The 111949-nt window shown below is 70.8% G+C and carries 106 protein-coding genes and 6 pseudogenes (2 of these 112 only partly in view); 42 read left to right on the top strand and 70 right to left on the bottom strand.

Annotated elements, in window-relative coordinates; all coding sequences use genetic code 11:
- The 4 genes from ACLQ23_RS04965 to ACLQ23_RS04950 form a co-directional block, all read left to right on the top strand.
- Positions 1-1472 carry the 3' portion of an FtsK/SpoIIIE domain-containing protein gene (locus ACLQ23_RS04965; protein WP_355594792.1) on the top strand. The gene continues 1204 nt to the left of window position 1, outside the view, so 1472 of the gene's 2676 nt are visible here — the last part of the coding sequence; its start codon lies off the left edge, out of view; the stop codon is at positions 1470-1472.
- Positions 1469-2131, top strand: a complete 663-nt coding sequence (locus ACLQ23_RS04960; RefSeq protein ID WP_355594794.1) for a hypothetical protein — start codon at positions 1469-1471, stop codon at positions 2129-2131. The genes ACLQ23_RS04965 and ACLQ23_RS04960 overlap by 4 nt, the downstream gene beginning before the upstream one ends.
- A 94-nt stretch (positions 2132-2225) precedes the next feature.
- The gene (locus ACLQ23_RS04955) at positions 2226-4748 is read left to right on the top strand and encodes a CHAT domain-containing protein (RefSeq protein ID WP_425735574.1); all 2523 of its coding nucleotides are present in this window, start codon (positions 2226-2228) and stop codon (positions 4746-4748) included.
- A gap of 43 nt (positions 4749-4791) precedes the next feature.
- A complete protein-coding gene (locus ACLQ23_RS04950) occupies positions 4792-5301 on the top strand; it encodes a trypco2 family protein (RefSeq protein ID WP_355594820.1) in 510 nt (169 codons plus the stop codon).
- A gap of 47 nt (positions 5302-5348) precedes the next feature.
- Here the strand turns inward: ACLQ23_RS04950 and ACLQ23_RS04945 are convergent, their stop codons facing one another.
- A complete protein-coding gene (locus ACLQ23_RS04945) occupies positions 5349-6623 on the bottom strand; it encodes a cupin domain-containing protein (protein WP_425880395.1) in 1275 nt (424 codons plus the stop codon).
- Between the two features lie 9 nt (positions 6624-6632).
- Positions 6633-6938, bottom strand: coding sequence for a hypothetical protein (locus ACLQ23_RS04940; protein WP_425880394.1), 306 nt, complete (start codon positions 6936-6938; stop codon positions 6633-6635).
- A 157-nt stretch (positions 6939-7095) separates the two neighbouring features.
- On the opposite strand from ACLQ23_RS04940, the gene ACLQ23_RS04935 reads away from it, so the two are divergent.
- A complete protein-coding gene (locus ACLQ23_RS04935) occupies positions 7096-7863 on the top strand; it encodes a DUF72 domain-containing protein (protein ID WP_197281527.1) in 768 nt (255 codons plus the stop codon).
- Positions 7864-7905: 42 nt separating this feature from the next.
- Here ACLQ23_RS04935 and ACLQ23_RS04930 read toward each other — a convergent pair whose 3' ends face one another.
- The 10 genes from ACLQ23_RS04930 to ACLQ23_RS04885 form a co-directional block, all read right to left on the bottom strand.
- Complete coding sequence (locus ACLQ23_RS04930) at positions 7906-8334, bottom strand: DUF2267 domain-containing protein (protein WP_053655778.1); 429 nt, start codon at positions 8332-8334, stop codon at positions 7906-7908.
- Positions 8327-8512: a hypothetical protein gene (locus tag ACLQ23_RS04925; protein WP_425880393.1), complete on the bottom strand. Its 186-nt coding sequence runs from the start codon at positions 8510-8512 to the stop codon at positions 8327-8329. The genes ACLQ23_RS04930 and ACLQ23_RS04925 overlap by 8 nt, the downstream gene beginning before the upstream one ends.
- Positions 8513-8629: 117 nt before the next feature.
- Positions 8630-9502: a DUF72 domain-containing protein gene (locus tag ACLQ23_RS04920; RefSeq protein ID WP_425880392.1), complete on the bottom strand. Its 873-nt coding sequence runs from the start codon at positions 9500-9502 to the stop codon at positions 8630-8632.
- 48 nt (positions 9503-9550) lie between these two features.
- On the bottom strand, positions 9551-9949 hold the full coding sequence (locus tag ACLQ23_RS04915; RefSeq protein WP_053655776.1) for a TraR/DksA family transcriptional regulator: 399 nt from the start codon (positions 9947-9949) through the stop codon (positions 9551-9553).
- 166 nt (positions 9950-10115) lie between these two features.
- Positions 10116-10763, bottom strand: a complete 648-nt coding sequence (locus ACLQ23_RS04910) for a uridine kinase (RefSeq protein ID WP_053655774.1) — start codon at positions 10761-10763, stop codon at positions 10116-10118.
- 41 nt (positions 10764-10804) lie between these two features.
- Complete coding sequence (locus ACLQ23_RS04905; protein ID WP_355629606.1) at positions 10805-11410, bottom strand: winged helix-turn-helix domain-containing protein; 606 nt, start codon at positions 11408-11410, stop codon at positions 10805-10807.
- A gap of 260 nt (positions 11411-11670) precedes the next feature.
- Positions 11671-12174, bottom strand: coding sequence for a winged helix-turn-helix domain-containing protein (locus tag ACLQ23_RS04900; protein WP_425735596.1), 504 nt, complete (start codon positions 12172-12174; stop codon positions 11671-11673).
- 123 nt (positions 12175-12297) lie between these two features.
- Positions 12298-12786 (bottom strand): rhodanese-like domain-containing protein, encoded by a 489-nt coding sequence (locus ACLQ23_RS04895; RefSeq protein ID WP_355629600.1) that lies wholly within the window; start codon positions 12784-12786, stop codon positions 12298-12300.
- Positions 12787-12833: 47 nt separating this feature from the next.
- A complete protein-coding gene (locus tag ACLQ23_RS04890) occupies positions 12834-13289 on the bottom strand; it encodes a cysteine dioxygenase (protein ID WP_355629598.1) in 456 nt (151 codons plus the stop codon).
- Positions 13290-13400: 111 nt separating this feature from the next.
- The gene (locus tag ACLQ23_RS04885; RefSeq protein ID WP_355629595.1) at positions 13401-13778 is read right to left on the bottom strand and encodes a signal peptidase I; all 378 of its coding nucleotides are present in this window, start codon (positions 13776-13778) and stop codon (positions 13401-13403) included.
- A 63-nt stretch (positions 13779-13841) separates the two neighbouring features.
- On the opposite strand from ACLQ23_RS04885, the gene ACLQ23_RS04880 reads away from it, so the two are divergent.
- Positions 13842-14234, top strand: coding sequence for an ankyrin repeat domain-containing protein (locus ACLQ23_RS04880; protein ID WP_053655767.1), 393 nt, complete (start codon positions 13842-13844; stop codon positions 14232-14234).
- 32 nt (positions 14235-14266) lie between these two features.
- A complete protein-coding gene (locus ACLQ23_RS04875) occupies positions 14267-15217 on the top strand; it encodes a DUF3500 domain-containing protein (protein WP_355629592.1) in 951 nt (316 codons plus the stop codon).
- A gap of 162 nt (positions 15218-15379) precedes the next feature.
- On the opposite strand, the gene ACLQ23_RS04870 is transcribed toward ACLQ23_RS04875, so the two are convergent.
- The 7 genes from ACLQ23_RS04870 to ACLQ23_RS04840 all read right to left on the bottom strand — a co-directional run bounded on the left by ACLQ23_RS04870 (position 15380) and on the right by ACLQ23_RS04840 (position 24490).
- Positions 15380-16138 (bottom strand): methyltransferase domain-containing protein, encoded by a 759-nt coding sequence (locus ACLQ23_RS04870; protein WP_425880391.1) that lies wholly within the window; start codon positions 16136-16138, stop codon positions 15380-15382.
- A gap of 245 nt (positions 16139-16383) precedes the next feature.
- Positions 16384-16875 (bottom strand): DUF2231 domain-containing protein, encoded by a 492-nt coding sequence (locus tag ACLQ23_RS04865; protein ID WP_355629590.1) that lies wholly within the window; start codon positions 16873-16875, stop codon positions 16384-16386.
- Positions 16876-17100: 225 nt separating this feature from the next.
- Positions 17101-17841 carry a GAF and ANTAR domain-containing protein gene (locus ACLQ23_RS04860; RefSeq protein ID WP_355629587.1) on the bottom strand — a complete coding sequence of 247 codons (741 nt, stop codon included), beginning with the start codon at positions 17839-17841 and terminating at the stop codon, positions 17101-17103.
- A 356-nt stretch (positions 17842-18197) separates the two neighbouring features.
- Positions 18198-20489: an accessory Sec system translocase SecA2 gene (gene secA2 / locus ACLQ23_RS04855; RefSeq protein WP_425880390.1), complete on the bottom strand. Its 2292-nt coding sequence runs from the start codon at positions 20487-20489 to the stop codon at positions 18198-18200.
- Positions 20490-20576: 87 nt separating this feature from the next.
- On the bottom strand, positions 20577-22346 hold the full coding sequence (locus ACLQ23_RS04850) for an ABC transporter ATP-binding protein (protein WP_425735572.1): 1770 nt from the start codon (positions 22344-22346) through the stop codon (positions 20577-20579).
- Positions 22347-22398: 52 nt separating this feature from the next.
- Positions 22399-23487: a zinc-binding dehydrogenase gene (locus ACLQ23_RS04845; RefSeq protein WP_425735571.1), complete on the bottom strand. Its 1089-nt coding sequence runs from the start codon at positions 23485-23487 to the stop codon at positions 22399-22401.
- A complete protein-coding gene (locus ACLQ23_RS04840; RefSeq protein WP_425880389.1) occupies positions 23480-24490 on the bottom strand; it encodes a Gfo/Idh/MocA family protein in 1011 nt (336 codons plus the stop codon). The genes ACLQ23_RS04845 and ACLQ23_RS04840 overlap by 8 nt, the downstream gene beginning before the upstream one ends.
- A 223-nt stretch (positions 24491-24713) precedes the next feature.
- Between ACLQ23_RS04840 and ACLQ23_RS04835 the strand changes: the two genes are divergently transcribed.
- The 4 genes from ACLQ23_RS04835 to ctaD all read left to right on the top strand — a co-directional run bounded on the left by ACLQ23_RS04835 (position 24714) and on the right by ctaD (position 29939).
- On the top strand, positions 24714-25697 hold the full coding sequence (locus ACLQ23_RS04835) for a glucosyl-3-phosphoglycerate synthase (RefSeq protein WP_425735595.1): 984 nt from the start codon (positions 24714-24716) through the stop codon (positions 25695-25697).
- A 106-nt stretch (positions 25698-25803) separates the two neighbouring features.
- A complete protein-coding gene (locus tag ACLQ23_RS04830) occupies positions 25804-26961 on the top strand; it encodes a glycosyltransferase (RefSeq protein ID WP_377674000.1) in 1158 nt (385 codons plus the stop codon).
- A gap of 132 nt (positions 26962-27093) precedes the next feature.
- Positions 27094-27822 carry an ATP-binding protein gene (locus tag ACLQ23_RS04825; RefSeq protein ID WP_425735569.1) on the top strand — a complete coding sequence of 243 codons (729 nt, stop codon included), beginning with the start codon at positions 27094-27096 and terminating at the stop codon, positions 27820-27822.
- A gap of 125 nt (positions 27823-27947) precedes the next feature.
- Positions 27948-29939, top strand: a complete 1992-nt coding sequence (gene ctaD / locus ACLQ23_RS04820) for a cytochrome c oxidase subunit I (protein ID WP_425735568.1) — start codon at positions 27948-27950, stop codon at positions 29937-29939.
- 78 nt (positions 29940-30017) lie between these two features.
- Here the strand turns inward: ctaD and ACLQ23_RS04815 are convergent, their stop codons facing one another.
- On the bottom strand, positions 30018-31172 hold the full coding sequence (locus ACLQ23_RS04815; RefSeq protein WP_355594867.1) for a SigB/SigF/SigG family RNA polymerase sigma factor: 1155 nt from the start codon (positions 31170-31172) through the stop codon (positions 30018-30020).
- Between the two features lie 222 nt (positions 31173-31394).
- Positions 31395-32798, bottom strand: a complete 1404-nt coding sequence (locus tag ACLQ23_RS04810; protein WP_355595069.1) for a hypothetical protein — start codon at positions 32796-32798, stop codon at positions 31395-31397.
- A 241-nt stretch (positions 32799-33039) separates the two neighbouring features.
- Between ACLQ23_RS04810 and ACLQ23_RS04805 the strand changes: the two genes are divergently transcribed.
- Positions 33040-33270, top strand: a complete 231-nt coding sequence (locus ACLQ23_RS04805; RefSeq protein ID WP_355594869.1) for a CDGSH iron-sulfur domain-containing protein — start codon at positions 33040-33042, stop codon at positions 33268-33270.
- A gap of 353 nt (positions 33271-33623) precedes the next feature.
- On the opposite strand, the gene ACLQ23_RS04800 is transcribed toward ACLQ23_RS04805, so the two are convergent.
- Genes ACLQ23_RS04800 through ACLQ23_RS04790 form a run of 3 tightly spaced genes read right to left on the bottom strand, consistent with a single transcriptional unit; the run spans position 33624 to position 37661 of the window.
- Entirely contained in the window at positions 33624-34739 is a 1116-nt protein-coding gene (locus tag ACLQ23_RS04800; protein WP_425880388.1) for an iron-containing redox enzyme family protein, read from the bottom strand.
- Between the two features lie 50 nt (positions 34740-34789).
- Complete coding sequence (locus tag ACLQ23_RS04795) at positions 34790-36544, bottom strand: thiamine pyrophosphate-binding protein (protein ID WP_425880387.1); 1755 nt, start codon at positions 36542-36544, stop codon at positions 34790-34792.
- Entirely contained in the window at positions 36537-37661 is a 1125-nt protein-coding gene (locus ACLQ23_RS04790) for a Vms1/Ankzf1 family peptidyl-tRNA hydrolase (protein WP_355594874.1), read from the bottom strand. Before ACLQ23_RS04790 ends, ACLQ23_RS04795 begins: the two co-directional genes overlap by 8 nt.
- Before the next feature lie 142 nt (positions 37662-37803).
- On the opposite strand from ACLQ23_RS04790, the gene ACLQ23_RS04785 reads away from it, so the two are divergent.
- Positions 37804-38352 (top strand): hypothetical protein, encoded by a 549-nt coding sequence (locus tag ACLQ23_RS04785; protein WP_355595070.1) that lies wholly within the window; start codon positions 37804-37806, stop codon positions 38350-38352.
- 28 nt (positions 38353-38380) lie between these two features.
- Here the strand turns inward: ACLQ23_RS04785 and ACLQ23_RS04780 are convergent, their stop codons facing one another.
- A complete protein-coding gene (locus tag ACLQ23_RS04780; RefSeq protein ID WP_355629647.1) occupies positions 38381-38719 on the bottom strand; it encodes a DUF3817 domain-containing protein in 339 nt (112 codons plus the stop codon).
- A 181-nt stretch (positions 38720-38900) separates the two neighbouring features.
- Here ACLQ23_RS04780 and ACLQ23_RS04775 point away from each other — a divergent pair, with 181 nt between their 5' ends.
- Complete coding sequence (locus ACLQ23_RS04775; RefSeq protein ID WP_355594876.1) at positions 38901-40379, top strand: glutamate--cysteine ligase; 1479 nt, start codon at positions 38901-38903, stop codon at positions 40377-40379.
- Between the two features lie 492 nt (positions 40380-40871).
- On the opposite strand, the gene ACLQ23_RS04770 is transcribed toward ACLQ23_RS04775, so the two are convergent.
- Together ACLQ23_RS04770 and ACLQ23_RS04765 are read right to left on the bottom strand one after the other, a co-directional pair.
- On the bottom strand, positions 40872-42044 hold the full coding sequence (locus ACLQ23_RS04770) for a zinc-dependent alcohol dehydrogenase (protein ID WP_425880386.1): 1173 nt from the start codon (positions 42042-42044) through the stop codon (positions 40872-40874).
- A 26-nt stretch (positions 42045-42070) separates the two neighbouring features.
- Positions 42071-43087: an SRPBCC family protein gene (locus tag ACLQ23_RS04765; protein ID WP_355594880.1), complete on the bottom strand. Its 1017-nt coding sequence runs from the start codon at positions 43085-43087 to the stop codon at positions 42071-42073.
- Positions 43088-43245: 158 nt separating this feature from the next.
- Here ACLQ23_RS04765 and ACLQ23_RS04760 point away from each other — a divergent pair, with 158 nt between their 5' ends.
- The 5 genes from ACLQ23_RS04760 (at position 43246) to ACLQ23_RS04740 (ending at position 48708) form a co-directional block, all read left to right on the top strand.
- Positions 43246-44298 carry a carboxypeptidase regulatory-like domain-containing protein gene (locus ACLQ23_RS04760; protein WP_425880385.1) on the top strand — a complete coding sequence of 351 codons (1053 nt, stop codon included), beginning with the start codon at positions 43246-43248 and terminating at the stop codon, positions 44296-44298.
- 87 nt (positions 44299-44385) lie between these two features.
- Complete coding sequence (locus ACLQ23_RS04755; protein WP_425880384.1) at positions 44386-44961, top strand: sigma-70 family RNA polymerase sigma factor; 576 nt, start codon at positions 44386-44388, stop codon at positions 44959-44961.
- A complete protein-coding gene (locus ACLQ23_RS04750; protein WP_425735565.1) occupies positions 44948-46156 on the top strand; it encodes a WD40/YVTN/BNR-like repeat-containing protein in 1209 nt (402 codons plus the stop codon). The genes ACLQ23_RS04755 and ACLQ23_RS04750 overlap by 14 nt, the downstream gene beginning before the upstream one ends.
- Before the next feature lie 129 nt (positions 46157-46285).
- Positions 46286-46657 carry an SCP2 sterol-binding domain-containing protein gene (locus tag ACLQ23_RS04745; protein ID WP_355629555.1) on the top strand — a complete coding sequence of 124 codons (372 nt, stop codon included), beginning with the start codon at positions 46286-46288 and terminating at the stop codon, positions 46655-46657.
- Between the two features lie 5 nt (positions 46658-46662).
- The gene (locus ACLQ23_RS04740) at positions 46663-48708 is read left to right on the top strand and encodes a glycogen debranching N-terminal domain-containing protein (RefSeq protein ID WP_425880438.1); all 2046 of its coding nucleotides are present in this window, start codon (positions 46663-46665) and stop codon (positions 48706-48708) included.
- A 73-nt stretch (positions 48709-48781) separates the two neighbouring features.
- Here the strand turns inward: ACLQ23_RS04740 and ACLQ23_RS04735 are convergent, their stop codons facing one another.
- Positions 48782-49267 (bottom strand): hypothetical protein, encoded by a 486-nt coding sequence (locus tag ACLQ23_RS04735; protein ID WP_355594886.1) that lies wholly within the window; start codon positions 49265-49267, stop codon positions 48782-48784.
- 171 nt (positions 49268-49438) lie between these two features.
- Between ACLQ23_RS04735 and ACLQ23_RS04730 the strand changes: the two genes are divergently transcribed.
- Positions 49439-50074 carry a dihydrofolate reductase family protein gene (locus ACLQ23_RS04730; RefSeq protein ID WP_425880383.1) on the top strand — a complete coding sequence of 212 codons (636 nt, stop codon included), beginning with the start codon at positions 49439-49441 and terminating at the stop codon, positions 50072-50074.
- A 75-nt stretch (positions 50075-50149) separates the two neighbouring features.
- Here ACLQ23_RS04730 and ACLQ23_RS04725 read toward each other — a convergent pair whose 3' ends face one another.
- The 9 genes from ACLQ23_RS04725 to ACLQ23_RS04685 form a co-directional block, all read right to left on the bottom strand.
- Positions 50150-50938, bottom strand: coding sequence for a hypothetical protein (locus ACLQ23_RS04725; protein ID WP_053655728.1), 789 nt, complete (start codon positions 50936-50938; stop codon positions 50150-50152).
- Between the two features lie 17 nt (positions 50939-50955).
- The gene (locus ACLQ23_RS04720; protein ID WP_167943777.1) at positions 50956-51273 is read right to left on the bottom strand and encodes a type VII secretion target; all 318 of its coding nucleotides are present in this window, start codon (positions 51271-51273) and stop codon (positions 50956-50958) included.
- The gene (locus ACLQ23_RS04715) at positions 51270-52019 is read right to left on the bottom strand and encodes a hypothetical protein (protein ID WP_425880382.1); all 750 of its coding nucleotides are present in this window, start codon (positions 52017-52019) and stop codon (positions 51270-51272) included. Before ACLQ23_RS04715 ends, ACLQ23_RS04720 begins: the two co-directional genes overlap by 4 nt.
- The gene (locus tag ACLQ23_RS04710; RefSeq protein ID WP_425880381.1) at positions 52016-52489 is read right to left on the bottom strand and encodes a hypothetical protein; all 474 of its coding nucleotides are present in this window, start codon (positions 52487-52489) and stop codon (positions 52016-52018) included. Before ACLQ23_RS04710 ends, ACLQ23_RS04715 begins: the two co-directional genes overlap by 4 nt.
- Before the next feature lie 146 nt (positions 52490-52635).
- Complete coding sequence (locus tag ACLQ23_RS04705) at positions 52636-53259, bottom strand: DUF6518 family protein (protein ID WP_425880380.1); 624 nt, start codon at positions 53257-53259, stop codon at positions 52636-52638.
- 65 nt (positions 53260-53324) lie between these two features.
- On the bottom strand, positions 53325-53780 hold the full coding sequence (locus tag ACLQ23_RS04700; protein WP_167943773.1) for a DUF6069 family protein: 456 nt from the start codon (positions 53778-53780) through the stop codon (positions 53325-53327).
- A 37-nt stretch (positions 53781-53817) separates the two neighbouring features.
- A complete protein-coding gene (locus ACLQ23_RS04695) occupies positions 53818-54816 on the bottom strand; it encodes an RNA polymerase subunit sigma-70 (RefSeq protein WP_167943772.1) in 999 nt (332 codons plus the stop codon).
- Between the two features lie 155 nt (positions 54817-54971).
- Entirely contained in the window at positions 54972-55364 is a 393-nt protein-coding gene (locus ACLQ23_RS04690) for an ester cyclase (protein ID WP_053655716.1), read from the bottom strand.
- A 24-nt stretch (positions 55365-55388) separates the two neighbouring features.
- Complete coding sequence (locus ACLQ23_RS04685; RefSeq protein ID WP_053655715.1) at positions 55389-56075, bottom strand: SDR family NAD(P)-dependent oxidoreductase; 687 nt, start codon at positions 56073-56075, stop codon at positions 55389-55391.
- 124 nt (positions 56076-56199) lie between these two features.
- Here ACLQ23_RS04685 and ACLQ23_RS04680 point away from each other — a divergent pair, with 124 nt between their 5' ends.
- Both ACLQ23_RS04680 and ACLQ23_RS04675 read left to right on the top strand, forming a co-directional pair.
- Complete coding sequence (locus ACLQ23_RS04680; protein WP_355629541.1) at positions 56200-56808, top strand: TetR/AcrR family transcriptional regulator; 609 nt, start codon at positions 56200-56202, stop codon at positions 56806-56808.
- 257 nt (positions 56809-57065) lie between these two features.
- Positions 57066-57359: pseudogene (locus ACLQ23_RS04675) on the top strand (hypothetical protein); the annotation flags it as partial.
- Positions 57360-57587: 228 nt separating this feature from the next.
- Here the strand turns inward: ACLQ23_RS04675 and ACLQ23_RS04670 are convergent.
- Positions 57588-59747, bottom strand: coding sequence for a GDSL-type esterase/lipase family protein (locus tag ACLQ23_RS04670; protein WP_400276608.1), 2160 nt, complete (start codon positions 59745-59747; stop codon positions 57588-57590).
- Positions 59748-60122: 375 nt separating this feature from the next.
- Between ACLQ23_RS04670 and ACLQ23_RS04665 the strand changes: the two are divergent.
- Positions 60123-60512: pseudogene (locus tag ACLQ23_RS04665) on the top strand (hypothetical protein); the annotation flags it as partial.
- A 20-nt stretch (positions 60513-60532) separates the two neighbouring features.
- Here the strand turns inward: ACLQ23_RS04665 and ACLQ23_RS04660 are convergent.
- From ACLQ23_RS04660 to ACLQ23_RS04640, 5 genes and pseudogenes are all read right to left on the bottom strand, one after another.
- Positions 60533-61333: a maleylpyruvate isomerase N-terminal domain-containing protein gene (locus tag ACLQ23_RS04660; protein ID WP_355631430.1), complete on the bottom strand. Its 801-nt coding sequence runs from the start codon at positions 61331-61333 to the stop codon at positions 60533-60535.
- A 119-nt stretch (positions 61334-61452) separates the two neighbouring features.
- On the bottom strand, positions 61453-62487 hold the full coding sequence (locus tag ACLQ23_RS04655; RefSeq protein ID WP_355631433.1) for a hypothetical protein: 1035 nt from the start codon (positions 62485-62487) through the stop codon (positions 61453-61455).
- 259 nt (positions 62488-62746) lie between these two features.
- On the bottom strand, positions 62747-63118 hold the full coding sequence (locus tag ACLQ23_RS04650; RefSeq protein ID WP_355631436.1) for a hypothetical protein: 372 nt from the start codon (positions 63116-63118) through the stop codon (positions 62747-62749).
- The gene (locus ACLQ23_RS04645) at positions 63115-63570 is read right to left on the bottom strand and encodes a MarR family winged helix-turn-helix transcriptional regulator (protein ID WP_355631439.1); all 456 of its coding nucleotides are present in this window, start codon (positions 63568-63570) and stop codon (positions 63115-63117) included. The genes ACLQ23_RS04650 and ACLQ23_RS04645 overlap by 4 nt, the downstream gene beginning before the upstream one ends.
- Positions 63571-63607: 37 nt before the next feature.
- Positions 63608-63730: pseudogene (locus ACLQ23_RS04640) on the bottom strand (IS5/IS1182 family transposase); the annotation flags it as partial.
- 437 nt (positions 63731-64167) lie between these two features.
- Between ACLQ23_RS04640 and ACLQ23_RS04635 the strand changes: the two are divergent.
- Positions 64168-65067, top strand: a complete 900-nt coding sequence (locus ACLQ23_RS04635) for an aldo/keto reductase (RefSeq protein ID WP_355631442.1) — start codon at positions 64168-64170, stop codon at positions 65065-65067.
- Positions 65068-65229: 162 nt separating this feature from the next.
- Here the strand turns inward: ACLQ23_RS04635 and ACLQ23_RS04630 are convergent, their stop codons facing one another.
- Both ACLQ23_RS04630 and ACLQ23_RS04625 read right to left on the bottom strand, forming a co-directional pair.
- Positions 65230-65388, bottom strand: a complete 159-nt coding sequence (locus tag ACLQ23_RS04630) for a hypothetical protein (RefSeq protein ID WP_355631445.1) — start codon at positions 65386-65388, stop codon at positions 65230-65232.
- A gap of 125 nt (positions 65389-65513) precedes the next feature.
- Complete coding sequence (locus ACLQ23_RS04625; protein WP_167943765.1) at positions 65514-66269, bottom strand: NADPH-dependent F420 reductase; 756 nt, start codon at positions 66267-66269, stop codon at positions 65514-65516.
- Positions 66270-66341: 72 nt separating this feature from the next.
- Between ACLQ23_RS04625 and ACLQ23_RS04620 the strand changes: the two genes are divergently transcribed.
- On the top strand, positions 66342-66956 hold the full coding sequence (locus ACLQ23_RS04620) for a TetR/AcrR family transcriptional regulator (RefSeq protein ID WP_167943764.1): 615 nt from the start codon (positions 66342-66344) through the stop codon (positions 66954-66956).
- A 53-nt stretch (positions 66957-67009) separates the two neighbouring features.
- Here the strand turns inward: ACLQ23_RS04620 and ACLQ23_RS04615 are convergent, their stop codons facing one another.
- Positions 67010-67207: a hypothetical protein gene (locus tag ACLQ23_RS04615; protein ID WP_209274932.1), complete on the bottom strand. Its 198-nt coding sequence runs from the start codon at positions 67205-67207 to the stop codon at positions 67010-67012.
- Here ACLQ23_RS04615 and ACLQ23_RS04610 point away from each other — a divergent pair.
- A pseudogene (locus ACLQ23_RS04610) lies at positions 67193-67333 on the top strand (IS5/IS1182 family transposase); the annotation flags it as partial. The gene ACLQ23_RS04615 and the pseudogene ACLQ23_RS04610 overlap by 15 nt on opposite strands.
- A 163-nt stretch (positions 67334-67496) precedes the next feature.
- Positions 67497-68009 carry a tetratricopeptide repeat protein gene (locus ACLQ23_RS04605; protein ID WP_209273232.1) on the top strand — a complete coding sequence of 171 codons (513 nt, stop codon included), beginning with the start codon at positions 67497-67499 and terminating at the stop codon, positions 68007-68009.
- 218 nt (positions 68010-68227) lie between these two features.
- Here ACLQ23_RS04605 and ACLQ23_RS04600 read toward each other — a convergent pair whose 3' ends face one another.
- Both ACLQ23_RS04600 and ACLQ23_RS04595 read right to left on the bottom strand, forming a co-directional pair.
- A complete protein-coding gene (locus tag ACLQ23_RS04600; protein WP_167943762.1) occupies positions 68228-68944 on the bottom strand; it encodes a VOC family protein in 717 nt (238 codons plus the stop codon).
- Positions 68945-69102: 158 nt separating this feature from the next.
- Positions 69103-69840, bottom strand: a complete 738-nt coding sequence (locus ACLQ23_RS04595) for an SMI1/KNR4 family protein (protein ID WP_167943761.1) — start codon at positions 69838-69840, stop codon at positions 69103-69105.
- Positions 69841-70061: 221 nt separating this feature from the next.
- Between ACLQ23_RS04595 and ACLQ23_RS04590 the strand changes: the two genes are divergently transcribed.
- Positions 70062-70637 carry a dienelactone hydrolase family protein gene (locus tag ACLQ23_RS04590; RefSeq protein WP_355631449.1) on the top strand — a complete coding sequence of 192 codons (576 nt, stop codon included), beginning with the start codon at positions 70062-70064 and terminating at the stop codon, positions 70635-70637.
- On the opposite strand, the gene ACLQ23_RS04585 is transcribed toward ACLQ23_RS04590, so the two are convergent.
- Together ACLQ23_RS04585 and ACLQ23_RS04580 are read right to left on the bottom strand one after the other, a co-directional pair.
- Positions 70600-71637 carry a helix-turn-helix domain-containing protein gene (locus tag ACLQ23_RS04585; protein WP_355631451.1) on the bottom strand — a complete coding sequence of 346 codons (1038 nt, stop codon included), beginning with the start codon at positions 71635-71637 and terminating at the stop codon, positions 70600-70602. The genes ACLQ23_RS04590 and ACLQ23_RS04585 overlap by 38 nt on opposite strands.
- A 187-nt stretch (positions 71638-71824) precedes the next feature.
- Positions 71825-73022 (bottom strand): annotated as a pseudogene (locus ACLQ23_RS04580) (helix-turn-helix domain-containing protein).
- A gap of 663 nt (positions 73023-73685) precedes the next feature.
- Here ACLQ23_RS04580 and ACLQ23_RS04575 point away from each other — a divergent pair.
- Positions 73686-75965 carry an AAA family ATPase gene (locus ACLQ23_RS04575; protein WP_355631454.1) on the top strand — a complete coding sequence of 760 codons (2280 nt, stop codon included), beginning with the start codon at positions 73686-73688 and terminating at the stop codon, positions 75963-75965.
- A 443-nt stretch (positions 75966-76408) separates the two neighbouring features.
- On the opposite strand, the gene ACLQ23_RS04570 is transcribed toward ACLQ23_RS04575, so the two are convergent.
- Together ACLQ23_RS04570 and ACLQ23_RS04565 are read right to left on the bottom strand one after the other, a co-directional pair.
- Positions 76409-76999, bottom strand: coding sequence for a transposase (locus tag ACLQ23_RS04570; protein WP_425880379.1), 591 nt, complete (start codon positions 76997-76999; stop codon positions 76409-76411).
- Positions 77000-77010: 11 nt separating this feature from the next.
- On the bottom strand, positions 77011-77148 hold the full coding sequence (locus tag ACLQ23_RS04565; RefSeq protein ID WP_425880437.1) for a transposase: 138 nt from the start codon (positions 77146-77148) through the stop codon (positions 77011-77013).
- Between the two features lie 388 nt (positions 77149-77536).
- Between ACLQ23_RS04565 and ACLQ23_RS04560 the strand changes: the two are divergent.
- Positions 77537-78281, top strand: a pseudogene (locus ACLQ23_RS04560) (IS5 family transposase); the annotation flags it as partial.
- 57 nt (positions 78282-78338) lie between these two features.
- Here the strand turns inward: ACLQ23_RS04560 and treZ are convergent.
- The 3 genes from treZ to glgX are packed head-to-tail and all read right to left on the bottom strand — an operon-like array spanning position 78339 to position 84506.
- Positions 78339-80063 (bottom strand): malto-oligosyltrehalose trehalohydrolase, encoded by a 1725-nt coding sequence (gene treZ, locus ACLQ23_RS04555; RefSeq protein ID WP_425880378.1) that lies wholly within the window; start codon positions 80061-80063, stop codon positions 78339-78341.
- Positions 80060-82387 (bottom strand): malto-oligosyltrehalose synthase, encoded by a 2328-nt coding sequence (treY, locus tag ACLQ23_RS04550; RefSeq protein ID WP_425880377.1) that lies wholly within the window; start codon positions 82385-82387, stop codon positions 80060-80062. The genes treZ and treY overlap by 4 nt, the downstream gene beginning before the upstream one ends.
- A gap of 1 nt (position 82388) precedes the next feature.
- A complete protein-coding gene (glgX, locus tag ACLQ23_RS04545; protein ID WP_425735547.1) occupies positions 82389-84506 on the bottom strand; it encodes a glycogen debranching protein GlgX in 2118 nt (705 codons plus the stop codon).
- Positions 84507-84837: 331 nt separating this feature from the next.
- Between glgX and ACLQ23_RS04540 the strand changes: the two genes are divergently transcribed.
- From ACLQ23_RS04540 to ACLQ23_RS04525, 4 genes are all read left to right on the top strand, one after another.
- The gene (locus ACLQ23_RS04540; protein ID WP_425735546.1) at positions 84838-86319 is read left to right on the top strand and encodes a glycosyltransferase family 4 protein; all 1482 of its coding nucleotides are present in this window, start codon (positions 84838-84840) and stop codon (positions 86317-86319) included.
- Positions 86320-86586: 267 nt separating this feature from the next.
- Positions 86587-86931 carry an ArsR/SmtB family transcription factor gene (locus ACLQ23_RS04535; RefSeq protein WP_355594942.1) on the top strand — a complete coding sequence of 115 codons (345 nt, stop codon included), beginning with the start codon at positions 86587-86589 and terminating at the stop codon, positions 86929-86931.
- Positions 86928-87398 (top strand): SRPBCC family protein, encoded by a 471-nt coding sequence (locus ACLQ23_RS04530; RefSeq protein ID WP_355631474.1) that lies wholly within the window; start codon positions 86928-86930, stop codon positions 87396-87398. Before ACLQ23_RS04535 ends, ACLQ23_RS04530 begins: the two co-directional genes overlap by 4 nt.
- Entirely contained in the window at positions 87395-87751 is a 357-nt protein-coding gene (locus ACLQ23_RS04525; protein ID WP_425880376.1) for a nuclear transport factor 2 family protein, read from the top strand. Before ACLQ23_RS04530 ends, ACLQ23_RS04525 begins: the two co-directional genes overlap by 4 nt.
- 567 nt (positions 87752-88318) lie before the next feature.
- Here the strand turns inward: ACLQ23_RS04525 and ACLQ23_RS04520 are convergent.
- The 9 genes from ACLQ23_RS04520 to ACLQ23_RS04480 form a co-directional block, all read right to left on the bottom strand.
- Positions 88319-89602, bottom strand: coding sequence for a citrate synthase (locus ACLQ23_RS04520; RefSeq protein WP_053659603.1), 1284 nt, complete (start codon positions 89600-89602; stop codon positions 88319-88321).
- A 242-nt stretch (positions 89603-89844) separates the two neighbouring features.
- Positions 89845-91881: a sulfatase-like hydrolase/transferase gene (locus ACLQ23_RS04515; RefSeq protein ID WP_425880435.1), complete on the bottom strand. Its 2037-nt coding sequence runs from the start codon at positions 91879-91881 to the stop codon at positions 89845-89847.
- A 118-nt stretch (positions 91882-91999) separates the two neighbouring features.
- Positions 92000-93427 carry a methyltransferase gene (locus tag ACLQ23_RS04510; protein ID WP_355594950.1) on the bottom strand — a complete coding sequence of 476 codons (1428 nt, stop codon included), beginning with the start codon at positions 93425-93427 and terminating at the stop codon, positions 92000-92002.
- A 16-nt stretch (positions 93428-93443) separates the two neighbouring features.
- A complete protein-coding gene (locus ACLQ23_RS04505) occupies positions 93444-93593 on the bottom strand; it encodes a hypothetical protein (protein WP_192902051.1) in 150 nt (49 codons plus the stop codon).
- Positions 93594-93757: 164 nt separating this feature from the next.
- Positions 93758-94984: a glycosyltransferase gene (locus ACLQ23_RS04500; RefSeq protein ID WP_355594952.1), complete on the bottom strand. Its 1227-nt coding sequence runs from the start codon at positions 94982-94984 to the stop codon at positions 93758-93760.
- Positions 94981-97299 (bottom strand): glycosyltransferase family 39 protein, encoded by a 2319-nt coding sequence (locus ACLQ23_RS04495; protein ID WP_355594954.1) that lies wholly within the window; start codon positions 97297-97299, stop codon positions 94981-94983. Before ACLQ23_RS04495 ends, ACLQ23_RS04500 begins: the two co-directional genes overlap by 4 nt.
- 45 nt (positions 97300-97344) lie before the next feature.
- A complete protein-coding gene (locus ACLQ23_RS04490; RefSeq protein ID WP_425880375.1) occupies positions 97345-98850 on the bottom strand; it encodes a sensor histidine kinase in 1506 nt (501 codons plus the stop codon).
- Positions 98828-99574: a response regulator transcription factor gene (locus tag ACLQ23_RS04485; RefSeq protein WP_355594958.1), complete on the bottom strand. Its 747-nt coding sequence runs from the start codon at positions 99572-99574 to the stop codon at positions 98828-98830. The genes ACLQ23_RS04490 and ACLQ23_RS04485 overlap by 23 nt, the downstream gene beginning before the upstream one ends.
- Positions 99575-99677: 103 nt before the next feature.
- The gene (locus ACLQ23_RS04480) at positions 99678-99929 is read right to left on the bottom strand and encodes a hypothetical protein (protein WP_355594960.1); all 252 of its coding nucleotides are present in this window, start codon (positions 99927-99929) and stop codon (positions 99678-99680) included.
- Between the two features lie 157 nt (positions 99930-100086).
- On the opposite strand from ACLQ23_RS04480, the gene ACLQ23_RS04475 reads away from it, so the two are divergent.
- The 3 genes from ACLQ23_RS04475 to ACLQ23_RS04465 all read left to right on the top strand — a co-directional run bounded on the left by ACLQ23_RS04475 (position 100087) and on the right by ACLQ23_RS04465 (position 102655).
- Complete coding sequence (locus tag ACLQ23_RS04475) at positions 100087-101028, top strand: serine/threonine-protein kinase (protein WP_355594962.1); 942 nt, start codon at positions 100087-100089, stop codon at positions 101026-101028.
- A gap of 69 nt (positions 101029-101097) precedes the next feature.
- Positions 101098-101523 (top strand): OsmC family protein, encoded by a 426-nt coding sequence (locus ACLQ23_RS04470; RefSeq protein ID WP_355594964.1) that lies wholly within the window; start codon positions 101098-101100, stop codon positions 101521-101523.
- 283 nt (positions 101524-101806) lie between these two features.
- Positions 101807-102655, top strand: a complete 849-nt coding sequence (locus tag ACLQ23_RS04465) for a hypothetical protein (RefSeq protein WP_425880374.1) — start codon at positions 101807-101809, stop codon at positions 102653-102655.
- Positions 102656-102676: 21 nt separating this feature from the next.
- On the opposite strand, the gene ACLQ23_RS04460 is transcribed toward ACLQ23_RS04465, so the two are convergent.
- The 5 genes from ACLQ23_RS04460 to ACLQ23_RS04440 form a co-directional block, all read right to left on the bottom strand.
- Entirely contained in the window at positions 102677-103204 is a 528-nt protein-coding gene (locus ACLQ23_RS04460; protein WP_355594967.1) for an ATPase, read from the bottom strand.
- Between the two features lie 156 nt (positions 103205-103360).
- Positions 103361-103804: a response regulator gene (locus ACLQ23_RS04455; RefSeq protein WP_053657802.1), complete on the bottom strand. Its 444-nt coding sequence runs from the start codon at positions 103802-103804 to the stop codon at positions 103361-103363.
- Between the two features lie 69 nt (positions 103805-103873).
- A complete protein-coding gene (locus tag ACLQ23_RS04450) occupies positions 103874-104221 on the bottom strand; it encodes an STAS domain-containing protein (protein ID WP_053657804.1) in 348 nt (115 codons plus the stop codon).
- Between the two features lie 116 nt (positions 104222-104337).
- Complete coding sequence (locus tag ACLQ23_RS04445; RefSeq protein WP_355594970.1) at positions 104338-105387, bottom strand: cobalamin B12-binding domain-containing protein; 1050 nt, start codon at positions 105385-105387, stop codon at positions 104338-104340.
- Positions 105384-107210 carry a SpoIIE family protein phosphatase gene (locus tag ACLQ23_RS04440; protein ID WP_355594972.1) on the bottom strand — a complete coding sequence of 609 codons (1827 nt, stop codon included), beginning with the start codon at positions 107208-107210 and terminating at the stop codon, positions 105384-105386. The genes ACLQ23_RS04445 and ACLQ23_RS04440 overlap by 4 nt, the downstream gene beginning before the upstream one ends.
- A gap of 254 nt (positions 107211-107464) precedes the next feature.
- Here ACLQ23_RS04440 and ACLQ23_RS04435 point away from each other — a divergent pair, with 254 nt between their 5' ends.
- Together ACLQ23_RS04435 and ACLQ23_RS04430 are read left to right on the top strand one after the other, a co-directional pair.
- Positions 107465-107821, top strand: coding sequence for an STAS domain-containing protein (locus tag ACLQ23_RS04435; protein ID WP_355594974.1), 357 nt, complete (start codon positions 107465-107467; stop codon positions 107819-107821).
- A 67-nt stretch (positions 107822-107888) separates the two neighbouring features.
- The gene (locus ACLQ23_RS04430) at positions 107889-108236 is read left to right on the top strand and encodes an STAS domain-containing protein (RefSeq protein ID WP_355594976.1); all 348 of its coding nucleotides are present in this window, start codon (positions 107889-107891) and stop codon (positions 108234-108236) included.
- Positions 108237-108336: 100 nt separating this feature from the next.
- On the opposite strand, the gene ACLQ23_RS04425 is transcribed toward ACLQ23_RS04430, so the two are convergent.
- Positions 108337-108651, bottom strand: coding sequence for a hypothetical protein (locus ACLQ23_RS04425; protein WP_355594978.1), 315 nt, complete (start codon positions 108649-108651; stop codon positions 108337-108339).
- Positions 108652-108852: 201 nt separating this feature from the next.
- Between ACLQ23_RS04425 and ACLQ23_RS04420 the strand changes: the two genes are divergently transcribed.
- The 3 genes from ACLQ23_RS04420 to ACLQ23_RS04410 all read left to right on the top strand — a co-directional run.
- Positions 108853-109830 carry a DUF2267 domain-containing protein gene (locus ACLQ23_RS04420; RefSeq protein ID WP_425880373.1) on the top strand — a complete coding sequence of 326 codons (978 nt, stop codon included), beginning with the start codon at positions 108853-108855 and terminating at the stop codon, positions 109828-109830.
- A 100-nt stretch (positions 109831-109930) separates the two neighbouring features.
- Positions 109931-110710, top strand: a complete 780-nt coding sequence (locus ACLQ23_RS04415) for a spermidine synthase (RefSeq protein WP_425880372.1) — start codon at positions 109931-109933, stop codon at positions 110708-110710.
- A 124-nt stretch (positions 110711-110834) separates the two neighbouring features.
- Positions 110835-111949, top strand: the 5' portion of a protein-coding gene (locus tag ACLQ23_RS04410) for an AI-2E family transporter (protein ID WP_425880371.1). It continues 43 nt past the right edge of the window; the window shows 1115 of its 1158 coding nt (coding positions 1-1115); the start codon lies at positions 110835-110837; its stop codon lies off the right edge, out of view.

The raw sequence follows: 111949 nt of genomic DNA, 5'->3' as shown, positions 1-111949 counted from the left end.
GCGCCCTCGCAGCCCGCTACTCCCCCGCCGAGCTGGAGTTCTATCTGCTGGACTTCAAGGAGGGGGTGTCCTTCGCCCGGTTCGCGCAGGGCCGGCGTGACCCGAGCTGGCTGCCGCACATGCGGCTGGTCGGCATCAACGTCAACACCGACCGGGAGTTCGGGCTGGCGCTGCTGCGGTTCCTCACCGATGAGCTGCGCCGACGGGCCGACGCCGCCAAGAAGCACGAGGTCACCAAGCTGGCCGAGCTGCGCGCTGTCGACCCGACGGGGCACTGGCCACGGATCGTCGCAGTGGTCGACGAGTTCCAGATGCTGCTGGCCGGCCGGGACGTCGTCGCCCGGGAGGCCGCCGACCTGCTGGAGGATCTGGCCCGGCGGGGTCGCTCGCAGGGCATCCACCTGGTGCTCGCCTCCCAGGACGTACGGGGCATCGAGGCACTGTGGGGCCGCCCGGCGCTTGTGGCCCAGTTCGCGTTGCGCATCGCGTTGCCCAAGGCGCTGCGGATCCTCGCCGAACGCAACGACGCGGCGCAGTCGCTGCCACGCTGGCACGCTGTGGTCAACGCCGAGTCGGGGATGGTGGAGGGCAACGAGATCGCCCAGATCCCGGCGGCAAGCGACTGGCAGACGTGGAGCACCCTTCAGCACCGCCTGTGGCGGATGCGCCCCGCCGACGCGGCGCCGGCCCGGCTCTTCGACGGCGACGCGGTCCCCCGGCTGGCCGAGGCGCCGGACTTCCGGGCGCTCGCCGTGCCGCCGGACGGGCGTACGCCCCGCAACCCGGTGGCCCTGCTCGGCGAGATCATCGACGTACAGGCCCGGTCGGCGGCGCTGCGGCTGCCCCGCGCCCCGGGCCGCAACCTCGCGGTGCTGGGCACCCGTGTCGACGAGGCGTGCGCGGTGCTGGACGCGGCGGCCCGGTCACTGGCCCGCCAGCACCCGCCGGGCACCGCCCGTTTCTCCATCGCCTGCCTGGACCCGGACGCCGACCCGATCGCCCGCGCGCTCTACGACGACCTTGCCGACGACGCCGCCTGGTACGACGAGGAGACCGTCGGCGAGCTGATGGCCGAGACCGCCGACGGGCTCACCGGCCCCGGCAGCCCGCACTATCTGCTGCTGTTCGCCGTCGACGCGGCGGCCGGGGCGCTTGCGGCGCGGGCCGGACGACGTACCGGCCTGGAGCAGTTGCGTCGGATCCTGCACGACGGGCCGGAGCGGCGGACCCACGTGCTGGCCTGGTGGCGGGGCGTGGCCCGGATGCGCGCCGACCTGGGTGGCCCGGCAGCCCGCACCGACCAGATCGGCGCCTGGGTGGCGCTCGACGCGCACGGCGGCGAGTTGGGCGCGTCGCTCTATCCGGGCACCGGCGGCCCGGACTGGTATCCCCGCCCGTGGCGGGGGCTCTTCTTCGACCGGGCGGTGCACCGCACCGGACAGGTGATCATCCCCTATGGACCGTCACGATGAACCAACCGGTGACAAGTGAGACGTACGCGGCGCAACTGCGGCGGCTGGCCGAACTGACCGCGCGGGTACGCGAACAGCGCGCCGAGGCGCACACCTGGCACGAGCGGCAGTGCGCGGCCGCCGAGCAGGCCGTCGCCGACGCCACCGAACAGGTGCGGCTCGCCGAGGAGGAGCTGATCGCCGCCCGCGAGGAGCAGGAACGCGTCGACGCCGAGGTGGCACACCTGTGGCAGCAGGTACGGACGCGGCTTGGCGTCCGGCGTCTCTCCGGCCCACCGGTACCGGCCAACGGTAGCGGCGCCACCGACCCGGTGTTGCTGCTCACCCGGGCACGGGACCTGATCAACCGGGCGGGGCAGCCCGGCGAGCTGCCCGGCTCGGTCAACCCTCTGCTGGCGCTCTCCGGAGTGGCCGGCGCGGTGCTTGCGTACGCGTTGGGGGTGGGCGCGCGGGCGCTCGGCGTCGGGTACGGCGGGGACCTGGAGGTCGGGATGCCGGTGTTGGCGCTTGTGGTGACGCTGTGCGGGCCGCTGATCGGGCTGGTGCCGGCTCGGGTGCTGGCCGACCGCCGGCACGCGGTGCTCGGGCCGCGCCCGATCATCGTGGTGCTCGGCGCCGGCCTGCTCACCACCGCGCTGCTGCTGGTGCTCGGCCGCTGAGACCGCCCTGACGCACTGCCGTCCACAGCGGGCTGTCGCATAGCCGACCAGCGAGAACGCGAGTCGGGGCCGGATCTCCGATACGGTACGCGCGATGGTCAGCTTCTTCCTCAGCTGTCACCGCGACGACGACAGCTTCGTGGCGCGGTTGATCGACGACGCGCTGACCGCCCGATTCGGCAGCGCGAGCGTCTTTCGCCCCCCGTCGGCCATAGCCGACGCCGGCCGCTTGCGCCGCCTGGCGAAGTCCACGGCGATGATCGCCGTGATCGGATCGCGGTGGCGTGCCAGCGTGGACGGGCCGGCGTGTGGTCCCTCGGACGCCGTCGGCCAGGAGGTGGAGACCGCCTTCGCGCTGGACGTCCCGGTCATTGGCGTGCTGGTGGACGACGCGGAGCAGCCGACCGAGGCAGATCTGCCCCCCGCCCTACGGCCACTCGGCGACGCGCGGTTCTGGCGGGTCCGCGTGCCGAGCGCCTATTCGGACAACCGTCGGCTCGTCGACGACCTCGCCACCATCGTCGTGACGGACACCGCCGCCACCGGACGGTCGGTGCCGGTGCTGCTCGACGAGGCGCCGGTGCGGCTGGCCATGCCGCCGCCCGCACCCGGGGCGGCAGTCGTCTACTCGACCCGTACCGGCGATCTGGAGGTCGCCGAGGCTGCCACGCCGAGGCTGTGGTCACCCGGCGACGTCGCCAGGTATTCGACGCGGTACGAGGTGGACACCGACGAACACCGCGTCGTTCTCCACGTCCCGCTGCCGTCGAAGGACTTCGGGCGCCACTTCCGGGCGTCGATCGCCGCCGTGTTCCGGGTGACCGACCCGGCGCAGGTCGTCCGGCGTGCGGTGTCGGACGCGGTGCCCCCGGTCCGCGCCTTCCTGCTGGACACCTGCCGACCGATCACCTGGCAGTTCGGCGTCAGCGAGATCGGCGACGCCGCAGCCGCCGTCCGGGAACTGCTCGACTCCGACCTGCTCGCACCTGGCGGAATCACCCTCCGATCGGCGCGCACGCGGCTGGAGCCCGGCACCGGGGACACGGACAGGTGGTCCCGGTGGGAGCGAGCGAGTGTGGGCGCGTTCAGCTGGAGGGTGCGCCACCATCGCAGGCCGGGAGCCGGTCGGACGCCCCCGGTAATGGGCGCCCGCACTCGACCCGGGTCGAGTGCGGGCGCCCGGCCGCAGCCCACGCGGCTGCTGGTGGCACGCGCGCCCGCCCAGGTGCCGGTGAGTCAGGACCTGAGCGTCGACGTCCGGCTCGTCACCGAGGGCCGGACGGTGCACCCGGACGCTGCTATCGCCCGGATGAAGAGCCTCGTCGTCCTCGACGCCGGCACACCGGTCACCGTCACCGTGCACGCACCCGCCGGCCTGCGCGCCGAAGGGCCGCTGCAACAGACAATGCTGGTCCGGCCGGGCGAGGACCCGCCGCCGATCCGGTTCGGCTACAGCGCGCGTACCCCCGGATTGCATCGCCTCGACGTGACGGCCTGGGCCGGCGGCACCTTCCTCGCCGAGGTGTCCGTCGAGGTGTCGGTGGCAGCCGGCGGCCCGTTCCGGGACGGGCAGCCGAGGCGGGCGTCGTTGCCGACCCCGCGCGCGCGGCCGGGCGAGGTCACAATGGAGGTCCGGTTCGACGGCACCCGGTACACGTTCCAGTTGCGCTCCGACCATGGCGTGCTGTTCGCACCGGTCGTCGAGTCGGTCACCAACGCGCCCACGGCGGCGGTGGAGAACGCCATCCGGGAGCTGCAGCAGGTGGCCCGGGGCGGCTCCCGTGACAGCGCGACAATGACCCGCCAGGTCATCCGGTCCGCCGGCATCCAACTGTGGTCGGAACTGGTGCCGCGCGAGATCCAGGACCAGTTCTGGCAGGTCCGAGGCAGCATGAGCGCCTTCACGATCGCCACGGACTACGACGTGGTGCCGTGGGAGTTGCTCTATCCGCTCAGTGCCCAGCAGGACGCCGGTTTCCTCGTCGAGCAGGTCCCGGTGGTACGGCGCACATACGGGCAGCACGCGACAGCGGCGATCGGCCTGGACAACCCGCGTTTCGTGCTGCCGGCGAAGGCACCCACCGGAGCGCACGAGGAGGTCGCGGCGATCCGGGCGATCCTCGGGGCGGGCGACGGCGAGCCGATCACCCGGGCGGACGAGCTGCTCGACCTGATCAACTCCGGGTCGCTCGGGGCCATCCATTTCGCCTGCCACAACACGTTCTCGGCGGACGGCTCGTTCATCGACCTGGACGGCGGACGGATCCGGCCGTCCCTGCTGGCAGAGGCGAGCATCCGCCAACCGCTGCGGGCCGCCGTTCCGCTGGTCTTCATCAATGCGTGCCGCAGCGCGGGCGTGACCCCGACGTACACCAGGATGCTCGGGTGGGCGCAGCAGTTCATGGCGTCCGGTGCCGGCGCATTCGTGGGCACGCTGTGGGCGGTGCGCTCGGAGAGCTCGGCCCGCTTCGCGACGACGTTCTACCAGGCGCTGGCCGAGGGCGAGACGCTCGGCGCGGCGGCCCTCGCGGCGCGCACCGGGCAGCAGGACGACCCCCTCGACCCGACCTGGCTGGCCTACACCGTCTACGGCGACCCGTTCGCCACCGCCGCCTGACCGGGCCGGCGGTCCCCCACCCACGCAGAAGGACATGTGCGGCATGGACGTGATCGACGACAGCGTTCCCGTTGACGAGTTGGTGTCGGCCGTGAAGAGCGCGGTGAAGCGGGCCGGCATCTCCAGCACCGACACGCACCGGGACCTGCGTGTCGCGTCGGTGCAGCTGACCCTCAGCGCCGTCGCCACCACGAAGCTGGGCGGTGGCCTGGACTTCCGGGTGCCGGTGATCGGTTGGAAGGTCAAGGTGGGCGGCAGCCACTCCCGGCAACGCACGCACACCATCGACATCACCCTCGTGCCCGAAGACCTCCCGGACCAGCACGAACTGCGTGACGCCGCGGTCGAGGAGACCCTCGTCGACGCGATCACCACGATCCGCGCGGCGGTCGCCGCCGGCACCAGTGGCGACGACCCGCTGGTGCTCAGGGCTGGCACTGTGGAACTCGTCTTCGGCGTCACCGACCAGGGCACGATCTCGGTGGGCGCGGAGGGCGAGCTGACCGACGAGGTCACGAACACGCTCCGGATCGAGCTGGTCGCGGCGGCCTGAGCCGCAGACGCCACGCCACGTTCAGGCCGGAACCACGACTGCCACGTTCAGGCCGGGACCAGGACCGCCTCCCTCAGCAGGCGGCGGGCCAGGGTGACCCGGTCGGCGTCGTCGGGCAGGCCGGGCAGGTCGCCGACCCGGGTGACGGCTCCGGTGAGCAGCGCCCGAACCGCCGGCTCGCAGGCGACCGGCAGGGTGATGGTGCGGTCGAACAGACGCAGCGCCACGGTGTCCGGCCCGTGCGGCACGAGCTGCCAGCGCAGACCGGGGCGCGGGGCGAGCCGGGACTCCGCGTCCAGGGCGTCCAGCGCGGCGGCCTGGGCCAGCGGACGGATCGGCGCCGGACGGGCGGCCGACCAGGCGCGCTGGCGCAACCGGCCCGCGACAGCGCCCGGGTCGGCGCGCAGCAGCCAGTCGCGCAGCGCCTCCACCGTCTCGGTCAGCTCCGGCTCGATGGCCTCCGGGTCGGCGACGTCGGTGCCGAACGGCAGGCTCGCGCGCAGCCGCTGGTCCTCGGCGGCCAGAGCCAGCAGCTCCTCGACCAGGGCGTAGCGGGTCAACGCGCGCACGCCCACTGTCAGGTGCAGCGAGCTGGCCTCCTGCGCCTGGGCGCTGTGCAGCCAACCACGCGGCAGGTAGAGGGCGTCGCCGGGAGCGAGCACCACGTCCAGCGCGGCGGGGCCCTGCGCGGTGGCGCCCACCTCGTCGGCACGGCCGCCCCAGGGCTGCTTCTCCAGCGGGTCGGGCAGCACCGGAGGGTGGATCCGCCAGTGCTTGCGCCCGTCGACCTGGAGCACGAACACGTCGTGGGTGTCGTAGTGGGTGGCGAAGCCCTGGCTGCCCGCCGGCGTGAGGTAGGCGTTGACCTGTAACGGCTGGTTCAACGCGAGCCCGAGGTCACGGGCGAAGTCGACGACCGGCGGCCAGATCCGGTGCAGGCCCTGCAACACAAGTGTGGCGCCGGCGGCGTACTGCTCCAGTACCCGCTCGTCGAGCACCTGGTCGCCGATCTCGGCGCCGGCGCCGCCACCGCCTGTGAAGCGGGCCGCCGGCACGATCTGGCCGTCCTTGGCGACGCGCAGGAACGGGGTACGCAGACCGCGTCGGCTCAGCAGCTCGTCGGCGTCGGCGGGGCTGAGCAGGTCGGTGAAGCCCGCCGGGTCGGGCAGGTCGGCGGCGCGGGACAGCAGCGGCGTGTGGCCCCAGTACGCGGCGGCGAACTTGGCCGGCTCCACCGAGACGCAGCGGGCCAGCGCCGTCGTGGCGTCGGCGGACGGAACCGCCGGGCGGCTGGGGCCGCCCGGCGGGTCGAGATCTGTCACGACGGTGCCCTACCGGGCGCTGCCGTCAGCGCCACCGTCCTGCTGGCCGGGGGTCGCGCCACCATCGGCCGGACCCTCCGCGCCGCCATCGGCACCACCGTCGTGCTGGCCGGGGGTCGCGCCACCATCGGCCGGACCCTCCGCGCTGCCGTCCGCGCCACCGTCGTGCTGGCCGGGGGTCGCGCCACCATCGGCCGGACCCTCCGCGCTGCCATCGGCACCACCGTCGTGCTGACCGGGCGTCGCGCCACCATCGGCCGGACCTTCCAGGCCACCGCCACCGGTGGTCTGCATGTCGTCATCGTTGAGTGCCATGGGAACTCCCTCGGATGTGCCGCCCCGCCATACGCCGGGGTTCGTCGTGCAGCGGGTGGTACCCCACACGCGATCTTCTCTAACCCACACCGTAGACGCCGAAACGGGGCGACACGGGCAGTTCACCGACGGCGGGTCCGGGTGCCAGGATGGGGTGGTGATCCTGGTGGGCACCTCCGGTTGGCAGTACCGGGACTGGCGCGGCCGCTTCTATCCGCAGCAACTGCCCCAGCGGCTCTGGCTGGAGCACTTCGCGGCCGGCTTCGCCACCGTCGAGGTCAACAACGCCTTCTACCGGCTGCCGGAGCGGGACACGTTCGCCGCGTGGCGGGCGCGAACCCCGGCGGACTTCTGCGTCGCAGTGAAGATGAGCCGCTACCTCACCCACATCAAACGGCTGCGCGAGCCGGCGGAGCCGGTGGCCCGCTTCCTCGGCAGGGCCACCGCGCTCGGTGACCGGCTCGGCCCGGTGCTGCTGCAACTGCCACCGAACCTCCGGGCCGACGTCGATGCGCTCGACGCGACACTGCGGCTGTTTCCCGCCGAGGTACGGGTGGCCGTCGAACCGCGGCACCCGTCGTGGTGGACCGACGCCACCCGTGCGGTGCTGGAGCGCCGGCGCGCGGCGCTGGTCTGGGCCGACCGGCTGGGCCGCCCGGTCGCCCCGCAGTGGCGCACCACGGACTTCGGCTATCTGCGGCTGCACGAGGGACGGGCGCGGCCGTGGCCCCGCTACGGCCGCGCGGCGCTCGGCTCATGGGTGCGTCGGCTCACCGACGCGTTCGGCGCGGACGAACCGGCGTACGTCTATTTCAACAACGACCCCGGTGGCGCGGCCATCGTGGACGCTGTCGCCTTCGCCGCGCTCGCCCGCAAGGCCGGTCACCCGGTGTCCCGGGTGCCGTCGCCCGCCTCCGACGACTGAGCCCGCCCGACGGTCGTCGGGCGGGCCTCCGGCCGCAGCGTGTCACGGCAGCATCGTGGCGAGATCCTTGGGCATTGTGTCCTTCACGTCCTGCCACTCGCCCTGGGTCACGTGCCGGCGCAGGGTGTCAAGCACCACCTGCGCCACCCGCTCGGGGCCGCCCTGCACGTCGTACGGGAACCCCTGGCGGACCTCGTAGAGGAAGTCGTCCCGGTTGAGCTTGATCGGGACGTCCGACGGGTTCCATCCGTCGAAGTAGATCCCCCGCACCAGGACCGGCAACTGCTGGGCGAACTCGACGCTCTCGTTCACCGGCAGCCGGTCACGCAGCAGGTGCAGGACGGTGCGCAGCGCCGCGTACGACTGGTTGCGCCGCTCCTTGGGCCACCCGTAGGCGGACTCGATGTCCTTGAGGATCAGGTTCGTCTTGTCCAACGAGGACTCGAACGCCGAGATCATCGTGTCAGCCATCGGTCGTCCCCCGTTCCGTGATGTCCCACCGTCTGTCGTCGGCGCGTCGCGGCGGTCCCGCCGGCCCACGACGGGCCCGTATCGGGCTGCCCTGCTGGGTGCGGCGGGCGTTGTCGGCAGTGCCGACCACGCGCAGGACGGCGCCACGCCGCCGATCGCTCACCACTCGAACCGTCATCGGTGTCACCTCCGTGTCGTCTCCGGCGCACGGTCGCCACCGGCGACCCCACGCACCCCTCCACCGTGCCGGTCGGACGGGTGAGCCGGCCCCACCCGGATCGGGTGAGCCGGCCGGTCAGGCGGTGTCGAGGAGCCCGGCGAGGGTCTTCGCGTTGGTCTGGGCGTAGTCCCGATAGCAGTTGTTCATGAGTACGTGGGTCTGCCCGGCCTCGTCGGCCAGTTCGCGCAGCTTCGGCGCCCAGTCCGCCAGCTCCTGTTTCGAGTAGTGGTAGCCGAACTTCTCGTGGATGTCCTTGCTTGTCCACTTGTCGCTGTGGCCGTGAAAGCGCATCACCGCGAGGTCTCCGGTGGCGGCCAGCACCGGGGGCACCGACGAGCGGTGACCCTGCGGCATGTCCACGCAGACGTACGACAGCCGGTGCTCGCGCAGGAAGGCGAGCGTCTCCTCGGCGTTGTCGCCGTCGAACCAGGAGGCGTGCCGGAACTCGTAGACCGGGCGCAGTGGCGAGCAGCGCTTGGCCACCTCCAGCAGGTACTCCTTGTTGGCCCGCTTGATGGTGAACCAGGGCGGGAACTGGAACAGCAGCGCGCCCAGCTTGCCCGCCTCGACAAGCGGGTCCAGTGCGGACAGGAAGCGCGTCCACACCTCCTCGTACGACTGCGCGGGCAGGTCGTCGGGGTAGACGTTCTTCTTGTCGGTGTCCGGCCGCAGGTCCTTGTACAGCGCGTTGACCCGGGTCGGATGCCCGGTGAGCATGCTGAACGCCTTGATGTTGAACGTGAAGCCCGCCGGGGTGCGCTCTGCCCACAGCCGCGCCGTCGCCTCGGCGGGCGGCGAGTAGTAGGTGGCGTCCACCTCGACCAGCGGGAACTGCCGGGCGTAGTAGGCCAGGCGTTTCTCCGGGTTGTCCGCCGTCTGCGGATACCAGCCGGAGTCCAGCAGGGTGCGGTCGGTCCACGACGCGGTGCCCACGAGAATGTCACCCATGCGTTGAGTCCATCGTGTCGCGGACCGACCGGCAACCGCTGGCGTCGCTCAGGCCGCCCGCCGCTCGCGGGTCTGCTTGCAGGTCACGCACGTGGTGGCGGCCGGGAAGATCTCCAACCGTTCCACGGGGATCGCCGCCGAGCAGCCCTCACACCAGCCGTACGTGCCTTCGGCGAGCCGACCGAGCGCGTGCTCGTACTGGGCGCGCCGGTCCAGGATGGTCCGCAGCAACGACTGGGCGGTGTCCCGCTCGGCCGTCTTGGTGCCGCTGTCGGCCTGGTCGTCGCCGGCGGTATCACCGACCTCCACCAGGCGCAGCACCTGGCTCTGGAGAACCGTCTGCTCGTACTCCGCGGTCAGCTCGTCGTAGCGCGCCTGAAGGGAAAGCCGGATCTGGTCGATCTCCGTCTGGGAACGGCCCGTACCGACCGTGTCGTGGACGAGCATCGCTGCCTGCCTTTCCTGGGCCTGGTGGCTCAATGTGAACCGGGTGCCGGCGGCGGAAAGCCCCGGTCACGGTCGCATCCGGTACGCGGGCGGTCACCCGCGCTCTGTGAGCCGGGCGAGTACCCGCCGGAGGTGCCGGCCAAACCGGCGAATTTGTCGTCTCGTTTCAGCCATCGACGCCCGGTTCGACGAGCGCGGGATGTCGAGGGTCGTCGGCCCGTACCACCACGTCGGCGAAGCTTGCGGGGACGACCTCGTCGGCGTACCTGTCGAAGGCCGGAAGCGTCCACTCCTGGGAGGGCCCGGTGCGTCGGCGCAACGCCGCAGACGACAGCTGAAGGTGGACTGTCACGTCGAAGGGCAGACCCCCGCCGAGCAGCAGCGCGCCGCTGACAAGGACCACACCACCGGGCGGCAGGTCGACGTACCGGGCGCGGCTGGCCCGGTCGGCGGTGGCGTCCCACAGCGACGGGAGCAGTCGGCCGTCGCCGCCGGGGCCGGCCGGGTCGAGCACCTCACGGCGTAGCCCCGGCTCGTCGACCCAGCCCTCGTAGTAGGAGTCCGGGTTGGTCCGGCCGAGTTCGAAGCGCAGCGAGGCGGGCCGCAGGAAGTCGGCGGCGCGGACGTGCAGCACCGGGCGTCCCCGGGCGCGCAGCGGGTCCACCAGAGCCTCGGCCAGCTCGTCCGGGCCGGCGGCGGGGGCGCCGTCGACGGCCACCCGCAACCGGGCGGGCTCGGCGTCGGTGGCGGCGTCGACGAGCCGGCCGGTCAGCTCCGCGACGAGCAGGTCGGGCGAGATGGGACGGATACGCACCGGACCATCCTGCCCCGCGTGGGACAGGCGGAGGGCGGCGGTCAGCCGGTGCGGTCGATGGTGACGCGGGCGTCGTCGGCCAGCCGGTAGCCCACGCCGTAGACGGTGGTGACAAGGGGGACGTCCACGCCGACCTTGCCGCGCAGCCGGCGGACGTGCACGTCGACGGTACGCACGCCCGCGTGCTCGTAGCCCCACACGGCGTTCAGCAGTTGCAGCCTGGTGAACACCCGCCGGGGATGGGCGACCAGGTGCAGCAGGAGGTCGAACTCGAGGCGGGTCAGCGGCAGCGGCTCGCCGTCGCGCAGCACCGACCGGGACGCGGCCAGGATGTGCAGGGCGGGGATGGTCGGGGTGAGCGCTCGGGCCGGCGACCTCGTGGCCGGCGGCGTGTCAGGGCGACGCTCGGCCGGGACCGCGTTGACGACAACGCCCTCACCCTGCTCGAGCATCTCGCGGGCCGCCTCGAGCAGCCGTCGTGCCGGTGCGGTCAGTGACTCCTCGCAGGCCAGTGGAATGGACAGCGTCACAGTGAGCATCGGTGCCACGGTGCTCGCCGGACGGCGCTGGCCGCCAGGGGGTCGACCGGGAACCGCGGGTTGCGACGTGTGCCATCCGGCGCGCGACGAGGCAGGGCTGACCGACATGGTCCTCCTTGGGCTGGTCCGGGTATCTCCCCACGGCCCGGGACGCCGCTCCATCGATGCTTCCCGGCGCCTGAGCGAGGGTCAAGAGGCGGCTGCGTTGCATGAATGTGACAATTGACGAACACATCGCAGCCAGACGCTCGCTCTGCGTGCGACGTCAGATGATTACAGCAGAGCCGCCAGGATGCCCCGATACGGGGGTCCCCGTCCTGTTCACCGGGTCGCCGCGACCCGCCTCCGATCGGCCGCCCGCCCGCTGGTCAGCGAGTGTGGTCCACGCTGATCCGCGCCTCGTCGGCCAGCCGGTAGCCCACCCCGTGGACTGTGGTGACCACCTCCACGCCGTCCAGCTTGGCGCGCAGGCGACGTACGTGCACGTCCACGGTGCGGACGACCGCATGCTCGTAACCCCAGACGTTCGACAGCAACTGGAGCCGGGTGAAGACACGGCGCGGGTGCTCGGCCAGAAACAGCAGCAGGTCGTACTCGATGCGGGTCAGCGCCACCACCCGGTCACCGCAACGGACCGCCCGCGAGCCGGCCAGGATGAGCACGTGGTCGGAGTCGGCGGCGGCGGTCGCGGGCGGCGGCGCCGGTGCGACGACGGCGGCGGTCGCGGGCGGCGGCGCCGGTGCGACGACGGCGGCGGTGCCGGTGGTGCTCAGCTGCCCCTCGCCGGCCTCGGCCAGTTCGCCGAGCAACTGCACCAGCCGGGCCAGCCGGGGGCTCAGCGGCCCGGGGGTGAGATCCAGCGTGATGGTCAGGGTCGGGCCGGTGCGCTGGCGGCTGGGGCGGGCCACCGGGTGGGGACGCGTGGGGATGGCGACGACGGACATGGTGCCTCCTGAGATGGCGGTACGCCCGCCACGCCCGGTGCGGCGTGACGGTCAGCGGCGCGCCCAGCCGGCGGTGACCGGGGACGCGAGGGGGGACGCGTGGTGCAGCGGGGTCGGGCCGAGGGCCGGCAGGCCGGCGATCCGCCAGGCCGCGAAGCCACCGTCGACGTCGGTGGCCCGGTGCAGGCCGATGTCCTGCAACGCGGCGGCGGCCAGCGACGAGGTGTAGCCCTCCTGGCAGAGGATCACCACCGGCACGTCGTAGTCGACGGCCTGGGGCAGGCGGGACGGACAGCGCGGGTCGAAGCGCCACTCCAGCACGTTGCGTTCGACAACGAGGGAGCCCGGCACGACGCCGTGCGCGGCCCGCTGTGCGGCCGGCCGGATGTCGACAAGCAGGGCGCCGGCCCGGTACGCCAGGTGTGCCCGCTCCGGGTCGAGCCTGTCGAGTCGGGCGCGGGCGGCGGCCAGGATCTCGTCGATGCCGCGGGAGCCCGGTGGCGGCACGGGAGCCGGACAGTGGTCGGCGATGACCTGCATTATCGGGTTCCTTCCGGTGACGGGGGTGATTCGGTGCCGACGGTCGCTCACCAGGACCGGCCGGCCTCGGCGACCTCGGCGGCGCGCAGACGGCCGTCGACGAGGTCGTAGCGGGTCATCCGGCGCAGCGCCGGCCGGTAGACGTGGACGCTCACCGCTGGCGTCACACCCCGGTTGGTGACGACGTGCACGTGCCGGGAGCCGAAGCGGCGACCGGAACCGGCGGGCAGCAGCCGGGGGCTCAGTCGTCCTCCGCTTACCGTCTCCTCGGTGAGCGCTCCGGCGACCACCCGGAACGCGCCTGCGGACCCGCCGTGGTCGTGCAGGTCGGTGCCCTGGCCGGGCAGCCAGCTCAGCGCCCACACCTCGTGGTCGACGCCGGTGGCGAGCCGGGCGTACCAGCGCTGCACGGGGTCGAATCGCAGTGCGACCGGCCACCTGGTCGGGTCGGCCCATTCGGCGGCGACGGCCAGCAGGTCGGTGTCCGTGCGGTAGTGGATCATCGGTGTTTCCTCGCGGGTCGTTCGACGGGGTGCCTCCGTACTCTAGCCGTCAAACCCTATAGGTTTAGTAGGTAATTTCACATGCCGGGACACCAGCCCTCGGGCCACGGTTCAGCGCAACACCGGTGGGTCCACCCGGTAGCCCGGCACCGACGGCCACCGCACTGTCAGCACCGTCGACGCCACCTCGGCGTACCAGGAGTGATCCACCCCCCGGCCCCACACCACGTAGTCACCCGGCGCGGCCAACCGCACCGTCCGGTCCGGTAACTCGACCCGGAAACAGCCCTGCACGAGGACGAGAAGCGTGGTCCGACGCTCCCCGGTGGCCCACCGCGACCGCGCCTCCCCCGGCCGGTGCACACCCCACTTCACCTCGACGTCGGTGCTGTGCCGGATCTCCCCCGGCGGCGCGAAGTGCCCGAGCAGCCAGCCCGCGTTGCCGGCGCCGTCCACACCCGCGTTGCCCACGTAGACCGTCTCGCCCATCGGACCCTCCCCCAGCCTGCCGGCCGAGCAACCTATCAGGACGCCGACGGCTAGCCTGGACCGGTGACCGACGACCTTGACGCCGAGACCCTCGCGTTCGCGCACCGGATGTTCGACCTGGCCCGCGCCGGCTCCACCGAGGAGCTGGCCGCCCAGATCGACGCCGGCCTGCCGGTCAACCTCACCAACGACAAGGGCGACACGCTGCTGATCCTGGCCGCCTACCACGCCCACCCGGACACGGTGGCCGCCCTGCTCGACCGCGGCGCCGACCACACCCGCACCAACGACCGGGGGCAGACCGCGCTTGCCGCCGCCGTGTTCCGCAGCAGCGCCGACGCCGTCCGCGCGCTGCTGGCCGCCGGGGCCGACCCGGCGTACGGCAACCCGTCGGCGGCCGACACCGCGCAGTTCTTCAACCTGCCGGACATGGCTGAGCTGCTCCGGGCGGGCTGACGCCGACCCCGACCGACCGGTATACAGGGGCGATGGAAGGTCCCCTGTCCGAGCAGATGCGCGCCGCCGGCACCTCGCTGCTGGCCGCTCTCGACCCCCCGGCTCGCGCCGCCGCCGGCTACGCGTTCGACGACGATAACGCCCGCCGCTGGCTGGAGTACCGACCACGCCCCCGCCCCGGCGTCAGCCTCGCCGACCTGGACATCGCCGGGCGCAAGGCCGCGCACCGGCTCCTGGCCACCGCGCTCAGCCCTTCGGCGTACGCGCAGGCGATGGCAATCATCGCGCTGGAAGAGGTCCTCGATCGGGCCGAGGGATGGCGGCGCGGGCGACACAGCGGCGACTACTGGGTGGCAGTCTTCGGTGATCCGGCACGCGACGACCGGTGGGCGTGGCGGCTGGAGGGCCACCACCTGTCGGTGACAATGACCGTGGTGGACGACCAGGTCTCCCCCGCCCCGATCTTCTTCGGCGCCAACCCGGCCGCCGTCCGCTATGCCGGACGCCCCGTCTCCCGGCCGCTCGGCGTCGAGGAAGACCTCGCCCGCGACCTCCTCGACGCGCTCGGGCCCACCGAACGGGCCGCCGCGATCATCGCCGACGAGGCACCGGCGGACATCATCAGCGCTACCCGCCCCCACGTCGACGGCCCACTGGAGCCACTCGGCGTACCTGCCGACCGGCTCCGCCCAACCGGACGCGCGCTGCTGCACCAGATCGTCGCGCTCTACCTGGACCGGCTGCCGCCCGAACTGGCCACCGCGGAGGCTGCCCGCCTCGACGCCGGCCAGCTGCACTTCGCCTGGGCCGGCCCGACCCGACCGGGCCAGCGGCACTACTACCGGGTGCAGGGCCACGACCTACTTATCGAGTACGACAACACGAGCGAGGACGGCAACCACGCGCACACAGTGCTCCGCCGCCCCGCGAGCGACTTCGGCACCGACGTCCTAGCAACCCACCACAAGTCCCACCCCCACTAACGCCCGCCGCGCCGCGCCGCGCTTGCCGATGACCATGCCGCCGACCCCGGCCGGCATCAGCCCAGACGCCGTGCCGCGTCGATCATGGAGTTGTGGTGGGCGGCGCGCCCCGATACGTCGCTTTTGTGAGGCACCACAACTCCATGATCGACGGTGCGGGGATCAGGGGCGGGTGGCTTCGATGAGGAAACGTTCGGCGTGGGCCACGAAAGAGCCTTCGGTGGTGATACGGCGATGCAGGGCCAGCAGCGCGGGACGGTGGGCCTGCACGGTGAACCCGGGCACCGTCCAGATCACCTTGCGGAGGAACCAGACCACCGCGCCGATGTCGAGGAAGACCGCACGCAGCCTGGCCCGCCGCAGGTCGACCACCCGCAGTCCGGCTGCCTCGGCGTCGGCAACCGCCTGCTCGGGGTGCCGCGTTGCCGGCGCTGGCAACGGACCGAGGATCGCCTCGCTCAGCTCCCGCATGGTGCCCGGCCCGATCTGCTGCGACAGGTACGTCCCACCCGGGCCCAGCACCCGCGCCGTCTCCACCCAGTCGGTACGCACCGGATGCCGGCTCACCACCAGGTCGAAGGAATCGTCACGAAACGGCAGCGCCGACTCCGGGGCGACAGCCACCACCGTCGCGCCGACCCGCCGCAGCGTCCGGCGGGCCACCTCGACGTTCGGCGGCCACGCCTCGGAGGCCACCAGCACCTTCGGGGGATGTGGCACCTCGGCGAGCACCTCACCTCCGCCGGTGTCCACGTCCAGCGCGGCGTCAGCGCGGACCATCCGGTCGGCGACCAGCCGCGCGTACCCCCAGGGCGGCCGCTCCTCGGTTGCCCGGCCGGCCAGCCAGTCGAAACCCCAGCCGTCGACGGGCGCGGTGGCGGCCTCGGCGATCAATTCCTCGACGTCGCGGGTGTCGTTCATGGCGGTCAGCCTCGCCGGCCGGCGCCCCGGCCGGCAAGCCATTTGCCTTTGGCTGACCGGACCCGCATCCCGTCCGTCACCGATTTCGCACCACCTGGCCGCACCGCACCGCACCGCACCGCACCGCACCGCACCGAGCTGACAGAGCAGGGCCTAGCCATGCCGGCCGGGGCGGGGAAGGCCAGGGCAGGCGGGGCGGCTGGGCCGGGCGGGCCGGAGGGCGGGGCCGGGTTGTGGCGGGGCGGTCAGGGGCGAGGACGGACGATTTCTACTGTGGAACCGGCGAGCGCGTCGAAGCTGCCGGCCTCGGCCCGGCCCGCGTCGAACTGGCGCATGAGCCGCGCGCCCAGGTGCACCCCGACCCCGCCGATGGCCAGGGCGACCAGTTCGGTGACCAGGATCGCGACCGACGCGCCGCGCTGCGGAGACTGCGCCCGAACGAGGCAGGCGATCAGGAACATGCCGGCCATCGCCGCGTTGGCCAGGTTGAAGGCGATCGCGGTCCGACGGGTGCGGTCGCCCGGCACGTCCCACAGGTCGATCATGCCGGCCACCACTGTGAGCGCGGCGGCGACAAGCGCGGCGACGCCCGTCCAGTAGCCGACCTCACCGAGGAACGCCGGCCCTCCGATGACGTCGGTGAAATCGAAGACGGTGGCGCTGACAAAGAGCCCCATCGGGAACGTCACAAGCATCGGTTGGATTGGATGCCCCTGCACCCGCAGCCGGCTCTGCATCGGTCCTCCCCAGGTTTGTGCAGCTCAGGAATTCAGAGTGCTACCCGGGTCATCCGATTGTGAAACGATTCCGCCCGGCTCACCACCGACCGGAACAACGGGCACGCCCACCCGACACATTGATCGACTCGACTTCCTGGAAATCGGGGTGTCCGGATCGCGAGGACACCCCGATTACATGAAACTCGAGTCGATCATGGGCGGGCGCAGCGCGGCGCTCGGCGATCAGCTCTCGCGGGGACGGGAGACCGTGCGGACGAGGCGTTCCGCCACCTGGCGCAGCGGGATGTCCAGCGACGAGGCGGCGGCGCGCAACACGCCGAGGGCCTCGGCCGGCGGGCAGCCGCGCTGCGTCATGATCACGCCCACGGCCTGCCCGACCACCCCGTCGAGCAGAAGCGTGGCGTCCCGCTCGTCGGCGAGGACCTGCTGCCGACCCCGGTCGCGTACGGCGGCAAGCAGCAGGCCAGCGTGTTCGGCGAGCAGCATCGCTGTCAACTGGTGCTGCGGGGTGAGCATGTCCGGGGCGCCGGCGTACAGGTTGATAGCCCCGATCACCTGGTCGTCGATGTCGACCGGTGCGGAGATCACGCCGCGTACGCCGAGGTCACGGGCACGTGCGGTCCAGACCGGCCAGCGCGCCTCGGCGGCCAGGTCGGCGGCGAGGATCATCTCGCGGCGCTGGATGGCGCTCATGGCCGGCGAGTCGGGGCCGTGTCGCAGGTCGTCGAGGCCGGCCATCCGCTCGTCGGAGGCGGCCACACCTGCCGGCTCGCCGGCCCGCAGCGCGGTGAACCCACACCAGCGGACGCCAGCCACCGCGTCCCGGGTGATCCGGACCAGCGCCAGCAGGGCCTCATCGAAATCGGTCAGCGCGATGAGGCCGGCGGTCAGTTCCCGCAGCAGTGCGGCGGTCTCCAACACGCCGAGTCGTTCGACGACCGGTTCCCGCGTGTCCAGGTTCACCGGCGCACTGCCCTCGTGCGCCCTCGTATGTGTCCCGCCGACGTCGTCACGTGTGCCATCGTCTGCTCTCTTCTGAACTTGACCGACCCGCCCTACTACCCTCGCAAACCGGGATCGAAACGGCGAACCCGGGGCCTCCCCGACAGGCGGGACGTGCCGCGGAGCCCTGAACGCCCGACCGGAGACCCGATGACCAGCACCGCCACAGCCCCGACGCCGCGCGGACGCCCGACCGAGGAACGCACGCCCGCTCCTCGAACGGTCACGCGCCGACCCCCAGCGCCGCAGAACCCCGACCGGCACACGAACGCGCGATCGGGGCCCTGCGGACGGCGGGGCAGGTGTGGCAGGTCGGATCAGCGCGAGGCGCCGCTGAGCCGCCGTCCCACCGAGGCGATCAGCCGGTCCAGCTCGGAGCCGAACGGGTTGTCGTGAACCAGGTACGTCCAGGTGGCGGTCGGCCGGACCAGGGTGCTCTCCTCGGGCTCCCAATCCTCGTCGAATTCGGTCTCCTCGAAGGTGGCGAGGGTACGGGCTTCGATCTCCGGCACGAGGTTGTTGAACGCCGGAACGGCCGCCCGGTGGAACTCGTCGAGCGGGTCGAGCCGGCCCAGCGCGCGCAGGTGCACACCTTCGCGGACCTCGGACAGCTCGGCCAGGTGCTCGGCCCACAGCCGGTCCAGGTGGTAGAGCGCGATCGACCGGGCGGCGCGGGCGAGCAGGTCCTCGTCCATCTCGCCGGCCTTGTCGGGCATCTTGTCCAGCAGCATCAACGCGGCCACGTCGCTGGTGAGCAGACGCTCCCGGCGCTCGGCGAGGGCCTTGCGCTGCTGCTCGATCACGACGCTGTAGCGCCAGGTGTTGCGGTGGATCTCGTGGTTGACGCCCTCGGCGACCCGCTGGGCGTGCTCGACGGCGTAGTCCACCTGCTCGTCGGTGACGAGCCCGTCCGCGTTCATCCGGGGCGAGGCCGGCACCGAGTCGGAGGCGTGCCGCACGACCAGGTCGTCCTCCAGGCTGACGAAGAAGACCGAGCCACCGGGGTCGCCCTGACGGCCGGCGCGGCCGCGCAGCTGGTCGTCGACCCGGCGGCTGTCGTGCCGACCGCTGCCGATCACGTAGAGCCCGCCCAGCTCGGCGACCCGCTCCTGGTCGGCCTGGTCGCTGCCGCCGAGCCGGATGTCGACGCCCCGACCGGCCATCTGGGTGGAGACGGTCACCGCGCCGTACGCGCCGGCCTCGGCGATGATCGCCGCTTCCTCGTCGTCGTTCTTGGCGTTGAGCACCACGCAGGGCACACCGGCGGCGTTGAGCCCGGCGGCGAGCCCTTCGGACTCCTTGACGTCCAGTGTGCCGATCAGCACGGGCCGACCCTTGGCGTGCCAGCGCTGGATCTCGTCGATGAGCGCCTCGTCCTTCTCGGCGCGGGTGGCGTAGATGCGGTCCGGCTCGTCCTCGCGGACACACGGGGTGTTCGGCGGGATCACCGCGACCTCCAGGCCGAAGAACTCCCGCAGCTGGTCACCGACAAGCACCGCCGTGGCGGTCATGCCGCACACCTTGGGGTAGAGCGCGATGTACGCCTGCACGGCGATGGTGCCGAGCACCTCGCCTTCGGCTGTGGCGTCCAGCCCTTCCTTGGCCTCGACGGCCGCCTGGAGCCCGTCGGGCCAGCGGCGGCGCTGGGCCACCCGGCCGCGCATCTCGTCGATCAGCTCGACCGAGCCGTCCCGGACGATGTAGTCCACGTCGCGGTGCAGCAGTGCGTGCGCGTGCAGCGCCACGTTGACAGCGGAGAGCTGCGCGACGTGCTCCTCGTCGTACAGGTCGATGCCGAGCTTGGCCTCGACGGCGGCCAGGCCGGTGGCGGTGAAGGCGACGCTGCGCCCGTCCTCGGCGACCGTGTAGTGCCGGTCCTTGCGCAGGCCGCGGACGAGCGCGGCGGCGGCGTGCACCGGATCCTGCTCGCCCGGTACGGCGCCGGCGAGGACCATCGGCACCCGCGCCTCGTCGATCATGATCGAGTCGGCCTCGTCGACGATCGCTGTGGTCAGCGTCGGCTGCACCCGGTCGGCCACGTCGGTGACCAGCTGGTCGCGCAGGTAGTCGAAGCCAGCCTCGCTGACCGAGACGTAGGTGACGTCGCAGGAGTAGGCGTCGCGCCGCTCCTGCGGGGTGGACGCCTCGTTGACCCACCCGACCGTCAGGCCGAGCAGCTTGTAGACGGGCTCCATCCACTGGGCGTCGCGGCGGGCCAGGTAGTCGTTGACGGTGAGCACGTGCACCGGCCCGTTGCCGAGCCGGACGTGCCCGTACGCGGCGATCGTGGCGGTAAGGGTCTTGCCCTCACCGGTGGCCATTTCGGCGACCTTGCCGGACAGCAGCGACATCGCGCCGAGCAGCTGCACGTCGTACGGCCGCTGGTCGAGGCCCCGGCGAGCGGCCTCGCGGCCGACGGCGCAGATCTCCTCGTACCCGGCGGCGACGCCTGCGGCCTCGGTCAGCTCGGCGTCGTCGAGCGCGACGAGGTCATCCTCGCGCGCCGCGATCGCCGGCAGCAGCTTCTCCAGCGGAGCAAGATCCACGGTGTGACCGGGGCGCTGCAGGAACCGCCGGAACTTGCTCTTGAACCGTTGCGACACACCCATGAGCGGCAACGGTACGCGATTCGAGCCGCCTTCTGCGGCCCGGCCGGTCGGTCATCTGCCGGCATGTCGGTACGGAACGCCTGTGGATCAGCCGACCAGCAGTTGGTGGGTGGCCAACTCCCTGTAGAGCGGGTCGGTGGCGGTCAGTTCGGCGTGGGTGCCCACGGCGCTCACTCGGCCGCCGTCGAGGACGACGATCTGGTCGGCGTCGACCACCGTGGCGAGCCGGTGCGCCACGATCAGCAGGGTCCGGCGGACGGCCACCGCGTCGATGGCGCGGCGCAGGGCTGCCTCGTTGCGCGCGTCGAGGTTGCTTGTCGGCTCGTCCAGCAGCAGCACCGGAGGGCTGGCCAGCAGCGCCCGGCCGATGGCCAGCCGCTGCCGTTCGCCTCCGGAGAGCAGTACCCCGCCCTCCCCCACCTGCACGTCCAGGCCCTGCGGGGTGCGGTTCGCCAGATGGCTCAGGTTGACCTCGTCGAGGACCTGGTGCAGCCGCTCGTCGGTGGCGTCCGGGGTGGTGATCAGCAGGTTCTCCCGGAGCGTGCCGGCGAGCACCGGAGCCTCCTGCTCGACGTAGCCGAGCCGGGCCCGCAGCACGTCGCGGGGCAGTTCCCGCACGTCGGTGCCGTCGATGCGGACCGCGCCGGCGCTCACCTCGTAGAAGCGTTCGACGAGGGCGAGCAGCGTCGACTTGCCGGCGCCGGAGGGCCCGACAAGCGCGGTACGGGTGCCGGCCGGCACCGCGAAGCTGACCTCGTGCAGGACCTCCTGGCCGCCGGGGTAGCCGAACCCCACCCGGTCGAACTCGATCATCGGGGTGGGCTGGCGCGGGGTTGCCGTTGCACCTCCGGGCATCGGCCGGTCCGCCGCGCCCTCGGCGGGCACGGCGAGGATCTCCTCGATCCGTTGCAGCGCGCCCAGGCCGCTCTGCAACTGGGTGTACGCGTTCAGCACCTGGGCCAGCGGCAGAGCCAGGAAGAACAGGTACATGACGAAGGCGACCAGGTCGCCCACGGTGATCGCGCCGGCGGCCACCCGCGCCCCGCCGATGCCGAGCACAAGCAGGAAGGCGCCCTGCACGGTGACCGTGCCGATCGGGCCGACCACCGCCTGCACCCGGGCCACACGCAGGCCCGCCGAGTACGCCTCCCGGGCGCTGCCGGCGACGGTCTCCGTCTCCCGGGCCTCGGCGCGGCTGGCCCGGATGGTGCGGGCCGCCGAGATGGCCCGCTCGACCGCCGAGGTCATCTCGCCGACCCGCTCCTGCGCGGCGCGGGCCAGTGCCCGCACCCGGCGGGCGAAGGTGGCCGCGAAGCCCAGCCCCAGCCCGACCCCGAGCAGCGTGACGCCGAACAGCAGCGGGTCGAGAAGCACCATCGCGGTGCCGGCGCCGACCACCATCACCGCACCGGTGACCGTCTCGAAGAGCCCGGAGGTGACCACCGCCCGCAGCAGTGTGGTGTCCGAGCCCACCCGGGAGAGCAGGTCACCGGTGCGGCGGCTGTCGTACTCGGTGATGGGCAGTCGCAGCAGATGCGCGGCCAGCCGCCGGCGGGTGGTCAGCACCAACCCTTCGGCGGTGCGTTGCAGCAGGTAGTTGCGCAGTCCGCCGATGGCCGCGCCGAGCAGCACCAGCACCACGAGCACCGCTACCAGCCGGGACACGCCCTGGCCGTCGGTCACCCGGTCGAGCACCGACCGGGTGAGCAGGGGCTGGGTCAGCGACGCCGCGGCGCCGGCCAGCGACAACAGGCCCACCACGACGAGGGTGCCGCGGTGTTCCCGAAGGTACGGCAGCAGGGCGGTCAGACCGACGGGACGGTCCTTCGGGGTGCTGCCGTCCTTCGGGGTGCTCATGCCGGGAACGGTAGCCCGCCGACGCACCCGAACAGCGCGCCGCGGCGACGGGTCACACTGCCAGCACCACCTGCAACTCCTGGCGGCGGCGCTCGGCGAGGTCGGTGAGCAGGGTGGCCGCGTCGTCGAACGGCACCACCGCCGAGACCAGGTGCTTACCGATGGCGTCCCCGTACGCCCGCAGCAGGTCGATGGTCTCGGCCGACAGCCGTTCGCGGTCCCAGGTGGGCGCGAGCCCGCGCGGGACCCTGCCGATCTGGGCGCAGCGCAGCGCCAGCCCGTTGTGGTGGAACTCCTCGCCGAGGCGGACCGCGTCCGCGCCGCCCTGGTAGAAGGCCAGGTCGATCACGGTGCCCTGGGGGCGCAGCAGCCGCAGCGCGAGCTGCAACGCCCACGCCTGACCCCGGCACTGGAACACCACGTCGGCGCCCCGGTCACCGGCGGTGTGCGCCCACCGGGTCTTGAGGACCACCGCCGGGTCGTCCGCCTCCGGGTCGAGGGTTTGCAGGCCGAGCGCCTCGGCGACCTGTCGGCGCTGCGCGGTGGGGTCGAGGACGACCACTGAGGCGGCGCCGTGCCGCCGGGCCAGCAGGGCGGTCAGCAGCCCCACCACGCCAGCGCCGATCACGGCGACCCGCCGGCCGCGTACGCCGTCGCCGAGTGACCGGACGTCCGGGCCGTGCAGGTCGGCGGCGGCGTGCAGCAGGCCGTTGGCGCAGATCGGGCCCATGTGGGCGACGTACACGCCGAGCAGCGGGTCGAGGTCGTCGGGCAGCGCCACGAACCGTTCGGCGACCGGGTCGGCGAGCCAGCCGGTGCGGTGCCCGTACGTCATGGCGCCTACAGTGCCCACGGCGACCGCCGGGGTGGCGCTCTCCACCACCCGGCCGACCTGCATGTAGCCGAGCCGGGTGACCGGGTACCTGGTGCTCGCCTCGCCCGGCTGGAACAGGCCGAGGTCGGCGTTCCAGGTGACGTGCAGGTACGGGTTGGTGCCCTTGACGTAGCTCAGCTCGGTGCCTGCGGAGACGCCGCTGAACAGGGTCTCGACGCGGAACGTGCCAGGGCGCAGCTCCGCCGCCTCCTGCTCGACGATCTCCACCCGGCCTGGCGCGCTGACCGTGACGACCCGCTCACGCATCGACCGTCACCCCCGTGCGGAGCAGCGCCGGAGCACCGGGAGCGGTGAGCCGTACCGTCGCTCCGGTCCGCGCCGAGTCGGCCACCGCGAGGGCCAGCCGCTGGGTGCCGAGGGCCTCGACGTACGGGACGCGCACGTCATCGCCGATGCCGCGTACCGCGTCGACGAAGGCGCGGTCCACCGCCACCCGGGCGGCCTCCGGATCGGCGGGCAGGTGCCGTTCGCCGTCGGCGTCACGGATCGACAGGCCGTCCTCGGTGAGCGACAGGGCCAGCCCGTCGGCGAGGATCTCCAGCCCGGCCCGGTGCTTCCAGCCCAGCACGCAGGCCGCGCTGAGGGTGCCGACCGCGCCGTCGGCGAAGCGCAGCGCGGCGGTGGTCACCGAGTCGATGTCGGCGCCGTCGACCGGCGGTGGCGTGCCGTTGCCGTACGCGGTGACCTCGGTGACCTCGCCGGCCAGCACCCGGATGAGGTCCAGTACGTGCGCGGCCTGCTCGACGACCGGGCCGCCGGAGCGGTCCCGCACCGACCACCAGGCGACCGGCGGAACCTTGTCCAGCCAGGCGCCGCTGACCATCCGAACGGGACGGTCGGCGAGCAGCTCGCGGGCCTTGTCGACAACGCTCAGGTAGCGCCAGTGGTGCCCGACGGCGGTACGCAGCCCGCGTCGGGCGACGAGGTCGGCGATGCGCTCGGCGGTGACCAGGTCGACGGCGACGGGCTTCTCCACGAACATCGGCACACCGGCGTCGATCACCGCCTCCTCGGCGGGGCCGTGCGCGAACGGTGGCACGCAGACGTACACCGCGTCCGGCGCGGCGGCCAGCAGCTCGGCGACGTCGCCGTGGACCTGCCCGCCGTGCTGCGCGGCCAGCGCCGACGCCGCCTCCGGCAGCACGTCGGTCACCCCGACGAGTTCGATGTCGTCGAACCCGGACAGCACCCGGGCGTGGCGCTGTGCCACTCCGCCCGCGCCGATCAGACCCACCCGGCATTTCCGCATTCAACAACCTCTTTCGAGAACGTTTCTCCTTCGATGGGAGCAGTCCCCTGGGGTGTGCGCAATCAAACGTTCATGCCCCGGGAACGCGACAATGTCACCACCGTGATCAAGCTGTTGCTCCGGAAACGGTTAGCGCGTGGTGGCGAGTGGGAAGAAGCACTGTCGCTATTTCCACGCACGAACAAAGGGGGTGCCCGTGCGGGATACGACCGTGTCACCGGTGGTGGAGGCGTGGGCCACGTACCGGACGACCTCGGCAGCGGACTGGCCGGCGCGCCGGCTGCTGCGTGCCAAGGGGGAGAGCCGGGTCAGCGTGGTGCTGCCGGCGCGCAACGAGGAGGCCACGGTCGGAGCGATCGTGTCGACCATCCGCGAGCACCTGATGGACCGGGTCGCCCTGGTCGACGAACTGATCGTGGTGGATTCGCGGTCGACCGACCGCACCGCGCAGGTGGCGCGGGCCGCCGGCGCGGAGGTGGTCAGCCAGGACGTGATGACCCGCGGGCTACCCCGGCTCACAGGCAAGGGCGACGCCCTCTGGGCCGGGCTCGCCGCCGCCGAAGGGGACGTGGTGGCGTTCATCGACGCCGACCTACGGGAGTTCCGACCGCACTTCGTGAGCGGGCTGCTCGGCCCGTTGCTCACCGACCCGTCGGTCGATTTCGTGAAGGGCTTCTATCACCGGCCCCTGGTGGGCACGGCAAGCGTGGAACCCGACGGCGGCGGTCGGGTGACCGAGTTGATGGCCCGCCCGCTGCTCAACCTCTTCTGGCCCGAGCTGGCCGGCTTCGTGCAGCCGCTCGCCGGTGAGTACGCCGGCCGCCGCGACGTGCTGGCCCGGGTGCCGTTCGTCTCCGGGTACGGGGTGGAGACGGCAATGCTGATCGACCTGCTGGACCTTGTCGGCCTGGACGCGTTGGCGCAGGTCGACCTGGGCGAACGCAAGCACCGTCACCAGGACACGGCGGCCCTCGGCAGGATGTCCGCCCAGATCATGCTGACCGCCTGGTCCCGGTTGCAGCGGCGCGGCTGGGCGGCGCCCGGCACGGTGCCGGAGGCCCTGTTGACGCAGTTCCGTCGGGGCGGGTCGGACACCCTGCCGAACCTGGACCGCGAGATCGTGGTCAGCGACGTGTCCATCGAGGAGCGTCCGCCGCTGGCGGAGCTGCGTCACCGGGTGCCGCGTCGACGGGTGGCCGCCGCGTGAGCGCGAGGAGTGAGCCGATCTCGCGAGCCCCGCAGGCGCGAACCAACGGCACCGTGAGCACGACAGTGCGGCGCGGGAGCGCCGCCATACCGAAGGGCGGAATCCGATGAGCCTCACCGTGCTGATGAACGCCGGCCCGTGGCTGTCGGTGCCCCCACCGGGCTACGGCGGCATCGAGAACGTCATCGCCACCCTGGTGCCCGAGCTGCGCCGACTGGGCGTACGCGTGGTCCTCGCCTCGGTGCAGAGCAGCGCCCTGCCGGTGGACGAGAAGGTGTCGGTCTTCGCCGACGGGCAGTTCGCGTCGCTGCAACGGCCGTACAACCAGGTCTGCGGAATCGCCCAGGCGCACCTCGCCGGGGTGGTCCGCGAGCTGCACGCACGCGACGACATCGACCTGGTGCACGACCACGTGGAGGCGGTGGGGCTGGCCACCCTCGCGGCGATGGGGCCGTCCGGGCCGCCGACCCTGCACACCCTGCACTGGGATCTCGCCAAGCACCCCGACCTGTACGGGAGCCTGGACGGCGGCGACCGGGTCCGGGTCAACGGCGTCTCCGCCTCTCAGCTGGCCCGTGCCCCACTGGCGCTGCGCGAGCACTCGGTGGGTCACGTGCACCTGTCCACCCCGCTGGCCGTGGACGCCGACCGCCGGCCGCGACCCGACAAGGGCGAGCACCTGCTCATCCTGGGCCGGATCAATCCGGGCAAGGGGCAGGACGTGGGCGCCCGGCTCGCGCAGCGGGTCGGTTTCCCGCTGGTGCTGGCGGGCCCGGTCGGCCCGTACCATCGCCCGGCCGACCTGGCGGCGGCCGGCGACGAGGCCCGGCAGAACCCGGACGTGCGGTTCTTCCTCGACGAGGTCGCCCCGCACGTCGACGGTGATCTGGTCCGCTGGGTCGGCACGGTGGCCGGTCAGGAACGCGACGACCTGCTCGCCAGCGCCCGCGCATCGCTGTTTCCGCTGCGCTGGGAGGAGCCGGGCGGCACTGCGGTGGTCGAGTCGCTCGCCCTGGGCACGCCAGTCGTGGCGACCGCGCGGGGCTGCCTGCCGGAGCTGATCGAACACGGCCGCACCGGGCTGCTCACCGCCGACGAGGAGGAGTTGGCCGATCTCGTCCTGGCCGCCGACCTTCTCGACGCCGACGAGTGTCGCCGGGTGGCCGCGCAGCGGTTCACGCCGGCGGTGATGGCCCAGCGCTACGTCGAGCTGTACGAACGGGTCCGGGAGCTGGCCAGCGCGCCGCGCCTTCAGCCCGTCTGACCTGCCCGTACCACTTGCTGCCGCCGAGGGCCTGACCGCCGTCGGCGGCAGCGGCGCGTGTGCGGGCCGGTTTGGTCCGGCTCGACGTCGGGTAGTTCGCAGATCCCGACACACCAGCCGAAGCGAGGTTCCATGTCCGACCGGATCGTCTGCGAGGTGCGTGACGCGGCGCCGGTGGCGGTCGTTCGGCTCAGCGGTCCGCTGGATCTGGGCACGATGCGCACCGTTCACCAGGCGCTGGGCGCCGCGCTGGCCACCCAGCCGGAGGCGCTGGTGGTCGATCTCACCGACGTCGCGGTACGGGATCGGTTGGCGCTGTCGGTCTTCGCGGCGACGGCCCGGAGGGCCGAGGAGTGGCCTGCCGTGCCGGTGGTGCTGTGCGCTCCGCCACCGGTCGCCGCCCGCTGGCTGGCGGAGTCGACGACGTGCCGTGTGGTGCCGGTGTCAACGGACTGCGCGGAGGCCACCCGGCTCGCGGGCGCGGCCACGTCGTTCCGGGTCCGGGCCCGGTTCGAGCCGGTGGCCGAGGCCTGCCGGCGGGCCCGGGAGCTGGTGGGCGACGCGTGCGCGCGGTGGAACCTGCCGGACGCCGCCGGTCCGGCCGCCCTGGTGCTCAGCGAGCTTGTCGGCAACGTCGTACGGCACGCGGGCACGCCCATGCAGGTGACGGTGACCCTGCGCCGGCCGTACCTGCATCTGGCAGTGGTGGACGGCAGCGGCGCGCCGGCCCAGCCCGCCGAGGCCAGTCTGCGAGCCGAGGGTGGTCGTGGGCTGATGCTGGTCCGGGAGCTGGCGCAGCGGTGGGGCAGCGTGCCGGCGGGCCAGGGCAAGGCCGTCTGGGCGATGCTGCCCGCGACCTGACAGTTCGGGGTGCTTCCACCGGTACCGGCGATCTGACCGAAATTACCGCTCTCGCCTGGTTTTATGGTGGGAGGGTCGGGTAGGTACGCCCGTCCTTTCTGCCGTCACGACGGGGTGAGAATGCCATGCCCAAGCGGGTAACCACGGAACCCGGTCGAGATCGGGGCCCGGCGATCCTGGCGCCGGCCCGCTTCGGGGGCTTCCCCGGAGCGGTACGGGCACCGGTCCCCGGCAACTCCCTGATCAGGTTTCTCGGCACCACCGACCACAAGCAGATCGGCATCCTGTACCTGCTGACGTCGTTTGCGTTCTTCCTGGTGGCCGGGCTGGAGGCCATGCTGATCCGGGCCGAGCTGGCCCGCCCGGGGATGCAGATCCTCTCCGCCGAGCAGTACAACCAGCTCTTCACCTCGCACGGCGCGGTGATGCTGCTGCTGTTCGCCACCCCGGCGGCCTTCGGGTTCGCCAACTACATCGTGCCGATCCAGATCGGCGCGCCAGACGTGTCGTTCCCCCGGCTCAACGCGCTGGCCTACTGGCTGTACCTGTTCGGCGGCCTCATGGTCATCGGCGGATTCCTCACGCCGCAGGGCTCGGCGGACTTCGGCTGGACGGCGTACACCCCGCTCAGCGACGCCTCGAACAGCCCCGGCGTGGGCGCGAACATGTGGGTGCTCGGCCTTGTCGTCTCCGGCCTTGGCACCATCCTCGGCGCGGTCAACCTGATCACCACGATCCTGACCCTGCGCGCGCCCGGGATGACGATGTTCCGGATGCCGATCTTCACCTGGAACATGCTGTTCACCAGCCTGCTGGTGATCCTTGTCTTCCCCCTGCTGGCCGCCGCGCTGCTGGGGCTCTCGGCCGACCGGCTGCTCAACGCGCACGTCTACGACGCGGCCACCGGCGGCCCGATGCTCTGGCAACACCTGTTCTGGTTCTTCGGCCATCCCGAGGTGTACATCATCGCGTTGCCGTTCTTCGGCATCATCACCGAGATCATCCCGGTGTTCTCGCGCAAGCCGATCTTCGGCTACACCGGGCTGGTGCTGGCGACCGCCGCGATCACCGTGCTGTCCATGACGGTGTGGGCGCACCACATGTTCGCCACCGGCCAGGTGCTGCTGCCGTTCTTCAGCATCCTCAGTTATCTGATCGCGGTGCCCACCGGCGTGAAGTTCTTCAACTGGATCGGCACCATGTGGAAGGGCCAGCTCACCTTCGAGACACCGATGCTGTTCGCCGTCGGCTTCCTTGTCACGTTCCTGCTCGGCGGGCTCACCGGGGTGCTGCTGGCCAGCCCGCCTGCCGACTGGCACACCCACGACAGCTACTTCGTCGTGGCGCACTTCCACTACGTGCTCTTCGGCACCGTGGTGTTCGCCCTGTTCGGTGGCTACTACTTCTGGTGGCCGAAGATGACCGGCCGGCTGCTCGACGAGCGACTCGGCAAGGCGCACTTCTGGACGATGTTCATCGGCTTCCACGGCACCTTCCTCGTGCAGCACTGGCTGGGCAACGAGGGGATGCCCCGCCGGTACGCCGACTACCTGCCCAGCGACGGTTTCACCACGCTCAACATGATCTCCAGCATCTCCGCCTTCGTCCTCGGCCTGTCCACACTGTTCTTCATCTACAACGCGTGGAAGTCCTGGCGCTACGGGGCGATGGTGACGGTGGACGACCCCTGGGGGTTCGGCAACTCCCTTGAGTGGGCCACCACCTGCCCGCCCCCGCTGCGCAACTTCGACCGGATGCCCCGGATCCGCTCCGAGCGGCCGGCGTTCGACCTGAAGTACGGCCCGTTCGTCGCCGACCTGGGCCGCGACCTGCCCCAGCGCACCACCAAACCGCCGCAGCACCTGGCCGACGAGATGCACCTCGAACACCACGCGCCGGAGTCGCCCGCCCGCGAGGGCGCGCACGGCGCGGCCGAAGCAGCCGCGTACCAGCCGGCGCCGGAGTCGGGTGCCCGGCCGGTGGACGTGCCGGAGCCCGAGGACGTCCGCCGACCGAGCTTCGAGAACAGCGACGCGCCGCAGGACCCCGACGAGGCGCCGGGGCCGCACGAGCGGTGGCGGCACCCGCACAGCGACGGCGAGACCGGGGAACGCTGACACAGGTACGCGAACGAGGGCCGACACCGCGCTGGTGTCGGCCCTCGTTGCTTGCGTACGGTCGCGACCGCCGCCCGGTCAGTCCCGGGCGGGCGCCATGCCGGCGGCGGTGAGCGAGCGGCGTACCGCCGGCTGCACCCGGGTCAGCCGCAGCGGCACGCCGGTGCGCTCCGCGGCGTCCCGCCCGGCCATCAGCGCGGCGATCCCGCCGGCGTCGAAGCCACCCGCGCCCACCAGGTCGACGACGACCTCGCTCGGCTGGCCGGTGACCGCCTCCAGCATCGCGCGGCGCAACTGGTCGGCGCCGTCCCGGTCGATCTCGCCGCCGACCTCCACGACCACCCGGTCGCCGTTCTGTTTCACCGAGATGCGGGTCTTGCCCGGGTCCGGCTCGGCCGCGCCGTTCTGCCACGGCGGCGGCGCGTCGGCGAGCATCGCCTGCCGCAGCCAGGTCAACGCCCGCGACAGCAGCCGGGAGACGTGCATCTGCGAGATGCCGAACCGGGCGGCGATCTCCGCCTGGGTCTGGTTGCCGTAGAAACGCATGGCCAGGATGCGGCGCTCCCGCCAGGGCAGCCGGTGCAGCAGCCCGCTGACGGTCACCCTGTCGTCGACGGATTCCAGCGCGTTGTCCGACTCGCCGACCAGGTCACCGAACTCCGCGGAGCTCTCCCCGCCCACCGGCGCGTTCAGCGACGCCGGGCTGTAGCCGGCAGCCGACTCCAGCGCGGCGAGGATCTCCGCCTCCGGCGTCTCCAGCCGGGCCGACAGCTCGGCCACCGACGGCGCCCGGGACAGTTCGCTTGTCAGCGCGGCGGTCGCCTGCCCCACCTCAAGGATCAGGTCACGCAACCGCCGGGGTACGTGCACACCCCACGTGCGGTCCCGGAAGTGCCGCTTGATCTCCCCGACGATGGTGATCGCCGCGTACGCGGTGAACGAGCCTCGTTCCGGGTCATACCGGTCGACGGCGTTCACAAGCCCCAGTCGGGCCACCTGCTCCAGGTCCTCCAGCGGCTCTCCGCGCCCCCGGTACCGGCGGGCCAGCCGACCGGCGAACGGCAGCGCGAAGCGGACCAGGTCGTCCCGTGCCTCCTGCCGCCGCTCCGGCGGCAGCCCTTCGATCCGGGCCGCGTACGCCAGTGCCGCCGCGTCGAGGTCCTCCAGACCACGCTCGGTGGGTGGTGGAGTGGTAGTGGTGCTGGTCGTGCCCGTGCTCGTCTGTCCGAACATCCGCGCCTCCCTCAGGAAGGTCCCCCGCCCGGATCGGGAAACCGGTCGTGCGCGTGGTCGAGCCACGCACCGGGCCGGAAAGTGGGTCAGTGACTGGGATGCCAGCGGGCGACACCGCCTTTGCGCAGCGCAATCAGGCCGTCGCAGTCAGCGATGTTCCCGCTCCGTAGGTACTCAATCACGGGACCCCGGGTTCGCGAGGAAGTTTCGGCGTGCTCCGCCTCAGGAGACCAGCAACCCCTGGTGGCTGCCGCTGTCGCGGAGCACGGAGAGTGCCTCAGCGGCCCCCAGCGGGGGCGGAACGGGCAGGTCGTACGGCTGGGCGCGCAGCACCTCCGTCGCCCGGCGGGTGGGCACCGACGTCACCGGATACCCCCGGGCGGTGGTCCGGTCCAGGGCACGACGCCGACGGCCGAAGCCCGCCACCGCCAGCCACTGCGGCAGCCCGGCCAGGGCGGGCGAGCGGACCCCGGGCGGCTCGGGCAGGACGTCCACCGAGCTGAACGCCTCGCTGCCGGCCAACCACCACTCCGCCTCGTCCACGCTGCGCCGGGTGGCGTTCTCGCACCAGTACGGCACCAACCCCGCCCGCACCACCTGCCACGGGTCGAGCAAACGGCCGCACTCCACCACGAGCCGGTCACCGGTCTTGCCGGCGTCGCGCAGCCACCGCCGGTACAGGTCGGCCACCGCCGCGCTCAGCGCCGCCGGTCGTGGCACCAGCACCCGGTGCAGCGGATGCTGGTGGCGGGCTGCCCAGTCCCGGCTGGCCAGCTCGAACCCCGAGTCGGTGCCGTGCTCGGCGTCACCGGACGGCACGGACACCTCCGGCGGCTCCCAGCGGGCGGCATCCCCGCCCACGGAACGCAGCACCTGCCGCAGTGCGTGGCTGTCCCTGTGGAAGTCCACCGGGTCCAGTCCGCTGGACGGGCATCCGACCTGGAAGCTGTGGCCGGGACCGCGCTCCAGCACCGGCCAGCTCCGCGCGTCGCGTACCAGCACGACGGGGGCGCCCGCGCTCAACCGGTCGGTAAGGAACTGCGTGTACGCGGCCGGCAGCGTCCGCCAACGCGCCGCCAGCGACACCGTCACCCCGCTCAGCGACCCCCGGCTGGCCGGGCAGTGCACCTGGCGCAGGTGCAGGTCCGGGTTGCCGGCGTGCAGCCGGGCAGCGAGCGCCCCACCGTGCTCCAGGGCCTCGGCCGGGCGGTCCACGGCGCCGCCGGGCCACTGCGCTGTCATCTCGAAGCCTGTCGGCAGCCACGGCACGCCGAGGGCCACCGCGAGGTGCGCCGCGGCGCCGTGCGGGCCGCCGAGAAGCACACCCGGGTACTGCCCCCTCGGGTACTGGTCGACGAACCAGCGCGCCACACGCGCCCCGTCCACCTCGTCGACCTGGCCGTCGGTGAGCACGACCCGGCCGGCGGCCCGGGTGGCCACCGCGCGGCGTACCGGCTCGGGGGCGCCGGGGAAGCGGGACATCGGCCCGGCCTGACCGAGATCGGCGCAGTCCGCGCCGCGCAGCGCCCGTGCGGTGGCGGCGACCAGCACCCGGGCGGCGCTGCCCACGGCCACCACCCGGTCGCCGGCCAGACCGGCACCATTGGCCGTGAGCCCCTTGCGCACCGTGTGCACCGGCTCCACCTTGCCTCGTTCGCTCACCACGCGGCCCGGCTTCCCGTCCCGATGGGGTTCAAACGGCACATCACCCACCCGGCGGCACGAATCCACAGGTCGGCGGGCTGCGCCGGTCATCCGTGGCGTTGGCCGACGATCGCCCCCGCACGGCGGCAGCGGGCTTGCCAGCCGTCGGGTCCCGGGCGACCGCACCGGTTTCGACGCGGCCGGGGCGGGCACTTCCGGGGCCATGAGCACCGACGACGCCAGCGAGTTGCCCGCCGCCACGATCACCCCGTACCAGGACGGACCGCTGCTGGTCCGTGGCGACTTCGCGCTTGTCACCCCGGACGGCGAGCGGATCGACGCCCGCCGGGGCACTGTGGCGCTGTGCCGGTGCGGCAAGTCGGCGCTCAAGCCGTTCTGCGACGGCACCCACAAAATGGTCAACTTCCGTGCCGGCACCGCCCGCGAGCACTGACCGTCGAAGGCCGCTGAGCTGGCCGGCGACCGGGGACCGCTCCAGACCGGGGTACTGGCACGCGGGACCCGCAGGGGCCGCCTCGCGATCACGCCCGCCCGAGCCCGACCGGGCGCGCTCCCGCCGCCGCAGCGCCGGGAGGAAGGTAATGTCCGCGTCCTTTGCACTGCTTCAACCCACGCAACACTTACGCCCCCGCTCTGTTGCGTGGGGGTAAGCAAAGCAAAGGAGACGCGCAGGGGGTGCCGGGGGCGGCCCACGACAAAGGACGCGCAGGGGATGCCGGGGGCGGCCCACGACAAAGGACGCGCAGGGGATGCCGGGGGGCGGCCCGCGACACCGGCTGAGCGCTGTCAGGCGACGACGGGCTCGGCCGGCAGTGCCCGCGCGCCGGAGACCGCCCCGGCGAGCGAGATGGACGCCGGCGCGGCCAGGGCGGCGGGCGGCGGGGCGGGTGAGCGCAGCGAGCTACGGCCGGCCGCCCAGCTGTCGAGCAGGTGCGCGGCGAACAGCCGGTCCACGGCGAGCGCGGCCGCGGCGCCGAAGAGCACATCGCCGGCCAGCGCCGGCTCCGCCCGGACCAGACCGCCGCACAGGTCGTGCGCGGCGATCTGCTCGTGCACCGCGTCTGCCTCCACGTGCTCGTCGTAGAAGCGGGTGGCCACCTCGTCCAGGCCGAGGCGGCGCAACCCGTTGCCGTACCGGCGGTTGGGCAGCGACGACGTCATCTCGAAGGCCGCGAGGTGCCCCAGCAGCGCCCCGCGCAGCCGCCGGTGCAGACCGAACAGCGACATCAGGTTGTTTGTCGCAAGGGTCACGGCGGGCACCGCGTCCAGGTGGGCGCCGTAGTCGGTGTCCATGCCGAGCCTGCCCAGGGTGCGCCGGAACAACTCGGCGTGCATCCGCTCCAGCCGGCCGTTGCCGTACTCGTCGGCCTGGATCTCGACGAGGGCGGCCTTGGCCGGCCCGCCGAGGCGGGGCAGCGCCCAACTGTGCGGGTCCGCCTCGCGCAGGTGGTACACGGAACGGTGGGCGACGAACTCACGGAACTGGGCGAGGTCGGCGTGCCGTTGCAGCGTACGGGCCAACGGCGGGCCGTCGTCGGCCTCGACAAGCGCGGCGAGCCCTGCTGCCACTCCGCCGGGCGGCACCGGCTGCGGTCCCACCAGCCGGCGCAGCGCCGCCTCGAAGGGACGCTCGGCGCGGGCCCGCAGGGCCAGCAGCGTCGGCTGCCACTCCCAGCCCTCGTCCACACCCCGCCAGCCGCGGTAGTGCAGCTCGTAGCAGAGGAACAGTGTCAGTTGCAGGTCCTCGTCGGTGAGCGCGTCGGCCGGGTCCAGGTCGGCGCCGAGGGCGGACGGCAGGTCGTGCGGCGTACCCCGCAGAGCACCGGTCACGGCGGCGGACAGCGGGCCGCGCGGCTGCGGCAGAGGCGCAGGACCGTAACGGCGGTCGACGGGCTCCGACATGGGACCTCCAGCATCATCAGGGCCGCTACTGATGCCCTGGTCGGATGCGCCTAAACGACATCCTGCACGGCCACGGCCTGCTCCACCTGCTCGCGTATCCGCCGGGCCGGCTCCCCCTCGGCGTACAGGCCGCGCAGGTCGGCGAAGGCCGGCTCCGGCGGGGCCAGCGCCACGGCGGGGTCGACCACCGCTTCGAGTACGCACGGACGGTCCGCGGCCAGCGCCTCGTCCCAGGCCGCGCCGACCATCTCCGGTCGGTCCACCCGCACGCCGTGCAACCCCAACAGCCGGGCCCATCCGGCGTACGGCACGTCGGGGCGGCGGGTCGTCGTGTCGGGTGACACCGGTCGGCCGCCGCCCATGCCGGACTGGTCACGGTTGTTGAGCACCAGCACCACGAGCCGCGGATCGGCCCACTTCTGCCAGTGGTGCGACACCGTGATCAGTTCGGCGAGGCCGTTGAGCTGCATGGCGCCGTCACCCACAAGCGCGATGACGGGCTTGTCGGGCGTGGCGAGTTTGGCGGCCACCGCGTACGGCAGGGCGCAGCCCATCGAGCCGAGCGTGCCGCACAACTGCGCGTTCACCCCCGGTGGCAGGACGAGGTGCCGGGCGTACCAGAACAGGACCGACCCGACGTCGACAGCGACCGACCCGACGTGCGGGATCCGGTTGGACAGCTCCTGGAGCACCAGTTGCGGATTGACCGGCTCGGCGGGCTGGGCGGCCCGGTCGGCGGCATCTGCCCGCCACCTGTCGACAGCGCCCTGCACTGTGGTCCGCCACTGCTGGTTGGGCTGGCCCTGCACCCGGGCCAGCAGCGCCCGCAACGTCTCGGCGGCGTCGCCGACCAGCGGCACATCCGCCGGATAGCGGCTGCCGATCCGGGTGCCGTCGATGTCGATCTGCACGGCACGGACCTGGTCGGGCATCGGGAAGTAGTCGGTCCACGGATCGTTCGTGCCGACGAGCAGCAGCGTGTCGCAGCCGCCCATCAGCTCCGCCGCGGCCGGGGTGCCGACCTCACCGAGCACCCCGGCGTGAAAGGGCAGACGCTCGTCGAGGACCGGCTTGCCCAGCAGCGACGTGGCCACCCCGGCGCCCAGCCGATCGGCCAGCTCGATGATCTCCGCGGCCGCTCCCCGGCCACCCTGACCCACAAGGATCGCTGTGCGCTGACCGCTGCCCAGCACCTGCGCGGCGGCCTCTAGGTCCACCTCGTGCGGCAGCACCCGGGCCAGCGGCTCCCCCGGCGTCGCGGTGATCACACCGGCGCCCAGCGACTGCAGCTTGGGCACCACCGCCTCCTGCAGATGCCGGGGCAGCACCACACAGGTGGGGCTGCGGGTCGCCGCCGCCGTACGGAACGCCTGGTCCAGCAGGGACGCCACAGCTTCCGGGCTGCGGGCGTACTGCACGAACTGGTTGCACACGTCACCGAACAGTCGACTCAGCCCGATCTGCTGGTGCGCGCCGCCGAGCGGACCTGTGATGTCCTCGCCGACGATCGCCACCACCGGCTTGCTGTCCAGCTTGGCGTCGTAGAGGCCGTTGAGCAGCTGCACAGCGCTCGGCCCCTGGGTGGCCAGGCAGACCCCGATTCCGCCGGTGAACTTGGCGTGCCCGGTGGCCATGAACGAGGCCGTCTCCTCGTGCCGGGCCGGGATGAACGCCGGGTCGCCGCCGGAGTTGTCGAGCGCGTCGACGAGCGGGGCGATCGCCGCGCCGGGATAGCCGAACACGCGTGGCACCCGCCAGGCGCGCAGTCGCTCCACAAGGAGGTCGGCGACGACGCGCTCAGCCATTGCCCCGCCCCGGCGTGCTCGCGTCGACGTACCGCAGGACCGCACCGACGCCGTCGGTCAGGTCGGGCGCCTCGTCCGGGCCGAGCACTGTCAGCGCCGCGTCGGTGCCGACCAGCGCCCGCACCAGCGCCGCGTCGGCGCGTACCCGCTGCGGGTCGTCCACGCTCATGGCGGCGAGCTGACCCCTGTCGACGGCGATCTCGGTCGGCTCCGCGCCGATCCACAGCTCACCGTTTGCCGACGGATCGTCCACGATGAGCATCGTGTCGACCTGGTTGCGTTGCAGGGCCGAGACGACAGCGTCGAGGCCGGCGCCGACGTCCTCCTGCACGCCGAACCGGTCCAGCGCGGCGGTGATCCGCTGGTCGGCGACCTCGGCGATGGTCTGCACCGTGAGGTCGTCCAGCAGCGTCTGGTCCGCCCCGCCGGCCCGTGAGCCGGCGTCGGTACGCACCATCGCGTCCTGCCAGCGCTCGGGCATCTGCGCGGCGATCATTCCGGTGGCGCGGACGTCACCGGCGACGACCACCACCTCCGCGCCGACCTTCTCGGCGAGTTCGACTGTCGCCGCCGTGACGTCGCCGGCGTTGTGGTGCCACGCCTCCATGGCGGCCCTCTGGTGGTGCGATTGGGACCAGCCGCCAGGCTGCACGCGACGCAGCGGGAAGCTGTCCCGCCCGGAGACGTGCGCCCGTCGGGGCACCCCTCCGGCGCTGATCGCTATCGCGTCGGCGCCGGTGCGGTCGGCCAGGACCCGTACCCATGCCACCTGCTCGCCGCGCTGGGCGAGCAGCGGCATCACGTGTGGCAACGGCCCGAAGCTCGCCAGGTCGCGCAGCGGTGGCGCGGAGAGGTACTCGGAGAGCACCACCCGGCCGTGGCTGGCGAAGACCGCGAGGCCGTAGTCCCCGGCCATCGGGTCGTGGCCCCGGATCACCCGGTCCAGCGCGGCGATGCTCGGCTCGTCCGCGCCCTGTTCGGCAAGGCTGCGTTCGAGGGCACGCCAGCGCAGATCAAGCGCGGCATGGGCGTCCTCCGTGTCAGCGGAGGCGTCCAGGTACACCGAGCACCACGGCCCGGGTCGGTCGTAGAGCGGGCGCAGGAAGGACAGCTGCATGCTCGACCCCTTTCCAGCTCGACCCCCCGCTTACCCGGGTCGCCAGGGATGTCACCTCGCGGCCGTGACCCCGTGACCAGGTTTCATTCACGTCGTTCAACCGGCGAAATCGATACGATGAGTGAACACACGCGGACTCTCGGTGGTGGAAATGGACAGCGGCCTCGATACACGTCGGATCGTTCACCCGACGGAACGGATCGTCACCGGGCGGTTGGTCCGCCTCCTGGATGGCTACACCCGCGAGGTACGCATCGGTCAACCGGTGCTCGTCGCGGTGCTCACCGCCGCGGCGTTCGCCCGGCTGCCCGCTCTGCTGTTGCGCTCCCTCTTCTCCTTCGGCGGCGGCGGCACCAGGCGCCGCTGGAAGGAGCTGAAGAAGGGCCCGGAATACCTCGTCACGCCGGTACGGCTGCGCAACACGGCAGGCCAGCTCTGCGAGGTGGAGCTGCACGGTCATCTGCCGCAGAGCGCCCTGCACCCCGCCGACCATGTCCAGCTCACTTTGCGCGCGCAACGCGACCCGGATCTGCCGCCCCGGATCGAGCGGATCGTCAACCTCACCACCGGGCAGCTGCTCACCCCGCGTACCGCCACGCTCTGGTCCCACCTCGGCCCGCCGCTGCTGTTGCAGGCCCTGGTGGGCGTACTCCTGCTCGCCGGTGTGACGGCCTGCTCCGCGCTGACCTGACCGGGACGGGCACGCCTGGACTGGCTGGTCAGCCGACCGGCGTGGGCACGCGGGTGGGCCGCTCGACGCTGCCGAGCATGCCCCGGCGCTGGGCCCAGCGCTCGAAGACGATCGTGGCGAACGGCGGCACGGCGCAGGCAAGGGCCACGACGGTGGCCGGGATGCTCCACCGGTGCAGGCGGGCCATGGCGAGGACCAGCAGGCCGTACGCGACGAAGAGGCCGCCGTGGATCGGGCCGAAGATCTTCACGCCCAGCTCGTTGTCCGGCGGGCCGTACTTGACGGCCATCCCGACGAGCAGGGCCAGCCAGGAGCAGGCCTCGGCGATCGCCGCCGCGACGAACAGCCGGGTCACCTTTTCGCGCATCCGCACGCCACCACCTCTCGCGCGGCAATGATAGCGGCGCCGCTGGGTCACCTCCGCACGGACCACGCGAGCGCGACAGGGATCACCAGGCCCGTCAGTGGGTAGGAAAGGCGCGTCGGGTCTTCCCCCGCCCGCACAGCCGTGCAAGGTTAGGGGAACCAGCGGTGACAGGGTGGTGACCATGGGCGAAGATGTCGGCGTACGCACCTTCAGTCGTGAGGACCGGGCCCGCTACCGCGAAAAGGTCCGCAACTGCCTCGACGTCTTCGCCGAGATGCTGCGCGAGTCGCGGTTCGACATCGACCGGCCCATGTCCGGGCTGGAGATCGAGCTGAACCTCGTCGACGAGGCCTCGGACCCGGCGATGCGCAACGCCGACGTCCTGGCGGCGATCGCCGACCCGCACTTCCAGACGGAGCTGGGCCAGTTCAACATCGAGATCAACGTGCCGCCGCGCCGGCTGACCGGCACCGGCACCGCCGATTTCGAGGAGGACGTGCGGGCCAGCCTCAACGCCGCGGAGGAGAAGGCGCGGGCCATCGGCGCCCACATGGTGATGATCGGAATCCTGCCGACGTTGCGGCCCGAGCACCTGACCGCCGACACCCTCTCGGCGAATCCCCGCTACAAGCTGCTCAACGAGCAGATCTTCGCCGCCCGTGGCGAGGACCTGCCCATCTCCATCAGCGGGGTGGAGCGGTTGTCGGTCACCGCCGACACGATCACCCCGGAGGCGGCCTGCACCAGCACCCAGTTCCACCTCCAGGTCAGCCCGGCGCAGTTCGCCGACTACTGGAACGCCGCACAGGCCATCGCCGGCATCCAGGTGGCGTTGGGCGCGAACGCGCCGCTGCTGTTCGGCCGGGAGCTGTGGCGCGAGACCCGCATCCCGCTGTTCCAGCAGGCCACCGACACCAGGCCGGAAGAGATCAAAGCCCAGGGGGTACGACCGCGAGTCTGGTTCGGCGAACGGTGGATCACCAGCGTGTTCGACCTGTTCGAGGAGAACGTGCGCTACTTCCCGGCGCTGCTGCCGGTCTGCGACGCTCAGGATCCGGCGCAGACCCTCGCGGCCGGCGGGGTGCCCAACCTGTCCGAGCTGCGGCTGCACAACGGCACGATCTACCGCTGGAACCGCCCCGTGTACGACGTGTCGCGTGGCCGCCCGCACCTGCGTGTGGAAAATCGGGTGCTGCCCGCCGGCCCCACAGTGCTGGACACGATCGCCAACGGCGCCTTTTACTTCGGACTCGTCCGCGCCCTCGCCGAGTCGGACCGGCCGCTGTGGTCGCAGATGTCGTTCAGCGCCGCCGAGGAGAATTTCAACAGCTGCGCCCGGTACGGCATCGACGCCCAGGTCTTCTGGCCGAGTCTCGGCTACCTTCCGGTCACCGAGCTGGTGCTGCGCCGACTGCTGCCGTTGGCACACCACGGCCTGGACCGCTGGGGCCTCGACACGGCAGAGCGCGACCGACTGCTGAGCATCATCGAGCAGCGCTGCCTGACCGGCCGCAACGGCGCCACCTGGCAGGTGGCGACGCTGCACCGCCTGGAGTCCGCCGACCACCTCGACCGGCCGGAGGCGCTACGCGAGGTGGTCCGGCACTACGTGACGCTGATGCACAGCAACCGCCCCGTTCACGAGTGGCCGATCCCCTAACCTCCACCCGCCCCCGTCCCCACCCGCCACTCCCCCAGGGAGCACAGCGCGGGGCACGGACACGCGCGCGGGGCACGGGCCCGGGGCGCGCAAGATCGTCTCGGTTTCATTGAAATCGGGGTGTCCCAGTGGGGTAGACAGCCCGATTTCAATGAAACCGAGTGGATCATCGTAGATATCTCGGCAGGTGGGAGAGATTTACCGGACTCTGGTACGACCAGCCGACCACGGGCGGCAGCGGACGACGTGTAGACGCGGTCCGATGACGGAGCATGCACGGGCCCACGACGGCAGGCGCGCCCACCAGGGGCAGTCACGGGCGATAGACGGCGAGCGGCGGGCGAGCAGGCACCGCGCGAGCGGGCGACGCGGGCCCGCGGCGAGCGGGCGACGGGCCCGCGACGAGCGGGCGACGGGCCCGCGACGAGCGGGCGACGGGCCCGCGACTGGCGGGCGAGCTTCTCTCGACCGGAGGGCCTGCGGGTGCGCTGGTCAGACTTTGAGCAGCACCTTCGTACACTCGTCCTGCTTCTTTTGGAAGATCTTGTAGCCCTTCGGGGCGTCGCGCAGCGGCATGCGGTGGCTGACGACGAAGCTCGGGTCGATCTCGCCGCGCCGGATGCGTTCCAGCAGCGGCCGGGTGTAGCGCTGAACGTGACACTGGCCGGTACGCATTGTCAGTGACCGGTTCATGAACGCGCCCATCGGGAACTTGTCGACGACGCCACCATAGGCGCCGATGACTGACACCACTCCGCCGGAGCGGCAGGCGAGGATCGCCTCGCGCAGCGCGAACGGACGCTCCGTCTCGGTGCGGGTGGCCTGCTTGGCCCTGTCGTACGCGTAGATGGCGGCGTTGCCGTGGTGGCCCTCCAGTCCGACGGCGTCGATGCACGCGTCGGGTCCCCGGCCGGCGGTCAGTTCGTTGAGGGTGTCGAGCACGTCGGTGTGCTCGTAGTTGATCGTCTCGGCGCCGGCGTGCTGTTCGGCGAGGCGCAGCCGGTACGGGAGCCGGTCGATGACGATGACCCGTTCGGCGCCGAGGAGGCGGGCGCTGGCCGCGGCGAGGAGCCCCACCGGCCCGGCACCCCAGACGGCGATGACCTGCCCGGGTTTGATGTCGCACATCTCGGCGCCCATCCAGCCGGTCGGGAACACATCAGCGAGCGCCACTGCCTGGTCGTCGGGGATCTCGTCGGGCACCTTGAGCGGTCCGATGTCGGCGAACGGCACCCGGGCGTACTCGGCCTGGCCGCCTGCGTACCCGCCGAGCAGGTGGGAGTAGCCGAAGATGCCGGCCGGCGAGTGGCCCATGACCTTCTCGGCGATGCCGGCGTTGGGGTTGGAGTTTTCGCAGACCGAGTAGAGGCCACGTTGGCAGGAGGAGCAGTGCCCGCAGGCGATCGGGAAGGGCACCACGACGCGGTCGCCCGCTTTGAGGTTGCGAACCTGCGGGCCGACCTCGACGACCTCGCCCATGAACTCGTGTCCGAGGATGTCGCCCTTGCGCATCGCCGGGATGTAGCCGTGGTAGAGGTGCAGGTCGGAGCCGCAGATCGCGGTGGTGCTGATCTTCACGATCGCGTCGCGGGCGTTCATCAGCTTCGGGTCGGGCACGTCGATCACCTTGACGTGGTCGGTGCCCATCCAGGCGGTGGCTTTCATGCGGGATCCCCTGAGGTGTGTCGCGGTCAGCGGCGGGTGTCGGGCAATGGTTGGGCCGGGCGCTGCATGACCTGCTGGCGCACGGAGATGCCGTTGGGGCTGCCGTCGGAGCGGACCACCTCGCCCGCCTCCAGCATCTGCTTGAACCGGCGTAGGTCGTCGCGGACCTGCTGCTCGGGTTCCTCACCGAACAGCTTCGCCACGGCGCGGCCGAGCGACCCGGCGGGCGGCGCGTAGGCGAGCTGCACGCGTACCTCGGTGCCCCGGTCGCCCGGCGCCGGCAGGAAGCGGACGCGACCGGCGTTGGGCACCTGGGCGCCGGGCATCGACCGCCAGGCCACGGACCGGTTCGGCTGATCGTCGATGATCTCGGCGTCCCACTCGATGTGCCGGCCGGCGGGGCCGCGGGCGATCCAGTGCGAGCGGCGCAGGTCGTCGGCACGCACCGACTCCAGGTGGGCCATGAAGCGGGGCAGGTTCTCCAGGTCGCGCCAGAAGCGGTACGCCTCGGCGGGCGAGCGGTTGACGGTGACGCCGAGACTGATCCGGATCATGCGGTCGCGGGCGCGGCGGGCACGCGTCGCGGCGACGGCGACGGCGAGGTCGACGGCGGTGATGCCGGCGATCACTGCGGTGGTCAGCGCGAGCCGTCGGCGTCGCTCGCCACGACGGTGCGCCAGCGCCCGACCGAGCAGCGACAAATCCAGCGCGTCGCCGGCCACCCGGGTCCATACCCAGCCCCCCGGATGGCGGCCGGCGACCAGGGCTGCGCCGTGCGAGAGCTCCCGCAGACCGACAGCTCGGATGATCGCCACCGCCGCCGGGGAGTCGTCGACCCCGGTGAGGCGGGCAAGGGGGGTGGGTTCGGCCAGCGCGCCGACGCCGAGCGCGAGGCTCAACCAGCCCAAGGTACGTGGCAGGGCTTTCCTGGGTGGCGACCCGTCCAGCTCCGGTAGGCGTACCCCGTCGACATGGTCCACGTCCGGTCCTCTCCGCTCGGCGTGCCCGCCGGCGGCGCGGCGGCGCGGCGGTGGTGCCGCCACCGTGACGCTATGCCGTAGCCCCACCTCCGGTGTCCGTTTCTGCCCAGAACGCCTCCCCGACATGAGCGTCTTGACGTCACCTTGGCGACACGACACGCACGCATCGGGGCTGGGTCGCTACGGTCGGGCTGCCGCCACGCTCCGGAAGGGACTCCGTCATGAGCCGTGCCTCGGTCCGTCTGATCGCCATCGCCTCCACCGTCGCACTCCTCGCCGTCGAGGCCATCGCACCGCCCGGCGCCCACGCCGCTCCCCCGCTGCCGGCGGCGTCCGCCGCAGCGGCCACGACGTCGAAAACCGCCACGCCCGGCGGTGTACGGAGCGTGGTCCGGGACGCCCGCACCGGAGCACCGGTCCCCCGGGCCTGTGCCGCACTCGTTCCCGTCGACCTGGTGGCGCTGACCTCGGTCATGCTCGGCGAGGAACAGTCCGGCCGCCACGCCGGCTGCACCGACGAGCAGGGAAATCTGAGCGTCGACGGGGTAACGCCCGGCCGCTACCGCCTCCTGGTCCGGCCGTCCGACACCGCCCGGCACGGCTCGCAGTGGGTGGGGCGACACGGCGGCACCGGCGAGCGGGAGCGCGCCCAGGTGATCCAGGTGCGCGGGGGCGCGGTGACCAGGGCCCCAGAGGTACGCCTCGACCCGCCGGGCACGATCGTCGGGGTGGTGACCGACGCGGCCACCGGCCAGCCGATCTACGGCGCCAGCGTGCTTGTGGTGCCATTCCTTCCGCATCCCAAGTACGGCGACAACGGCGTCCTCACCGACGAGCAGGGCCGCTACACGGTGACCGGTCTCGGGCCGTACCACTGGCCGTTGCAGTTCACAGCGATCGGGCGGGCCACCCAGTGGTCCGGCGGCGTGGCCAACCGCCTGCTGGCCCGGCCGGTGCGGGTACGCAGCGACCGGACGGTGACGGCGAATCAGGCGCTCACCGCCGGGACGGTGGTCAGCGGATCGGTCCTGGTCGACGAGTTGGCCACCTACGCCCAGGTGGTGGCCTTCAACACGGTCACCGGTGACCTGGTCGGCGTGGCGGACGCCGGTAGCTCGTACACGCTGCGTCTGCTTCCGGGGCAGCGGGTGAAGCTGCGGTGCGACTGTTCGTACCGGCTGCCGGAGTGGCACCGCGACGCCGCCGGCTTCGACACCGCGACCCCCGTGCCTGTCGGACGGGCGCCTGTCGTGGTCGACTTCGACCTGGGCTGATCCGTTAGGTCCGGCGTCATATCCTGACCGCCCACTGGAACCTTCTTCCCAGCCCGTTGGTGGGAGTGGTGGAGAAGGGAGGTGACGGTGTCGGACGGCGATCTGATCTCCGAGCTTTACGCCGGCTGTTTCCGACGGCTGGTGGTCCAGTTGTACGCGGTGACCGGTGACCTGAACGAGGCGCAGGAGGCAGTCCAGGAGGCGTTCACCCGGGCACTGGTGTCGCCACGGCGGTTCGCCGGACTGGAGAACCCGGAGGCGTGGCTGCGCAGGGTCGCGGTGAACTGGGCCCGCAGCCGGTACCGCCGCCGCCGCGTGCTCGACGGCCTGCTGCGCCGCATTGGCCCGCCGCCAGCCGTCGCCGACCACTCCCCGGACCACCTCGCCCTGCTCGCCGCCCTGCGCGTACTGCCCGAGGGGCAGCGGCACGCCCTGGCGCTGCACTACCTGGTCGACCTGCCGGTGGACGAGGTCGCCGCCACGTTGGGTGTCTCGGCCGGAACGGTGAAGTCCCGGCTGTCCCGGGGACGGAACGCCCTGGCGGCGCTGCTCGCCGAACCCGAGAGAGCCGTACCCGAGAGAGCCGTACCTGAGAGAGCCGAAGCCGAGAAAACTGCCCACACCGACACCACGGAAACCGGGAGGATCGATGTCCGGTCGTGAGTTCTCCGAATTCGACGTGGACGTTGTCGCCGAGGCCGTCCGGCAGCCGCCCGTCGAAGAGCTGCGATCCGCGGCCCGGTCCCGCCGACACCGGTCGATCGCGATGGTAGCGGTCGCCCTTGTCGCGCTGTCCGGTCTCGCTGTTGTACCGCTGGTCGGCGAGCCAGACCGGGCCGCCCCAGTCGACCCGGCGAAGCGGTCGCCCGCGCAGTTCAGGGAACTCACACTGACCGGGCCCGATTCCGGGGTCGACGTGCGGCAGGACGGTTGCGTCCTGCACTTCACGTACACCGGCGACGGCGGCCGGAGTTGGTCGGACTGGGACGCGGCGCGCTTCGAGGGCACGAGATGTACGGCCGGTATCGCCACCGCGACGCCGGGCAGCAGCGTTGACTTCTCCGTACTCGGTGAGCGGTCCTACCTGGTCACGGACTCAGGGCTGCCCCGCCTCTCCACCGACTACGGCCGTACCTGGCGGGACGGAAACTCCGCGATCGTCGCCGTACCCACGTTCCCGGCGACGGCCCGACCCGTCCTCTGCGGGTTCGGCTGTGGACCGTTGGCGGAGCCGCTGGCGGTGGACCCGTCGAGTGGAACGGTGTATCGGCTCACCGCCAAGGCGCCCTCCTGGCGTCCGCTGTTCAGCCTCTACCCGGCAGCGGACGGCAGCATCTGGGCGATCTACCGGATGGGAGGCACCTCGGGATCGACGGTGGCCCGCAGCGTCGACCGGGGCGCTACCTGGACCACCTGGGAGGTGGGAGACGATGCGAGCGCTGTGTCGGTGGTCGGGCTCAACGACCGGGAGGGGTACCTGCTGGTCGCCCCGCGGGAGACGACCGGTGGGGTGAAGCTCCTGAGGACCACGGACGGTGCGAAGACGTGGACGGACACCGGCGCCGACCTGCCGGTGGAAACATACTACGACCTCACTGTCGGGTCGGACGGATCCCTACTGGTGATCACCCCGGGCGGGGGTACCGAGCCTGAACGGCGCGCGAAGCTCCTGGCCAGCCGGGACAGCGGGCGGCATTTCACTGTCGCGCGGGAGTACGGCCGGCTCGTCGGCTCGGTCAGCGTCGCGCCCGGCTACGCCTGGCTCTTCGGGCGCGACGACGGGTCGACTGGAGAGCCTGACCACGCCCTGGTCACCACCGACGGGATCACCTGGTCGCGCGTCACGCTCGCGCCGTGAGCCGTGGGCGATGCGGCCACCCCTCGACCTGGGTCACGGATCCCGCCGGTGGAGCCTTCGCCGTGAAGGTTAGCGGCCACGCACAGCGGGTAGCCGACGGGTGCTCCTACCAGCGCCCGCGGAGGTCGGATGTCGGCGACCAGTGCCTTCTTCGAACGCTTGGCGGCTACCGACCATGATCCACGGTTCGACAAGGTCCGGGGCAGCATCCGGTTCGACATCCGCGACGGTGACCATGTGCAGCGGTGGCTGCTGGCCATCGACCACGGCCGTCTGCGGGTGACGCAGGACGACGGCCCCGCCGGGACTGTGATCCGGGTGTCCGCGCAGGTCGCGGAGTCGATGGCGCTGGGCCAGATGAACGGCTTGGCGGCGATCACCCGCGGCGAGATCCTGGTCGACGGTGATCTGGCTCTGGCGTTACGGGTCGGCCGGCTGTTTCCGTCGGAGGTCGAGGTACGGCGCGGTGCCGCCGCCGAGCCGACGAACGGGACCAGATGAGGGACATCCCGGGCACCGTGTCGTGCCTCGACGGCAGCACCTTCATCGTCTCGGACGCCAGCGGTGACGTGGAGTCGTCGTCGAGCGCGCCCGTGGGGCTGTTCGCCGCCGACACGCGCTTCCTGTCCCGCTGGGTGCTGACCGTCAACGGGGAACGCCTGAACGCGTTGTCGGTGGACGACAGCAAGTACTACGAGGCCACGTTCTTCGTGGTGCCGGGTGGGGCTGTCGACTACGTGCAGGCCGACGTGTCGGCGATCCGGCGGCGCTGGATCGGGCCGGACCTGACCGAGTCGCTGACGATCTTCAATTACGGCGATGAGGACGTCGACCTGGACGTACGACTTGAGGTGGCTGCCGACTTCGCCGACATCTTCGAGATCAAGTTCGACACGCACGACAAGGTCGGCAGTCACTACACCGAGATCGAACCGACCGAGTTGCGGCTGGGCTACCGCCGCGGCACGTTCCGCCGCGAGGTCTCGGTGACGGCAAGTGAGCCGGCAACCTTCGACCCGCAGGGGCTGCGGTTCACGTCGCGGCTGCGGCCCGGGGAGCAGTGGTCGACCCGGTTGGACGTGGTGATGCGGGCGCTCCGCCCGGACGGTGTCGATCTGCGGACCGCCGTGCGGGCGCTCCGCCCGGACGATTCCACACTGCCCGAAAGCGTGCGGGAGTGGGTTGCGCAGGCCCCGACACTGGACACCGACAACGTCCCGCTCCAACAGGTCTACGAGCGCAGCCTTGTCGACCTGGCGGCGCTGCGCTTCGCCCCGCTCTCGCTGAGCGGCGCCACCGTACCCGCGGCCGGGTTGCCCTGGTTCATGACCCTGTTCGGGCGCGACAGCCTGCTGACCTGCCTTCAGACCCTGGCCGTCACGCCGTCGTTGACCCCGCCGACGCTACGGATCCTCGCCTCGCTACAGGGCGCCCGCACCGACGACGTACTGGAGGAGGATCCCGGTCGGATCCTGCACGAGTTGCGCTACGGGGAGTCGGCGGCGTTCGAGGAGCAGCCGCACTCCCCCTACTACGGCACCGTGGACGCCTCACCGCTGTTCGTGGTTCTGCTCGACGAGTACGAGATGTGGAGCGGCGACCGGGCTCTGGTGATCGAGTTGGAGCAGGAGGCCCGTGCGGCTCTGGAGTGGATCGACACGTATGCGGACCTGAACGGGACCGGCTACATCTGGTACGAGCGGCGCAACCGTGCCACCGGTTTGGAGAACCAGTGCTGGAAGGACTCCTGGGACAGCATCTCCTTCGCCGACGGGAGGCTGCCGGGTTTCCCGAGGGCGACATGCGAAACCCAGGGGTACGCCTACGACGCCAAGATCCGCGGCGCGCGGCTGGCGCGTACCGTCTGGGGTGATCCTGACTTCGCCGACCGGTTGGAACGCGAGGCGGCGGCCCTGTACGACCGCTTCAACAGGGACTTCTGGCTCGACGACCGGGGTTACTACGCGCTGGCGCTCGACGGCGACGGGACGCCGGTGGACAGCCTTTCGTCGAACATCGGGCATCTGCTGTGGAGTGGCATCGTGCCGCCGGAGCGCGCTCCGAGGGTGGTCGAGCACCTGATGGGTCCCGCGCTGTTCTCCGGTTGGGGCGTGCGTACCTTCGCCGAGGGGCAGGGCCGCTACAACCCGTTGGGCTACCACAACGGCACCGTGTGGCCGTTCGACAATTCGTTCATCGCGTGGGGCCTGCGCCGGTACGGGTTCCGCAGCGAGGCGGGGCGCATCGCCGAGGGGATCCTGTCCGCAGCGACCTACTTTCAGGGGCGGCTGCCGGAGGCGTTCAGCGGGTTCGACCGCTGCACCACCCGCTACCCGGTCCGGTACCCGACGGCCGGCAGCCCGCAGGCGTGGTCCAGTGGCGCGTCCATGCTGCTCATCCGAACGATGCTCGGCATCGAACCGCACGAGAATCATCTCGCCGTCGATCCGGCGCTGCCGTCGGCGTACGGCCGGATCGCGCTGCTGGACATCCCGGGCCGTTGGGGCAGGGTGGACGCCTTCGCCCGCCAGCGTCCCGAACGGTCCAGCTGAGGGTGCCGGGCGACGGGGACGCCGGCCGGCGTGGGCAGGTGCGCCACGCCGGCCGGTGTCAGAGCTGCGATGGTCAGAGAACGAACGTGACGCCGGCGGCCTTGCACGCGGTGGTGATGTCCTTGCCGGCCTTCTCGAAGGCCGGGTTGTCGGCGGCGGTCGCCGGGTCCGCTGCCGCCGCGGCCTTCGCCGCTTCGGCGCCGAACGTCTTCAGGGCAGTGGCCAGCTTGCTGTCGCCGCCGGCCGTGGCCAGGGTGGTCACCCTCTCCTCCAGCCCCGCGAGGATCTTCTTGTAGTCGGCCGCCGACGGCTCACCGGCCGAGACGATCTTCAGCAGCTCCGCCTTCATCTCGTCGCTGGCCTTCTGCGCCGACTCGCAGATCTCCTTGTCGCTCATGGCGGGCGCGGTGGGCGAGGGTGCGGCGGAGGTAGCTGCTGCGGACGTGGGGGCGGTGGTCGTGGACCCGGCGGTCGTCGCCGCATCTCCGTCACCGCAGGCGGCGAGAGCCGTTGCGGCGGCGAGGATCAACACGGCGGAGGCAATTCGAGAGGACTTCACGGACGGGCACGATAACCGATGCCCCGGCAATGATCAATTTGGTTGCGGGGCACCGCCCAATCACGACGGACGCGCCGATTCCGTACGGCTGAGGTTGCCGAGCGGCCCTCCTCTGTCGGTGTGCGGGTCTACGCTCCGGACCGAGCAAACCAACCGACCGGGGGGTAGGGCATGGGCCACATCCACATCGAGCTGTTCGCAACTCTCGACCTCGTCGGGCAGGCGCCCGGCGGTCCCGACGAGGACCCGGAGGGGTTCCCGTTCGGTGGCTGGCAGGCACCCCTGCTGGACGAGGTTTCCGGTGCGCAGGTCTACGACGCGTACGAGGGCACCGACGCCCTCCTGCTCGGCCGACGCACGTACGACATCTTCGCCGCGTACTGGCCCCACCAGGAGGGTGGGCAGGACAACGCCATCGCCACGCTCTTCAACAGTGTCCCGAAATATGTGGCGTCCCGTGGCGAGCCGGATCTGTCCTGGGCGGGGTCCACGCAGCTGGGCCCGGACCTGGCCGGCGCGGTGCGCGAGATCCGGGACCGGCACGAGCACGTGAAGGTCGTCGGGAGCCTCAACCTGGTACAGACCCTCCTGCGCGAGAAGCTCTTCGACAGGCTCGACCTCTGGGTGCACCCGATCGTGCTGGGCGTCGGCAAGAAGGTGTTCGACGGTGGCGAGGTGCCCACAAACCTCACCCTCCTCGACCCACCGGTGGCCAGCCCGACGGGCACCGTCTACCTGCGCTACGGGCTCGCCGAAGGCGCTCCCGGCACCGGCGACATGAGCGCACCCGACCGTGGTCGGAGCTGATCGCAGCCAGCGCTGAGCCGCGGTCAGCGCTGACGCCTGGTCAGCGCCGAGCCGCGGTCAGGACTGCAGGGACGGTCAGGACTGCAGGGACCAGTCGGCGTCGCCGTCGGTGACGGTGGCGTCGCTGAAGTGTCCCGGGGCGGCGTCCGGCCAGTTGCCGCCGGGGAAGGCGCTGGCGTCGATCGCTTCCCCGTGCAGCGCCACCATCTGGCTGGCCTGGGCGCCCAGCACCGCCGTCAGAGTGCTGACCGCCGCGATGATCATGCCGGTGTTGACTGCGGCTTCCTCGACGATGAGGGCGGCACCGGCCCAGGAGAAGACCACGCTGCCGAGGGCTGCCAGCGCGGCGATTGTCGCGATGATGAACTTGGTCAGGATTACGGCGAGCGCCACGTAGAAGGCAAGGCCCGCCACCGCGCAGGTGTTCAGGGCGGTGGCGGTCTTGTCGGCGATGACCCCGATCCGGGCTGCGGCATCCGACTGGGGCTTGATCTGCTTGATGTAGGCGTCGGCGGCCTGGCCGTGCCACACGCGCGCCACGCCGAGTTGTTCCGGCTTGAGTTCGCCGGACACGTCGGTGGCAAGACCACGCACACCCTGCCACTCCGATGCGGTGAAGAAGAACGTCACCGGGGCGGCAGCGCCCTTGAGCAGTTCAGCGATCTTGTCCAGGATCGCCGAGCCGAGTTCGAGGAGCTTGTTGCCCACCCAGATCAGGCGATCGGCGATGCCCTGGGTGATGAACCACCTATCGACGGCCCGGCGGACCGTCGGATCGACCTTGTCGAGCTTGTCCGAGAGGTCCGTCATCTTGGACGAGAGCTTGTCCATTGTGGCTTCGTACTGGGCAAGGGTGAATGACATCCGGATCGATCCCCAGGTCAGTAAAGGTTGTTGAGCTCGTGGGCGTTGCTGGCGTCTTCGGCGTCGTAGGTGTCGGCGACCTTGCGCAGCGTGGTGGCGATCTCGGTCATCCGCTGCCGGCCCTCCCGGCAACGGGAGGTGATTTGATCGGCCGCCTCGTCATACGGCTTCACGAGGAGCTGGAAGAGGCCCGCCTCCAGTGCGGTCATCCGCAGCCCTTCGGCCCTGCTGGTGATGGCAGCCATCGTGTCGCTGTGCCGCAGCCACATGCCCGCCTCGGTGCGCAGCGTGTCGGTGGCGACCTCGACGTCCTTCTTGCTGGGGGGCGGAGTCATGTCTGGTCCTTCGCGGATTGCGCCGATCGTTGCAGGTCATTGAGGGTTGCCAGGGTTTCGGCGAACAGCTGATCCAGTTCGTTGGCGCCGGCTGCCTGGCGGGTCGCGTCCGCCAGATCGGCGCGAGCAGCTGCGACGGCCTCGGTCAGCGCGGCGGTCAGGTCGGCGCCGCCCTGCGTTTCCAGCCAGTACGGCTCCGCCTCGCACGACAGCAGACCGGCCGCTGAGACGGTGACGACTATCTGGCCCGATGCGTCGGTGCCGGTGCCGGTGGCGGCGATCGGCGACAGGGCAGCGTACTCGTCGATGTTGTCGGCAGCACGCAGCACGTCCTCGACAAGTTCGTCGAGCGGGCGGGGCTGCGCGCGGTCCACCTGCGCCCGCATTGCGGCGGGCAGTGGATCGGAGGTCTCGGCAGGACGCTCCCCCGGTTGGTCGGCTCGTGGGTCTGCCGCGTCGTCGGGCAGCGCCTCGGAGACCGCGGCCATCCGCTCGACGGCAGCAGCCTCACAGGCCTCCAGCACCGCCGCCGTCAACTGCTCTGCGGCAAGTCGCCGCCGCCAGCCCGACTCCACGGCGATGGATTCCGGCGATCCGTCGGGGCCCAGCACCACCTGAACGGCGCCGGTGGCATCGGTTGCCACCACCTGCTCCGGCATGCTCGCCTGAGCTTCGCTCAGGATGCCCTGGAGGCCGAGGGCGTAGCTTCGCAGTTCCTGCAAAGACCGGACGATGTCGTCGGTCACGAACGATCCTCCCGTAGCTGCTCGAACCGCTCCCGCAACCGGTCACCGCCGGCGGTGGCGCGGACCCGGACCACCTGCCGGGCCACCGCCGCCATGGCCACCGCACCCACCACCAGGAGTACGCCCAGGAGAACGTCGGTGCTCGCCTCCGACGTTGCCAGGCAGCCGATCCCGAGCACGACGACGAGGAGCGCGAATGCGAGAAGCGGCCCGGCGATGGCCCACCGGCGACCGCGCGACCACTGCCGCGCCCCGTACCAGACGACCACCGACACCACCGCGCCGACCGCCGTCAGCGCCAGCGCGATGAGCAGCACCGTCACTGAGGCCGCCCGGCCGAACACCGCGTGTTCCGCCGCATCGGTCGACCCGAGCCACACGACGAGGGCGGGCGCGACGCAGAAGGCGGCGACGATCCCCCACACCGGACCCGCGTCCCGCCCGCGAGGGCCGGTCAGTCCTTCACTCATGGTCAGCGAGCGTATCGGCTCGCGTCGCAACCGTCAGGCCCAGCCAAGGTCACCGATGGACAACAAGTAGCCGCCGCAGGTGAAACACGGCCTTCGACAGCGCGTCCAGCCTGCAGGATCGACGGCGGACAAGCGGGATGCACGTCCTACGAGAGGGCGCCGCCGGCCAGCGCGAAGGCCACCAGGATCGCGGCGGCCAGTGGCACTGCCACCGCGACGGCGAGTGCCCGCTGACGATGGGACCGGCCGGTGAGCACGACGATCAGCACGCCCAGCGCGAGGTCGATGGCGACGTTCCACCACGCGCCGGAGGAGTAGTCGGGGTCGGTCGCCTTGCCGGCGAACCGGGCCGCCTCCTCGAAGAAGACGGCTGCCGGCAGCGCGACGCCGACGACCTGCCGCCAGCCCGTGCCCCGGGCCCAGGTGCCCGCGGTGCCGAAGACCACCCCGGCGAGCACGCCGAAGAACATCCAGACCAGCGATGTCGGCGCCCAGAGGACCGCGAGGTCGTCGCCTTGCAGAAGGGCCGCCGCGAGGTAGTAGCTGGGCACGGCGACGACGAGCAGGACGGTGGCGCCGAGGGCGGCGCGGAGCCACCCGGATCGCACCCAGTAACCGAAGAGGAAGGCGGCAACCGCCCAGGTCGCTGTGGAGTTGCCGAGTTCGGCGATGGGGAACGGCAGCCACTTGATCCAGCAGAAGTCCAGGAAGCCGAGCAGCAGTCCGCCCACCACGGAGGCGAGCGCCACCGTCCGATCACCAGGTCGCATAGCGGCAGAGCATACCGAGTATGCCCGGACCGGTTCGGCGCCCCCTCGCCCCGGCCGCCGGATCGTCAGCCGGTCCGGGCGCGGAGGCTCCGCGCCAGGGTGGGGATCATCACCGCCGCAGGGACGAGGTGCAGCGCGAGCAGGGCGGCGACGGTGGCGGCGTCGGCCCCGGAGAGCAGGGGCGGAACCATCGAGATAGCGGTCAGCGCCACCGTCGTCCACACGAACCGGTCGGCTGGGCGGGCGCTCCAGCGGAGAAACGCGACGGCGATGACGACGCCCACGACCGAGAAGACGCCGGTCACGAAGGCGAACCCGCCCAACGGGATCTTCTCGCCACCGTCGGGGATCTCGAAGTCGACACCGGCGGCCCGGGCGAGAGCGGCGGCGAGGGTGGTGGCGACCACCGCGACGAGCGCGGCAAGGAGGCCAACGCCGACCAGGCTGCGATATCGATGGGTACGCCCGATCCGGCCCGATGTCCGATCCGCGACGATCCCGGTGTCATTGGTGCTGCTCATGTCGTTCCTCCACTCGGTGTCGGGGCGTACGCCGGGACTACTGCGCGCTGTCCGCCGGCAGGCGCTCGGGCAGCCCGAGGCGGGGGAACTGGTCGTCGTGGAAGATGGTGATCTCGGTGATCTCGCCGCCGGTGACGCGCAGGACGTCGATCGTCAGGGGCAGGTACGCGTTCTCCTGCTGCTGCCAGTGGTAGAAGGCGACGGCGGGTTGCCGGTTCACTGTGGTGGGGATGCCGCGCAGGCCCGTCATGCCGTCGAAGCCGTCCTCGATCCAGCTGGCCACGACCGCGTCGCGTCCCACGTACACGCCGGGGGTTGGAGGCATCGAGGAGCGGACGTCGTCGCGCAGCATCGCGGCGAGCGCCGGCACGTCGGTGGCCACGCTGGCGTCGGTGAAGCGGCGTACCAGCTCACGGGTCCGGGCGTCCTGCTGGTCGCCGGTCCAGTCCTGCCGCTCGGCGGGCAGGTGCTCCCGCATGCCGACGCGGGCGCGCTGCAAGGCGCTGTTGACGGAGTTGACGGAGTCCCCGAGCAGCTCCGCGACGTCCTTCGCCGGCCAGCCGAGGACGTCGCGCAGGATCAGCACGGCGCGCGGGCGCGGCGCGAGGTGCTGGACGGCGACCAGGTACGCCAGCTCGATCGTCTCCCGCGCGACGGCAATGGTTTCCGGCGCGTCCGCGTCGCCTGCCGGCAGTTCGTCGAGCAGCCGGTCCGGGTAGGGCTGCAACCACAGCACCTCGCCGCCGGTGGCGGGCTTCGGGCGGCACTTGGCGAGCAGGTCCAGGCAGGCGTTGGTGGCGATGCGATACAGCCAGGCCCGGAACGTGGACCGCCCCTGGAAGGTCTCCCGCCGCCGCCAGGCGCGCAGGAACGTCTCCTGCACGGTGTCCTCGGCGTCCTCGAAGGACCCGAGCATCCGGTAGCAGTGCACGTGCAGCTCCCGCCGGTGCCGCTGCGCCAGCCCCGTGAACGTCGACTCGTCGACCTCGCTCAGATCGCCCACGCCCCGCTCCTTCAGCCGCGTGTCCGTACTCATCGCGTCATCCTTCCGCCTCGTCGTGTCCTGACGTAGGTATGACGGGTGCGGGCGGGACAACTCATCACCGTGCCGGTCGGCCCGGGGTGGCGGACGCGGTCCTGCCGCGTCCGCTCGGGGGAGCGAGCGGACGCGGCAACCGGGGATCCGTGCTGTCAGGCGGTGAGTTGCCGCAGCATCTCGGCCGAATCGTGCAGGGCCGTCATCTGGACGAACCGTCCGTCGCTGACCTTGTAGATGGCGTACTCGACGATCTCGAACGACTTGCCGGACGGCGGCACACCGAGCCACTCCTTCACCGGGGTGCCGGTGTTGATCGCGCGTACGGCGATGCGGTCGCGGTCGAACAGCAGTTCCTTGACCTCCCAGCGCAGGTCCGGGACGGCGTCGACGTCGTGCTTCTGTACGGCGAGGACGTCGTCCCGGGTGCCGGGCTCGCCGTTGAGCATCACCGTGTCGTTGATGAACTCGTCCATGCCGTCGAACTTGTGGGCGTTGAGGTCGGCGACGTAGCGCAGGTACCAGTCACGCAGGTTGTTGTCAGTCATCAGATTTTCTCCTGTTTCTCCGTGTCACCAGTTCAAGGGGCCGAACTCGTCGGTGAAGGTTCCGCTCGGGCCGTCGGGGCCGAGGGTGGCCAGGCGTACGACGGTCCTGGCGCTCTCCGCTGGCGGGCGTCCGATTCCGAGGGCGGCGGTCATGTCGGTGGCGGTGGGGCCGGGCTCGATCGCGTTGAACGTGATGCCCGGGTTGGCCTTGGCGTACTGGATCGTCAGCATGGTGGCCGCCGACTTGGACGCCGCGTAGAGCGCCGCCGGAAGGTTGTACTCGGGCCGTTCGGGGTTGGTGACAGCCCAGAAGGACCCCATGCTGCTGGAAACGGTGACCACCGTCGGGTTGGACGACTGTCGCAGCAGGGGCAGCGCCGCCTCGGTGACGCGGACGATCCCCACCGCGTTGGTGTCGAACACCCGCAGGGCTTTCGGACCGTCGATGGGACCGTCGCCGAGGATGCCCGCGTTGTTCACGAGGACGTCGAGCCGACCCTCCGCCGAGCCGATGGTCGCCAACGCGCTGTTCACCGACTCGTCGTCGGTGACGTCGAGTTGCACGAACCGTGCACCCAACTCGGCTGCGGCCTTCTCGCCCCGCTCGACGTCCCTTGCGCCGATGTAGACAGTGTGGCCCAGGTCGAGAAGCTGTCTGGCGGTCTCGAACCCGATGCCCTTGTTGCCACCGGTGATGAGCGTGACGGTCATTCGAATCTCCTACGTGTGGTTGCCCCGGTTTTGTACCGCTCGGTTGCTGAGAACCGTAACAGGGTTTTGTACTGATCGGTTGGTGACCCCGGTCACGATCTGTACCGAGCGGTAGACTGGTGCCATGAGCACTGAGACGCCCGCCGTCGGACGCCCCCGGGCCTTCGACGAGGAGACGGTCCTCGACCGCGCAACCGAGGCCTTCTGGCGACACGGCTACGAGGGCGCGTCCCTCAGCGTCCTCACCAGCGCGATGGGCATCAACCGGCCGAGCCTGTACGCCGCTTTCGGCAACAAGGAGCAGCTGTTCGAGCGCGCCTTCGCCCGCTACCACGAGACCCAGGTGGCAAACGCCCGCGCCGCGCTCGACCAACCGACGGCGTACGCCTCGATCGAAGCGTTCCTGCGCGCCAGCGCCGACGGCCTCACCGACCGTGACCACCCGGCGGGCTGCCTCTCCATCCAGGGCGGCCTGGCCTGCTCGCCGGAGAACGCCCGCATCTCCGAGCTCCTGGCCGCCGGTCGCGCCGCCACCGAAGCCGCGCTGCACGAGCGATTGGCGCGCGCCGCGAAGGAGGGAGACCTCCCCGACGGCGTGGACCCCCGCGCCCTGGCCCGGTTCGTGATGGCCCTCAGCGAAGGGCACGCCGTCCACGCCGCGGCCGGCGCGAGCCGCGAGGACCTCCAGGCCTCGGTCGACATCGCCCTACGGGCCCTGGCGTTGCACCCCTGAGCCCCGCCCCGGCACGGTCTGCGCCTGAGCCCCGGCACGCTCCGCCCCCGGCACCAGCGCCGCGTATGCACGCCCGGTCACCCTCGGTCGACGCGCGCGTCGTTCGCCTAGCCGGGCGGCGGGCCGGTCCTCGGCTGGGCCAGGGCGCTCCGCTACTCGCCAAGATCCGAGCAAGTTCCCGGATGCTGCTGTCTCCGACGCCCAGGAGACAGCAGCATCCCTGATGCTGCGCGGATCATGGGACGACCATCCGGCCGATGGATCAGATCGGCGGGCGCTGCGCGCCGTCCAGCCGCGCCCTGAACCACCTGGCCGACCGGCGCGCCGAACGCGCCCGGCACGAAGGTCGGTGATGGCGCCTCGACGCCGGCCGACAGGCCCTGCTCGCCCTGGCCCAGCTTTGCAACGGTGACACCATCGCCCGTCTGGCCTGCGGCCTCGCCGTCAGCGACACGACGGCCTGGCAGGACGTCCTCCGGGAAGCGGTCGACCTGCTCGCGGCACACGCCGAGGACCTGAACGCGGCGATGCGGCGCATCGGCCGGCTTGCCTCGGCCAGCGGCTCCGGCCAGACGCCCAACCGGCCTCGGCGCGGACTCCGGAGCACTGTCACCCGTACGCCCCGTTCGGCGAGCACCGCCACCGCCTCGACCTCACAAGGCACCCGGGACGAGTCGCCGCCCCGGCCGGGAGACGAGCGTTTACCGCTTGTCGCGCCCCGGCCGGGACGGCGGGAGAGCTGATGTTCCGCGTCGGCGGCGAAGCCCTGCCGCGGTGCGCTAGCCGACTACGCGGGTCGGTCCGGCCGAGGGCACTCCCTCCCCGGCCACGTTCACCGAGCACACGGCCACGGTGTAGGAATGGCCGCTGACCAGGCCGGTCAGCCGGATCGAGCGGCCGGTGGTGGAGATCGACGAGACGACGGAGCCCGGCTGGGAGTTGTCCAGGTAGTACACGGTGTACGCGCGCACGGTGTCGCTGTACGGCCCGGTCGCGGCGTCCCAGCTCACGTCGATGTAGCCCGGCCCGGCCGTGGTGTTGACGTTCGGCGGGCCGGCCGCGGTCTGCAGGTTGGCGACCGTCACGGAGGCGATCGGTGATTCCGTGGGTGCGGTCGTGTTGCCGCGGATGGCCACGACCCGGAACTCGTAGCGGTGGCCCGGCACCACCCAGTTGACCTTCCACGAGTCGGCGGGGATCGGCAACGGCAGTCGTTGGAAGCCTTCACCGGCGGTCGCGTCACGTTGATAGAGCCAGTAGCCACTGGCGCCGAAGGAGTGCTGCCATTGCAGTTCGATGCCGTTGGCGGTGGCGGTGGCCCGCATCGAGGTGGGCGAGTAGGGCACCATCTGCGGGATGCTTTCGGAGGGGATGGTGTAAGCGGCACCGAGCTGGAACTGGTTCCACAGCACGTTGGCGAACCCCTTGGCGATCTTGTGTTCGCCCTGCGGGTTCGGGTGCAGACCGTCGTAGGCATCGGTGTACGCGTCGTAGCCGGCGGCGATGTCCACCAACCGCACCGGAGAGGTCGCCGTATTCAACGCCTGCAGAGCGGGGCCCAGCTTGGCGTTGTACGCGCTGATCTTGCTGCCCAGATCCGGTTGCGCGTCCAGCGGTGTGCGTTGCGGGACTGTGGCGACCAGGATGCGGACGTCGGGCCTGCCGGCTCGGGCTTTGGCGATCAGGCTACGCATGTCGGCGATCAGCCCATCCGGGTTGGACACACCCCAGCCCAGGTCGTTGAAGCCCAGCTCGACGAGGAGGTATTTCGGCTGGTACTGGCTTACCCGAGCCTGGATGTCGTTCTTGGTTTGGTGGGCCTGGCGTCCCCATTGGGCGAAGTGGTCGCTATCGAAGGTGAGCCCGTTGCGGTAGACGCCGTTGAAGTAGGGCGGTGCCGACTCGTCCGGGAAGTTCGCCGGGAGGGTCGACGGCAGCCGGGTGGTCCCGCGGTAGGGCCCGACGAAGATGACGTCACGCCCGGCCGCCTTCAGGTGTTCGGCCAGCCGGTACCGCCAGGTGTAGTCGCCCTCAAGGCCCTGGCTGATTGAGTCGCCGACCACCATGATCGAATCGAGGACCGGTCCGAAACCCGTCGGTATGCTCACCGTGGTCCACAACTGAGCGTGATCGGAGTGCGACGACCAGATCCGTTGAACGCTGTGGACCGTCACCGACGGCGGCACGAACACGTAGTCGAGTTTGTCGCTGAAGACGGTGCCCAGCCGTTTATGGGTGGTATCGCCGCCCCGACAATAGGTGACCGGGTCGTCATCCGTTTCCGTTGTTTGCTTAATTTCGTTGCGACAGGGACTGAACGCCTCCTTGAACGTACCGTGTGCCGCATCGCTCCCCGCGGACCGGTAGTTCCGGTGGTAGAAGTTGCTGAGCACGGCGGAGCCCGGGACGTCGTTGAGGTCGCCGGCGAGAAACACGGTGGAGCCGGCGTAGTGGGCTGCGAGCACCCGCTTGACCTCTGCCGCCTCCCGCTTGCGCTGCTCGACGTTCTCCCCAGAATGGACGAGGTGCGCGGTGCAGACCACCAATACCTTGGCGAAGGATCGCAGGCACAGCATTTCGCGCTTCTCGAGGCCCTCCACCGCGGGCAGCTCGTGCGCCACCGGCTGCGGATCAGGCAGAACGCTCTGCTTGTAGATGATGGCGTTGCCGAACGGCGAGTCGTGCTTGCAGGTCGCGACGGCGCCGTCGCCGCCGCGGACCGCGTCGAAGTGCATCCGGTACGTGTCCGGCAGGAGCGCTTCCACCCGATCCAGCCAGTCCAGGCAGCCTTCGTTGATGGTCAGGAACGCGAGCCTGGGCATCCGGCTGTTGATGTCCGCGGCCAACGCGTCGGCGACCTCAAGGCCCTTGCGCCCGTGGGCGTCACTCCCACCGGCCATGTTGAATTGTCCGATGATGGGCTCGTCGGAGTCGGCCACCTGGACGGGCTGCCGCGTTATGGAAGACGGCGCCGGGGCGGAGGACGCTGCCGGGGCGGACGGCGGCGCCGCGGCTGCCGCCGAAGGGCCGACCAGGCATCCGGCCGCTGTGAGTATCGCGACGACCAACCGACTGAGTCTCATCGTTTCCCCCAAATGTGCAGGGGCGCACCTTACGACGTTTGCGCCCCCGTGCACGTCGTGTGGCTGATCATCTTCACCGAAGCGGAATTGGATGGCAATGGGCTGCCCGAATGTTCCGTCCTATGTGGTACGCCGCCAGGCGGGGAACGGCCGGTGCGGCGCGCGGTCGACGCCGCTGCCACCTAGCAGCATCCCTGATGCTGCGCGGATCATGGGACGACCATCCGGCCGATGGATCAGATCGGCGGGCGCTGCGCGCCGTCCAGCCGCGCCCTGAACCACCTGGCCGACCGGCGCGCCGAACGCGCCCGGCGCGAAGGTCGGTGATGGCGCCTCGACGCCGGCCGAAAGGCCCTGCTCGCGGCGCACGCCGAGGACCTGAACGCGGCGATGCGTCGCATCGGCCGGCTTGCCTACGCGATTCTCGACGCCGCCCTGGTCCCGATCGACCGGGCCCGACGGCAGAAGACCGTCAACCGCCATCACGCCAAGATCCGAGCCGTCGGCGAACGTGCCGTCGCCACCCTCAAGGGCCGGAAAGTCCCAGTCAAGCTTTCCTACTGCCCGCGACGCGTCACCGCGATCGTCCGGGCCATCCTCGTCCTACTTCACGTCCAGGCGCACGATGAATGGGCTCGTTGTTACGCGGACGGGTCCCAGGCGATGAGCTGGTCGAAGACGCGACGGTCCCCGTCCAGCTCCAGCTTCGGCGAATCCAGCTGTATGCGCCCGTAGAAGAACAGGACCAGGTCACTGGCCGTGCCCCGGGCGGAGGTGTGGGCCGTGTCCGGGTCCAGGTCCTCGCTGGCAGCCGGCGCGCCGAGGCGGGCGGCCCGTGCGCCGTCGCGGGACAGCCGAAGGCGCCAAGAGCGGCCCTCGGTGGCGTAGTAATCGACGACCGCGGGTTCGTGCGGCCAGGCGACATCCGTCGAGCAGAGGGTGAACTGGCAGTCGTCGAAACCGTCGAGGGCGACCTCGTCCGGCAGCGGCTCCGGGTCCCCCACGGCGAGCTGGGCATCGTAGGTGTGCACCGCGATCTCGGGCACCTGCCGCCGAGCCCACGCACCGGAGGTTTCCGGTGACTGCGAGTCACCCCACCACGTCCAACAGCCGCGGTCCGGGCCCGCCTCACTCAGCCCGCTCGTCAGGCGCTCGACGGACTCGGTCCACCAGGCCAGGAGAGCGTCGCGTTCCCGAGGCGCACCCGCGCCGTCGTCCCAAGCGGACTTCTCCGGTGGAGCGTCGGCCGGCCCTGCGGCGACGACGGCGGCCGACCTGCGGCGACCCATGCCCAGGTGCTGCACAAGATCGAACAGCGTCCACCCCGGACAGCTCGGCACCGGCACGTCGAGACTGGGCGCCGCAGCGACCGCGGCACGGAAGGCTGTCGACCGTTCGTCGATCAGCCGCAGATGATCAGTGAACGTCAAAGTCTTGTGCACCCCGGCTTTCTACCAGTGCGCTCCGGCAACCGGATAGCGATTTTCGCCAGTCGCGCCACGCCGGGTGACAACGGGCAACCTCGGCGGTGGCGTGCGCCCCACCCTTGGTGCCGGTCTTCTCAGCAGTCGGTCCAGCTCGCTGGGCGCAGTCGAGAGTCGTTCGTGGAGCCCACGACGAGGCCGTTGTCGGCGATTGACCAGCCGAGGACGAGGCGGGCATCGGGGACAGCGCCGTCCAGGGTCACGATGCGGTCGCCGTGGACGACGGTTTGGCCAGTGAGCACTGCGCCCCGGGCGTTGACGTCCTGCGGCGTTCTCCCCTCCAGGTTCACGGCGTTCGCCACGCCGGTCCGCAGGTCCCAGCGCACCCAGGTGCCGTCCTCGCGGTCGTCGCTGATGCCGATGCGGCCCACCGCCCACGTTCCCTGAGCCGCCCAGACCCCTGACCAGCGGGCGCCCGGAGCGGTGAGCCGGTCGGTCGTTCCGTCGGGATGGCGTACCCAGCCAAAGCCGCCCGCGGTGCCGACGATGGTGCCGTCGTCGAGGATCTCCTCCGCGCCGGTGACGGGCGGGCTGTCGATCACCTCGACGGTGCCCGGTCGATCGGCAGGCCAGAGCAGCGGGATGGTCGTCTCGGTCTCCTCGACAGCGCCGTAGCCGACGACGTCGCCGCGCGAGTTGATTGCCACCGCCCAGGTGCCGGAGACCGTCGTCGGGGCCGGCAACCACTCGAAGTGGCCGTTGCTGTAGCGCCAGGGGCGGTAAACGTTGTCGACGGAGGCGCTGCCGACGACTACTCCGTACCTGTTGATGCTACTGGGAATGTGGTCCACTGCCGTGGGGACGACGGTGAGTCGGGGTTCGGTCCACACTCCTGGCCTGGGGTGGAGCGGCGGCACGGTCCAGAGCAGCATCAGCGGCTGCCAGACGTCGCCGGTGATCCGGTAGCCGAGGCCGGCGACGAACCGGCCGGTCGGGTCGACCTCCACGGCTCGACCGACCATATCCGCCGGTAGAGGCAGCGGGTGCAGCGCGCAGACCGAGGCGGTCCGGTGCGTCGTCGCGGCCGCGGCGACGCCGGGCAGGCCCAGCGTCGCGGCAAGCGCCCCGACGGCGATACCAGCCAGAACTCTGCTCCGAACAGTCCGGGTCATCGCTGCTCCCAGTGGTGTGCGGTGGTGGTGAAACCGAAGCGTGCTGACGTTCCCATCGGAAGTGCCCTGCCGGTAGCTGCGCAGTGACGTTTTCCGTTATCGCACGACCGCCGTGTTGCGAGCCCGTTGCGCTGCAGCCGTTGAGCCGGCCAGTCGGCGAGAGGTTCGGCAGATGGACTTCAGTCTATGCACACTTGCCGGGTTCGGGTGGTACACCGTGGACTTCGCGACGTCGAGATGCTGGTCAAGAGCCTCGGGTTCAGCTGAGCGCGACGGTGAGCGAGCACGCCGCCAGGACCACGCATGTTGGTGTCATCACCAGGCGTTCGGCGCGGCTTCGCGAGATTGCGTTGAGCGCGATCCCGATTGCGAAGTACCCGAAGAGCACCCACGTCGCGACGCCGACGAACGGCCTGAAAGGCCCGAAGATTTCGGCGCGCGCGAGCAGCACCCAGGCTATGACGGCGTAGACGACGACCGACACTGCGCTGCCGACTCGCAATCGCCGCGGCAGCGTTTCGTGCTGCCCACCCCATACCAGCCGCCCGTACGGCCGGCCGGCCGCGACGAGCACCTGGAGCACAGCGAGTGCGGTGAGTACAACAGTGGCCACGATGGCGGCGACGCTCATGCCGTCACCTCCTGCCCGGCGAGATAGCGTGCGGCGTTGGCGACAAGCGTGTCCAGCGCGCTCTGCAGCGCTTCGAGATCGATACCGTCCTCGATGCCGTCGTCGATCTCCGCGAGCCCTTTCCATGCCGCGTCGAGGAGTTCCCGACCCTTTCCCGTGACGGCGACGCGATTCGCGCGCTGGTCGGTGGCATCCGGAGCGACCTCGACGAGCCCGCGCGCGACGAGTTCGACCAGGCGCTGCGTCACCGCCGCTCTGGACACGTCGAGGGCTTGGGCGATCTTGCTCTGTCGCGCAGGGCCGATCGCGTGGATCGTCACCAGCGCGGCGAACATCGAAAGGGTCACGTCGTGCATGTTCCGCAGGTGCGCGTCAGCGACGCGGTCGACGAGCGTGGTGGCACGGTGAAGCGTGAGCACGAGGCGTTGTGCCGAGAGCGTGGCGACATCCATAATGTTAAGGTCTTACCAAAAATGAGATGGGGCGTCAACCGGCGGCCAGCCGGGTGAACGGGTCACCGTCGCGCAGATGCGCCAACGCGAGGAGCGCTTGCTGGCCGGGGTTGAGGCGACGCCAGTGCGAACGGCGCTGGCGGCGGTGGCTGCGGATCAGGTCGGCGGGGTGAGTTGGAAGACGCTCAATGGTGGTCAGCGGGTGAGGCCGACCAGCGTCGCCAGTCGCGCCACGCCGGCCGGCGCCGGGTGCCCCCCGGGCGACTTCGGCGATGAGGGTACGCGCCAGAGGCCGGCACCGAACCTCGGCCGGCGCAACACTCGCGGCAGCCACCACCACCCGGGCCAACTCGACGGCGATCGGCCCGCAGCTGGTGCGATACGTGTCGTCGTACCCCCTCAGGCCGGCGGCGATCCCCGCGGCCCGGTCGGTCAGCTCGTCGGCGCGGTGGTGCTCTCCGCAGCCGGCGGCGGCAAGCGCAACCTGGACCAACAGCGTCCCACCCACGGCCCACTCCCCCGCCGACCGCAGCCCCGCCCTCGGGCACCGCTAACGGACTGGACCTCAATTGCGGTTGAGGTTTTAGGGTGTGGGTCATGCCAAGTGCCGAGATGGGAACGCGTTTATCCATGGGTCGCGATACTTTCGGCCGTCAGGGATTCGGCGCGATGAGGTTGCGCGATGGAACCGGCGACGGCACCGACCGCGACCCGGTGGCGGTGGTCCACGCCGCCCTTGATGCGGGCGTCACGATGGTGGACACCGCAGATGCCTACCAGAATGAAGAGCTGGTCGGCAGGGCAATCCGAGGGCGCCGTGATGAGGTGCTGCTGGCCAGCAAGTTCGGGTTGGTATGGCGAGGTGAGCTCGCCGGCGGCTTCGATGTACGGGCTGACCGGTCGTACGTGCGGCAGGCGAGCGAGGCGAGCCTGCGACGGCTCGGTGTCGACGTGATCGACCTCTACTACCTGCACCATCGCAGTGAAACGGTCCCGATCGAGGAAACCGTCGAAGCCATGGCCGAACTGGTCAACCAGGGGAAGGTACGCGCCCTTGGCCTGTCCAACGTGACGGCGGACGACCTACGCCGCGCACACGCCGTTCACCCGATCGCGGCGCTACAGGAGCAGTGGTCACTGGTGCAGAGCGACATCGAGCAGGAGCTGCTGCCTACAGTGGCCGACCTCGGAGTGGTCATCGTGGCCCACTCCCCAAACGGTCATGGACTCCTCCACCAGCCTCCGAGCACGGCCGACGAGCAAGTGGCGAGCGGCCTACGCACCGCACTGGGCGAGATCGCCAGTAGACACGACACTACGAGCGGGCAGGTCGCACTGGCCTGGGTGCACCACCGGCAGCAGGTACACGGTGTGCCGGTCATCCCGATCCCGGGGACCACCAGCGTCCGCCACCTGCGTTCCAACGTCGCCGCGGCCGACCTAAGCCTGTCCGACGACGACCTGCGCCGGCTCGATACCCTCCGAGCTGCGTCGTGACCCGCACACCGTGTCCGGTTACGGATCGTCTTACGGGACGGGTTGGACGGGCTTCATGGTCAACATCGCCAGGCTCCCAACTCCCCGGTGACCGAGCCGCGCTATCGCCCACGCTGCCCGGACTGAATGAGGATGCAGTCCAACTCAAGCTTTGCCAGGGGGCTACCGGTCGCGGCATTGAGCGCGAAGCGGAATTCCTTCCCACTCAGGAAGGGCGCGGTCGTAGTCCTCGGTGAGGCTGTGCTTGCCCTCGATGCCGGCGTTGTTGACGACCCCGTCGGTCAGGCCCTGTTCGTCGAGGTCGACCAGGGTCAGCTGCATCCCCTCGGTGGCCAGGAGGACGGCGGTGGCGCGGCCGATTCCGACCCTGCGCCGGTGATGATGATGGTCTGGCCGGTGAAGTCACGCATCACGGCACTCTGCTGCCGCGCGCGGTGTCCCGCCGCTCATTTGGCGTCCAGCCCGGGCAGGTACCCGCCGGCGGTGCCGCGTACGGGCGATTCGGTGAGTTTTCTGATCTGGTCGGCGGAAACTATGGCGCCGGGGTTGGTGACGTGCCACCGGTAGGCCTCCTCCCGGTCGAGGCCCTTGGGTGCCTCTCCGGCGAAGTAGGGCTGAACGTAGACCGGGGTGTTGGGTTCGCTGCGCCAACTGTCGGCGAGGGTGCCGATGTCCACGGCGTCGTAGCCCAGGGTGTCGAGCAGCGCGGCCACCTCCGCCTTGGCGGCGATGTCGTCGCCGGCGATGGGCAGGGCGCTGCGGTCGGGGTCGCCCGCGGGCCGCGCCAGCTTGCCGAGGCTCAGGTAGGTGATGTTGTTGAACGCCTTGACCACGCGCGAGCCGGCCAGGTGCCGTTGCACGAGTTGGCTCGAGGTCAGCTCGTTGGAGTCCAGCTCCGGCATGCGGTCGTCGCGTTGCGGATAGTAGTTCAGCGTGTCGATCACGATCTTGCCGGCCAGTTCCGCCGCGGGGAGCCGACGGTAGGCGTTCAGGGGGATGGTGGCCACCACGAGGTCGCCTGCTCGCGCGGCGTCGGCGGGGGTGCCGGCGCGGGCGTGGTCGCCGAGGTCGGCGACGAGGTCGGCGAGGGTCTCGGGGCCGCGGGAGTTGCTCAGTACGACGTCCAGGCCGGCGGCCACGGCTAGGCGGGCCAGAGTGGAGCCGATCATGCCGGCGCCGATCATGCCGAGGGTGGGGGTCATGGCTTCCTCCAGTCGACGTTTCCCTACGACTGTAGGTTAACCTACAGTCGTAGGCAATGTAGGCTGGCTCACGTGTCCAGGACGGAAGGCGGCCCTGCCGCGGGCGATCGCCGGGTACGGCGTACCCATGCGGCATTGCGAAGTGCGCTGATCCGCCTGGCCGAGGACCGGGAGTTGTCGCAGATCAGCGTCGCCGACGTCGCCGGGCAGGCGGGCGTGAGCCGCTCGACCTTCTACGACCATTACCGGGACGTGCACGAGCTGGCCGAGGCCGCTTGCACGGGGATGATCGACGAGTTGGTCGACGTGATGACCGCCCTGGGCGGCGACCCGGCGACCGGGGACCCGCTCGGATCGCTGCAGACGTTCTTCGCTGCTCTCGCCGAGCACGCCAGCCTGTATCGCAGCTTGCTGGGACCGCAGGGAAGTGCCCGCGTCATCGACCACATCCGGCGCCGCATGGCGGCCGCCGCGTTGCAGAGGTCGACCGGCAAGAGCACGGCCACGCCCGACGATCCGCACAATGTGCCCGCCGCGTTCGTCGCGGGCGCGATCGTCGGGGTGGCCGCCGACTGGCTGCAGCGCGACTGCGCCCACACGCCGTCGGAGATGGCCAAGCTGACCTGGCCCATTCTCTCCGTGTGTCACTTCGACGCACACCCGTCAGCACCCCGGCCCCGACCGTGACGGTCGCGGGCCGCCGGGCCCGCGACGCTGGTCACGTGAGATCGACGAGCGCTCTACCGACCACGCCGTTCTCCGCGGCGAGGTGCGCCGCCGCAGTCTCGGCCAGGGGGGAAGCGCAGCAGCGGCAGCCCGTGCTCCTCGCCCACTCCCATCGCGCCGTCGCGCACCGCCGCGGCGACGTCGTCCGCCGCGGCCGCCAACCGCTCGGCGCCCCGGAAGAGGTAGAAGAACTGGAGGTCAACCGGGCACACGCGAAGATCCGCGCCCGCGGTGAGCGCGCGATCGCCACGCTCAAGACCTGGAAGATCCTGATCAAATTGCGCTGCCTCCCACGCCGAGGCACCGCGATCGTGCAGGCCATCCTCGTTCTGCACTATGGCGCGCGCTGCGCTCGACCGTCGACGTGGCGGCAAGGAGGCAACCCGTCAAATTCCGATACAAACGCTGCAAATGCTAGGCCGGCCCACAGGTAGGCGCCTGCGGACGAGGCTGCGATAGGGTGAATTGATCTTTAGGCCCGTACGCATGAGGGGTACCGGAGTGACGACCGATGTGACGCCGGAACTGACCGAGGCGATCCAGCGCGGCTACGACCAGCGCGACCGCGCGAACATGGCGCCGACGATCGCCTACTTCCAGGCGTTGCTCGCCGAACACCCTGACCACCCCGTCCTCGTATACGAGGTGGGTGGCGCCTACGACACCGCGGGCCAGGAGCAGACCGCCCGCGGCTACTACGAGCGGGCGCTCGCTCTCGGCCTCGACGGCGACGTCCTGCGCCGGTGTCTGTGCCAGTACGCCAGCACGCTGAAGTGGCTGGGCGAGCTGGACGAGTCGCTGGCGGTGCTCGACCGCGCCCGTAGGGAGTTCCCCGACTCCGACTCCGTGCGCGTCTTCCGCGCCCTGACCCTCAACGACGCCCAGCGGCCAGACGAGGCGGTGGCCGAGTTGCTCACCGTCGTCACCGGGCACGCGGAGGTCACCGACCTCGGGCGGTGGGCGGTCGGGCTGCGCGGCCTCGCCCAGTGGCTCGCCGACGGCCGCCCCGAATAGGAAGCATCTACCCTGCACAAGGCCAGCCCAGGGGGATTGACACGTGGTGACCTTGGCCGGTGGGCGCGACCGCGACCGGCATGCATTCGGCAGTGATCGACGGCGGAGCGGCTAGATATCCGCTTCTGCCGCGATCCGCGCGCTGCGAAGCGCGACCACCCAGCAGCCCGGAGTGTCCGGATATGCCGAGATGAGGGAGGCGTTCGTATGGTGAGTCACTACAGTGCTGCTGCGAGGTCGGCGGCGTTGTCGAACGCGGGTGCCGCCCTTTCGGATTCGTCTTCCGTGAGCGTGACGGACCGGGCGCGGGCCAGCATCTCGGCCGCAGTCTTTGGATCGCGCAGCACCACCGCGAGTTCGGCGCGGTAGACCAGGACCTCTACCTGCTCGGCCGGGTCGTCGTCGGCTTGCGGGCGGGCCAACGCGCTGTCGAGGATCCGAACGGCCTGTCCGACGCTTCCCCTGGAATCGGCCTGCACGACAGCATTCGCTAGGGCCTTGGCCAGCCGCCCGGCAGGCGTGGCGACCGGCATGGGCGCGGTGGCGGCGTCCCGAAAGACGCGGATCCAGTTGCCGCCCGGGTCGATGACGCTGAACCCGCCCAACCCGTCGGCGTTCTTCCGCGCCCTGGGCCGGGTCATCCGCGGCGTTCCGGACACCAGTACCTTGCCGTACGCGGCGCGCATGCCGGCTGCGAATGCCCGGTGTAGTCCCTCGATGTCCGCGGTGAGTACGAGACAGGAGCCATAGGACTGTTCCGGGTCAAACCCGGGGATCTCGAAGAACTGCAGATGCAGGTCTTCCCGCTGAACCCCCACACACGCGTTGGGCTTGCGTTGCTTGTACGTGGTGCGGAAGCCGAGAACTCCATAGAAGGTTTCGATGTCGTCAATGGATGCGCACGGCAGCAGGGGAACGGTCCGCTCGTTGGCCATGCCTCCTTCCTAAGCGTCGCAGGGTGTCCGTCGCACATGGAAATAGCCGATCATCGCCTTCGGCCATCCGATCGTCTGATGACCCAGAACCCAACGCTGCCCAGCCGAGCCATCGGCGGCGCACTCGTCCGTGAGGACAGCCGTACAGCGGGCCGTCATCAGGGGCATGGACTGCGAGCTTGAACGTTCTGCAGCCATGCCGGACGCACCCCCCAAGAGTCCGACGGCGTGCTGCCCCATTCGCACTCTGGTCCCGCAAGGCGATCGATCTCTAGAGGGGATTTGTCAGGATCAGCCGCGAACAGTTCCAGATCCTCGGCGTAGCGGACGAGCAGCTGCGTCCAGGACGGAGCCAGCACGTCCCACGTGGCGCATTCGACATCGACCCGAACCACCTGTCCGGGCGTTCCCCCCGGTGCCGGATCAAAGTCGAGCAGCCACCGCACGTCGCCATTCATGTCGCCCACGACCACTGCGCCCGGCGAACCGATGATCGGTCGCACCGGTCCGTTCAGCCAGAGATGTTCGCCTTGGTCCACCAGGTATGCCCAGACCTGAGGATCGTCCCATTCCGGCTCCGGGTGATAGTTGTCGCGCCACATCCGGGTCATCTCGATGATCTCGTTGGTGTCGTAGAGGTAATCCAGCGGCACCGGGCTGGGCTGGAGCTGACCCGAGTCGTACCTCCACTTGGTTCCGTTGTGGATGCGGAGGCTGGCGCGGAAATCCTGCGGCAGTGGCACGGCCAACGCGGCCTCCACCGCATCGATCGCCTGTACCGGGGCCGGGGCCTTGAGCTGCCGTAGGGATGCCGGCAGGACGCGACTCAGGCCAGCCTCGATCCGCCTCCACGCCTCGGTAACGCCCTTGTCGACGCCGGCTCCAGTGTCTGTCACGACGCAGACTCTAGACATCGCCACCGCAGGCGCACCTGCCTCATCTGCCGCGATCCGCGCGCTGCGAAGTGTGACCACCCAGCAGCCCTCGGAGTGTCCGGACATGCCGAGGAGCGGTCATGTGCTCAGTCCTCGTCCCGCCAGAGGCGGAAAACGGCTGGTCCGCCCGCCGTGTCGTAGAGTGCCCGTACACGGCGGCAGCCCAAGACCAGGGGGATTTCATGGCTGAGGTGTTGCTGTTCCACCACGCGCTGGGCCAGACTTCAGGATTCCTCGCGTTCGCCGACGACCTGCGGCGTGCCGGGCACACCATCCACACCCCGGACCTGTACGACGGCCGCACGTTCCACACCCTGAACGAGGGCATCGCCTACGCCGAGGAACTCGGCTTCGGCAACATCATCGAACGCGGCACGCGGATAGCCAACGAGCTGCCCAGCGATCTGACCTACGCCGGCTTCTCTCTGGGCGTGCTTCCGGCGCAGAGGCTGGCGCAGACCCGGCCCGGAGCACGGGGGGCGTTGCTGTTCTACTCCTGCGTGCCGGTGTCGGAGTTCGGCTCGTCATGGCCGGCCGACGTCCCAGTGCAGATCCACGGCATGGACGCCGACCCGATCTTCATGAACGAGGGCGACGTGGACGCCGCCCGTGAAATCGTCGCGTCCGCCCCGCAGGCCGAACTGTTCCTGTACCCGGGAGACCAGCACTACTTCGCCGATTCCAGCCTGCCGTCCTACGACCCCCAAGCCACGGCCCTGCTCAACAAGAGGGTGCTCGACTTCCTCGCCAGCCGCTAAACGCCCGCAGCCTCACGGAACCCTGTTGTTGTCCGGCCTCGGTTGTCGGGCCCCGCAGCGAGCCACACAGCGAAGACCTCAACACGGACACCAGGCCAGCGGCCCTGTCGAAGGAACCACAGCATCCGCTCATGCCGCGATCCGCGCGCTGCGAAGCGCGACCACCCAGCAGCCCTCGGAGTGTCCGGACATGCCGAGTTGAGGGCGTTTGACAGGTGCGTTGAACGGAACGGCGTTCACGGGTAGCCAGCAACGTCCCGCCCACCGCCCTCCCCCTGTGCTCGCCCTGACCTTGGTGATCAAGAATTTTGCGGGCAGTGCGATCGCCACTCTCTTGACCACCACAGTGGGACGACTGTGGGAGGACGCGGTTGGCGGCGGGAAGCAGCACGGCCAGGGCCAGGCGGTCGCGGTCCTGCGCGCGGAGCGCCTGGCCCACCGAGATGGTCGCCGTCGCCGCGAGCAGCGGGCCGTCGCCGGCGGCGGACATCGCGCGGTCGGCGGCCAGCCAGGCGAGGTCGGCCTCGCCGAGCTTGACCAGCAGAGACGAGGTGATCCGGTACGCCTGCACCAGCAGCTCCGCCGACCCCCCGCCCTGGGCGGCGTCGAGCAGACCCGGCAGCACCCGCAGCAACTGCCCGTAGTGCGCGTGCTGATAGGTCAACCACGCGTGCCCGACCTGCCTTCTCAGCTCGTCCGTCCGCGGTGGAGCCTGCGAGGTGTCGTAGCGGGCGAGAGCGGCCCGAATGTCGTCCACCCCGTCCGGCGTGCTCGCCGGAGTGCCCTGCGGCTGGCCGAGCAGCACCTCCGGATCGACCCGCAGGACATGGGCCAGCTCCTGGATCACCGAGTACCGGTCCAAGGTGCGGGCACCCCGCTCGATCTTGTCCACCCAGCTCTTCGACCTGCGCAGCCGGTCGGCGAGCATCTGCTGCGTCATCTGCCGCCGCACCCGCCAGCGGGCCACCCGGCGGCCGATCGGGAGGTCATCGCTGGTCACGCCGCCACCGCCGGTCCGGGACCGCGCGGGTCGTGTCGTCCACGGGTACGTCCTGACCGCTCATCCCCGCCTCCTCTGGTCGAGGCCAGGCGGCTCGCTATCGCTCTCGCCGCACCGGGTCAACGGGACGCGCTCGCATCCCAAACCGGACGGTAGAGCGGGTCGGTAATGCCGTGATTACTGGCAGTTATGCGGCCAGGTTGATGCCGATGCGGCCGGCGAGCAGGCGAAGTTCGTCGGGGATGGCACGGCGCTGGGCGCGCTGGGCAAGAGTCACCACGGCATCGCGGGCGAGCGGGTTGATGGCGAACGGGATCGGTGCTGCCCGCTCGGCCTGCACGAACGCGGCAAGAGCTTCGGCATCCCGCCGTCCGCCGTCCGCCGTCCGCCAAGGCTCGACCGAGGTCGAGCCAGTAGGACAGCTGGCGATTCGATGCCTTGAGCACCTGCGGCCGTACCGTCCGGGACTGCTCGATCACCTTGCCGGACTCGCCCTGTTCCGCCGCGATAGACATTCGCCAAAGCCCCATGTTAGTCGGCCCGAAGCAGCAGCCGTTGAAGCCACCACCGTCGGCCGGGTCACCCAGGCTCGCCGCCTCGCGCGCGGCCTCGGCGAGGTGATCGCGGGCAACATCCGGACGAGCATCTACGGCCGACGCCAGCGCAGCCATAAGGTGAAGTTGACCAAGCATTTGTCGCACCCGAACGTCAGCGGCATCTCCCTGAAGCTCCACCAGCGAACGGTCAGCGGCCCTGGCCGTCAAGCGTGCGGACTCGATCGGCAGGCTCTGCGCATACACGAACCGGGAGGCACCTATCCGTGCTCGATCTTCGACGTCCTCAGCAGCGGATACCGATACCCGGGCGGCGTTGAGGGCCAGATGGCGGTAGCCAAGGCGCCGGAGGCAGGTGGAAGCCAGGTAGGCGACCTGAGCGAGCGTCGTCCCACCCACGGCGGCGGCTTCGGGCAGCAGTCCCGGGAGGACGCGGGCCAAGGCCGGGTAGTTGCACGCATTGCGGAGCTGATCGACCCGAGCGATCTCGGCCGCCAATCGATCCGCTGTGTAGGTCGACGGACGGCGCTCCCCGTCCTCGATCTCGATGAGGGCCGACCAAATCGCGGGTACACACTCGGCGGCGCTCTCCCGGGCCGGATCGCCGGACTCCGTACCCTGACCGAGCAGGTCAGCCACCGTGATCTGGAGCGCGGCGGCGAGAGCGACCAGGGTGGAGCGACGGTCGATGGTCTTCCGGCCCGACTCGACCTGCGAAACGTAGGACTGGGTGACGCCAGCGAGTCCAGCGAGGACGGCTTGAGTCATACCGCCACGACGCGTTCGCCAGTACCGAATCCTGGCACCGATGGTGTCCGGCCTCGTCACCATACCTTCGCCCGCTTCCAGGTATAGGACTAAGATGTGGCCCACGGACCTCTATCCCGACGAAATGACGTTACACCGGTAGAGCGCCATCGTGGTGATACTCAAGTCGCCGCCCCGCACCTCGCCGGCTCCGTCATGCACCGCACGGCCGGTATCGGCTATCGTCGCGCCATAACCCGAACGGATACCGCCAGCTGGTGCGCCACCGGGTCACTTCCACGCCACCGCAGGCCGCCTTATCACCGACCCAGACGGCAGCATGCTGCTCGTCAAGTGAGGAAGGCGCGAGTCGTGGAACTCTCAGGACGGCGTCGCGACACTCGACTCGCGCGAGAGGTGGATCAAGGACCCAGCGCAATATTCGTCAACGAAGCCTCGGTCGAGCGCTCTAGCTGTTACCAAGAACCCGACAAGAAGATGAAACATCTTCCGCTCTTGTCCCGGTGACTCAATGCAGTCGAGTCCGCCACCGTCCCGAGCGGCAACGTGAAGCCGATGATCGCGTAAGCCAGCCAGCCAGCGGTGACGCCTAGCCCACCATTAAGAGGAAGCTCCATACTTTAGGCACGCCGAGAACCAATACCCGGCGACGGGCGTCTTGTCAAGTGGCAAGACGACGCATAGTTTGCCCTTTAGTCGCGTGACACGGCGGGGTATTCTTGCGAGATGTCGTACAATCATCCGCTCACCCTGGTTCAGGAGGTGGCCGTGCAGGTCCAAGGCATTAACATCAGCAAGTTTCGCGGCATTGACTCAACTTCTTTGGAAGATTGCGGAAATTTGAATGTCCTGATCGGCAAGAACAATTCTGGAAAATCTACTATCCTAAACGCGCTGGACAGCTTCTTCTCCGTCGTTTCCTCCGGATCCGTGGTTGCACTTAACGATGTGAAGAAGTCAGAGACAAGCTCCGCATTCGGCCGATCTTTTGACTTCCATCGCAGCGAGAATCCCGCCTCACCAATCAAAATCTCTGTCAGCTTGCAGCTGAATCTGGAGGAGACCCAGGAGATTGTGGCAGAGTTGATTGCCGAGGCGCCTCAGATGAAACACGCACTCGACAGTGTCGGTGTGGCTGAGCGACTCAAGATCGAGGCAACATCGATACCGAATGAAATTCCATTCGCCTTCGTCTCTCAAATCGCACTCGTCGGAGCGTCAAACGCAAACACGGAGGGCGATCAAGCGCGAATACTGTTTTCGGTAGATGCAGATTCAGCGCTGGAGCTCTTGGCGCGGCGGCTTACTGGAAACCGCGCAGATTATAAGGCGTCCGAGCTGCTAGCAATCGGCGGCCGTCTCGATTCCGAAGAGTACCAAATGCTAAAGAGAGAGATGGATGAACGAGGTCGAACCACTCGTGGGCGCTACCTTAGGCACTCCGTATTTAGTGGCTCAGAGGTGGCATTCGAAGTGGAAGACGCTATACGACGCTCGAACTCATATGCCGAGTTTCGTCGGCACTTGGAAGCATTAGCCGCGTCGGCCGAAGAAGTTGCCCGGCAGGCCGAGGTTGAACCGCTCAAGAATTTGATCGGAACATTTTCGGGCGAGGCTGAGATAATACCCAAATACGCGCTCTCCATTCTAGGGCGCGTGGCTCAACTAAAGGTTCTGCATCTTCGCGATCGTCGTGACCCTGTTGGTCGGGAAGAGGCTCACCGTTTGCTCGCACTGAAAACGCGGCGCAAGGGTCCCGAAGTTTTGCGCAATATTCAGGAGACGGTTCAGTCTCTGCTGGGGGTGAGCATCGATGCATTCGAAAGCGAGCATGGCGAGAGTCGAGCCGAGATGGATGTCGATGAGGTTTTAGTTGAAATGAATGGTGCAGGAATACGAGAGGCACTACGCCTTGTGCTGGACAACGAGCTTGGTTCTCCCGATCTTTTATTAGTAGAAGAGCCTGAGGTTCACCTGCACCCAGCCCTCGAGGTCAGCATGCTTCGCTATTTGAAAGCCGCGAGCGCACGTACGCAGATCTTTGTCACAACCCACTCGACGAACTTCCTAGACACTTCAGATATGCGTAACGTGTACCTCACCAGGCGGGACCCATGGGTGACTGTGAGTCTGCTGGATTATGAGCAAGCTGAGATTGCTATTCCAGAGGAGCTCGGCATAAGGCTCAGTTCACTTTTCATGTATGATCGGTTAGTGTTTGTAGAGGGCGCTTCGGATGAGGCGGTCCTTCGAGAGTTAGCTCCCCGAGCAGGTGTCAATTTCGGCCAAGCGAATGTAGGGTTCGTCGTAATGGGGAGCTCTCGCAACTTCACTCACTACGCTAGCCGATCGACGATCGAAATTCTTACTAAGCGGCGAGTTAAGATGTCATTTATTCTCGATCGGGATGAGTCGAGTGATGAAGATATCGCTGCGCTTCGCGCTCGCCTCGAAGGAATCGCTCACGTTCACGTCCTGCAGCGACGCGAGATGGAGAATTACCTCGCCACCCCTAGGCCGCTAACGGAATTTATTCAGGAAAAGCGACGCCTCCAGAATAGCGAATTCAGCGACGTAACAGAGGATCTGGTGACACGTCGACTTTCGGAATGTGCGGACAAACTTCGACAGTTCGCGATCGAAAAAAGGGTGCTTCGAGCGTCGTGTCGGCCAGTATTTTTTGATCGCGAAGCGATTTTCGAAGAGAGTTCCGACGACGATTTTTCTAGCAGGGTGGCTTCGGAGCTTCGCCGCCAGGCCGAGGCACTGGGAGCACGAGCCGCAGAAACGGAGAGGCTGCTGAAACACGAAGAAGAGCACGTCAATAGCCAGTGGCAAGGCAAAAAGATGGACCTTGTTCCGGGTGACGAGCTTCTTGACTCCGTCTGCCGCGAATTCGGTGTCAGGTTCAAGAAGCGTCACGATGGAGTGAGGATTGCTGGTCTTATGCGAACCACAGAGGTGCCAGCCGAACTTGCTCAACTACTCCGGCGCCTAGTCGCCTAGCCACGCTGTTGGGTTTCCCAGCTTACCTGTCGCGCGCCTACTCCAAGTCGCGCCCCTAGTCGGAGCGCGATACACGCGCTAAGCCGACCTACTTCGGAGTACGTGCCGCCGATTCGGCTTCCTCGCCGTCATCCGACGTGGCAGCAGGTGGCGCACCTTGCTGCCACGGCCCATCCTTCATCAGCAAGGACGGCGGACTTGGGTAGGCGCTGCACCACTCCGCACAGACGTGACATAAGGCGGTCGGTGCCTGTATAAACGTTTTGCGGGTCGGTTGATTGCCTCCTTCGCTTCAGCGTGTTCGCGTTTAGTCTGATAAATGCGTCTTCAGAGCAGTTTACATTGCTGTCAGTCGGGTGTGTTGAAGGTGCGGCGTTGTTGGCGGGTGGCGGGTCTGCCTCGGGTGAGACGGCGGAGCATGCCGCCGGGGGCGGCCCATCGGATCATGGCCCCTGACATTGGGATGCTTCTATAGCTGTCAAGTGGTGCTGGTGGCTAGGTGGGCGCCGTTCAGGGTCGGGACAGCTATAGAAGCATCTCATTGTGCGGTGGGTTTCGTAGTCGCGGGCCAGGCGGCAGTGAGCGGTGATCCGGGCCAGGGTCCGTTCGACGACCCAGCGACGCGGGTGTACGACGAAGCCTTTCTGGTCGGCGGGTTTGCGGACGATCTCGACGGTGGTGCGCAGCAGGTCGCGGGCCCAGTCGACGAGGCGACCGGCGAAACCGGAGTCGGCGAAGACATGCCGGATCGGCGTGGCTGCGTAGGTGGCGAGCAGGGCGCCTTTGGCGCCGTCGCGGTCCTGCCAGGACGCGGCCAGGACCCAGACGGTGACCAGCAGACCGAGGGTGTCGGTGACGATGAACCGCTTCCGGCCGTTGATCTTCTTGCCAGCGTCATAGCCGCGGGAGTCGCGGGGCATGGAGTCGGCGCCCTTCACGCTCTGCGAGTCAATGGTCCCCGCCGTCGGCTCGGGCTGACGGCCGTGAGCCACCCGGATCTGCTCGCGTAGTTCGCACAGGATCCGCTCGGTCACGCCCCGACTGTTCAGGCGCGTGAAGTGCGCGTACAGGTCTGCCACGGCGGGAAGTCGTCTGGCAGGTACCGCCACGCGCCGCCGGTACGCACCACGTATAAGATGGCGTCGATGACGGCCCGGCGAGTGTATTTTCTGGTCTGCCCCATCCACTGCGGAGACGGCAGCATCGGCTCAATGATCTCCCACTCAGCGTCGGTCAGGTCAGACGGACGCCGTCGCACTCGATCCATACCTGCCTACCGACCGAGTCACGCTCATCGATCAGACCGCTGTGCGACACACCCAGCTCACCCACAAACCAAACGCGCTCTCACTGGGCGTTTTGATCGTTTCTGCCTGGGGTCGACAGCATTCGGCTTGCTGGCTGCCAGGTCAGCAAGCCGACGACTCGCGGCTATCCGCACTATTTGCCCTGACTGATGTCGCATCGATATGCCAGCTTCGTTCCGCGGAACGTGTCTGGTTCAGAAAAGCACTCGTATCGTCGGACTACGGGTGCGATCCACCGCGATTCGTCCACAGTAGACCTACGCCATGGTTGAGCGACCGGCTTACCCCTCCGACCTGTCCGACGCCCGCTGGGCGTTGATCGCACCACCCCTGAACGCCTGGCGTCAGGACCGCACCGACGCCGGCGTGGGCGGACGCACCGCTACCCACGACCTTCGCGAGATCTTCAACGCCATCCTGTACGTCAACCGCACCGGCATCGCCTGGCGCTACCCGCCGCACGACTTCCCGCCCTGGCAGACCGCCTACGGCTACTTCACCGCCTGGACCACCGACGGCATCTTCACCCAGCTCAACTACCAGCTCACCGGACCGACCCGCACCAAAGCCGGCCGCGCCGCGCAACCATCGGCCTGCATCATCGACAGCCAGAGCGTGAAGACCTCCACCAACGCACCCCTACCCACCCAGGGCATCCACGCCGACAAGAAGGTAGTCGGACGCAAGCGGGGCATTGTCACCACACACTCGGCCTGCTCCTCGCCGTCGTCGTCACCGCTGCCCGCACCAGCGACAGCACCATCGGATTGACCTGCTCGACCAGGCCAAAGCCACTCACCCAGCCCTGGCCAAGGCCTGGGTCGACGCCGGCTTCAAGAACAATCTCCGTGGTCAAACGCCGCTGGGTCGTCGAACGCACCCTCGGCTGGATCATGCAACACCGACGCCTCGCCCGCGACTACGAAGCACTATCCGATAACTCCGCCAGCATGATCCGCATCGCGATGATCGACAACCTCACCAACGCGTCCCCGATGAAACCACCCCACCTGGCGAAAAGCCCGAAGACAGCATCGCTCGCAAAATATGTGAATCAGACGTCCTCTCAGAGCGCCACGATCGCCGCAGTCTCCGCTGGCAACTCGATCCGGTCACGCATCACAGTGACGCCCTCCCCCGTAGCCAACAGCACCCGCCGAGCCACGCCAGGCAACGACACCCCCTGCCCCCGCCCAGCGAAGTTGGCGACAACAAGCGTCTCCCCCCGCCGCATCAGCAGGAACTGATCCCCGTGCTGCACAGACACCGCGTGCATCCGAGGATCCGACAGGTCAGGCGCAGACCGCCGCAAGGCAATCAACCGCTGGTAAAACGACAACATCGATGCATGCTCAGGCTTGTCCAGCTCCGCCCAGTCCAACCGCGACCGTACGAACGTCTCCGGGTCCTGCGGGTCGGGCACGTCCCCTTCCGGCCATCCGTGCGACGCGAACTCCCGCCGCCGCCCGGTCCGCACGGCAGAGGCCAGCTCCGGCTCGGGGTGCGAGGTGAAGAACTGCCACGGCGTAGAGGCAGCCCACTCCTCCCCCATGAACAGCATCGGCGTGAAGGGCGCGGTCATCAGCAACATGGCCCCCACCCGCAGCAGAGAAGGCGACAGGGAGGCGGAGATCCGATCGCCAGTGGCGCGGTTGCCGATCTGGTCGTGGTTCTGCAGGTACGCCACGAACCGATGCCCAGGAATCCGAGGGTCGACGGGCCGCCCATGCTGCCGGTTGCGGAAGCTGGACCAGGTGCCGGCGTGGAAGAACCCGCCGGTGAGCACGTCCGACAGCGTCTCCAAAGATCCGAAGTCCCCGTAGTAGCCCTGCCGCTCCCCCGTCAGCAGCGTGTGCAGCGCGTGGTGGGCATCGTCGTTCCACTGCGCGTGCAGCCCGAACCCGCCCGCCTCCCGAGGCGTGATGAGCCGTGGATCGTTGAGGTCCGATTCGGCGATCAGCGACAACGGCCGACCCAGGTGCGTCGACAGCGATTCGACGGAAACCGCCAGCTCTTCCAAGAGCGGCACCGCCCGCGAGTCAGGCAGCGCGTGCACGGCGTCGAGGCGTAGCCCGTCGACGTGGTAGTCGCGCAGCCACATGAGGACGCTGTCGATGATGTAGCGGCGTACCTCGTCGGAGTGCGGGCCGTCCAGGTTGATCGAGCGGCCCCACGTGTTGCTCTGCTCGGCGAGGTAGGGCCCGAACCGTGGCGCGTAGGCCCCGGAGGGCCCGAAATGGTTGTAGACGACGTCGAGGATCACCCCCAACCCGCGAGCGTGTGCGGCGTCGACGAACCGTTTCAGCCCGTCGGGGCCGCCGTAGGGCTCGTGCGGGGCAAACCAGCAGACGCCGTCGTACCCCCAGTTGTGTTCGCCGTTGAAGGCGTTGACCGGGAGCAGCTCGATCAGGTCGACGCCGAGGTTCACCAGGTGGTCGAGGCGGCCGATGGCCGCGTCGAAGGTGCCTTCCGGGGTGAACGTGCCGATGTGCAGCTCGTAGAGGATGCTGCCGGGCAGTTGCCGGCCCGTCCAGGAGGAATCACTCCACTGGAACGCATGATGGTCGTAGCGGCGGCTCGGCCCGTGCACACCAGCAGGCTGCCACTGCGACCGGGGGTCGGGCAGCGGGGTTTCGTCGTCGTTCAGCAGAAAGGAGTAGTCGGGGCCGGCGTCGGGCACCTCGACCCGCCACCAGCCGTCGGCGGCGGCGCGCATCTCGTGGTCGACGTCGCCGGCCAGGCGCAGCCGGACCCGGCTGGCGTCCGGCGCCCACACGGAGAATTCGGTCATGAAGCAGCCTCCACGGAATCAGTGGGAGCCAGCAGAGCGACGGGATAGTCGGACAGAAGGTTGTCCAGCGAGGTCTCCCCGCCACTGTAGACCCGGCCGGTGAACAGGTCCTTCACCTCGTTAACACCAAGCGACAGAACTGTGTCACACCACCCACCGGCACGCGCCAGTCCGAGCGGCAGGCGGGTCGCCACGGCGATCGCGCCACCTCTGTCGAAGGCCACCACGTGCCGCCCCTGCGGCCCGTGCGCCGGCACCGGCCGGTAGGAGGTGAACAGCTCCGGGTGCGCCCGCCGCAGGCGCAGGGTCCGCGACACGACGAGGAGCTTCGCGGCGCCGTCGGTGTCGACCGGGGGACGCCAGCCGCCGTCGATCCGCGCCAGCATCTCCCGGCGTACGTCGAAGTCGACCGGGCGGCGGTTGTCCGGGTCGACGAGGGAGTTGTCCCACAGCTCGGTGCCCTGGTAGGTGTCCGGCACACCGGGCATGGTGAGCTGGATCAGCTTCTGCCCGAGCGAGTTGCACCAGCCGGCCGGGGTGATCGCCGCGGCGAGTTCGGTCAGCTCGTCGTGCAGGCTCGGGTCGTCGTACATCAGGTCGACAAGGGTGTGCAGGGCCTGCTCGAAGCCCGGGTCGGGGTCCGCCCAACTGGTCGAGGCCGCGGCCTCCCGGGCTGCCTTCTCGGCGTACGCGTGCAGCCTCTCCCGCTCGATCGGCCACGCGCCGACGGCGGTCTGCCAGAGCAGGTGGGCGAAGGCCGGGTCGGGCAGCGGCGCGTACTCCATCCAGGCCTTGACCTGCTCGGCCCAGCGGCCCGGCAGTTCGCTGAGCACGGCGAGGCGGGCACGGACGTCCTCGCCGCGTTTCGTGTCGTGGGTGGAGACGGTGGTCATGCTGGCCGGCCAGCGGACCTGCTGGGCGGCGGCGAAGCGGTGGAACTCCGCCGGTGGCACCCCGAAGCGGGTGGGGTTGTCGCCGACCTCGTTGAGCGCCACGAACCGGGTCCAGCGGTAGAACGCGGTGTCCTCCACGCCCTTGGCCATCACCGCGCCGGTGAGCTGTGGGAACCGTTGGGCCAGCTCGTCCTCGCTGTCGCGCAGCCTGCGGGTGACCGCGTCCAGGGCAGCGGCCAGGTCGGGGCGGCGGCGGCCCGCCTCGGAGCGCGCGGCAGCGAGGTGCCGGGCACCGTGCGGCGGGTAGCCGCGGTAGACCGCGAACGCGGCGGCCAGCTCGGCGAGCGCCGCGCGGGCCAGCTCGGTGGGCACCTCGGGGGCGAGGGCGGCCAGCCGGGTCAGCTCGGCGGCGAGCAGTCGGGTGGCGGCGGCCAGCTTGGTGGCGTGGGTCAGGTCCTCCCACGAGGTGTGGTGCCCCGCGAGGCGGGTGTCCAGCGCGGTGAAGTCACCCTCGGCGTCGGTGTCGACGAAGAGCCCGCCGACCAGTGCCAGGGCGTCGTAGCCGGTGGTGCCGTCCACCGGCCAGTCCGGCAGCTCCTCGCCGTACTCCAGGATCTTCTCCACCACGAGCCAGACGTCCGGCGCGGCCTCCCGCAGCCGCGCCAGGTAGCCGGCCGGGTCCCGCAGCCCGTCCGGGTGGTCGACGCGGATGCCGTCGACCTCCCCGTCGGCCGCCCAGCGCAGGATCAGCTCGTGGGTGGCCGCGAACACCGCCGGGTCCTCCACGCGCAGGCCCGCCAGGCCCGTGATGGCGAAGAACCGGCGGTACGTCAGCTCGGCGTCACCGCGCCGCCAGGAGATCAGCTCGTAGTGCTGCCTGTCGTGCACTTCCCGCGCGCTGCCGTCGCCGGTGCCGTCAGCGATCGGGAAGCGGTGCTCGTGGTAGCGCAGCTCCCCGTCCACCAGCTTGAGGTCGTCCAGGGCGGCCGGGTCGTCGGCCAGCACCGGCAGCAGCAGCCGGCCCCGGTCCCAGTCGATGTCGAACCAGTCGGCGTACGCCGAGTCACGGCCCCGGCGCAGCACGTCCCACCAGGCCGGGTTGGCCGGCGGCACGGCAACACCCGCGTGGTTGGGCACGATGTCGACGACAAGGCCGAGCCCCGCCTCGCGCAGGGCGCGCAGCAGTCGCTGCCGGCCCGCCTCGCCGCCCACCTCCGGGTTGACGGTCCGGTGGTCGACAACGTCGTAGCCGTGCGCCGACCCGGGAGTGGCTGCCAGCAGGGGCGCGCTGTAGAGGTGACTGACGCCCAGGTCGGCGAGGTAGTCGACGATGCCGGCGGTGGCGTCCAGGTCGAAGCCGGGGCGGACCTGGACGCGATAGGTGGCTTGTACGGTGGCGTGTTCGGTGGCCTTTGCAGGGGTGGCCGCCATCTCAGATCGTCCTCTCCAACACCACGAGGGAGCGGTCCGGCACCCGGATGGTGCCGCCCGCGCTGATCACCGTGACGTCGTCCGGGGCGGGCTCGGCGGTGCTGATCACCCGTTCCCACTTCTGGCCGTACTCGCTGCCCGGCATCGTGAAGTCCAGCGCCGCGTCGTGGGCGTTGAAGCACAGCAGGAACGAGGCGTCGACGTGACGCTGGCCGTACTGGCCGCGCTCCCGGATGCCCTCACCGTTCACGAACAGCGCGACCGAGCGGCCGAAGTCGTTACCCCAGTCCTCGCCTGTCATCTCCCGCCCGTCCGGGGTGTACCAGGCCAGATCGGGCAGCGGCTCGTCGCTGCCACGCCCGCCCACCGGCAGGCCTGTGAAGAACCGGCGGCGGCGGAACACCTGATGCCGTTTACGGAAGTCGGTGAGCGTACGGACGAAGTCCAGCAACTGCTCGTCGGCGTTGTCCCAGTCGATCCAGGCCAGCTCGCTGTCCTGGCAGTACGCGTTGTTGTTGCCCCGCTGGGTGCGACCCAACTCGTCACCGTGGCCGATCATCGGCACGCCCTGCGACAGCATCAGCGTGGCCAGGAAGTTGCGTCGCTGCTTGGCCCGCAGGGCGAGCACCCCCTCGTCGTCGGTTTCACCCTCTACACCGCAGTTCCACGATCGGTTGTGGCTCTCGCCGTCGCGGTTGTCCTCGCCGTTCGCCTCGTTGTGCTTGTCGTTGTACGACACCAGGTCGTTGAGCGTGAACCCGTCGTGGACGGTAACGAAGTTGATGCTGTGGAACGGCCGGCGCCCGTCGTCCTGGTAGAGGTCGGCCGAGCCGGAGATCCGCGACGCGAACTCCGCGAGGGTGGCCGGCTCGCCGCGCCAGAAATCCCGCACCGTGTCGCGGTACTTGCCGTTCCACTCCGTCCACAGCGGCGGGAAGTTGCCCACCTGGTAGCCGCCGGGACCGACGTCCCACGGCTCGGCGATCAGCTTGACCTGGCTGACCACCGGGTCCTGCTGCACCACCTCGAAGAACGTCGACAGCCTGTCGACCTCGTAGAACTCGCGGGCAAGGGTGGCCGCCAGGTCGAAGCGGAAACCGTCGACGTGCATCTCGGTCACCCAGTACCGCAACGAATCCATGATCAGTTGCAGCGAGTGCGGGCTGCGCACGTTGAGGCTGTTGCCGGTGCCCGTGTAGTCGACGAAGTAGCGGCGGTCCTCCTCGCTCAGCCGGTAGTAGCTGGGCGCGTCCACACCCTTGAAGCTCAGCGTCGGCCCCAGGTGGTTGCCCTCGGCCGTGTGGTTGTAGACCACGTCGAGGATGACCTCGATACCGGCGGCGTGCAGCGCCTTGACCATGCCCCGGAACTCCTGCACCTGCTGGCCGAGACGGCCCAGCGCCGAGTAGCCGTGGTGCGGGGCGAAGAAGCCGATCGTGTTGTAGCCCCAGTAGTTGCGCAGCCCCAGATCGGCCAGGCGGTGATCGTGGACGAACTGGTGCACCGGCATCAACTCGATGGCCGTCACCCCGAGCCGGGTCAAGTATTCGATCATCGGCGGGGAGGCGATTCCCGCGTACGTGCCGCGCAGTTCCTCCGGGATGTCCGGGTGGCGCATCGTCAGCCCGCGTACGTGCGCCTCGTAGATCACCGAATGGTGGTACGGGGTGCGCGGCGGCTTGTCGTTGCCCCAGTCGAAGTACGGGTTGACCACCACCGACTTCGGCATGAACGGCGCCGAGTCCGTCTCGTTCATCCGCTCCGGCTCGGCCATGTCGTAGTCGTAGACCGCCGGGTCCCACTCCACGTCACCATCGATGGCCTTGGCGTACGGGTCGAGCAGCAGCTTGTGCGGGTTGCAGCGCAGCCCGTTCGCCGGGTCGTACGGGCCGTACACCCGGTAGCCGTAACGCTGCCCCGGCTCGATGCCCGGCAGGTACGCGTGCCACACGTAGGCGTCCACCTCGCGCAGCTCGACCCGGCGCTCCGCGCCGGTGTCCCACTCGTCGAAGAGGCACAACTCGATCCGCTCGGCCACCTCGGAGAAGATGGCGAAGTTGGTGCCCATCCCGTCGTAGGTGGCGCCCAGGGGATACCGCTCGCCCGGCCAGACCTGCATGTCGCTCCTTCAAAGCATGGTCATGTGCGCACCGCGCCACGGCGCGCCGGCAGAGGTCGCCCGCGCGCACGCGGGTATTGCCCCCCACCTCGGCGCGCCAATCCATCCTTTCAGGCGGCGACCGGAATCGGCCTGTCTGATGCGCGCAACGCCCCTCAGGTGTCCTCCGTCACGAAGATGCCGTTGAAGATGCGGTATCGCGCTCGATGCCCTTTGCTTGTCGGGGGACACGCGCGCGCATGGCCCTACTCGGCCCTGCGCCACCCCCTCCACTTCTCGCTTCGCCGCCACCGACGTCGGCGCGTACCACCATGCATGGACGGAGATTGATGTGACGACCCTGCGGGTCGACCAACAGCTCGCCGCTACCGTGGACCGCGCACACCGGCCCACAGTGACCTCCCGGCCCCAGATCCCGGCCCAGACCGGCCTTCCCGCGCAGGCTGACATGTCCGCGCAGGCCGTCCTTTCCCCGCAGCCCGGCGCGATCGTGCCGGCGCAGCCCGGCCCGGGAGTCCCCCCGCAGACCCGCCGCATCCTCATGCTGTCCTGGGAGTACCCGCCGGTGCTCGTCGGTGGCCTCGGCCGACACGTCCACGCGCTGTCGGTGGCGCTGGCCGCCGCCGGCCACGAGGTCACAGTCGTCACCCGCCACAGCGAGGGCGCGCCCCTTGAGGAGTACGCCGACGGCGTGCGCATCCTGCGCGCCCCCGAGGACCCGGTGACGTTCCCCCTCGCCACCGGCTCCCTGCTGGCCTGGACGATGGCGTTCAACCACACCCTCACCCGCACCGCGCTGCGCGCCACCGAAGCCGGCACCTACGACGTCATCCACGCCCACGACTGGCTCGTCGCCCACACCGCGATGACGTTGCGCGACCACCTGGACATCCCGCTGGTGAGCACCATCCACGCGACCGAAGCCGGACGGCACCAGGGCTGGCTGCCCGAGGAGATGAACCGCACCATCCACGGCGTCGAGCACTGGCTCAGCAGCGAATCCGGTCGGGTCATCGTCTGCTCCGGCTACATGCGCGACGAGGTGAGCGCCCTGTTCGGCGTACCGGCCGGTCGGGTCGACGTCGTCGCCAACGGCGTGGAGCCACACCGCTGGAAGGTCCCCGCACGCGCCGTCGCCGCCGCCCGCACCCGCTTCGCCGGAGACGGCCCGCTTGTCACCTTCGCCGGCCGCCTCGTCTACGAGAAGGGCGTCCAGCACCTGATCGCCGGGCTGCCCCGACTGCGGCAACGGCACCCGGGGCTGCGTGCCGTGATCGCCGGCGACGGCCCGTACCGTGCCGAACTGGAGGCCGAGGTGCACCGCCGCGGCCTCGGCGGCATGGTCAGCATGCCGGGCTTCCTCGGCGGCACCGACCTGCCGGCCCTGATGGCCGCCTCCGACTGCTTCGCGGTGCCCAGCATCTACGAGCCGTTCGGCATGGTGGCCCTGGAGGGCGCCGCCGCCGGGGCACCCCTGGCCGTCGCCGCCACCGGCGGCCTCGCCGAAATCGTCGAACCCGGCGTGACCGGAATGACCTTCCGCCCCCACGACCCCGACGGGCTCGCCGACGCCGTGGACGCGCTGCTGTCCGACCGCGACCGCTCACGCGCCATGGCACGCCGCGCCCGCCGGATGGTGAACGACAAGTACGGCTGGTCCGCCATCGCCCAGCACACCGCCGCCAGCTACGCCGCAGCCATCAGCACCGACGCCGAGTGCACCGCCGAACGCGCCGAGCAGCGCATGTCCCAGGGGCGGGCGCTGCCGGCGCTACCCGAAGGCAACCTCCTGGCCGCCGCCGGCCTGCGCTAACCGCCCCGACCCGACCTCCCGGGTCGACCGTCTCGGGCCTTCCGTCTCGGGCCTTCCGTCTCGGGCCTTCCGTCTCGGGCCTTCCGTCTCGGGCCTTCCGTCTCGGGCCGGCGGTGATCGACTCGCCTTCCTTGAAACCGGGGTGTCCCCGCCTTGCGGACACCCCGGTTTCCGTGAAGCCGGGTCGATCACCGCCGGCCTGAACGGATCGGGCGACTTTTGCAAGCGGTTGTTTGTGCAAGCGGTTGTTTGCGTTAGGGTCGGGTCGTGTCCACCTCACTCGCGGTGTCTGAGCCTGACCTCGACCTGGCCTTCGCAGCCCTCGGCGACCCCGTCCGTCGTGCGCTGGTGACCCGCCTCGCCCAGAGTGACGCCACCGTGGGTGAGCTAGCCGAGCCGTTCGACCTGACGCCGCAGGCCATCTCCCATCACGTCGGCGTGCTGCGGCGGTGTGGTCTCGTCGAGCAGCGACGCGAGGGCACCAGACGTCCCTGCCGACTGCGGGCCGATCAGTTGTCGGTGCTCAGCGGTTGGATCGACGAGCAGCGGCGGGCCTGGGACGACCGACTCGACGCGCTCGAGCGACACCTCGCCGACGGAGCGGACCGATGACCGCCCGCGCGACACTGCACGGCGACGAACTGATCGCCCGGCGCCACCTGTCGGCAAGCCCCGAACGTGTCTGGGCCGCCTTCACCTCCCCGGCGAGCATCGCGGCGTTCTGGGGCGGTTCACACGCCACCGTTCCCGGCGAGTCCGTGACAGTCGACCTCCGCCCCGGCGGAGAGTTCGCGCTCGACACCCGCGCGCCGGACGGCGCGACCCGCCGACTTCGGTTCGTCTACGTGAGCATCACCGCGCCGCACGAACTCGTGTTCGACGAGCCCGTCACCGGCCTGCGCACGACCGTCACCATCCAGCCCGCTGACGGCGGCGGCGCGGATCTCACGGTCCACCAGCGTCGGCTTCCCCCCGAGTTGCGCAGCACCCAGGCGGTCGACGGGCTCGCCTCGATCCTTGACGCCCTCGCCGCACACCTAAAGCACGACCAGACGACACCGCCACGGAGGACTGCATGAACCAGACCACCCAACGCGACCTCGTCGCGGAATACTTCGCCGGCTTCCGGACCAGCGACCACCCGCGCATCCTCGCGACCCTCACCGATGACGTCGAGTGGGTCATTCACGGGCACCGGACGACCCGCGGCAAGGCGGAGTTCGACGGCGAGATCGAGAACCCGTCGTTCACCGGCAGCCCTCAACTCGACGTCCAGCGCGTCCACGAGGACGGACCTGTCGTCGTCACCACCGGCGAGGGCCACGGCGTCAGCGTCGAGCACGGGCCGTTCCGGTTCGCCTTCAACGACCTGTTCACGTTCCGCTACGGGCTGATCGCCCGCGTCGACTCCTACGTCGTACCCCTGCCGTAGAGGCCCGCAACCCGCAATTCGCGGCCGCAGGTCCGCTTGAGCGCCGATGTAGACCGCCTCTCGCGCCGACCCACGGTTAGCCGCCCACGCCCACGCCCACGCCCATGCGAGCCTGTCGAGCTGCCCCACCAATGGGGCGGGCGGCGGCCCTCCACCAGAGCCACGACGCTCCACATCCTGCGAGCCCCGTCGAGCTGCCGAGCCCCGTCGAGCTGCCGAGCCCCGTCGAGCTGCCGAGCCCCGTCGAGCTGCCGAGCCCTGTCGAGCTGCCCCATCGATGGGGCGGGCGGCGTTCCACCAGAGATCTACCAGAGTGCGACGCGCGCCGCACATCTTGCGAGCCCTGTCGAGCTGCCCCAGCAATGGGGCGAGGCGGCGGCGCTATCCACGAGCGCGGCGACGCGCGCCCCAGATTTGGGGCAGCTCGACAGCGGCCGAATACAGGCACCAAGGGGGCAGGCACAGCGACCTGGCGAGCACGACGGGACGGGCGGCGAAACGAAACGCGGCAGGCCGCCCACCCGATCCCGGGTCGACGGCCTGCCGATGATGCGAAGAGCGGAGGCGTCAGCGCTCGCTGAAGGGGACGTAGTCCCGCTCGGCGGAGCCGACGTAGACCTGCCGCGGACGGCCGATCTTGGTCTCCGGGTCGTTGATCATCTCGCGCCACTGGGCGATCCAGCCGGGGAGCCGGCCGAGCGCGAAGAGGACCGTGAACATCTTGGTCGGGAAGCCCATGGCCTTGTAGATCAGGCCCGTGTAGAAGTCCACGTTCGGGTAGAGCCGACGGGAGACGAAGAAGTCGTCGTCGAGCGCGATCTCCTCCAACTCCATGGCGATGTCCAGCAGCGGGTCCGGCTTGGCCATCCGGCCCAGCACATCCTGCGCGGCCTTCTTGACGATCGCCGCCCGCGGGTCGTAGTTCTTGTAGACCCGGTGGCCGAAGCCCATCAGCTTGACGCCGTCCTCCTTGTCCTTGACCTTGCGGACGAAGGACCGGACGTCGCCACCCTCAGCGTTGATCTTTTCGAGCATCTCCAGCACGGCCTGGTTGGCACCGCCGTGCAGCGGGCCGAACAGCGCGTTCACGCCGGCCGAGACCGAGGCGAACAGGTTGGCGTTGCTGGAGCCGACCAGCCGGACGGTCGACGTGGAGCAGTTCTGCTCGTGGTCGGCGTGCAGGACGAACAGCATGTCCAGCACCTTCGACATCACCGGGTCGACCTCGTACGGCTCCGCCGGCACGCCGAACGTCATCCGCAGCAGGTTGTCCACGTACCCCAGGGAGTTGTCGGGGTAGAGCAGCGGCTGCCCGATGGACTTCTTGTACGCGTACGAGGCGATGGTGGGGACCTTCGCCATCAACCGGACCGTGGAGATCTCCACGTGCTCGGAGTCGAACGGGTCCAGGCTGTCCTGGTAGAACGTCGACAGGGCGCTCACCGCGGACGAGAGCACCGCCATCGGGTGGGCGTCCCGCGGGAAGCCGTCGAAGAAGCGGCGCATCTCCTCGTGCAGCAGCGAGTGCCGCCGAATCCACTCGGTGAACTCGGTCAGCTGCTGCTCGGTCGGCAGCTCGCCGTAGATGAGCAGGTACGAGACCTCCAGGAAGGAGGACTTCTCGGCCAACTGCTCGATCGGGTACCCCCGGTAACGCAGGATGCCCGCGTCGCCGTCGATGTAGGTGATAGCGGATGAGGCGGCCGCGGTGTTCACGAAACCAGGGTCGTACGTCGTCATCCCGGTTTCTTTCAGCAGCTTGCTCACCCCGATGCCAGCGGGGCCCTCGACCGCAGGATGTACCGGCATCGACAGCTGCCCACCGGGGTGATCGAGCTTGACTTCCGTCATGTGGTTCCTCGCTTCGCCGGCAGATCTACGTTGAATTGCCTTCGCTTCTACCGTAATTGCGGCCCGGGGGACACTGCCCGCCGTGGTTCGGCGGTGAGGTATGCGTCACCCGATTCCCGACTCACCAGCCGGGAAACCTTCCGTCCCGCTCCCCGAGACGGCCCGAAGCGCCCGGAAGCGCCCGGAACGACCCCCGGACCGGACCCGTGTGCCGCAGCCTCGACGACAGCGCTGGGACAGCCCTAGGACAGCGCGAGTCGGCGCAGCGTTCCGTCCCCCATGACCTGGTAGAGGTCAAGCGTGTTCGCCCCGGCCCGGAACAGCCGGTCGTCGGTGAGCAGCGCGGCGAAGCGGCGTCCTCCGGGGTCGGCCGGCACCACCGGGACCACCGCCCCGACGCGGCCGTTGACGGCCACCGCGAGTTGGGTGCCGTCCGGAACCGTGTCGGGCACGTCGCCCCAGACCAGCGCCGGAAGGGTGCCGGTGTCCGGATCGGTCGCCTGGAAGGCTGCCAGGCCGGCTACCCGGGCAGTGCCGGCGGCCGGGCCGGCCAGGCGCGCGCCGCCACCCGCCGGGCCGGCACCCCCATCGGCCCCGCGCGCGCCGCCATCGGCCGGGCCGGCCCGTACCTCGGCGCCGACGAGAGGGTGCGGTGCCGGCGGCGGCGGTGGGGTGGGCACCCCGCCGGGGAAGGTGACAGGCTCGCCGGGCCGGTCGTAGAAGTGTTTCGTGCTGTCCGTGCGGGGCGCCTGCCGGGCGGAGCGGCCGTCAACGCGTCGGGGCAGTCGGATGCCTGCCTCGTCGGCGACGGTGGGCAGCAGGTCGACGTGCTCCCAGTTGCGGTCGTCGACGCGGCCGGCCTGCTGGCGGGGTTCCTTGATGAACAGGGGTACCCAGGCGACCTCACCGGCGGCGGCCTTGATGGCGTCCATGCCTCGGCCCTGCGCTCCCGGGCGGAAGCTCACCCCATGGTCGGCGGTGACCACGACGAGGGCCTGGTCGTAGAGGCCGCTGGCGCGCAGCGTCCGCAGCGTCTCGCCGATCAGCCGGTCGGTGTAGCCGAGCTGGGCGAGGTGCCGTTGCCGGGCCAGGTCGACCCAGCCGGCGCCGTCGTTGGGCAGGTCCTCCGGGGCGTCGTAGCGGGCACCGGACGGCAGGTACGCCCATGGTGAGTGCGGCATGAGCAGGTGCAGGAAGTGCAGTGTGGGCCGGGGTTCGGGTTTCAGCCCGGCGAGGAAACTGGTGAACCGGGCGGGCTGGTTGTCGTCGAGGCTGTCCCAGCGGAACTTCGGGTCGTCCGGGACGGGTTCGGCGGCGTCCAGGCCGGCCTCGGCCCGGGTCTGCTCCCGGTAGGAGTCTTCCGGGTCGACGGCGCTCTCCGTCGGCCCGGCGATCTGGCCGAACAGTTTGCCGGTCTGCCGGACCAGCACACCGAGCCCTTGATCGGGGGTGATCGGCTGTTCGCAGCGGCTCGGTGGGCAGAGGCGGGTGATGCTCTCCTGCGCCTTGACGTCGTAGAGGCCGCCGAAGGCCGTGAAGATGTTGTCGGGGTACTGCGAGTAGTGCGGCGCCACGGACCGCGCCGGGTAGCGGCCGGTGAGCATTGCGGGCAGCGCGTTCGGCGTCCATCCGCTGACACCTGTGGCGTTGCGGTACCAGGTGGACCCGCCGGCCAGTTCGGCGAAGTGCGGGAACCGTTGCGCGTCGATCCGCCCGTCGACGCCGAGCAGGCTGACAAGCGGCAGCTCGTCGAGGATCAGCATGACCACCGGCGGGTGCACGGCCGCGCCCTGCGCCGTACCGGCCGCGCCTCCGTCGCTGCGCGGCAGCACCACCGCCGAGGTGGGCGAGACGAGCAGGAACAGCGCCACGAAGGCCACCGGTCCGGCGGCGGCCAGTCGCAGCACGCGGCCCGGCGCCCGCCACCGTCGGTGCGCGGCCGCGCCGGCCGCACCGGCAAGAGCCGCCACCAGCAGCACTGGTACGCCCCGAAGTGGCGTCGTGTGCCGGCCCACCTGCACGGCGAGGGCGGCCAGCAGCAGCCCCACAAGCGCGGTGTGGGTGATCGCGCGGGCGGTGCGGCCGGCCAGTCGACTGAGCGCTCCGAGCGCCACCAGGGGCAGCGTGGGCACGACCGCCACCAGGGCGACGAGCAGCAGGATCTGGCCGGGGTCGGCACGGTGGAAGAGGAAGAAGTCGGGGCTGCGGCCGAGCACGTCCAGCAGCGGCTGGGTGACGACAAGCCCGACCAGCGCGGTGACCTCCAGCAGCCGACCCACCTCGCCGCGCCAGCCCTGGTCCCATCGGCGCTGCGCCGACGTACCCGTGTCCGTGTCCGTGTCCGTGTCCGCGGCAAGCGGAGCGTCCGGAGCGTCCGGGGCAGGCGGGGCGGCCGGGTCAGCCACCCATCACCGTCCGGTAGAGCGTGCGGGTGCCCGATGGCAGTTCCAGCCGTTCGGTGATGCGTCCCCGGGCTTCCAGGAGCCGTTCGAAGGTGTCCCGACGGTAGTCGGTGAACAGGCCGTCGGGCTTGTTGGCGAGCAGGCGCTGGGCCATCGGGTCCTCCGGGTGGACGAACTCGACCACCACGGTTCCCGCTGGGGCGGTCAGTCCGGCCAGCCAGTCGACGACCTCGGGCAGCGGAACGTTGCGCCCGATGGCCAGGTGGTGCACGAGTGCCAGGGCGAGCACGACACCCGCCGAGGCCCGTTCGGCGAAACCGGCGCGCTCGACGCCCCGCCAGCCGCCGCCGGGCGACGGGTCGGCCAGGTCCACCACCAGCGGCAGGATCCGGCGTTGCCCCTCGGACCGCAGCGCCCGGTACAGCTCGTCGACCACTGCCGGGTCCTGCTCCACGGCGACCACGTAGTCGGCGTGTCCGGCGGCCAGTCGGGCGTACCGGCCGTCGTTGGCGCCCAGGTCGAGCACGAGGCGTGGACGGTTGGCGGCCACCGCGGCGACCACGAACTGTTCCTTGGCGACCCGGTCTGGCGCGGAGTAGCCGCAGGTGCTCCGGTAGTCCGCCCAGTGGCTGCCCGACGGGCGGTGCTCCAGCCTGCGGACGAGCTTCTCGATGCCGCGTACGGTGGCGGTTTGCAGTTCGCGGCTGTAGCCGGCGGCCCGCAGTTGGGCGCGGACGTCACTGGTGCTGGCGGCGGCGTTGCGCTGTTGCATGGCGCCGTGCAGGTGCACGTGGGTGAGGACGCCGGGGCGCAGCCGGCGGGTTCCGCCGAACAGCGGGCGGAGCTGATCGGCTTCGATGCCGTCGACCTGGGCGCGCAGCCAGGGTTGGAAGTCCACGCCGAGGTGGGCGGTGAGCAGCAGCGGATAGAGCGCGGTCTGGCAGAACTGCCGGTAGCCGGCCCAGGGTTCGCCGTCGCGGACGGGCTCGAAGGAGCCGATGTCGATGAAGACCGGCCTGGCCCCACGCCACTGGAGGTTGTACGCGGAGCCGTCCTTTGTGGTGAAGCCGCCGGCGAGGGCGGTGCGCAGGATCTCCAGGTGCAGCAGCGCGGCGTCGCGCAGCATCCCGAACGACCACTCGTACGGGTGGGACACGAACGGGATCCGCTCGTGGCGCAGCACCGCCGCCCACGGTTTCCCGGCCGCGGCGGGCACCAGGGCCGGCGGGGCGTCCTCGGTGGCGCAGACCTTGCCGTCGGCCACGAGGGTGGGAAAGAACGGGCTGGCCGCGAGTGTCCGCCAGTGTTCGGCGGCCTGCGCGTCCAGCCCGCGCAGCACCTCGTCGCCGACGTGGAAGACCCGGTTGGCGGGGTCGCGGAAGGAGGCTGGCTCGGGGCGTACCCCGGTGGGTGCGGTTGTCATGTTGTCCCGACCGGTGTCAGCGCTGATCGGTGGGTTGCCGGCGGAACCGGTCGACCAGCCGCCGCCAGTAGAGCTTGGCGGCGACCGCTACGCCGGCCACCCCGCCCACGACAGCCTGCACGATAAGGCTGCCGGATCCCGCGTCCAGGTAGGCCAGATGGTTCACCGACCGCTCCTTCCCCTCGCCCGTCTCGACACCGGCGTCCCGGGCGTGCAGCGGTGAGGCTTTTGACCCAGAAAGCCGGACTTGTCTGCCACCGTACGCCGATCACCGCCGGCGTACCGCCGCATCCCCGGACTCCCAGCCTCACCACAGGATGAGATCGGGGATCAGGTCCTCCTGTGGTGCATGCCGAGGCGCAGCAGCACGAAGCGCAGCACTGTGGCGGCGAGGTTCGCGGCCACCAGCACGACCAGTTCCACCGTCCGGGTGGGTGCGGCGACGGCCACGTGCAGCATCGCCAACGCGCCGCTTGTCAGCGCCAGGCCCAGCGCGAACGCCAGCAGTCCCTGCGCGTGGTGCCGACCGGCGTGCCGACGCCCGGTGATGCCGAACGTCAACCGCCGGTTCGCGGCCGTGTTCGCCACCGCCGTCACCAGCAACGCCAGCAGGTTCGCCGGCTGCGCGCCGAGCGCGCCCCGGGTGGCCACGAAGAGCAGCAGGTACGCGAGCGTGCTTGCCACCCCGACGGCCGCGAACCGCGCCAACTGGCGGGGCAACCCGACCGGCACCCGTGCCGGCGGTGCGGTCAGCGGAGCCCGGCCGAGCTGCGCGCGCAGCTCTGCCACCGGCAGCGCGCCGGTCAGCAGCGCCCGACCCAGCCGACCCATCCCCCGCAGGTCCGCCAGGGCGGTGGCGACGATGTCGACGCGGCTGTCCGGGTCGTCGACCCAGTCCACAGGCACCTCGTGGATGCGCAGTCCGGCCCGCTGGGCGAGCACCAGCAACTCGGTGTCGAAGAACCACCCGGTGTCGCGCACCAGGGGCAGCAGCTCACCGGCGACGTCGGCGCGGATCGCCTTGAACCCGCACTGCGCGTCGGAGAACCGCGCGAACAGCGCCCCGCGCAGCAGCAGGTTGTACGCCCGCGAGATGATCTCCCGCTTGGTGCCGCGTACCACCCGGGAGGTTCGCGCCAGCCGGGTGCCGATCGCCAGGTCGGAGTGGCCGGAGATGAGCGGCGCGACAAGCGGCAGCAGCGCCGCCAGGTCGGTCGACAGGTCCACATCCATGTACGCGAGCACCGGCGCCGACGACGCCGTCCAGGCGGCGGACAGCGCCCGGCCCCGCCCCTTGGCGTCCAGGTGCAGCACCTCGACGCCGGGCAGCTCACCGGCGAGACCGTCGGCGACCTGCAATGTGTCGTCCACGCTCGCGTTGTCGGCGATGGTGATCTGGAACGGGTACGGGAAGTGCTCGCTCAGGTGTGCGTGCAACAGGCGTACGCACGGCCCGAGGTCGGTCTCCTCGTTGTAGACCGGGATCACCACGTCCAACACGGCGGCGGTGCCCGGCCGGGCCTGGATGGCGGCACGGTGGCCGCTGGGCGCTGTCACGACGCCGCTTTGGGAGTGCTCAGGTCGTAGACGGTGACACCGTCGACGGTCTGCGCCGTGAAGCTCTCCGCGACCCAGGCGGCGATCTCCTGCGACGCGGAGCTGCCGCCGTTGGCCCGGAAGCCGCCACCACCCAGGAAGTAGTGGATCTTCCCGTCGGCGACGTACCGCTGGAACTGCGCGAGCGTCGGCGACGGGTCACTGCCGTTGAACCCGCCGATCGCCATCACCGGGTCGCCGGTGGCCAACTGGTAGCCGGAGGCGTTGTTGGAACCGATGGTGGCCGCCGCCCAGGTGTACGACGCGCTGTCCCGTTCCAGCAGCTCGCGCAGGGCGGCGCTGGGCTCGCGGGCGTTGAGCAGCCCGCCCATCCCGCCACCGGCCGCAGGACCCTGCCTGCCGCCGGGGGGCACCTGACCGCCGTCGCGCCCACCGCCCGGGAAGCCGGGAGCCTGACCACCGGGCGCCTGATCACCGGGGGCACCGCCGCCCGGAAAGCTCGGCGCCTGGCCGTTGTTCTGGCCGCCCTCCGGGCTCTGGCCGCCGTCGGGACGCTGACCACCGGGCATCTGGCCGCCATCGGGGCGCTGGGCGCCGGGCATCTGGCCGCCATCGGGGCGCTTGGCGCCGGGCATCTGGCCGCCGTCGGGGCGCTGCATGCCGCCCGGGGGTTGCCCGCCGGGGAAGCCGCCGCGGCCGAAGCCGCCCGCCACGGACGGGCCGGCAGTCGGGATCGAGCCGCCGTGCGGGGTCGCGGCGGTCTGGAGCGCGTACGCCGCCGGACCCGCCAGAGCCGCCGCCGCGCCGACACCCAGGACCACCGGCACCAGCCACCGGGGCAGCCGGCTGGCCAGCAGGATCCCGGCCGCGCCGGCCAGGCCGGCGACGAGTACGGCGGTGCGCAGCCACGGATACCAGTCGGGACTGCGCCCGAGCAGCACCCACGCCCACCAGGCGGTGACCGCCAGCGTGCCGGCGAGCGTTGCCGTGGCGGCCAGCGGACGCCACCGCTGCCACATCGATCCGACCGCCGGTGTGTCGCCCGGCTGCGGGCCGACAGCGGGCTCACCACCGGTGGACGATGCGGGCAGCGGCCGGCGCTGCCGCCAGAGCACTGTGCCGCCGATGCCGACAAGCGCGCCGACGGCCGGGGCGAGCGCCACCGTGTAGTACGCGTGGAAGATCCCGGACATGAAGCTGAAGATCAGGCCGGTGACCAGCAGCCACCCGCCCCAGAGCAGCAGTCCGGCCCGGGTGCGGTCGGTACGCGCGGACCGCCCGGCCACCAGCAGCCCGGCGACCAGCAGGATCAGCGCGGCCGGCAGCAGCCAGGAGACCTGGCCGCCGATCTCGGCGTCGAACATCCGCAGCAGGCCGGTCTGCCCCGAGAACGGGCCACCGCCGCCGCCCATCCGGCCGCCGCCGACGCTGCCCACCTCGTCGCCGGTGATCCGGCCGATGCCGTTGTAGCCGAGGGTCAGCTCCAGGATGCTGTTGCCCTGCGACCCGCCGATGTACGGCCGGGCGCTTGCCGGGGTCAGCTCGACGATGGCCACCCACCAGCCGGCGGACACCACTACCGCGACGCCGGCCAGCAGCAGTTGGCGGACCCGCCGCCACAGCCCGGTCGGCGCGGCCAGCAGGTACACCCCGGCGAAGACCGGCACGACCAGGAACGCCTGGAGCATCTTGGTGAGGAAGCCGAAGCCGACGAGCGCGCCGGCCAGCACTATCCACCGGGTGCTTGCCGTCTCCAGAGCACGGACCGTGGCGTACGCCCCGCCGACCAGCAGCAGGACGAGCAGCGCGTCGGGGTTGTTGAACCGGAACATCAGCGTCGCCACCGGGGTGAGCGCGAGGACCAGGCCGGCGATCAGGCCGGCGACCGGTCCGTACCAGCGCTTCACCGTCGCGTACAGCACGCCGACGGAGGCGACCCCGCAGAGGGCCTGCGGGACGAGCATCGCCCAACTGTTCAGCCCGAAGATCCGTACCGACAGGGCCATCAACCACAGCGATGCCGGCGTCTTGTCGACGGTGATCGAGTTGGCGGCATCCGACGAGCCGTAGAAGAACGCCTTCCCGCTCACCGATCCGGCCTGCACTGCCGCCGCGTAGAACGAGTTGGCCCAACCGGAGGCGCCCAGGCCCCAGATGTAGAGCAGGCCGGTGCCCAGGAGCAGGACCACCAGTGCGGCTCGGGTCCAGCCGGGCGTACGCGGCGGCGCGGGCTCCTCGGCAGGCGTGGCCGCCGGCGGTGGATCCGTCGGCGCTGGCTCGGCGGGTGTGGTCGGCGCGGTGTCGGTTCGGTCCATGAGCACCACCCTCGACCGCTGTCCTGTTCCGACCCCGTGCGCCGCCTATGCGCCAGCTGTGGGATTCGGCAGACGGACGGTGAACACGGTCCGGCCGGGTCGACTCTCGACCGCCACCGAGCCGTGGTGGGCCTCCACCACCGCCGCCACGATCGCCAGGCCGAGCCCGGTGCTGCCGTGCGCGCGGGACCGTGAGCTGTCGCCACGGGCGAACCGTTCGAACATCTCCGGTTGCAGCTCCGCCGGCACGCCCGGCCCGTCGTCGGCGACGGTGAGCACGGCGCTGTCACCCTCGACGGCCAGCGTGGTGGTGACGGTAGTGCCGGGCGGGGTGTGCACGCGCGCGTTGGCCAGCAGGTTCGCCACCACCTGGTGAAGGCGTGCCGCATCGCCGGGGACCTGGATCTCCACCTCCGGCAGGTCAAGCTGCCAGCGGTGCTCGGGGCCGGCCACGTGGGCGTCGCTCACCGCGTCGACCACCAGGGCGGACAGGTCCACCGGTTCGGACGCGAGCGGCCGGCCGGTGTCGAGGCGGGCCAGCAGCAGCAGGTCGTCGACGAGGATCGTCATCCGGGTGCTCTCCGACTCGACGCGCCGCAGCGCGTGCGCCACGTCGGGTGGTACCTCGTCGCGACCGCGTCGGGCCACCTCGGCGTACCCCCGGATCGCCGCGAGGGGGGTACGCAGCTCGTGGCTGGCGTCGGCGACGAACTGGCGTACCCGGGTCTCGCTGGCCTGCCGTGCGGCGAGCGCGTCGGCGACGTGGCCCAGCATCCGGTTGAGCGCCGCGCCGACCTGCCCGACCTCGGTACGCGGGTCGGTGTCGCCGGCCGGGACCCGGACCGCGAGCGCGACCTCACCCCGGTCCAGCGGCAGCTCGGTGACCCGGGTGGCGGTGGCGGCCACCCGGTTCAGCGGTCGCAGCGCGGCCCGCACGATCACGGCACCGGCGGCACCGGCGACAAGCAGCCCGGCGACGGCGACCCCTGCCTGCGCGGCGACCATCCACCAGACGGTCTCCTGGACGCCGGAGAGGGGGATGGCGACAGCGCGTACCCTGCCGTCGCGGAACTGCCGGGCCACGGCCCGGTAGTCGCCGCGCTCGCCCAGGTCGACGGTGCGTGGCGCGGCGCCGACCGGCAGCTCGGCCAGTACGGCGACCTCGTCGACCTCGACGACCTGCTCGTCGGGGAACGGCTGCTCGCTGGACGGGCTGTTGGTGAGGGCCGACGCGCTCGTCACACGGCCGTCGGTGATCTCGGCGACCACAGTGCCGGCGGGCGAACCGGGCGGGACGGCCGGTCCACGGCCCGGAAAGGTCGGGCGGCCGGGTCGCTCGTCGCGCATGGCCGTGGCGGGGGCCAACTGGTCGTCGAGCCGTTCGATCAGGAAGTGCCGCAACGCGACAGTGGTCAGCCCGCCGGTGGCGACGCTTACCACTGCGAAGAGCAGGACCAGTGCGAGAACCAGCCGGGTACGCAGTGACCGACCGGCCAGCCAGCGGCGGGCGGCCCGGGGCGGGCGGCGGTCACTCGGCGGGTTTGAGGACATAGCCCGCGCCGCGCAACGTGTGGATCATCGGCGCTCGGCCGGCGTCGATCTTCTTCCGCAGGTACGAGATGTACAGCTCCACCACGTTGGCTTGGCCACCGAAGTCGTAGTTCCACACGCGGTCGAGGATCTGCGCCTTGCTGAGCACCCGGCGGGGGTTGCGCATGAGGTAGCGCAGCAGCTCGAACTCGGTGGCGGTGAGGGTGATCAGCTGGCCGCCGCGACGGACCTCGTGGCTGTCCTCGTCGAGGCTGAGGTCACCGACGGTCAGCACGGCGTCCTCCCGGGCGGCGACCGCGAAGCCGGAGCGGCGCAGCAGCGCGCGCAGCCGGGCGATCACCTCCTCCAGGCTGAACGGTTTGGTGACGTAGTCGTCGCCACCCACTGTCAACCCGGCGATGCGCTCCTCGACAGCGTCCCGGGCGGTCAGGAACAGCACCGGCACGGTCGGGGCGTGCTCGCGCAGCCCGCGCAGCACCTGGAAGCCGTCCAGGTCGGGGAGCATCACGTCGAGCACCACGGCGTCCGGCTGGAACTGCCGGGCCGCGCTCAACGCCGCCATGCCGTTGCCGGCGGTACGCACCTGCCAGCCCTCGTAGCGCAGCGCCATCGACAGCAGGTCGGTGAGCGTCGCCTCGTCGTCGACCACAAGCACCCGCACCGGTTCGCCGTCGGGGCGGCGCAACTCGATCCGGGTCGGCGCGCCCTGCCCATCCATGATCATGCCCCCATCGTGGGCGCGCGGGCTGTGCCGTGCCTCTGCCCCGGCTGTGTGCCGGCTGTGCGATCGGAGTGCACCGACGCCACCGGTCACCTCCGGCGTGGGGTCACTGGGAAACCCCGTAGGCGTCGGTACGCACGTACCGCATGCTCCAGCCGCCCAGCCCGTCCGGCTGGTCGCGCTCGTAGAGGTGGTCGGGGCCGGGCTGTGTCGGGCCGGTGCCGTCGGGGTGCCGCATGATCCACCGCTGGGGCGGAGCGCCGTCCGGGCCGGCGGGCAACTCACGCAGCAGGCCGTCCCCGGGACCGCCGACGAAGCGTACGGTGACCTCGCCCATCACGACGCCCCTCGTGAGCACGCCGGCACGCTCGGTGCGGCCAGCCCTGGCTCGCAAGCTACCGCACCCATCCGCCGCCCAGGGCGGGATCGGGCGACCCTGCGGTTTGCCCAGCTCGGAGCCCGGGTACCGAACCGGAGGCCCCCGCAGTGGGCGGGGCGAAGGTGAGGAGCGGTCGATGCGCACGCTGGACGGGCGGTACCGGCTCGAACAGCGCATCGGGGTGGGCGGGATGTCCGAGGTGTGGCGAGCCCACGACCGCGTGCTGGACCGGCCGGTCGCCGTGAAGCTGATCTCCCCCGGCCGGGACGGCCAGCACGACACCGTCGACCGGATCCGCACCGAGGCCCGCAACGCGGCCCGGCTGGTGCATCCGAACGTGGCGAGCGTGCACGACTTCGGCACCTCACCGACGCTGCCCGGCCGCGAGTTGCCCTACATCGTCATGGAGTTGGCCGAGGGCGAGACGCTCGCCGCGCACCTGCGGTCCGGCCCGCTGGACTGGAGCATCGCGGTACGTGTCTGCGCGGAGGTCGCTGCGGCCCTGGCGGCGGCGCACGCCAGCGGCATCGTGCACCGCGACGTGAAGCCGGCGAACGTCGTCCTCACCCCCGCCGGGGTGAAGGTGCTCGACTTCGGCATCGCCACACCGGCAGGCACGTCGGATCCGTTGCCGGACGGGATGCTGCTTGGCACTCCTGCGTACCTGGCGCCCGAGCAGCTCGACGGCGCGCCGGCCACTCCGGCGGCCGACATGTACGCCCTCGGTGTGCTCCTCTACTACTGCCTCACCGGCCACCTGCCGTACCGGGCGAGCACCGCCTGGGAGCTGCTCAGCGCGCGCCGGTCCCGGCCACCCGAGCCGCTGCCCGAGATCGACGGGCTCCCGGCGGAGGTGGGCGAGCTGTGCCGGTCCTTGCTGGCCGACGATCCGGCACGGCGTCCGACAAGCCTCGTCGCCGCGCTGCTGCTGGCCGAGGCCGTCGACGCCCGGGTGTACGTGCCGATGGGGCTGCCCACGCCACGCCGGCCCGCTCCGACGTCGCCGTGGACCGAGCGGGCCGCCACCGAGGCCACCGAGGCGCTGTCGCTTGTCGACGGGTCGGCGCGGGCCGACTGACAGCGGGTCGCAGGGCGTTTCGCCAGCCCAGGGCCGGGTAGCCGGCGGGTGAGCGACGGGAGGAACGCGATGCCGGATCCGAGTCCCTGGCTTCAGGAGGCCACCGCGACCGCCGAGGGCGGCCACGTACGCACCGACGATGGTGGGCTCTCCACCGCGCTGGCGTCACCACTGGCGGCGCACTGCACCGGGTTGCGGCCGGAGCAGTTGCTGGCCGCCGCGTTCGCGTCCTGCCTGCACCACGCGGCGGTGGAGGCGGCCGGGGAGATCACCGACGAGGCGCACACGGTCCAGGTGCGGGCGGAGGCGAAGCTGGGGCGCGACGACGACGGCCTCTACCGGGCCGACGTGCACGCCTCGATCTCGTCGGCAGGCCTGAGCCGGGAGCAACTGGCCGACCTTGTCGAGTACGCCGACCGGCTCTGGCCGTTCTCCAGCGGCGACAGCAGCCGGCACCGGCTGACCGTCACACCTGCGGAGAACGGCCGGCACTGAAGCCACACGCACGGTCGGTCAGTCGACGGCGAGCACCCGCCGTTCGGTCACCCGATGCACCGACGAATGGGTGACCACGGCGGGTGGACCGACGCCCAGGCGCGGGCGCCACCAGATGCCCAGAGCCTCCCGTCGAATCGGGAATAACCGTCTCGCCCGATCCACCCTGTTGGCGCTTTTGATGGCTCGGTATCCGCTCTGCCCCATGCGATCGGGGCAAATTGTGGCGCATGCCACCGTACGGACCGATCGCATCGGGCCGCTGACTCTCTAGCCTCGGCGGGTGCACCCCGACGACCCCTCCGACCAGAAGCTGACCGAAGCGCGCTCGACCACCCGTACGAGCGACGCCACATCAACCGAACGGACGATCGGCCGTCACCGGGCCCCCGAGCCGCCCCGCCGCGCCCTGCTCAGCTCGACCCCGGTCCGGGTCGCCCTGGCCACCGGCGTCACCTGCTGCCTCGGCCTGGCCGCCGTCGCCACCGTCCGCGCCGCCGAGGACACTCCAGGGCCCGTGCAGCCCCTGGCCGAGGCTCTCACCGACCGCGCCGCCATCGCCGACGAACGCGCCTCCCGGTCGCTGGACCGCGACGTCGCCCCGGCGCGGGTCCTGCCCACCCCCTCGGCGTCGCCGACACCCACCCCCACCGCAACCCGCAAGGCGCCCAAGAAGCCCGTCAAGCCCCGCCGTCCCCGACCGGTCGCCGGCCTCGACCAGGCGCAGATGGACAACGCGAAGATCATCGTGGACGTGGGTCAGGAGCTGAAGATGCCCCGCCGCGCCCTCGTGGTGGCGCTGGCGACCGCCATGCAGGAGAGCAACCTCTACAACCTGGCAAGCGACGTGCTGCCGGAGTCCACGCGCTACCCGCACCAGGGCAGCGGCTCCGACCACGACTCGGTGGGGCTCTTCCAGCAGCGACCCAGCAGCGGCTGGGGCACCGTCGCCGAGCTGATGCGCCCGTCGTACGCCGCCCGGGCCTTCTACACAGCGCTCAGCGAGATCCCGGGCTGGCAGGACATGAGCGTCACCGCCGCAGCCCAGGCCGTGCAGATCTCCGCCTACCCCGACGCGTACGCCCGGCACGAGGATCGCGCCACCGCCGTGGCGGCGGCGCTCACCGTCTGAGCCCCGCCGCACACGAGCGCCTCAGCGCGTCGTACGGCCCGTCGGTGGCTCCGCGTCGCGCCCACCGGCCGCCACCCGGCTCGCCGGTACGCCCGTACCCGCCGCCGCCGTCGGGGTGTCGGCGGGCACCGGCTCGACAGTCACGCCGGCCAGGACCTCGTCCACGAGCGCCTCGCGCCGGCGCCGCGCGTACAGTGCCGCCTCGAAGTCGCGCCGGGCCTGCACGGCATCCGCGTACGCCTGTTCGCGGACCCTCCGGGCCTCCTCGCGGGCCTCGTCCAGCTCGAAGCGGGCCTGGGCCAGGATCTCGGCCGCCTCCTGGCGCACCGCGTCACCGGCCCGACGGGTGGTCTCGGCGTCGTCCAGGGCCAACCGCTGGAGCAGGCCGTTGAGCCACGCCACCTCCTGGCGGATCTCGTCCCACTCACGGGTCGCGCCGGCAGCGCCCTCCACGCGCGCCGCGAGCCGGGACAACCGGATCCCCAGCTCGTCCAGGCAGGAATCCACCTGCCGCTGGTCGTAGCCGGTCTTTCCCACGGAGAACCTCATCGTGTCGCCCCCCAGGCAGCTGTCGGTACTTTCCCCCACCTGGATCCTCGGTCGCGCGGACAACGACCGAGGGGGTTCGGGGAAATTGTTCAGCATGCGAGCGCCGGGGCGATTCGGCGACGGCCGATCACACGGCGGGGGGCGGTGCCGGACGGGTCAGACGCGCTTGGGCAGCACCACGACCCGGCCGAAGAACTCGTCGATGCGGCGCACCACATCGTTGAAGTCGTCCAGGTCGATGGGCTTGGTGACGTACGCGTTGGCCTGCAACGTGTAGCTCCCGACGATGTCGGTGTCGGCGTTGGAGGTGGTCAGCACCACGACCGGGATGGTCCGCAGATCCTCGTCCTGCTTGACCGCGCCGAGCACCTGACGCCCGTCCATGCGGGGCATGTTGAGGTCCAGCAGGATGACGTCCGGCCTGCGGGCACCGCTGTGCCGGCCTTCGGCCCGGAGGAACTCCATCGCCTCCTCGCCGTCGCTGACCACGTCGATGACCTTGTCAACGTCGGAGTCGGCCAACGCTTCCTCGATCATCAGTACGTCACCCGGGTCGTCGTCGACGACCAGGATGCGTACCGGCTGCGGGCTGTCGCCCATCACTACCTGCCTCGGGTCGGGAGGAACGGGACCGAAACGCTCATCGCGCCGGCGGGGAAATCTAGCCCATCAGGAAGCGCTGCGGGACGCCGGGTCGACGCTGTCGGGCTGATATCGCAGCACCTCTGCCAGACCCGTCACCCGCAGCACCCGGTCGACACGGCCGGTGGCGCCGGTGAGGCGCAGCCACCCGCCGTCGGCCGCGGCCCGGTTGTCACCACGAACGAACACAGCCATCCCCGTGGAGTCACAGAAGGTCAGGTCGGTGAGGTCGAGCAACATCCGGCGTTCGCCGTCGGCGGCCAGACGGTCGATCGTCGCGGTCAGCTCGCCGGCGGTGCTCATGTCCAGCTCACCGGCGAGCCGCAGGTAGACGCCACCGCCCTCACGCCCGGCGTAGCTGACGCTGAACGTCACCGTGCTCCCCCTCGCTCCACCGCTGGGTGGGACGTTTGCAGTGCGGCAAGTATACGCAGAGGCACGGACGTCACCGAGGGCGCGGTGATCACCCGGGACGTCCCGGGAGCGTGCCGTCAACGCACGGCGCCCGGGCCTGCGGTCGGCAAGCCGGCGCGGCTCAGCCGCAGCGTGCGCGCCGCCCTGGGGAAGTCACGCAACGCGCTGGCGTAGTGCGCAAGCGTCAGGTCCACCGCGTCGGCGGGCACGCCGCGGCTGGTCAGGATCTCCACAAGCCACTGAACGAACTCGGTGAAGAGCGAGGCGTCGTCGACGTACAGGGCGGCGGCCAGGGAGTCCACGATGTGCCCCAGGTCGCTGATCGTCGAGTCGAGCTGCGCGGGCGTGTACGACAGCGCCGCCGGCATCCGGTCCCGCAGATCGGTGAGCGCGCTGTCGATCAGCTCCCCCCGCCGGCGGACCAGGCTCGCGTACTCGTCGTCGGCCAGGTGCGACAGCTGCGCCGCAGGTACCCGCCGCAACGCCCGCTCGTCGGCGATCAGCTCCGATGCCGCCGGCGCGTTCGGCGCCCAGGCCGCGCCGAGTCGGGCCGCCCACCGGCCGTCCGCGCCGAACCCACGCCCGCCGACCACCACCGGTACGTCCGAGCGCCGGCACGCCTCGATCATCCGGTGCGCGTGCGGCAACCGCATCGGCAGCGCGCAGGCAAGCGCGACCGCCTGCGCGTCGTGCCGGTGCAGATACGACACCAGGTGCGCCGCCGGCACGCTGGCGCCGAGGAACGTCACCTGCCAGCCGCGCAGCCGCAGCACCTCCGCCACCAGCCGGGGCGGCAGCGCGTGCCACTCACCGTCCATGCAGGCCACCACGACCCGCCCGCCGGTCGGCCGGGGGTTGGCGTGCCGGGCCACTGCCGCCACGACCCGCTCGCTGATGTGCGTGGCCGCGTGCTCCTGGGCGACGCTCCACTCGTTGCGCGCCCACCGCTCGCCGACCTCGGACTGGGCCGGCGCCACAAGGTCGAGCAGCACCCGCTCGGGCGCGACACCCGCGTCGAGCAGGCCGAGTGCCACGTCGACAGCGGCATGCTCGTCGGCGTCGGCGAGGCAGGTCAGGTAGCCCGGGTAGGCGTCGGTCGGATCGGTGGTGGCGGCGGGCGCGGTCACGCAGGGCTCTCCCTCTGCTGTTCGGGCCCGGTGGGCCGCTCGGCGGGCTCTTCGGGCCCGGTCGGCCGCTCGGCCGGCTCGGCGGGCTCTTCGGGCGTCGGGACCGAGTGCAGGTGCCGTGCGGCGCGCGGACCAGCGCCGACAGCGCGCAGCGCCAGGACCGCGATGTCGTCGTGGTCGCCGTGTGCCAGCCAGTCACACGTGACCTGCTCGATGCGCTCGGCCAGGGCGGGTGCCGGCATCCGGTGGCACCCGGTCACGGCGGCGGTCAGCCGTTCCGTACCGAACTGCTCGTCGCCCCGGCGGCCACCACGGGCCTCGGTCACGCCGTCGCTGTAGAGAAGGCACGTCTCGCCCGGCGCCAGCCGGACGGTCACCTCGCCGACGCGTGGGTCGGGCACCACACCGATCAGCATGCCGCGCAGCGGCACCGACTCGACCTCGCCGGAGGCGCGCAGCACCAGCGGCGGCAGGTGCCCACCCCCGGCCATGGTCAGGGTGACGCTCCCGTCGCGCTGCGGCCGCGCCACCCCGAGCACGATTGTGGCGAAGCGGCCCTGGCCGTGCGCCTGGGTCGTCTCCAGCAGCGCGTCGTTGAGCAGCCGCAGCAGCCGCCCCGGATGCGACTCCACCCGGTGCAGCGCCTGGAGGCACTGACGGAGCTGGCCGGTGAAGACGGCCGCCTCGACGCCCTTGCCGGAGACGTCGCCGAGGAAGAACACCGAACCACCGTCGGTGAGCCGGTGCGACCCGTAGAAGTCGCCGCCGATCCGCAACCCCGCCTGCGCCGGCCGGTAGGCGGTGCCCCACTGCACGCCCGGAACCTCGGCGGGCTCCACGGGCAGCAGGCTGGCCTGCAGGGTGTCGGCCACCTCCGCCTGGTCGCGGTAGAGAAGCGCGGTGGTCAACGCCGCGCCGGACCGCGCCGCGAAGGCACGCAACAGGTGGACGTCGTCCTCGTCGTACCAGCGGCTGGCCCGGCGGGCGACAAGCAGCACACCGGCCGGGGCGTCCCTACCTGGCACCGGGACGACCCGGGCCGCGCTGTCGACGCCCGCCAGGCCGGGAAGCCATCCGGCGTCGACGGCCTGCTCCACGAGCCAGTCGACGGCATGCGGCTCGACGCCGGTCAGCCCGTCGGCGATGGCTGTTGGTAGATCACTTTCGGACAACATGCCGCTGTCGACGATCGGCGCCTCGTCGTCGGCACGGGACGCCCGCCACCAGCGTGCCCGCCCGGCGCGCGGCGCCAGCACCAGTACCGACACCTCGGCGAGGGTCGGCACGGCCAGCCGCACCACGGCGGCGGCGGCCCGGTCGGGGTGCAGCGGGTTGCCCAGCTTGTCGCCGACCACTGCCAGGAAGGCGGAGCGGGCGCGCTCGGCCAGCAGGGCGTCGGCGCGGCTGACGCTCTCGGTGACGTCCTCGACGTACCAGCAGCACCGGCCGGCGGACAGGGGCACCTGCCGGGCGCTGAGCCGGCGACCGCGGTGGGTGAAACCGCTCGGGGCCGTCTCGCCCAGCCCCGGCACACCGGCCGAGGCGAGCGGCTCGCCGGGCACCACCTCGGGCAGCAGGCGTTCGGCCACCGGGCTGACATGTCGGACGACGCCCTCGGCGTCACAGACCACGAGGCCCTCGCGGAAATGCTCGACGACCTCCGACCAGGCGGGCGTGCCCTGACCCCGGTCGGGGGCGAGCGCCGGCAGCGTGGAGGTGGACCAGGGCTGGACGTCGGCGGGCCACGCCGGAGTCTGTGTGGTGCTCGGCGTGGAGATCCGTCCGTCGCCCGGGTCGAAGTCCCTGACGTCGGAAGCAGTCACCAGCTGAGCCTCACTCCTTGTCATCCACCCGAACCGCGCCTCGGCACCGGCGTCTGTGGTCAAATCTGTTCGACCCACCCTACGCCGATCCGCCCTGAGCGGCATCCCACGGCAGCTCGCGGGCCCTCCGTCGCGTACCGGGCGCTGTCGGTCGACCGTTGTTACGATCCCTTTGAACCGGCCGGGCCGGAGTCATCCGGAAGGGCGTGATCGTGCAATCCCCAGGGCTGCGACCAAACCCTGCACCGCTGCGCATGTCGATCGACGAGAGCGATCCCGACAGGCCCCTGATCCGGGTCGGCGGCGAGTTGGCGTACGCCACGTCGGCGCCGCTGCGCGTCGAACTCGACCGGTTGCTCGCCGACGCGCCGCACACCCTCGTGCTGGATTTCGCCGACCTGGACTTCATCGACAGCACCGGCCTCGCCGTGATCGTCCACGGCTGGCGGGTGGGGCAGCACGTCGACACGACGCTGCTGCTGCGAGCGGTCCCCCGGTTCCTGGCGACGATCCTGGAGATCACCGGCGTCGCCGGGCTGCTCGGTCGACAACTGCCCGCCACCCCCCGGGCGATCGCCGGACCGGGTCACGGGCAGGCCGCCGCCGGGTGACCCGACAGCGGCAGACCGTTCACGCCCCCGGGTTGGCGTTGCGTACGGGGACTGGGAACATGGTGGGATGTCCCAGCAGCTGTTGACCATCGAGGTGACCCGGGTCGACGCCGGGCACACCCGGTTGCGGCTGAGCGGCGACCTCGACTTCGACACCGCTCCCGAGCTGGTCAGCGCGGTGGCAGACCTCCAGGGCGAGGGCCACGAGCGGTTGACGATCGACCTGAGCGCTGTCAGCCTCTGCGACTCCTCCGGGCTGAGCGCGCTGCTGATGGCGCACCGCGCCGCCGAGTCGATGGTGCTGAGCGGGGTCAGCCCCCAGGTGCAGCAGATGCTCGACCGCACCGGCCTCACCGAACTGCTGGCAGTGCAGACCGGCATCGCCGACGGCGACAACGTAAGAGCCATCGGCTGACGGCAACGACAGCCAACTGACGGCCGCGTGTCGTTCAGGCTCGGGAAAAGGGGGGGTGGCCCCCGACCCTGGGACCTGGGGTCGGGGGCCTGAGGAAGGTCTAGGGCGCGGTCATCGGCTGGAGTCGAGGGCCGGTCTCGCGCAGTTCACCGGCCGGTGCGGAGTCGACGTCCTCGGGTTCTCCCGAATCGGGCGTGTGGTACAGGTAGCGGACAAACTCCCCACCCATCTCGTTGTCGTCCCCACCTGGCCACTGGCCGATACAGTCCATTCCGACCACTTCCCGGCCGGTTCCGTCGGCCTCCTCCAGCAGCGCCCACAGGCTCACCGGATAGCAGCGGGTGGCGTCCGGCGTGAGCTGCCAGCGCGCGTACCAGCCGGGTCGGGCGGGGACGATCTCGACGATCCGTTTCATGACGACCTTCCTTCCGCGTGCCTCGGAAGAACTGCGGTCCTGAACCAGATGCTGGCCCACGCGCGGGTGAGCGCCCCTCACCCGCGCCGGATGAAGCCGTCCGAGCGCTGGTCCTACCCGGCCGGAAGGGCCCGTTTCGGCTCCCGGGACGGCGGGAAGGCGACGGGCGCACGAGCAGATCCCCAGCGGAAGGGGTGTCACATGCGCAAGCAGATGGAGGGCGACAACCAGCGCCGCCGGACACTGGCCCGGCAGGCCCGGGAACAGGGCAGACAGCCCAGCCAGTTCGGCGCGAGCCTGAGCGCCTCGAAGCAGCTCACGAGCCTTGAACAGAGCAAGCGGGACGGCCCCCCGTCGGCCGGCCGGCACAAGTCGGACACCACGCGCGGTGGACCGGCTCCGCCGCCCGTCGGCACGGCCGACAATCCACGCCCGCTGCCGCCGCTCAGCGACAGTTCGACAGGTGTGACGAGCGTGGGCTACCACGACCTCGTCGACGACGTCCGGCGTCGCGCCGGTGTCGACTTCAAGACGGCCAAGGTGGGCGCCGAGGCGACAGTGCTGGTCCTGGCCTTCGCCCTGGAGGCCGCCGAGCGGCAACGACTGCTCGCGGCGGTGCCGAACTCGCTGCACGACGTCGTGCCCGTCGACGGCATCGAGCGGCACCAGGACCTGCCCGGCTTCCTGGCCGAGGTGGGCCGGATCAGCGGGCGTACGCCCGAGCAGGCCCGCTATCAGGCCGAGGCGACGCTCGCCGCGCTCGCCGACCACGACGGTGACCTTGTCGAGTCGCTGCACGTACCCGACGGTTTGCGGGAGCTGCTGAACCCGCCGGCTGCCGGCGGCGGCATCGTCGGCGCCTCCACGGCCACGCCAACGCTCGACGACGCCCAGCTGCGGGCGGCCCTGGACGACCTGCCCTACTGGGCGGGTGACAACGACGGCCTGTACCGGGTGCTCGCGCTGCCGCCGGACAACCTGGACCGGGTGCTGGACCGGCTCGACCGGCTGCGCCGGGAGACCGGACGCGGCCCGAGCATCGGACGCCCCGGTGGCACGGCTGCCGTGCTGACAGTGCGCACCACCCAGGCCGACGGGGTGACGGCGCTCGACGTGGACCTCGCCCACTCGATCGACGACGCGATCGACGAGGTGGGCGCCGGGATGGCCAGCGGCTGACCGGCAACACCGACGCACGCGAGGGCCGGCGACGCGGGGTACGCTCCCGCGCCGCCCGCCCGCCGGTGCGCGCTGACGGCCGCTCGGTAGCGTGCCCCTCATGAGCCGTGCTGCCGACCGGTTGGAGCTTGTCGCCGATCCGGTTCGCCGGACCGGACGCACGCTGCTCGCCGCCGGTGTCGAGCAGTCGTACGTGGACGTCGAGGATCCTCTTCATCTGCACTTCGAGTACGTCCGGCGGATCGCCTCGGCGGCGCAGATCGCGGCACCGGCAGGTGCCCCGCTGGACGTGCTGCACCTGGGCGGCGGGGCGTTGACGCTGCCGCGCTGGCTGGCCGCCACCCGGCCAGGCTCCCGGCAACTGGTCGTCGAGCGGGACCGGGAGGTCGTCGACCTTGTCGCCCGGGAACTGCCACCGCTGCCACCGGAGGTGCGGGTCGAGGTCGCCGACGCCCGGGACGCGGTCACCGCCGCCCCGCCCGACGGGTACGACCTGGTGATAGCCGACATCTACCGGGCGGCCCTGATGCCCCGGCACGTCCGCAGCGTGGAGTTCGCCGCCGAGGTGGCCCGCACGCTGCGCCCCGGCGGGCTGTACCTGGTGAACGTCACCGACCTGCCGCCGCTGGTCGGTACCCGCGTGCAGGTGGCGACGCTGCGGGCGGTCTTCGGCGACGTGTGCGTGCTCGGCGACCGCCGGATGTTGCGGGGACGGCGCTACGGCAACCTGGTGCTCGCCGCGACGCACCGGCCGGGCGGGCTTCCTGTCGGCCGGCTGGCGGTGGCCGCACTGCGGGACCCGGTGCCCGGCGGCCTGCTGCACGCCGCCGCCCTCGACACGTTCATCGCCGGCGCCCAGCCGTACACCGACGCCGACTGACGGCCCTCGCGCCGACCGACGGCCCTCGGACACCTCGGTGGCATACGGGCGGCTCGACCCGCAAAGCACCCGTGCCGCCCGCGATGCCGGGTTTCCGACGCCGCGCGTGGGGAAGGCGCGGCCTGTGAGCAACGCCGACGATCGGGCGACCGCCCGCCGCGCCCTGATCGTGATCGGCCTGGTGCTGGCGACCGCACTCGCGCTGGTCTTCGTGTACGCGACACACCGTGTGCTGATCTGGGTCGTGGTGGCCGCCTTCTTCGCCATCGCGCTCAAGCCGGCAGTGGACCGGCTGCAACGCCGGTTCGTCAGGCGGCGGGCGGTGGCCACGCTGCTGGTGTTCCTCGGCGCCTTCGTGATCCTGGCCCTCGTCGCCACGCTCATCCTGGTGCCGCTCCTGGACGATGTGGGCCGTTTCGCCGACCGGGCACCCGAGATGGTGCGCGACGCGCGCGCCGGGCGCGGCCCGCTGGGGCAGCTTCTGGAACGCACCGGCGCCCGGCGCTACCTCAGCGACCACTCCGACGAGTTGCGCGATGTCGGCACCCGGCTGCGTCAACCCGCTGTGGTGGTGCTACGCGCCATCGTGGAGACGATCACAGGGCTGGTCACTGTCGTCGTGCTCGCGTACCTCATGGTGTTGGAAGCCCCGCGGATCACCGGCGGCGTGCTCGCGGCGGCCGGGGACGGTCGGGGTGAGCGGCTGCGCCGGGTAGGCCAGCAGGTGTCGCGGACCATCACCGGCTATCTCACCGGAAACCTGCTGATCAGCGTGATCTGCGGGGCGTTGACGTTCGTGGTGCTGACGGTCCTCGGCGTGCCGTTCGCCGGGGTGATCGCCCTGCTGGTGGCGGTGACCGACCTGATACCGCTTGTCGGCGCGACGCTCGGCGCGGTGATCGCCACCGGTGCCGGCTTCCTGCACTCCCCCACCGCCGGGATCATCGTGCTCGTCTTCTTCGTGGTCTACCAGCAGGTGGAGAACCACCTGCTCCAGCCGCTCATCCTGTCCCGCGCGGTCCGGCTCAACCCACTGACAGTGCTGGTGAGCGTGCTGCTCGCGGTGGAGCTGGCCGGGCTGCTCGGCGCGCTGCTGGCCATCCCGGCCGCGGGCATCGTGCAGACACTGCTCCGCGAGTACGGCCCGCGCCGGTTCCGCCCGGCACCCGCCGCCGACGGCGTCGAACCCGAAGCTGGCACAGAGCCCGAAGGTGGCGCCGAGCCCCGAGGTGGCGCTGG

The organism is Micromonospora sp. DT41 (genome assembly GCF_049841715.1).
GTDB classification, from domain to species: domain Bacteria; phylum Actinomycetota; class Actinomycetes; order Mycobacteriales; family Micromonosporaceae; genus Micromonospora; species Micromonospora profundi.
Note: the sequence above shows the minus strand (reverse complement) of the source record. Positions and strands in the feature narration are given on the sequence as shown.

Bases quoted from the DNA above. Each gene is read 5' to 3' on its own strand.
- ACLQ23_RS04960 (WP_355594794.1), top strand. From the start codon at position 1,469: ATGAACCAACCGGTGACAAGTGAGACGTACGCGGCGCAACTGCGGCGG.
- ACLQ23_RS04955 (WP_425735574.1), top strand. From the start codon at position 2,226: ATGGTCAGCTTCTTCCTCAGCTGTCACCGCGACGACGACAGCTTCGTG.
- ACLQ23_RS04950 (WP_355594820.1), top strand. From the start codon at position 4,792: ATGGACGTGATCGACGACAGCGTTCCCGTTGACGAGTTGGTGTCGGCC.
- ACLQ23_RS04940 (WP_425880394.1), bottom strand. From the start codon at position 6,938: ATGGCACTCAACGATGACGACATGCAGACCACCGGTGGCGGTGGCCTG.
- ACLQ23_RS04930 (WP_053655778.1), bottom strand. From the start codon at position 8,334: ATGGCTGACACGATGATCTCGGCGTTCGAGTCCTCGTTGGACAAGACG.
- ACLQ23_RS04925 (WP_425880393.1), bottom strand. From the start codon at position 8,512: ATGACGGTTCGAGTGGTGAGCGATCGGCGGCGTGGCGCCGTCCTGCGC.
- ACLQ23_RS04920 (WP_425880392.1), bottom strand. From the start codon at position 9,502: ATGGGTGACATTCTCGTGGGCACCGCGTCGTGGACCGACCGCACCCTG.
- ACLQ23_RS04915 (WP_053655776.1), bottom strand. From the start codon at position 9,949: ATGCTCGTCCACGACACGGTCGGTACGGGCCGTTCCCAGACGGAGATC.
- ACLQ23_RS04905 (WP_355629606.1), bottom strand. From the start codon at position 11,410: ATGTCGGTCAGCCCTGCCTCGTCGCGCGCCGGATGGCACACGTCGCAA.
- ACLQ23_RS04895 (WP_355629600.1), bottom strand. From the start codon at position 12,786: ATGCAGGTCATCGCCGACCACTGTCCGGCTCCCGTGCCGCCACCGGGC.
- ACLQ23_RS04890 (WP_355629598.1), bottom strand. From the start codon at position 13,289: ATGATCCACTACCGCACGGACACCGACCTGCTGGCCGTCGCCGCCGAA.
- ACLQ23_RS04885 (WP_355629595.1), bottom strand. From the start codon at position 13,778: ATGGGCGAGACGGTCTACGTGGGCAACGCGGGTGTGGACGGCGCCGGC.
- ACLQ23_RS04875 (WP_355629592.1), top strand. From the start codon at position 14,267: ATGGAAGGTCCCCTGTCCGAGCAGATGCGCGCCGCCGGCACCTCGCTG.
- ACLQ23_RS04870 (WP_425880391.1), bottom strand. From the start codon at position 16,138: ATGAACGACACCCGCGACGTCGAGGAATTGATCGCCGAGGCCGCCACC.
- ACLQ23_RS04865 (WP_355629590.1), bottom strand. From the start codon at position 16,875: ATGCAGAGCCGGCTGCGGGTGCAGGGGCATCCAATCCAACCGATGCTT.
- secA2 (WP_425880390.1), bottom strand. From the start codon at position 20,489: ATGGGTGTGTCGCAACGGTTCAAGAGCAAGTTCCGGCGGTTCCTGCAG.
- ACLQ23_RS04850 (WP_425735572.1), bottom strand. From the start codon at position 22,346: ATGAGCACCCCGAAGGACGGCAGCACCCCGAAGGACCGTCCCGTCGGT.
- ACLQ23_RS04845 (WP_425735571.1), bottom strand. From the start codon at position 23,487: ATGCGTGAGCGGGTCGTCACGGTCAGCGCGCCAGGCCGGGTGGAGATC.
- ACLQ23_RS04840 (WP_425880389.1), bottom strand. From the start codon at position 24,490: ATGCGGAAATGCCGGGTGGGTCTGATCGGCGCGGGCGGAGTGGCACAG.
- ACLQ23_RS04830 (WP_377674000.1), top strand. From the start codon at position 25,804: ATGAGCCTCACCGTGCTGATGAACGCCGGCCCGTGGCTGTCGGTGCCC.
- ACLQ23_RS04825 (WP_425735569.1), top strand. From the start codon at position 27,094: ATGTCCGACCGGATCGTCTGCGAGGTGCGTGACGCGGCGCCGGTGGCG.
- ctaD (WP_425735568.1), top strand. From the start codon at position 27,948: ATGCCCAAGCGGGTAACCACGGAACCCGGTCGAGATCGGGGCCCGGCG.
- ACLQ23_RS04815 (WP_355594867.1), bottom strand. From the start codon at position 31,172: ATGTTCGGACAGACGAGCACGGGCACGACCAGCACCACTACCACTCCA.
- ACLQ23_RS04805 (WP_355594869.1), top strand. From the start codon at position 33,040: ATGAGCACCGACGACGCCAGCGAGTTGCCCGCCGCCACGATCACCCCG.
- ACLQ23_RS04800 (WP_425880388.1), bottom strand. From the start codon at position 34,739: ATGTCGGAGCCCGTCGACCGCCGTTACGGTCCTGCGCCTCTGCCGCAG.
- ACLQ23_RS04795 (WP_425880387.1), bottom strand. From the start codon at position 36,544: ATGGCTGAGCGCGTCGTCGCCGACCTCCTTGTGGAGCGACTGCGCGCC.
- ACLQ23_RS04790 (WP_355594874.1), bottom strand. From the start codon at position 37,661: ATGCAGCTGTCCTTCCTGCGCCCGCTCTACGACCGACCCGGGCCGTGG.
- ACLQ23_RS04780 (WP_355629647.1), bottom strand. From the start codon at position 38,719: ATGCGCGAAAAGGTGACCCGGCTGTTCGTCGCGGCGGCGATCGCCGAG.
- ACLQ23_RS04775 (WP_355594876.1), top strand. From the start codon at position 38,901: ATGGGCGAAGATGTCGGCGTACGCACCTTCAGTCGTGAGGACCGGGCC.
- ACLQ23_RS04770 (WP_425880386.1), bottom strand. From the start codon at position 42,044: ATGAAAGCCACCGCCTGGATGGGCACCGACCACGTCAAGGTGATCGAC.
- ACLQ23_RS04760 (WP_425880385.1), top strand. From the start codon at position 43,246: ATGAGCCGTGCCTCGGTCCGTCTGATCGCCATCGCCTCCACCGTCGCA.
- ACLQ23_RS04750 (WP_425735565.1), top strand. From the start codon at position 44,948: ATGTCCGGTCGTGAGTTCTCCGAATTCGACGTGGACGTTGTCGCCGAG.
- ACLQ23_RS04745 (WP_355629555.1), top strand. From the start codon at position 46,286: ATGTCGGCGACCAGTGCCTTCTTCGAACGCTTGGCGGCTACCGACCAT.
- ACLQ23_RS04730 (WP_425880383.1), top strand. From the start codon at position 49,439: ATGGGCCACATCCACATCGAGCTGTTCGCAACTCTCGACCTCGTCGGG.
- ACLQ23_RS04725 (WP_053655728.1), bottom strand. From the start codon at position 50,938: ATGTCATTCACCCTTGCCCAGTACGAAGCCACAATGGACAAGCTCTCG.
- ACLQ23_RS04720 (WP_167943777.1), bottom strand. From the start codon at position 51,273: ATGACTCCGCCCCCCAGCAAGAAGGACGTCGAGGTCGCCACCGACACG.
- ACLQ23_RS04710 (WP_425880381.1), bottom strand. From the start codon at position 52,489: ATGAGTGAAGGACTGACCGGCCCTCGCGGGCGGGACGCGGGTCCGGTG.
- ACLQ23_RS04705 (WP_425880380.1), bottom strand. From the start codon at position 53,259: ATGCGACCTGGTGATCGGACGGTGGCGCTCGCCTCCGTGGTGGGCGGA.
- ACLQ23_RS04700 (WP_167943773.1), bottom strand. From the start codon at position 53,780: ATGAGCAGCACCAATGACACCGGGATCGTCGCGGATCGGACATCGGGC.
- ACLQ23_RS04695 (WP_167943772.1), bottom strand. From the start codon at position 54,816: ATGAGTACGGACACGCGGCTGAAGGAGCGGGGCGTGGGCGATCTGAGC.
- ACLQ23_RS04690 (WP_053655716.1), bottom strand. From the start codon at position 55,364: ATGACTGACAACAACCTGCGTGACTGGTACCTGCGCTACGTCGCCGAC.
- ACLQ23_RS04685 (WP_053655715.1), bottom strand. From the start codon at position 56,075: ATGACCGTCACGCTCATCACCGGTGGCAACAAGGGCATCGGGTTCGAG.
- ACLQ23_RS04680 (WP_355629541.1), top strand. From the start codon at position 56,200: ATGAGCACTGAGACGCCCGCCGTCGGACGCCCCCGGGCCTTCGACGAG.
- ACLQ23_RS04655 (WP_355631433.1), bottom strand. From the start codon at position 62,487: ATGACCCGGACTGTTCGGAGCAGAGTTCTGGCTGGTATCGCCGTCGGG.
- ACLQ23_RS04650 (WP_355631436.1), bottom strand. From the start codon at position 63,118: ATGAGCGTCGCCGCCATCGTGGCCACTGTTGTACTCACCGCACTCGCT.
- ACLQ23_RS04645 (WP_355631439.1), bottom strand. From the start codon at position 63,570: ATGGATGTCGCCACGCTCTCGGCACAACGCCTCGTGCTCACGCTTCAC.
- ACLQ23_RS04635 (WP_355631442.1), top strand. From the start codon at position 64,168: ATGCCAAGTGCCGAGATGGGAACGCGTTTATCCATGGGTCGCGATACT.
- ACLQ23_RS04630 (WP_355631445.1), bottom strand. From the start codon at position 65,388: ATGCAGCTGACCCTGGTCGACCTCGACGAACAGGGCCTGACCGACGGG.
- ACLQ23_RS04625 (WP_167943765.1), bottom strand. From the start codon at position 66,269: ATGACCCCCACCCTCGGCATGATCGGCGCCGGCATGATCGGCTCCACT.
- ACLQ23_RS04600 (WP_167943762.1), bottom strand. From the start codon at position 68,944: ATGGCCAACGAGCGGACCGTTCCCCTGCTGCCGTGCGCATCCATTGAC.
- ACLQ23_RS04590 (WP_355631449.1), top strand. From the start codon at position 70,062: ATGGCTGAGGTGTTGCTGTTCCACCACGCGCTGGGCCAGACTTCAGGA.
- ACLQ23_RS04575 (WP_355631454.1), top strand. From the start codon at position 73,686: ATGTCGTACAATCATCCGCTCACCCTGGTTCAGGAGGTGGCCGTGCAG.
- ACLQ23_RS04565 (WP_425880437.1), bottom strand. From the start codon at position 77,148: ATGGGGCAGACCAGAAAATACACTCGCCGGGCCGTCATCGACGCCATC.
- treZ (WP_425880378.1), bottom strand. From the start codon at position 80,063: ATGACCGAATTCTCCGTGTGGGCGCCGGACGCCAGCCGGGTCCGGCTG.
- treY (WP_425880377.1), bottom strand. From the start codon at position 82,387: ATGGCGGCCACCCCTGCAAAGGCCACCGAACACGCCACCGTACAAGCC.
- glgX (WP_425735547.1), bottom strand. From the start codon at position 84,506: ATGCAGGTCTGGCCGGGCGAGCGGTATCCCCTGGGCGCCACCTACGAC.
- ACLQ23_RS04530 (WP_355631474.1), top strand. From the start codon at position 86,928: ATGACCGCCCGCGCGACACTGCACGGCGACGAACTGATCGCCCGGCGC.
- ACLQ23_RS04525 (WP_425880376.1), top strand. From the start codon at position 87,395: ATGAACCAGACCACCCAACGCGACCTCGTCGCGGAATACTTCGCCGGC.
- ACLQ23_RS04520 (WP_053659603.1), bottom strand. From the start codon at position 89,602: ATGACGGAAGTCAAGCTCGATCACCCCGGTGGGCAGCTGTCGATGCCG.
- ACLQ23_RS04510 (WP_355594950.1), bottom strand. From the start codon at position 93,427: ATGACAACCGCACCCACCGGGGTACGCCCCGAGCCAGCCTCCTTCCGC.
- ACLQ23_RS04495 (WP_355594954.1), bottom strand. From the start codon at position 97,299: ATGGACCGAACCGACACCGCGCCGACCACACCCGCCGAGCCAGCGCCG.
- ACLQ23_RS04490 (WP_425880375.1), bottom strand. From the start codon at position 98,850: ATGTCCTCAAACCCGCCGAGTGACCGCCGCCCGCCCCGGGCCGCCCGC.
- ACLQ23_RS04485 (WP_355594958.1), bottom strand. From the start codon at position 99,574: ATGATCATGGATGGGCAGGGCGCGCCGACCCGGATCGAGTTGCGCCGC.
- ACLQ23_RS04475 (WP_355594962.1), top strand. From the start codon at position 100,087: ATGCGCACGCTGGACGGGCGGTACCGGCTCGAACAGCGCATCGGGGTG.
- ACLQ23_RS04470 (WP_355594964.1), top strand. From the start codon at position 101,098: ATGCCGGATCCGAGTCCCTGGCTTCAGGAGGCCACCGCGACCGCCGAG.
- ACLQ23_RS04460 (WP_355594967.1), bottom strand. From the start codon at position 103,204: ATGAGGTTCTCCGTGGGAAAGACCGGCTACGACCAGCGGCAGGTGGAT.
- ACLQ23_RS04455 (WP_053657802.1), bottom strand. From the start codon at position 103,804: ATGGGCGACAGCCCGCAGCCGGTACGCATCCTGGTCGTCGACGACGAC.
- ACLQ23_RS04435 (WP_355594974.1), top strand. From the start codon at position 107,465: ATGTCGATCGACGAGAGCGATCCCGACAGGCCCCTGATCCGGGTCGGC.
- ACLQ23_RS04430 (WP_355594976.1), top strand. From the start codon at position 107,889: ATGTCCCAGCAGCTGTTGACCATCGAGGTGACCCGGGTCGACGCCGGG.
- ACLQ23_RS04425 (WP_355594978.1), bottom strand. From the start codon at position 108,651: ATGAAACGGATCGTCGAGATCGTCCCCGCCCGACCCGGCTGGTACGCG.
- ACLQ23_RS04420 (WP_425880373.1), top strand. From the start codon at position 108,853: ATGCGCAAGCAGATGGAGGGCGACAACCAGCGCCGCCGGACACTGGCC.
- ACLQ23_RS04415 (WP_425880372.1), top strand. From the start codon at position 109,931: ATGAGCCGTGCTGCCGACCGGTTGGAGCTTGTCGCCGATCCGGTTCGC.